General features: G+C 69.3%; 84 protein-coding genes (2 of these 84 cut by a window edge). 55 read left to right on the top strand and 29 right to left on the bottom strand.

What is annotated here, in order from left to right; all coding sequences use genetic code 11:
* Window positions 1-409 carry the 5' portion of a diacylglycerol/lipid kinase family protein gene (locus SYV04_RS27805; protein ID WP_321548952.1) on the bottom strand. It extends 596 nt beyond the left edge of the window, so the window shows 409 of its 1005 coding nt (coding positions 1-409); it begins with the start codon at window positions 407-409; the stop codon falls past the left edge of the window.
* Window positions 410-500: 91 nt separating this feature from the next.
* Window positions 501-1505, bottom strand: coding sequence for an SDR family oxidoreductase (locus SYV04_RS27810; RefSeq protein WP_321548953.1), 1005 nt, complete (start codon window positions 1503-1505; stop codon window positions 501-503).
* 351 nt (window positions 1506-1856) lie between these two features.
* On the opposite strand from SYV04_RS27810, the gene SYV04_RS27815 reads away from it, so the two are divergent.
* The 4 genes from SYV04_RS27815 to SYV04_RS27830 all read left to right on the top strand — a co-directional run bounded on the left by SYV04_RS27815 (window position 1857) and on the right by SYV04_RS27830 (window position 10071).
* The gene (locus SYV04_RS27815) at window positions 1857-3614 is read left to right on the top strand and encodes an Ig-like domain-containing protein (RefSeq protein ID WP_321548954.1); all 1758 of its coding nucleotides are present in this window, start codon (window positions 1857-1859) and stop codon (window positions 3612-3614) included.
* A 46-nt stretch (window positions 3615-3660) separates the two neighbouring features.
* Window positions 3661-5193: a PEGA domain-containing protein gene (locus tag SYV04_RS27820; RefSeq protein WP_321548955.1), complete on the top strand. Its 1533-nt coding sequence runs from the start codon at window positions 3661-3663 to the stop codon at window positions 5191-5193.
* Window positions 5194-5220: 27 nt separating this feature from the next.
* Window positions 5221-6639, top strand: a complete 1419-nt coding sequence (locus SYV04_RS27825) for an IgA Peptidase M64 (protein ID WP_321548956.1) — start codon at window positions 5221-5223, stop codon at window positions 6637-6639.
* 120 nt (window positions 6640-6759) lie between these two features.
* A complete protein-coding gene (locus tag SYV04_RS27830) occupies window positions 6760-10071 on the top strand; it encodes a lipoprotein TP_1001-related protein (RefSeq protein WP_321548957.1) in 3312 nt (1103 codons plus the stop codon).
* A gap of 77 nt (window positions 10072-10148) precedes the next feature.
* Here SYV04_RS27830 and SYV04_RS27835 read toward each other — a convergent pair whose 3' ends face one another.
* On the bottom strand, window positions 10149-10661 hold the full coding sequence (locus tag SYV04_RS27835) for a hypothetical protein (protein WP_321548958.1): 513 nt from the start codon (window positions 10659-10661) through the stop codon (window positions 10149-10151).
* Between the two features lie 339 nt (window positions 10662-11000).
* On the opposite strand from SYV04_RS27835, the gene SYV04_RS27840 reads away from it, so the two are divergent.
* From SYV04_RS27840 to SYV04_RS27870, 7 genes are all read left to right on the top strand, one after another.
* A complete protein-coding gene (locus tag SYV04_RS27840) occupies window positions 11001-12449 on the top strand; it encodes a methyl-accepting chemotaxis protein (protein WP_321548959.1) in 1449 nt (482 codons plus the stop codon).
* 119 nt (window positions 12450-12568) lie between these two features.
* Window positions 12569-13513, top strand: a complete 945-nt coding sequence (locus SYV04_RS27845; protein WP_321548960.1) for an ARPP-1 family domain-containing protein — start codon at window positions 12569-12571, stop codon at window positions 13511-13513.
* A 55-nt stretch (window positions 13514-13568) separates the two neighbouring features.
* Window positions 13569-15401, top strand: a complete 1833-nt coding sequence (locus SYV04_RS27850; protein ID WP_321548961.1) for a sigma 54-interacting transcriptional regulator — start codon at window positions 13569-13571, stop codon at window positions 15399-15401.
* Entirely contained in the window at window positions 15398-16618 is a 1221-nt protein-coding gene (locus SYV04_RS27855) for a serine/threonine-protein kinase (RefSeq protein WP_321548962.1), read from the top strand. The genes SYV04_RS27850 and SYV04_RS27855 overlap by 4 nt, the downstream gene beginning before the upstream one ends.
* A gap of 37 nt (window positions 16619-16655) precedes the next feature.
* Entirely contained in the window at window positions 16656-18251 is a 1596-nt protein-coding gene (locus tag SYV04_RS27860; RefSeq protein ID WP_321548963.1) for a DUF2079 domain-containing protein, read from the top strand.
* Window positions 18252-18280: 29 nt separating this feature from the next.
* Window positions 18281-18910: a hypothetical protein gene (locus tag SYV04_RS27865; RefSeq protein WP_321548964.1), complete on the top strand. Its 630-nt coding sequence runs from the start codon at window positions 18281-18283 to the stop codon at window positions 18908-18910.
* Window positions 18907-19524 (top strand): 2-hydroxychromene-2-carboxylate isomerase, encoded by a 618-nt coding sequence (locus tag SYV04_RS27870; RefSeq protein ID WP_321548965.1) that lies wholly within the window; start codon window positions 18907-18909, stop codon window positions 19522-19524. Before SYV04_RS27865 ends, SYV04_RS27870 begins: the two co-directional genes overlap by 4 nt.
* On the opposite strand, the gene SYV04_RS27875 is transcribed toward SYV04_RS27870, so the two are convergent.
* The 3 genes from SYV04_RS27875 to SYV04_RS27885 form a co-directional block, all read right to left on the bottom strand.
* The gene (locus SYV04_RS27875; RefSeq protein WP_321548966.1) at window positions 19511-20011 is read right to left on the bottom strand and encodes a response regulator; all 501 of its coding nucleotides are present in this window, start codon (window positions 20009-20011) and stop codon (window positions 19511-19513) included. The two genes, SYV04_RS27870 and SYV04_RS27875, sit on opposite strands and share 14 nt — an antisense overlap.
* A complete protein-coding gene (locus SYV04_RS27880; protein ID WP_321548967.1) occupies window positions 20008-23640 on the bottom strand; it encodes a two-component regulator propeller domain-containing protein in 3633 nt (1210 codons plus the stop codon). Before SYV04_RS27880 ends, SYV04_RS27875 begins: the two co-directional genes overlap by 4 nt.
* 407 nt (window positions 23641-24047) lie before the next feature.
* Window positions 24048-25613, bottom strand: a complete 1566-nt coding sequence (locus tag SYV04_RS27885; protein ID WP_321548968.1) for a hypothetical protein — start codon at window positions 25611-25613, stop codon at window positions 24048-24050.
* Window positions 25614-25803: 190 nt separating this feature from the next.
* On the opposite strand from SYV04_RS27885, the gene SYV04_RS27890 reads away from it, so the two are divergent.
* From SYV04_RS27890 to SYV04_RS27915, 6 genes are all read left to right on the top strand, one after another.
* The gene (locus SYV04_RS27890; protein ID WP_321548969.1) at window positions 25804-29214 is read left to right on the top strand and encodes an nSTAND1 domain-containing NTPase; all 3411 of its coding nucleotides are present in this window, start codon (window positions 25804-25806) and stop codon (window positions 29212-29214) included.
* Window positions 29215-29321: 107 nt separating this feature from the next.
* Window positions 29322-31127, top strand: coding sequence for an SAVED domain-containing protein (locus tag SYV04_RS27895; RefSeq protein WP_321548970.1), 1806 nt, complete (start codon window positions 29322-29324; stop codon window positions 31125-31127).
* Window positions 31128-31163: 36 nt separating this feature from the next.
* The gene (locus SYV04_RS27900; protein WP_321548971.1) at window positions 31164-32108 is read left to right on the top strand and encodes a nucleotidyltransferase; all 945 of its coding nucleotides are present in this window, start codon (window positions 31164-31166) and stop codon (window positions 32106-32108) included.
* Between the two features lie 73 nt (window positions 32109-32181).
* Complete coding sequence (locus SYV04_RS27905; RefSeq protein WP_321548972.1) at window positions 32182-32961, top strand: sigma-70 family RNA polymerase sigma factor; 780 nt, start codon at window positions 32182-32184, stop codon at window positions 32959-32961.
* A gap of 29 nt (window positions 32962-32990) precedes the next feature.
* Entirely contained in the window at window positions 32991-33857 is an 867-nt protein-coding gene (locus SYV04_RS27910) for a serine/threonine-protein kinase (RefSeq protein WP_321549048.1), read from the top strand.
* 27 nt (window positions 33858-33884) lie between these two features.
* Window positions 33885-34064 carry a hypothetical protein gene (locus SYV04_RS27915; protein WP_321548973.1) on the top strand — a complete coding sequence of 60 codons (180 nt, stop codon included), beginning with the start codon at window positions 33885-33887 and terminating at the stop codon, window positions 34062-34064.
* Window positions 34065-34235: 171 nt separating this feature from the next.
* Here SYV04_RS27915 and SYV04_RS27920 read toward each other — a convergent pair whose 3' ends face one another.
* On the bottom strand, window positions 34236-35714 hold the full coding sequence (locus tag SYV04_RS27920) for a serine/threonine protein kinase (protein WP_321548974.1): 1479 nt from the start codon (window positions 35712-35714) through the stop codon (window positions 34236-34238).
* 172 nt (window positions 35715-35886) lie between these two features.
* Between SYV04_RS27920 and SYV04_RS27925 the strand changes: the two genes are divergently transcribed.
* From SYV04_RS27925 to SYV04_RS27935, 3 genes are all read left to right on the top strand, one after another.
* Window positions 35887-36255, top strand: a complete 369-nt coding sequence (locus SYV04_RS27925; RefSeq protein ID WP_321548975.1) for a VOC family protein — start codon at window positions 35887-35889, stop codon at window positions 36253-36255.
* 36 nt (window positions 36256-36291) lie between these two features.
* Window positions 36292-37071: an SDR family NAD(P)-dependent oxidoreductase gene (locus tag SYV04_RS27930; RefSeq protein WP_321548976.1), complete on the top strand. Its 780-nt coding sequence runs from the start codon at window positions 36292-36294 to the stop codon at window positions 37069-37071.
* Window positions 37072-37188: 117 nt separating this feature from the next.
* On the top strand, window positions 37189-37869 hold the full coding sequence (locus SYV04_RS27935; RefSeq protein ID WP_321548977.1) for an RDD family protein: 681 nt from the start codon (window positions 37189-37191) through the stop codon (window positions 37867-37869).
* A gap of 9 nt (window positions 37870-37878) precedes the next feature.
* On the opposite strand, the gene SYV04_RS27940 is transcribed toward SYV04_RS27935, so the two are convergent.
* A complete protein-coding gene (locus SYV04_RS27940) occupies window positions 37879-40299 on the bottom strand; it encodes a serine/threonine protein kinase (protein ID WP_321548978.1) in 2421 nt (806 codons plus the stop codon).
* Window positions 40300-40665: 366 nt separating this feature from the next.
* Here SYV04_RS27940 and SYV04_RS27945 point away from each other — a divergent pair, with 366 nt between their 5' ends.
* The 4 genes from SYV04_RS27945 (at window position 40666) to SYV04_RS27960 (ending at window position 44563) form a co-directional block, all read left to right on the top strand.
* The gene (locus tag SYV04_RS27945; protein ID WP_321548979.1) at window positions 40666-42399 is read left to right on the top strand and encodes a S8 family serine peptidase; all 1734 of its coding nucleotides are present in this window, start codon (window positions 40666-40668) and stop codon (window positions 42397-42399) included.
* Window positions 42400-42419: 20 nt separating this feature from the next.
* Entirely contained in the window at window positions 42420-42842 is a 423-nt protein-coding gene (locus tag SYV04_RS27950) for a hypothetical protein (RefSeq protein ID WP_321548980.1), read from the top strand.
* Between the two features lie 129 nt (window positions 42843-42971).
* Window positions 42972-44141: a cytochrome-c peroxidase gene (locus SYV04_RS27955; RefSeq protein WP_321548981.1), complete on the top strand. Its 1170-nt coding sequence runs from the start codon at window positions 42972-42974 to the stop codon at window positions 44139-44141.
* An 11-nt stretch (window positions 44142-44152) separates the two neighbouring features.
* Window positions 44153-44563: a hypothetical protein gene (locus tag SYV04_RS27960; RefSeq protein WP_321548982.1), complete on the top strand. Its 411-nt coding sequence runs from the start codon at window positions 44153-44155 to the stop codon at window positions 44561-44563.
* On the opposite strand, the gene SYV04_RS27965 is transcribed toward SYV04_RS27960, so the two are convergent.
* From SYV04_RS27965 to SYV04_RS27975, 3 genes are all read right to left on the bottom strand, one after another.
* On the bottom strand, window positions 44542-45912 hold the full coding sequence (locus SYV04_RS27965) for a hypothetical protein (protein ID WP_321548983.1): 1371 nt from the start codon (window positions 45910-45912) through the stop codon (window positions 44542-44544). The genes SYV04_RS27960 and SYV04_RS27965 overlap by 22 nt on opposite strands.
* A gap of 110 nt (window positions 45913-46022) precedes the next feature.
* Window positions 46023-47411: a M24 family metallopeptidase gene (locus tag SYV04_RS27970; protein WP_321548984.1), complete on the bottom strand. Its 1389-nt coding sequence runs from the start codon at window positions 47409-47411 to the stop codon at window positions 46023-46025.
* A 121-nt stretch (window positions 47412-47532) separates the two neighbouring features.
* The gene (locus SYV04_RS27975; RefSeq protein WP_321548985.1) at window positions 47533-48786 is read right to left on the bottom strand and encodes a Kelch repeat-containing protein; all 1254 of its coding nucleotides are present in this window, start codon (window positions 48784-48786) and stop codon (window positions 47533-47535) included.
* 185 nt (window positions 48787-48971) lie between these two features.
* Here SYV04_RS27975 and SYV04_RS27980 point away from each other — a divergent pair, with 185 nt between their 5' ends.
* The 3 genes from SYV04_RS27980 to SYV04_RS27990 all read left to right on the top strand — a co-directional run bounded on the left by SYV04_RS27980 (window position 48972) and on the right by SYV04_RS27990 (window position 54003).
* Entirely contained in the window at window positions 48972-50612 is a 1641-nt protein-coding gene (locus SYV04_RS27980; RefSeq protein ID WP_321548986.1) for a DUF2339 domain-containing protein, read from the top strand.
* 15 nt (window positions 50613-50627) lie between these two features.
* A complete protein-coding gene (locus tag SYV04_RS27985) occupies window positions 50628-51326 on the top strand; it encodes a hypothetical protein (RefSeq protein ID WP_321548987.1) in 699 nt (232 codons plus the stop codon).
* Window positions 51327-51501: 175 nt separating this feature from the next.
* Window positions 51502-54003, top strand: coding sequence for a PAS domain-containing sensor histidine kinase (locus tag SYV04_RS27990; RefSeq protein WP_321548988.1), 2502 nt, complete (start codon window positions 51502-51504; stop codon window positions 54001-54003).
* Window positions 54004-54006: 3 nt separating this feature from the next.
* Here the strand turns inward: SYV04_RS27990 and SYV04_RS27995 are convergent, their stop codons facing one another.
* From SYV04_RS27995 to SYV04_RS28005, 3 genes are all read right to left on the bottom strand, one after another.
* Window positions 54007-54483, bottom strand: a complete 477-nt coding sequence (locus tag SYV04_RS27995; RefSeq protein WP_321548989.1) for a hypothetical protein — start codon at window positions 54481-54483, stop codon at window positions 54007-54009.
* A gap of 366 nt (window positions 54484-54849) precedes the next feature.
* Window positions 54850-56649 carry a serine/threonine protein kinase gene (locus SYV04_RS28000; RefSeq protein ID WP_321548990.1) on the bottom strand — a complete coding sequence of 600 codons (1800 nt, stop codon included), beginning with the start codon at window positions 56647-56649 and terminating at the stop codon, window positions 54850-54852.
* Between the two features lie 13 nt (window positions 56650-56662).
* Window positions 56663-57547: a DUF2381 family protein gene (locus SYV04_RS28005; protein ID WP_321548991.1), complete on the bottom strand. Its 885-nt coding sequence runs from the start codon at window positions 57545-57547 to the stop codon at window positions 56663-56665.
* Between the two features lie 257 nt (window positions 57548-57804).
* On the opposite strand from SYV04_RS28005, the gene SYV04_RS28010 reads away from it, so the two are divergent.
* Window positions 57805-60555, top strand: coding sequence for an AAA family ATPase (locus SYV04_RS28010; protein WP_321548992.1), 2751 nt, complete (start codon window positions 57805-57807; stop codon window positions 60553-60555).
* A complete protein-coding gene (locus tag SYV04_RS28015; protein WP_321548993.1) occupies window positions 60552-61769 on the top strand; it encodes an McrC family protein in 1218 nt (405 codons plus the stop codon). Before SYV04_RS28010 ends, SYV04_RS28015 begins: the two co-directional genes overlap by 4 nt.
* Here SYV04_RS28015 and SYV04_RS28020 read toward each other — a convergent pair.
* Entirely contained in the window at window positions 61759-62130 is a 372-nt protein-coding gene (locus SYV04_RS28020; protein WP_321548994.1) for a hypothetical protein, read from the bottom strand. The genes SYV04_RS28015 and SYV04_RS28020 overlap by 11 nt on opposite strands.
* A gap of 348 nt (window positions 62131-62478) precedes the next feature.
* On the opposite strand from SYV04_RS28020, the gene SYV04_RS28025 reads away from it, so the two are divergent.
* Complete coding sequence (locus tag SYV04_RS28025; protein ID WP_321548995.1) at window positions 62479-64302, top strand: DUF5011 domain-containing protein; 1824 nt, start codon at window positions 62479-62481, stop codon at window positions 64300-64302.
* 50 nt (window positions 64303-64352) lie between these two features.
* Here SYV04_RS28025 and SYV04_RS28030 read toward each other — a convergent pair whose 3' ends face one another.
* Window positions 64353-65774 (bottom strand): MEDS domain-containing protein, encoded by a 1422-nt coding sequence (locus SYV04_RS28030; RefSeq protein ID WP_422723979.1) that lies wholly within the window; start codon window positions 65772-65774, stop codon window positions 64353-64355.
* Window positions 65775-66028: 254 nt separating this feature from the next.
* Window positions 66029-67390, bottom strand: a complete 1362-nt coding sequence (locus tag SYV04_RS28035) for a hypothetical protein (RefSeq protein WP_321548997.1) — start codon at window positions 67388-67390, stop codon at window positions 66029-66031.
* A gap of 62 nt (window positions 67391-67452) precedes the next feature.
* Between SYV04_RS28035 and SYV04_RS28040 the strand changes: the two genes are divergently transcribed.
* The 11 genes from SYV04_RS28040 (at window position 67453) to SYV04_RS28090 (ending at window position 86954) form a co-directional block, all read left to right on the top strand.
* Window positions 67453-69288 (top strand): SIR2 family protein, encoded by a 1836-nt coding sequence (locus tag SYV04_RS28040; RefSeq protein ID WP_321548998.1) that lies wholly within the window; start codon window positions 67453-67455, stop codon window positions 69286-69288.
* Window positions 69285-73679 (top strand): WD40 domain-containing protein, encoded by a 4395-nt coding sequence (locus SYV04_RS28045; protein WP_321548999.1) that lies wholly within the window; start codon window positions 69285-69287, stop codon window positions 73677-73679. The genes SYV04_RS28040 and SYV04_RS28045 overlap by 4 nt, the downstream gene beginning before the upstream one ends.
* A 212-nt stretch (window positions 73680-73891) precedes the next feature.
* Window positions 73892-75523 carry a PAS domain S-box protein gene (locus tag SYV04_RS28050; RefSeq protein WP_321549000.1) on the top strand — a complete coding sequence of 544 codons (1632 nt, stop codon included), beginning with the start codon at window positions 73892-73894 and terminating at the stop codon, window positions 75521-75523.
* A complete protein-coding gene (locus SYV04_RS28055; protein ID WP_321549001.1) occupies window positions 75520-75984 on the top strand; it encodes a response regulator in 465 nt (154 codons plus the stop codon). Before SYV04_RS28050 ends, SYV04_RS28055 begins: the two co-directional genes overlap by 4 nt.
* On the top strand, window positions 75981-77489 hold the full coding sequence (locus SYV04_RS28060; RefSeq protein ID WP_321549002.1) for a response regulator: 1509 nt from the start codon (window positions 75981-75983) through the stop codon (window positions 77487-77489). Before SYV04_RS28055 ends, SYV04_RS28060 begins: the two co-directional genes overlap by 4 nt.
* 52 nt (window positions 77490-77541) lie before the next feature.
* On the top strand, window positions 77542-79170 hold the full coding sequence (locus SYV04_RS28065) for a hypothetical protein (protein ID WP_321549003.1): 1629 nt from the start codon (window positions 77542-77544) through the stop codon (window positions 79168-79170).
* A 97-nt stretch (window positions 79171-79267) separates the two neighbouring features.
* Entirely contained in the window at window positions 79268-79630 is a 363-nt protein-coding gene (locus SYV04_RS28070; RefSeq protein WP_321549004.1) for a nuclear transport factor 2 family protein, read from the top strand.
* A gap of 183 nt (window positions 79631-79813) precedes the next feature.
* Window positions 79814-81418, top strand: a complete 1605-nt coding sequence (locus SYV04_RS28075) for a golvesin C-terminal-like domain-containing protein (protein WP_321549005.1) — start codon at window positions 79814-79816, stop codon at window positions 81416-81418.
* A 149-nt stretch (window positions 81419-81567) separates the two neighbouring features.
* Window positions 81568-84678: an AAA family ATPase gene (locus tag SYV04_RS28080; RefSeq protein WP_321549006.1), complete on the top strand. Its 3111-nt coding sequence runs from the start codon at window positions 81568-81570 to the stop codon at window positions 84676-84678.
* Window positions 84679-84682: 4 nt separating this feature from the next.
* Complete coding sequence (locus SYV04_RS28085) at window positions 84683-84904, top strand: hypothetical protein (RefSeq protein WP_321549007.1); 222 nt, start codon at window positions 84683-84685, stop codon at window positions 84902-84904.
* A gap of 526 nt (window positions 84905-85430) precedes the next feature.
* Entirely contained in the window at window positions 85431-86954 is a 1524-nt protein-coding gene (locus SYV04_RS28090; RefSeq protein WP_321549008.1) for a serine/threonine protein kinase, read from the top strand.
* A 57-nt stretch (window positions 86955-87011) separates the two neighbouring features.
* Here SYV04_RS28090 and SYV04_RS28095 read toward each other — a convergent pair whose 3' ends face one another.
* Entirely contained in the window at window positions 87012-87818 is an 807-nt protein-coding gene (locus tag SYV04_RS28095) for an alpha/beta fold hydrolase (protein WP_321549009.1), read from the bottom strand.
* A gap of 118 nt (window positions 87819-87936) precedes the next feature.
* Here SYV04_RS28095 and SYV04_RS28100 point away from each other — a divergent pair, with 118 nt between their 5' ends.
* Together SYV04_RS28100 and SYV04_RS28105 are read left to right on the top strand one after the other, a co-directional pair.
* A complete protein-coding gene (locus SYV04_RS28100; RefSeq protein WP_321549010.1) occupies window positions 87937-89241 on the top strand; it encodes an AAA family ATPase in 1305 nt (434 codons plus the stop codon).
* Window positions 89238-89933: an HNH endonuclease gene (locus SYV04_RS28105; RefSeq protein WP_321549011.1), complete on the top strand. Its 696-nt coding sequence runs from the start codon at window positions 89238-89240 to the stop codon at window positions 89931-89933. The genes SYV04_RS28100 and SYV04_RS28105 overlap by 4 nt, the downstream gene beginning before the upstream one ends.
* An 18-nt stretch (window positions 89934-89951) precedes the next feature.
* Here the strand turns inward: SYV04_RS28105 and SYV04_RS28110 are convergent, their stop codons facing one another.
* Both SYV04_RS28110 and SYV04_RS28115 read right to left on the bottom strand, forming a co-directional pair.
* Window positions 89952-90842, bottom strand: a complete 891-nt coding sequence (locus SYV04_RS28110; protein WP_321549012.1) for a lipase family protein — start codon at window positions 90840-90842, stop codon at window positions 89952-89954.
* Between the two features lie 122 nt (window positions 90843-90964).
* Window positions 90965-91099 (bottom strand): hypothetical protein, encoded by a 135-nt coding sequence (locus SYV04_RS28115; RefSeq protein ID WP_321549013.1) that lies wholly within the window; start codon window positions 91097-91099, stop codon window positions 90965-90967.
* A 134-nt stretch (window positions 91100-91233) separates the two neighbouring features.
* On the opposite strand from SYV04_RS28115, the gene SYV04_RS28120 reads away from it, so the two are divergent.
* Complete coding sequence (locus SYV04_RS28120) at window positions 91234-95955, top strand: putative Ig domain-containing protein (protein ID WP_321549014.1); 4722 nt, start codon at window positions 91234-91236, stop codon at window positions 95953-95955.
* Between the two features lie 63 nt (window positions 95956-96018).
* Here SYV04_RS28120 and SYV04_RS28125 read toward each other — a convergent pair whose 3' ends face one another.
* Entirely contained in the window at window positions 96019-97005 is a 987-nt protein-coding gene (locus SYV04_RS28125; RefSeq protein WP_321549015.1) for a catalase family protein, read from the bottom strand.
* Window positions 97006-97115: 110 nt separating this feature from the next.
* On the opposite strand from SYV04_RS28125, the gene SYV04_RS28130 reads away from it, so the two are divergent.
* A complete protein-coding gene (locus SYV04_RS28130) occupies window positions 97116-97865 on the top strand; it encodes a hypothetical protein (protein WP_321549016.1) in 750 nt (249 codons plus the stop codon).
* A gap of 30 nt (window positions 97866-97895) precedes the next feature.
* Here SYV04_RS28130 and SYV04_RS28135 read toward each other — a convergent pair whose 3' ends face one another.
* Complete coding sequence (locus tag SYV04_RS28135; RefSeq protein ID WP_321549017.1) at window positions 97896-98204, bottom strand: DUF2171 domain-containing protein; 309 nt, start codon at window positions 98202-98204, stop codon at window positions 97896-97898.
* Between the two features lie 219 nt (window positions 98205-98423).
* Here SYV04_RS28135 and SYV04_RS28140 point away from each other — a divergent pair, with 219 nt between their 5' ends.
* The gene (locus tag SYV04_RS28140; RefSeq protein WP_321549018.1) at window positions 98424-98621 is read left to right on the top strand and encodes a hypothetical protein; all 198 of its coding nucleotides are present in this window, start codon (window positions 98424-98426) and stop codon (window positions 98619-98621) included.
* 14 nt (window positions 98622-98635) lie between these two features.
* Here the strand turns inward: SYV04_RS28140 and cheB are convergent, their stop codons facing one another.
* Both cheB and agmC read right to left on the bottom strand, forming a co-directional pair.
* Complete coding sequence (gene cheB, locus SYV04_RS28145) at window positions 98636-99676, bottom strand: chemotaxis-specific protein-glutamate methyltransferase CheB (protein ID WP_321549019.1); 1041 nt, start codon at window positions 99674-99676, stop codon at window positions 98636-98638.
* 3 nt (window positions 99677-99679) lie between these two features.
* Complete coding sequence (gene agmC, locus SYV04_RS28150) at window positions 99680-101641, bottom strand: adventurous gliding motility protein AgmC (RefSeq protein WP_321549020.1); 1962 nt, start codon at window positions 101639-101641, stop codon at window positions 99680-99682.
* A 110-nt stretch (window positions 101642-101751) separates the two neighbouring features.
* Here agmC and SYV04_RS28155 point away from each other — a divergent pair, with 110 nt between their 5' ends.
* The gene (locus SYV04_RS28155) at window positions 101752-102393 is read left to right on the top strand and encodes a hypothetical protein (RefSeq protein WP_321549021.1); all 642 of its coding nucleotides are present in this window, start codon (window positions 101752-101754) and stop codon (window positions 102391-102393) included.
* Between the two features lie 7 nt (window positions 102394-102400).
* Here the strand turns inward: SYV04_RS28155 and SYV04_RS28160 are convergent, their stop codons facing one another.
* The gene (locus SYV04_RS28160; protein ID WP_321549022.1) at window positions 102401-103405 is read right to left on the bottom strand and encodes an NADP-dependent oxidoreductase; all 1005 of its coding nucleotides are present in this window, start codon (window positions 103403-103405) and stop codon (window positions 102401-102403) included.
* Window positions 103406-103618: 213 nt separating this feature from the next.
* Here SYV04_RS28160 and SYV04_RS28165 point away from each other — a divergent pair, with 213 nt between their 5' ends.
* From SYV04_RS28165 to SYV04_RS28175, 3 genes are all read left to right on the top strand, one after another.
* Complete coding sequence (locus SYV04_RS28165; RefSeq protein ID WP_321549023.1) at window positions 103619-104233, top strand: PRC-barrel domain-containing protein; 615 nt, start codon at window positions 103619-103621, stop codon at window positions 104231-104233.
* Window positions 104234-104241: 8 nt separating this feature from the next.
* Entirely contained in the window at window positions 104242-104547 is a 306-nt protein-coding gene (locus tag SYV04_RS28170) for a hypothetical protein (protein WP_321549024.1), read from the top strand.
* A gap of 109 nt (window positions 104548-104656) precedes the next feature.
* The gene (locus SYV04_RS28175) at window positions 104657-105277 is read left to right on the top strand and encodes a CDP-alcohol phosphatidyltransferase family protein (RefSeq protein WP_321549025.1); all 621 of its coding nucleotides are present in this window, start codon (window positions 104657-104659) and stop codon (window positions 105275-105277) included.
* Window positions 105278-105380: 103 nt separating this feature from the next.
* Here the strand turns inward: SYV04_RS28175 and SYV04_RS28180 are convergent, their stop codons facing one another.
* The gene (locus SYV04_RS28180; protein ID WP_321549026.1) at window positions 105381-106079 is read right to left on the bottom strand and encodes a hypothetical protein; all 699 of its coding nucleotides are present in this window, start codon (window positions 106077-106079) and stop codon (window positions 105381-105383) included.
* 90 nt (window positions 106080-106169) lie between these two features.
* On the bottom strand, window positions 106170-106565 hold the full coding sequence (locus SYV04_RS28185) for a hypothetical protein (protein ID WP_321549027.1): 396 nt from the start codon (window positions 106563-106565) through the stop codon (window positions 106170-106172).
* A 197-nt stretch (window positions 106566-106762) separates the two neighbouring features.
* On the opposite strand from SYV04_RS28185, the gene SYV04_RS28190 reads away from it, so the two are divergent.
* Both SYV04_RS28190 and SYV04_RS28195 read left to right on the top strand, forming a co-directional pair.
* Window positions 106763-107398 carry an RNA polymerase sigma factor gene (locus SYV04_RS28190; protein ID WP_321549028.1) on the top strand — a complete coding sequence of 212 codons (636 nt, stop codon included), beginning with the start codon at window positions 106763-106765 and terminating at the stop codon, window positions 107396-107398.
* Entirely contained in the window at window positions 107395-107925 is a 531-nt protein-coding gene (locus SYV04_RS28195; RefSeq protein WP_321549029.1) for a zf-HC2 domain-containing protein, read from the top strand. The genes SYV04_RS28190 and SYV04_RS28195 overlap by 4 nt, the downstream gene beginning before the upstream one ends.
* Before the next feature lie 22 nt (window positions 107926-107947).
* On the opposite strand, the gene SYV04_RS28200 is transcribed toward SYV04_RS28195, so the two are convergent.
* Complete coding sequence (locus SYV04_RS28200) at window positions 107948-109720, bottom strand: S8 family serine peptidase (RefSeq protein ID WP_321549030.1); 1773 nt, start codon at window positions 109718-109720, stop codon at window positions 107948-107950.
* Window positions 109721-109928: 208 nt separating this feature from the next.
* Complete coding sequence (gene glpD, locus SYV04_RS28205; RefSeq protein WP_321549031.1) at window positions 109929-111629, bottom strand: glycerol-3-phosphate dehydrogenase; 1701 nt, start codon at window positions 111627-111629, stop codon at window positions 109929-109931.
* Between the two features lie 207 nt (window positions 111630-111836).
* Here glpD and SYV04_RS28210 point away from each other — a divergent pair, with 207 nt between their 5' ends.
* From SYV04_RS28210 to SYV04_RS28220, 3 genes are all read left to right on the top strand, one after another.
* Window positions 111837-112226: a hypothetical protein gene (locus SYV04_RS28210; protein WP_321549032.1), complete on the top strand. Its 390-nt coding sequence runs from the start codon at window positions 111837-111839 to the stop codon at window positions 112224-112226.
* Between the two features lie 155 nt (window positions 112227-112381).
* Entirely contained in the window at window positions 112382-114574 is a 2193-nt protein-coding gene (locus SYV04_RS28215; protein WP_321549033.1) for a TonB-dependent receptor, read from the top strand.
* Window positions 114571-115343, top strand: the 5' portion of a protein-coding gene (locus tag SYV04_RS28220; protein ID WP_321549034.1) for a hypothetical protein. Its footprint extends 7 nt past the window's final position; only the first 773 of its 780 coding nucleotides appear in the window; the start codon lies at window positions 114571-114573; the stop codon falls past the right edge of the window. The genes SYV04_RS28215 and SYV04_RS28220 overlap by 4 nt, the downstream gene beginning before the upstream one ends.

The raw sequence follows: 115343 nt of genomic DNA on the forward strand, positions 1-115343 counted from the left end.
TGCCGGCGAAGGGAGCCAGGCGGCCCTCCACGCGCACGAGGCCGAAGGGACGCAGGGGCGGCAGGCGCTCGCCATAGGCGGCCAGCTGCTTGAGGGCCACTGCGGGCCGGGGAGCGCCGGTGACATGGGCCCACGCGTTGCCGGTGCCGAGCGGGAGCACGCCGATGGCGGGGAGCGCCAGACCCTGGGCGCGCATCTCATTGAGGAGGCCGGTGATGGTGCCGTCGCCGCCGCCCGCGAGCAGGAGCGAGGGGGGGTTGGTCCGCAGTTGCTGGTCGATCCAGGTGCGGGCCTCGTCCATCGAGCGGGTCAGGGCCACGCGGGCACGGGGGAGGAATCGCTGCACGAGGCCTCCGACGACTTCGGAGCCACGGCGGGCACGCAGGTTGACGAGGACGGCGATGTTCATAGGCGGCAGGACTCTCCCCAAGCCATGTCATGGCCCTGTCACGACAGGCGGGGTGGTGGGTGTCATTCCTCCAGGTGTCCGAAGGTGGACGTCACGCTCCGAGCGCTTCCACGACTCGGAGCCCGAGGCGGCGCCCTGCCGCACTGCGTCGCAGGGAGGCGACAGAGGCCAGGAGGCCTCCGGCCAGCAGGAGGCGCTTGAACCACAGCCGAGCAGGGGAGCGGTAGCCGGCACTGCGGCCGGTCCCCTGGGCCATGGGCTGGAAGAGATTGCCCGAGGTGCGGGACTGGCGCCGATCCTCGAAGTGCTTGGACTCGGTCATGGAGCGCATGGCCTTCTCGGAGGCCCAGGGCAGCAGGGTGTGGAGCGCGGCGAAGACACGGCGGGAGGGCCCGATGAAGAGCTCGCGACGAGGGCGCTCGAGGACGCGGGCGATGGCGCGAGCGACGCGCTCGGGAGAGTAGATGGGCTCCACGGGGCGCAGGCGCCAACCGGTGTAGTTGGCGGAGTGCTGCCACAGAGGTGTGTCGACGGCGGCGGGGAGGACGGTGCAGACGTGAATGCCCGTGCCCTCGAACTCCTGGCGGATGGAGGAGGAGAAGCCGCGCACGGCGAACTTCGAGGCGGCATACGCGCTGACATAAGGCCCGGCGGTGGAGCCGAAGACGGAGGAGACATTGACGAGGGTGCCCCGGCCCTGGCGGCGGAACTGGGCGAGCGCGGCGCGAGCGCCGTACACGGTGCCGAAGAAGTTGGTCTCCATCACCTGGCGGAAGGCCTCGTCAGGGGTCTCCTCCAAGCGGCCGAGCAGGTAGACGCCCGCGTTGTTCACCCAGCCATCGATGCGGCCAAAGGCCTGTACAGCCTGGGCGGCGAGAGCACGGACGGCGTCGGCCTCGGAGACATCCGTGGGAATGGAGAGACAACGGATGCCGAGGGCCTCGCACTGCTGGGCGAGCTCATCGAGCGGCTCTTCGCGGCGCGCGGCGAGGACAAGGTGAGCACCCTTCTTGGCCAGCACGAGCGCCGTGGCACGGCCAATGCCGCTGGATGCACCGGTGATGACGATGACCTTGCCCTTCCAAGCGCGCTTCATGCGGCCCTCCCGGATGGTCCCTCCCCGCGCAAGATGGGGGAGGAAGTCCATTGGCGCACCTCGTCATGAACCGCCGCGCTGGGGAGCAAGCCAGGGAGCAGGCCTTCGCCGAGTCTCCGAATCGGGACTGGAGTCCAAAAACGAGACGGTCCGAGAGAGGTAACACGGGAGGTAGGAAAGCTTTGGGCGGAGGCTGACCTGGAGGGTCAGGAACTCGCGGCCAAGTTCCCGAAAGGCCAAGGCTTTCGAAGTTCCGGGGGGGGGCGGTTGTGGAGAAGCACGAGCGGCTGGTATCTCGGCTCCGCCTATCCGGTAGTGAACGGAACACTCCCTGCAATCCAGGGTCGCTCGATGATCCCAACCAAGCCCCTCTTCCTCTCCGCCGTCGTCCTTCTGACAGCCTGCATCAACCTTCCGGACATCGACGCTCCCCAAGCAGAGATACAGGTCGTTACCCCCAGCGAGACTGCGTACACGAACGGTACCCTCGAGTTGAAAATGGAGGTGACAGGCGCTCCCCCAGACAAGGTCGAGTTGCTGGCAGGTGACGAGGTTCTCGCGACACTCGACCCGCCATACTCCTTCCAGTGGGACACGACCTCCGTGCCCGAGGGGCGCTACCGCATCATGGGCCGCGTGCATATCGCGGGTCAGTCCTTCACCAGCGCCGCACGCGAGGTGGTCGTGGACCGGACAGCGCCCCAAGTGGTGTCACGCACGCCAACACCTGGAGCACAGAACGTCTCGATCCACGAACGGATTCAGGTGGTGTTTTCGGAGCCGATCCAGTTCAGCACCACGCCTCAAGAGTTGATGCACCTGACCCAGAACAGCCTTGATATTCCTTGTACTGCCTCATTGAGCGCGGACGGCAATTCCGTCACGGTGACTCCCTTGTCCGCGTTGAGTGCTCCCAGCACAGCAACCCTCACCTTGAACGGCAGCGTGACAGACTTGGCTGGCAATACCCTGCCGCATCCCTCTGACCCATGGGCGTGGCAGTTGCCTTCCTGGCTCATCTGGGGCCCCATCGACGGCGCCACAGCCCCTGCCACCAATGCCTCGCTTGCCAACTACGAACTCGACAACCTTGGCAACCCCGTGGTTGCTTGGGCTATCCCCTCCTCCCCTGCTGACGAGCTCCACTTGTACCGATGGGAGGGAGCTTGGACACATCTCGGTGGTGACCTGAGCGCCTATCCAGGCAACACCCCTGCATCCGAAGTCTCGATTTCCATCGATAACTCCGCCCAAACTTTTGTGATTTGGCGCGAGAACGATGGAACTTCCAACAAGATACTTGTCCGTCGCTGGAACAGTAGCTCATGGGCTCCTCTCAGTGGCGACGCAACGACTCCACTGGAAGGTTTCTGGCCCCAATTGAAATTCGACCCTTCCGGCAACCTTGTTCTCACAAGGGCTGAACTGAGGGGAACCTCCAACTGGTTTTGTACCCATCGCTGGACCGAGTCCCAGTGGGAAGCGATTGGGGACTGCATTAACTCAAGGACGGCAAGCGCGGATGCTTTTCCTGTTCTCACTTTTAGAAACACGGGTCACCCAGCCCTTGGATGGATCAGCCCCAAGGAAGCGTCCTCAAACATCCTGTACTACTATTGGAACGGCAGCACCTGGATAGACCTTGCGGATGACGCGGGAACTGAATTCGATCAATACGTCGCCTATGGAAGCTACCTCTCCTTGCAAACCACGACCTCAGGGCACCCACTGGTAGTATGGACTGAGAAGGAGAATGACCGCGACTATATCCAAACTCATCTTTGGTCTGCCACTCAGTGGCTCCCTCTGGGAAGCAGGATCGCTGTAAACTCTTCCAATCCACCAAATTACGCCGTCGTTATCGAAGAATCCGGCACGCCTCTCCTCGCTTGGTCTCGATATACTCTTAGCGGGCTAGACCATCAACTTCACGTCTGGCGGTGGGCAGACAATGAATGGCGCCCCATCAGCGAACCGCTCGTCTTTGAAAGCTTACGTGGCAACATCCGGATACATCCCAACAAACTGGGGCATATTCTGATCTCCTGGGTAGAGAGCCGCGGAGGCTCCACTGCCCCCAGAGTCCACTTTCGACGCTTTAATCGCTAGCCCTGGCCATTGCGCTTCTTTCCTTAACACTCCACAACCAGCTCCCATGAAAAAGCTATACGTCACACTCGCCACACTCCTTTCGCTGACCGCACACGCCGCCCCCAAGCGACTGGTGGTGGCCAGCGGGGAGTGCAAGGACGCGGAGCTCAGCAGCCATGCCAAGGCGTTCCATGACACGCTCCAGTCCCGACAGGCCGAGGAACTTCTCAGCCTCGCGGCCTTCAACGAGCGCCTCTTCCCTCCCGCCTCCAAGAGCTTCGAGGATATCCAGCGCCAGCTCGATGCCGCGCAGAACCAGTTCTACGAGGCGCGCTACGCCAAGGCCGAGCAGGCCATCGACGAGGCGCTCAAGGAGATCTCCCGCCTCCCCGTCGGCGATACCCGCTGGCAGCTCTACCTCAACGCCCAGCTCCTCCATGCTCTCAACTACCGCTCCATGGGCAAGGTGAAGGAGAGCGACACCGCCTTCCTCAACGTCCTGCGCCTCAAGCCCCAGCACAAGCTGGACCCCGCTCTCTACGCCCCCTCCATCCGCCAGGCGTTCGACAAGGCCCGGGGCGAGCTCGCCAAGGCCAAGAAGGTCAAGCTCGCCGTGAGGTCCACCGTCCCCGCCTCCGACGTCTACCTGGATGGCCTCAAGGTGGGTCAGACACCCTTGAATCTCGAGGTCCTCGCGGGCGCCTACGACATCACCCTCGTGAAGGGCTCCGCCGTCAGTTTTCCGCGTCAGATCCAGGCTCAAGGGTCAGACACTCCCATCCTGGTTGATCTCGCCTACGAGGGCTCCGTCACCGCCAGCCCCTATCCCTGCCTTGCCGCTACGGACAGGGCCGATGAGCGCACGCTCAGCCATGCCATCCGTCTCGGTGGCACTCTCGGCGTCGAGGAGGTCATCCTCGTCCGCCTGGAGCGCCCCAGCAGCGGGCCCAACTGGTTCGCCGCCATCGTGCTCAATGTCGAGGGTGGCCAGAAGGTTCGCGAGGGCGGATTCAAGACCCAGGGCTTCGATGCGCCCCTCGACTCCCTCTCAGCCCTCGTGGACTTCGTCACCACGGGCAAGGACCAGCCCCCCCTCGTCGTGTCCAATACCAATGGCAAGGCCCCCTGGGTTCAGTCCTCCGGCGCTCCGGTGTCCTCCGGTCCTGGGACTCCCTCCGACCCGGATATTTCGGCGCCGGATCGGCTCCTGGAGGGGGGGGAGGCTTCGTCTCGAACCGGCTCGGGCTCCACCTCGGCCCTGCGCGTGGCCTCTTATGTGACGCTGGGCGCCGGCGTCGCCGCCCTCGGTGGCGCCGGCGCCGTGCGGCTCATGGCCCAGAAGGATCTCGACGCACTCGAGCAGCGGCTCAACGCCAGCGGACGCATCAACGCCAACGACGCGGAGTCCCTCGAGCTTCGTGACTCGCTCGCTTCCAAGGGCAACATGATCACCGGGCTCCTCATCGGCTCGGGGGCCGCGATCACCACGGGGGCCGTGCTCTTCCTCGCGTCTCCCTCCCATGAGCCCCCGCCCGTCAGCGTGGGTGTCTCACCCAGCCCCGGAGGGGCTTCCGTTTCCCTCTCGGGCTCGTTCTGAGCACGCGTCTGGGTAGAGTGCGCCCCCATGCGCACTCTGCTTGCCCTGCTGCTGGCCACCAGCGCCGCCTCCGCCGCCCCGGTCCGGACCTTCCGCGTCGACTACTTCCACACCGGGAACGCTACCGAGGAGCGCTTCAGCCTCGACCGGCTCGTCCTCGAACCGCTCCCGTGGCCCGGTAACCCCTCGCGCCCCGTCGACGAGACCAACCTCGGCAAGTACCTCTTCGAGGTCCGCGACAGCGCCACCAACCGCCTCCTCTACTCGCGCGGCTTCGCCTCCATCTATGGCGAGTGGGAGACCACCTCGGAAGCCAAGGAGGTTCACCGCACCTTCCACGAGTCCTTGCGCTTCCCCGCTCCCGAGAAGCCCGTCCAGGTCCTCCTCAAGAAGCGCGATGCCCGAAACGCCTTCCGGGAGATCTGGTCCCTCGCCGTCGACCCGAAGGACATGTTCGTCGACCCGTCCGCTCCCGCCTCGCCCGGGCCCCTGTTGCCGCTGCTCCAGAGCGGGCCTCCCGCCGAGAAGGTCGACCTGCTCATCCTCGGCGACGGCTACACCGCCCAGGAGCGCCCCAAGTTCGAGAAGGACGCGCGCCGCCTCGTGGACATCCTCTTCACCTTCTCGCCCTTCAAGGAGCGCAAGGCCGACTTCAACGTCTGGGGCCTCGTCCCCGCCGCCGCCGAGTCCGGCATCTCGCGGCCGTCCACCGGCATCCACCGCCGCTCCCCCGTGGGCGCCACCTATGACGCCTTCGGCAGCGAGCGCTACGTGCTCACCTTCGATAACCGCGCCTTCCGCGACACCGCCGCCTTCGCGCCCTACGACTTCGTGGAGATCCTCGTCAACGGCAACACCTACGGAGGCGGCGGCATCTTCGGCCTCTATGGCACCGTGGCCTCCGACAGCCTCTGGTCCCCGTACATCTTCGTCCACGAGTTCGGCCACCACTTCGCCGGCCTCGCCGACGAGTACTACACCTCCGACTCCGCCTACCTGCCCGCCGAGGACCGCCCCGAGCCCTGGGAGAAGAACGTCACCGCGCTCAAGGACCCCGCGCAGCTCAAGTGGAAGGCGCTCCTCTCACCCGCCACGCCCCTGCCCACGCCCTGGAGCAAGGAGGCCTACGAGACGCACGCTCGCGACATCCAGCAGCGCCGCCGGCAGATTCGCGCCGAGCGCCGCCCCGAGTCCGAAATGGATGCCCTCTTCACCCGCCAGCGTGACTGGGAGGAGAAATTCCTCTCCTCCCAGAAACACTCCGGCAAGGTGGGCGCTTTCGAGGGCGCCATGTACGAGGCTCGCGGCTACTACCGCCCCCAGGTCGACTGCGTCATGTTCACCCGCGACCGCGTGCCCTTCTGCGGCGTGTGCCAGCACGCCCTCACCGAAGTCATCGAGCTGTACGCCGGAAAACCCGCCAAGTCGGGCGCGTCATCACCGTGAAAACAGACCTCGCGCGTTAATCCATGTGTGACATGCCGATGGCATGGAGCGGCAGCGTGGACGTGCCTTCCGGAGTGGGTGTAAGGGTATTCGCATCCAGACACCCCAGGGAGGTTGTTCATGTTGAAGCGCAGCTGGCTCCAGGCGCTCTGTGCCGTCGTGTGCGTACTGGCGCTCGCGGGATGTGGTGGCGATGAGTGTACGAGCCCTACGGACTGTCGTAACGAGAAGGGAGCTCCGCCCGCAGGCAAAACGTACGCCTGTGTAGAGAACAAGTGTGAGTTGAGGGATGCGCCGGACACCGAGGTGAAGTGCGAGCCCGAGTGCGCCAGTGGCCTGGTCTGCGACACCAGCTCCGGCACTGGCGTGTGCCGCACCTGCTCGGCGACCGCGGGCTGCACCGCGCCGCTCATCTGCGACGTGGCGGCCAACAACGGCCAGGGCGTGTGCAAGACCTGCACGGACTCGACGACCACCGGCACCGACCTGGGCTGCGCCTCCAACGCCCCGGTGTGTGACACCTCGGGCAGCAACGGCCAGGGCGTGTGCAAGACCTGCGCGGACTCGGCCTCGGGCACGGGCGCCGACCAGGGCTGCTCCACCAGCACCCCGATCTGCGACGCCACCGCCAACAGCGGCGCGGGCGTGTGCAAGGCGTGCTTCGACACGGCCTCGGGTACTGGCCAGGACCTGGGTTGCTCGGCGACCTCCCCTGTCTGCGACCCCACGTCCGCCAACGGCGTGGGCGCGTGCAAGACCTGCACGGACACCGCGCAGGGCACCGACACCGACCTGGGCTGCTCCGACACCGCCCCCATCTGCAACACCACCGCCAGCGGCGGCCGCGGCGCGTGCAGGGCGTGCGTGGACTCGCTCACGGGTACCGACCTGGGCTGCTCCGACACCGCCCCCATCTGCGACACCTCGGGCTCCAGCGGCGTGGGCGTGTGCAAGACCTGCACGGACTCGGCCACGGGCACCGGCACGGATCAGGGCTGCTCTGCCACCACTCCCATTTGTAACCCCGACGCCAACAGTGGCTCCGGCGTGTGCAAGGTGTGCGCGACCTCGGCCACCGGTGGTACGGACGTGGGATGCTCGGCGACCACGCCTGTGTGTGACCTGGACGCCAACAATGGCGCGGGCGCCTGCAGGTTGTGCGCGGACACAGCTACGGGCGCGGCGACCGACACGGGCTGCAGCGCGACCTCCCCCCTGTGCGCGCCCACGGCCAACAATGGCGCCGGCGCCTGCAGGGTCTGCATGAATACCGTGGGCCCTGACGAGAGCGGCACGGACGTGGGGTGCTTTGCTCCCACCTCCATCTGCGACACCGCGGCCGCCAACGGCGCTGGCGTGTGCAAGGTCTGCCTGGGCGCCGAGGGGTGCCCCGGCGCGCAGACGTGCAACGCAACGGGTACTGCCTGCGAGGGCTGCGAGGGCGATGCCTCGTGTACCAACCCGTCGACCCCGATCTGCAAACCGCCTCCTCCGGTCTCGACCTGCGTGGAGTGCGTCGAGAACGCGAACTGCACCACCGCGACCCGGCCCGCCTGCAACGCGACCAACTTCTGCGGATGCACGGACGACGATCAGTGCCTGGCTGCGGCCGGCAACACCGACTTCTGCGACCTGACGGCCAACAACAGCCGCGGCGAGTGCAAGGTCTGCCTCACGGACGCGAACTGCCACTCGGTGGACCAGAACAAGCCCTACTGCGACAGCCAGACAGCCTGCATCCAGTGCCGCACCACTGCTGACTGCGCCCTGACTCAGGTGTGCAACACCACCCTCAAGGCCTGTGAGGCCGCCCCAGGGGCGGACCCCGCTACCACCAGCGCGCAGATCGCCGCGTTCATCGCTGCTGACCCGATCGTCTACGATCCGGGGCTCCCCATCGAGAACGCCTTCGTCACCTACATCAAGCCGGCCGTGGGCGCGGACGCCGCAGGCTTCTTCCTCCAAGCGGAGGCCAATGGTCCGGCCATGTTCGTGGAGACGGATCCCTCAGCGCTGCAGGTGGGTGACCGGGTCACGATCTCCGTGACCCAGAAGTCGCTGAGGAGCGGCATCGATGCGGCCACCACCCTAGCCGCGGCTCCGACCATCGTGTCCCGGGGCCATCCGGTGCAGAACCTGAACACGGCCACCCCTGCGGGTCTCGCGGTCGACCACTCCGCGAAGGCCGACACCGAATTCACCGTCGAAGCCAACCTCAACCAGTATGAGAGTGAGCTCGTCAGCTTCACGGGGACCCTGGGAACGGGTCCCAGCTCGCTAGGCACGGGGCACGTCGGCTTCCAGTTCACGACGACGGGCATCACGACGGGCAACAACAACGTCCGGCTCCGCGTGGCGACCACCGTGTCTGATCAGTACGAGATGGTTTCCGGCTGCCAGTTCACGCTCAAGGCGGGTCCGATGTGGCGCTTCACGCCTTCCGCCACCAGCAACGCGGCTCAGCCGTCGGCTTACTACGCCTCGGACCTGAGCGTGAGCTGCCCTGGCCCCAAGCTGCTAAGCGCTCTGCCCAGCTCACTGACGCAGGTGGTGCTGACATTCGATCGTCGGATCGACCCCAACAGCATCACCGACGCCGCGACTCAGTTCATCTTCGAGACCGGGCTCACCACCACGGACGCGCAGGTCAATGAGCGGCAGGTCACCCTGACCACGAGCACGCAGACCCCGGGGACGACCTATAACCTGACGGTCGCGAACACCATCAAGGACACGGTCGGCACCCCTGTGCAGGCCGATGCGGACACGGCCACATTCAAGGGCTACCGGGTCCCTGCGGTGCTGCGCATCACCGAGGTCCAGCCGACCATGACCGGCAATGCCGACCTCGTGGAGCTTGTCGTCGTCACCGGGGGCAACGTGGAGAACTTCACGCTCAATCAGGACGTGAACGCGCCGACGCTCCTGGCCACCTTCCCCGATGCCACCGTGGCTGCGGGGGACATCATCGTCGTGCATATGAACACACCTTCGATGACCAGCGAGACGACTGGCAAGACTCAGTTCCCGTCCAGCGGCACGGCCACCAACTACGACACCGCGTGGGACTTCAAGGGAGGTACGAACCACATCACGTACTCCAGCCGCGTGCTGGTCATTCGGGATGCGGTCAGCAACATCCAGGACGCCACTCCCTTCATTCGGACGGAAGGAACGCCTCCCGCCGCCTTCGCCGGCAACCTGCAGGCCATCCAGGCCGCCGGTCACTGGAGCCCCGTGGACTGCGGTGGAGTGCCATGCACCCTCACCTCGACGCCCACGGCCCTCGAGGTCTCGGCCGACTGGACGGGCCTGCCTACTTCGAACTCCACCACCGCGACCAACAGTGTTCGGCGCGTCTCCGCCACCGACACCAACAGCAAGGCAGACTGGGCGACCGGTGCTCCGACGTGGGGCGTGATCAACCCGTAGGCCCATATTGAGCCTCAGGGCTCAGCGCTGAAAACCAGAGGGGCCGCGACTCCCAAGGGTCGCGGCCCTTCTCTTTTTCACGGGGGACGCGAGATGGAGTCCGCGGGGGGTGGGGGCCGCAACACGATCACCTCCCTGGCGATCCACTCTCCCTGATGCACCTCGTAGGAGACCTGGATCTCCGCGCCCGCCTCCACCGTCCTCCGGCTCACCTCCTGCCCCTTCCGCACGAAGCGCGTGTCCGGCTCGATGCGCACCTCTTGCTCCGCTCCCGCCTCGTCCCAGAAGAGCAGCTCGTCGTCTCCCACCCACTCCACCTTCCCCTGCGCCCGCGCCGTCGGTGCCTCCCGCCCCGAACCGCCCTGCCCCGGCGCCTCTCCTTCCCCCACCTCCGCCCGCAAGTCCCTGCCCTGCGCGTCCAGCTCCTCCGGCGTCGGCACCCGCTCTCGCGCCAGCAGCCCCCGCAGCACCTCGGAGCGCGCCTCGCGCTCGTAGCCGCTCGGCTCCTCGTCCCCGCTCTGGCACGCGTATCCCCAGCCGCAGAGCCCCACGGCCAACGCTATCGCTGTCCATTGACGCAGCCGGCCCATCGCGTCACTTCCCCCTTTCGCACTTCCCTCCGCTTCACTCCTGAAGATGGGGGCTTCACCCCATGAGGAGAATCCGGGGGTGGACGTCGCTTCGCCCCCTCCCGCCGACTCCCAAGGAACAGGCTCGCACCCCCTCGCTCCCTGGCTCGCTCCCCCTTCCCTTCCCTCACTCCAGGTAGGGGCCCTTCCAGAAACGACCCAACCTATTAGATACTGTCGGAATCGACGATGGGCTCCTCCCCTCCTTCATCCGTGGCGTGGGCCGCTTACGCCTCTTTCCTCTCGGAACGCTGGCCTCGGCGCACCCGGCAACTGTGTCAGACCGTCCTGGTAGGTAGTGTGCTTCTGCTCCTGGGCGACGTGCTCATGGTCCAGTTCGGCGCCTTGCCTTCCCCCCACTCCGTGCTCGCGGTCGCCGGGGTCCGCTTCGCGTGCCTGCTGCTCCCCCTAGGCGTGCTCGGCTTCATGGCCCGCATGGCCCGCTGGGAGGTCGGCCCCTGGCTCGGCCTGTTCTCCACCGCCGCCTGGCTCCTCGCCAGCCAGGCGGCCTTCTACTTCGCCGGCACCCAGCGCTCCCTGCTCCACGCCACCCTCCTCTTATGGAGCGTCTTCTTCATCCCCATGGTGCTGCCGCTCAACTCCCTGGCGCGCGGCCTCTTCTACGCCTTCATGGTGATGAGCTACGCCGTGCTGGACCTCTCCCTGGACCCCAGCCCCCAGCTCACCCCTCGCATGCTTGGCATTGGCGCCATGACCGTGGGCACCGTGTCCATGGCCTGGACCCTCGAGCGCGTCCTGCGCTCCCTGCGCCGCCAGTTCTTCCTCAAGCAGGAGATGGGCTCCACCCTGCGCACCCTGGAGGCCTCCCGCACCCAGGTGGGCGATGCCACCGACACGCTCGGACAGCTCGTCGAGACGCTGCGCGACTCCACCCTGGAGCTGTCCAGCGAGTCCTCTCGCGCCCACATGCAGACCGAGCGCATCGCCCTGGCCAGCGAGGCCGTGGCTCGCATGGCCCGGGCCTCCTCGGCGCGGGCCTCCGGCGCCAGCAGCATCGTCTCCCAGGCCACCGGCCACACCCAGCGCATCGATGACGAGATGGGCCTGGTCGAGAGCGGCATGCAGAGCATCGCCAAGGCCATCATCCACACCGAGGCCAGCCTCCGGGAGTTGGAGACCCACGCTCGTCAAATCGTCGCCTTCACCGAGACGCTCCAGGAGTTCGCCAACCAGACCGACGTGCTCGCCCTCAACGCCGCCATGGAGGCCGCGCGCGCCGGGGATGCCGGTCGCAGCTTCGCCGTGGTCGCCCGCGAGGTGCGCAAGCTCGCCGAGGCTTCCAAGCACAGCTCCGTGAAGATCAACGACGTGGTGCGCGGCATCCGCATCCAGCTCGACGAGACGCTGCTCGGCATGGGCACCATCCGCGAAACCACCCACCAGTTCGAGAGCAGCTTCACCGACGCGCGCAAGACGTTGGAGTCCATCCGCGGCATCGTCACGCAAATCGAAGGGCTGATGCGCTCCACCATGGAGGACGCCAGCGAGCAGGCCGGCGCCACCGAGGCCATCTCCTCGGGCGCCTCGCAGCTCCAGAGCCTCATCGAGTCGCATGCGCGGATGAGCGCCGATGTGGCCATCACCGCCGACCGACTGGGCCAGCTGGCCGATGAGCTGCGCGCGCTGCTGCCTCGCAAGGAGGCTCGCGCCGAGCCGCCAGCGACGCCCAACGCGGGGCCCTCGCTCGCCGACTCCCCGCTCGCCGGCCAGCACGTGGTGGTGGCCTAGGGCCGTGTCATAGGGCGTGACAGACCGTCACGCGGCGTTACACCCCTCGGGAAGCGCCCCGAGGGAGCGGCGCTGGCACGGCGTTTTGCATTGGGACTCCACGTACCCAGGAGAGTCCCATGAACCGCTTCCTTGCCGCCCTCACCGCCGCCCTGCTGCTCACCCCGTCCCTGGCTCCCGCGCAGGAGGCAGGCACGGAGTTCGACCTGCGCGACTTCGAGGCCGGCGAACCCGTGCTCGCCTACAACCTCGCCGTGGTGCCCCTGCACACCCGCAAGGGCCCTCCGTATGACGACTACACCGTGCTGGAGGAGGCCCAGAACGCACGCAAGGTGGACGTGCGCGAGGTGGGCGATGGCAACGTGCCCGAGCTGTCCGTGCGCAACCGCGACGAGCGCCCCATGTACCTGCTCGGCGGCGAGGTGCTGCTGGGCGGCAAGCAGGACCGCATGGTTCAGTCCGACGTGGTGCTGGATGCCGGCGAGCGCCGCCGCGTCCCCGTCGTCTGCGTCGAGCAGGGCCGCTGGGAGGGGCAGGACCTGAGCTTCCGCCCCGGCCTCGCCGTGGCCCACCCGGACCTGCGCCGCGCCGCCCTCTTCTCCGAGCAGGGCGCCGTGTGGAACGAGGTGGCCCGCAAGTCCCAGGTCTCCGGCGTCTCCAGCGAGACGGGCACCTACCGGCGCGTGCTCCAGGACGCGACGCTGCGGAAGCGCATCGGCCAGTACCTCGACGAAATCCAGGCCAAGCTGCCGCGCGACGAGCGCATGGCGGGCCTGGCCGTCGCCATCAACGGAGAGCTGGAGGTGGTGGACGTCTTCGACAGCCCCAAGCTGTACGGCAAGCTGGAGCGCAAGCTGCTGGCCTCCTACGTGCTGGCCGCCATCGAGAAGCAGCCGGGCCGCGCCGAGCAGGCCGAGCAGGGCCAGGCCAAGGCGCGCTCCCTCAAGAAGAAGGACATCGACGCCTTCGTGGGAACCCCCAAGGAGGGGCAGAAGAAGGTGTTCCGCACCAAGGGCAAGGCCATTCACGGCACCTTCTTCGGCTCCACCGAGGGGAAGAAGTAGACACAGCCCCCGTGTCCAACCCCCCACGTCCCCGGGCTATCGCTAGAATGGGGACGTGGCGAGACTGGTGGCGATGTTCGGCCCGTGCCGGGGCATAGCGCGAGAATTGGATGCACCCCTCATCGTCGGCCGGGCCGCCGAGGGCGGGCTCCAACTGCTGGACGACAAGGTCAGCCGCGAGCACTGCGCCATCGACCCCATCGGCCCCGCGGGCCACGTGCTGAGGGACCTGAGCTCGCGCAACGGCACCTGGCTCAATGGCCAGCTGCTCCAGGAGCCCACCCGCCTGCGCCCCGGAGACCACATCTCCGTGGGCGAGAGCGTGCTGGTGTACGAGCCCTCCTTCGATGCGCTGCGCGCCCGGGACGGGGAGTCCACCCTGGTGCTCACCCGCTCCCGGACGGAGGCGGCCCGGAGCGGCACCGCGCCCTCCCCCGAGGCGCTGGCCCGCGCCGGAGAGCTGGCCCTGCGCGCCGCCAACGCGCCCTCCCCCGAGGCCGGCGTGGGCCTCGTGCTCGAGGCGATCCGCGCCGCGCTCCATCCCACGGCCCTCACCGTGCTGCGCCTGGCCGCCAATGGCTCCATGCGTCCGCTGCTGGCCCGCCCCCTGGGCGCCCACCTCACCGTGAGCCGGGAGCTGGTGGACTCGGCGCTGCGGACCGGCCGCGCCCTGACGATGCCCGAGGCCCAGGCCTTCCCCGACACCGACAACCTGCGCACCCGCGTGCGCCGGGGCGAGGCGCATGTCCTCTGCGCGCCGCTGTACGTGGCGGGCCAGCCCGCGGGCGCGCTCTGCCTCATGCGCGAGACGGCCTTCAGCGACGAGGAGCTGGCGCTGGCCGGAGCGCTCGCCGGCGCCGCCGGGCCCTCGCTGTGCCCTCCCTCCGAGCCGCTGCGCGCGAGCGTCCCCAGCTACGTGCCTCCCGTGGCCGAGAGCGCTTCCATGCGCGAGGCCCTGCGCGTGGCCACCGCCGCCTCGCAGGTGCAGTCCACCGTCCTCATCACGGGCGAGAGCGGCACCGGCAAGGAGGAGGTGGCGCGCGCCATCCACTCCCTGGGCGCGCGTTCTCGCGGGCCCTTCATCGCCGTCAACTGTGGCGCCATCCCCGCCGAGCTGGCCGAGAGCGAGCTGTTCGGCCATGAGAAGGGCGCCTTCACCGGGGCGGTGAGCGCCCGCCCCGGCGTCTTCGAGCAGGCCGATGGCGGCACCCTCTTCCTGGACGAGGTGGGAGACCTGCCCGCGCCGCTCCAGGTGAAGCTGCTGCGCGTGCTGCAGGACCGGGTCGTGCAACGCGTGGGCGGGCGCGCGAGCCTGCCGGTGGACGTGCGTGTGGTGGCCGCCACCCACCGCAACCTCATCGAGGGAGTGCGCGCGGGCACCTTCCGCGAGGACTTGTACTGGCGCCTCAACGTGGTGCGCATCCACCTGGCGCCGCTGCGGGACAGGCCCGAGGACGTCCTGCCCCTGGCCGAGCGCTTCCTCACGCGCCTGTCGGCCCAGCTCGGCCGACGCGCCGTGTCCTTCACCGACGAGGCCCGGACCGCCCTGCGCGCCTGTACCTGGCCGGGCAACGCGCGCCAGCTCGCCAACGCCATCGAGCGGGCCCTGGTGCTCAAGGGGCCCGGGGCGCAGGTGGGGCTGATGGATCTGCCGCCCGAGGTGGTGGCGCCCGAGCCTCGCGCGGACGCGCCCGAGCGGGGTGGAACCGCGGCACCGGCCCACGGTGTCACACTCGCGGAGGTGGTGGGGAAGGTGGAGCGCGAGCACATCGTCCTGGCGCTCAAGCGGGCCAAGGGCGTGAAGTCCACCGCCGCCGAGGCACTGGGGATTTCACGCCCCACGCTGGACCGGAAGATCGACGAGTACGGCATCAACCTCTTTGAATGAACTTCCTCTGCCCCGCCTGCCGCACCCCGCTGTCCGGGCCCCGCACCGCGGTGGCCACATGCACGGGCTGCGGCGTGGAGGTGGACCTGGCGCGCGTGGAGACGGCGCCCGGCACCGCGCGCCTGTCTCCCGAGGTGGACCTGACGGGTGAGCAGCTCGGGGGCATGGCGCTGAAGCGGCGGCTGGGCGCGGGCGGCATGGGCACGGTGTACGAGGCCGAGGGGCCCCAGGGCCCGTGCGCGGTGAAGGTGCTGTCGGCCCTGGTGGCCGCCGAGCCGGCCGTGCGCGCCCGCTTCCGCCGCGAGGCCGAGGCGCTGCGGCAAATCGAGCACCCGGCGGTGGTGCGCGTGCTAGCCGAGGGCGAGGAGCGCGGCTTCTGCTGGTACGCCATGGAGCGCGTGGAGGGGCCGGACCTGCGCGCGAAGCTGGCGGAGGGGCCGCTGCCGGCCGCCGAGGTGGAGGGGCTGGCGCGGCGGGTGCTCTCGGCGCTGAGTGCGGCGCACGCGCGGGGCTTCATCCACCGGGACGTGAAGCCGAGCAACCTGCTGCTCTCCCGCGAGGGCGTGAAGCTGTGTGACTTCGGCATCGCCCGGCTGGAGGGGGCCACCACGCTCACGGCCTCCGCCGCGTTGATTGGCTCGCTGCGGTACATGGCCCCCGAGCAGCAGCGGATGGGCCGCGCGGATGCGCGCTCGGACCTGTATGCGCTGGGGTTGGTGCTCCACGAGGCGCTGGCCGGAGGCATTCCGGGAGAGCGGCCGCTGCCCTCGGGTGTGCCCGGGCGCCTGCGCACGCTGATCTCGAAGCTGTTGGCGGAGCGGCCCGAGGAGCGTCCACAGAGCGCCACGGCCGCGCTGAAGTTGCTGGAGCGCAGCGTACCCGTGGGCGTGCTGAGCGTGGGCGGTGCCGCGGCGCTGGCGCTGGTGGGGTTCCTGGTCGCGGTAGGCCCGTGGCGCGCGGAGCCTCCGGTGCCGAAGGCCCTTCGCAAAGATGATGTGCCGAAGGAGGCCGTGGCGAAGGAGCCGGAGCCGACCGAGCCCCAGAAGCTCCCCGAGCCCGTGCTCACCCAGAAGAACTCGCTGGAGGCGCCTTCACTCCTCCCCGAGACGAAAGCGCCTCCTGCCCAGCGAAAGACCCTCCCGGTCAAGTTGGACACGCGCACGCCCAGGAAGAAGCCGGCGAAGGCGGTAGAGCTCGCGCCCTCCAAGAAGCTCTGACCTTGGTGGATGGCGAAGGTGCTGGTGGAATGCGCCGGTGCTTCGCTCACCTCAGCGCCTCTACATCCTCTACACCCTCGCCCTGAGCGGCGTGCTGCTCCTCATGGCGCCGCTGTCCTGGCTCCACAAGGAGCTCGGCGCACCACGCAACTGGCAGACCCTGCTCAACGTGCTGCTGGTCCTCGCGCTGGCCTGGGCCGGCGGGCTGCGCGAGGGCACCTCCGAGGCGACGCTGCCCGCACGGGTGAAGCGCCTGTTCGTCATCGCCGTGGCCGTCTACTGCGTGTCCGTCCAGCTCGGGCGGTACTTCTCCTTCGCCATCAACGGGGTGGACTTCAGCATCTTCGATTGGATGCTCTACAACACCAACCACCGCGACTTCGGCTACTCGCCCATCTACGACGTCAACCACTTCGGGGTGCATGCCACGTATGTGCTCTTCCCCCTCGTGGTGCTCCACCGGCTCTTCGAGACACCCCTGCTGCTGTGCCTCACCACCGCCGCCCTCGTGGGCGGCGCCGCCTGGCCCCTGTGGCGGCTGGGCAAGCGCGTGCTCCCGCATGAGGGGCTGTGCGTGCTCCTCGTCCTCGCCTACCTCACCACGCCCTTCACCAGCGTGCTCCTCGACGGCGGCTTCCGCCCCGAGGTGTGCTACCCGCTCTTCGGCCTCACCTTCCTGCTCGGTTGGGTGGAGCGCCGGCCCGCCCTGTGGGGCGCCGCGCTCGTGGCCTTCCTCGGCATCAAGGAGGACGCCGCCTTCTATGTCATCGCCTTCGCCCTGGGCGTGTTCCTCTTCGAGCGTGCGCGGTGGCGGCCCGCCCTCGGCATGCTGGTGGCCGCCGCCGCCCTCTTCGTCTTCAACGTGCGCTTCTTCCAGCCGCTGATGCTCCAGGGCTCGAACTACGCGCAGCCCACCTACGTCACCTTCTGGGGCCAGTACGGCGCCACGCTCCCGGAGATCGTCCGCAACATGCTCACCTCGCCCCTGCGCCTGCTGGGCGATGTGCTCACCTCGGGCTGGTACCGCGTCTTCGCCCCCGCCCTGTTCCTGCCGCTGCTCTCCTCCCGCGCCCTGGTGCCGATGCTGGCCACCGTCTTCCTGCTCGGCTCCACCTCCTACGCGAAGATGCGCGGCTTCGGGACGTACTACCCGGTGACGCTGCTGCCCTTCTTCTTCTGGGGCTTCACCGAGGCCTACGCCGTGCTCGGCCGGCACCCCTGGCTGGCCCGCCTCCGCGAGGGCCTGCTGGTCGTGGCCCTGCTCCTCTTTCCCCTCGTGGGCGGTAACTACGCGAAGTTCTCCCGCCCGCCTTCCGAGGTCCGCCAGGCCCTGCCGAGCGTTCGTGAGCGGCTCGCGCGGGAGCCCGGCCCCATCTGCGCCCAGACGGTCTTCTTCCCCCACCTGCCCTATGAGCTGCCGCTGCGCCCCCTCTTCGAGGACTGCTGGGAGCACCCCGAGTGGTCCAAGCTGGCCCACCCCGAGCTGGAGCCCTACCCCTTCACCCGCGCCGCGTTTCAGCGCCACCTCGAAGAGGCCCGGCGGCAGGGGCGCACCGAGGAGCTCGGCGCGGGCTTCGTCCTGATCGATCCGGGGGCGCGAGGCCCATCCACCTCGGTGGACACTTCGCGCTAGGTTCTGCTCCTGAAACGGAGGTGGGTGCCATGCGATGGCTGCTCCTCATGATCGCGGTGGGTGCGGCGGGGACGGCCGGCTACTTCGGCCTGTTCGTGAAGAACTCCTTCTCCGGCTACTCCAACGCGCAGCTCGACGTGCTGGAGCGCGAGCTGACCGCGGGCGCGGCGCAGGAGCGCCCTCCGAGCAAGCGCAAGTCGAAGTCCACGAACACGGACGAGGAGCAACAGGTGTGGGCCGAGGTTCAACAACGCCTGCTGCTGGAGGAGCGCCAGCGGCGCTTGTTCCTGGTCCTCTCGCTGGGCGTGGCGGCACTCTCGGGCCTGGGCGCGGCCTTCGTCCGAGGCAAGGCCTCCACCTCCCCCGTCCTGACCGAGCGAGGCGAGGACGCCCGGCTGGTCGCGGCGGTGGGAGACCCGGCGGTCCTGCGCGAGGGTGCGCGCCAGAAGGCGGCGAGCCTGCTGGGTGTGTCCCCCGATGCGCCTCCCGCGGTCATCGAGGCGGCGCTCCAGGCCCAGCTCCAGCAGCGAGACCCGTCCCTGCTGGTGGGACTCGGGCCTGACTTGAAACAGCTCGTGCTCCAGCAACGTGAGGAGCTCACCCGCGCCCGGGACGTGTTGCTCGAGAAGTCCGGCGCGACGCGAGGGAAGGACACATGAGCAGCGGGGAGTTCGAGTTCTGGTTCGAGTTCGCGAGCACCTACTCCTACGTGGCGGCGATGCGCATCGAGGCCGCCGCGGCCCAGGCAGGCGCCCGCATCCTCTGGCGCCCCTTCCTGCTCGGGCCCCTCTTCACCGAACAGCAGGGCATCAAGGACTCTCCCTTCAACGTCCACCCGGTGCGCGGGCGCTACATGTGGCGGGACCTCGAGCGGCTGTGCGCCAAGTACGCGCTGCCCTGGCGCAAGCCCTCGGTGTTCCCGCGCAACAGCATCCTCCCGTCGCGCGTGGCCCTCCTCGGCGCCGAGCAGCCCTGGGGCCCGGACTTCGTGCGCGCCGTCTACCGCGCCAACTTCGCCGAGGACCGGGACATCTCCTCTCCGCCGCTCATCGAGGAGCTCCTCACGAAGGCCGGCGCCGACGCCCGCGCCGTGCTCGCCCAGGCCGAGTCACCCGACACCAAGCTGCGCCTGCGTGAGCAGACCGCGCTCGCCGGAAAGCTCGGCATCTTCGGCGCTCCCAACTTCCTGGTACGCGGCGAGCTGTTCTTCGGGCAGGACCGGATGGACGACGCCCTGGCACACCTGGGCGCCTCCGCCGCTACGGGGCGCTAGCGGCGCTCACCCCGGTGAGCTCCGCCGCCATCTCCCGCAGCTTCTGGCTGCTGAAGGGCTTGCGCATCTCCTGCAGCCGCCGCGCCTCTCCGAACTCACGCAGGATTTCCTCCCAGGAGTAGTCGGAGTAGGCCGAGCACAGCACCACCTGCAGCCCGGGCGCCACCTGCCGCAGGTGCCGCAGCGTCTCGACACCGTTCCAGCCCGGCGGCATGCGGTAGTCCAGGAAGACCAGCGCGTAGGGCTGGCCCGAGTCCTCCGCCTGCCGCACCTTGTCGAGGCCCTCCTCGCCCTGGAAGGCCGACTCCACCTCGAAGGCCTCCTCCTTCCCCCCCGCACTGCTCGCGGGCGCCGAGCCGAAGAGCGCCCCCTCCAGCTGGTCCAGCAGGTGGGTGTTCGCCTTCGGCTCCGGACAGAGGACCCGCCGGAAGTCGCGGTGGATCGCCTCGGAGTCGTCGATGATCAGGATCCGCTTGGTGCGCCTCATGCCGGCGAGCCTTCGGCCGCCGCGCGAACCCGAGCCACCCACTCGCGGACCCGCTCGCGCAGCTTCTCCGGCTCGAAGGGCTTGTCCAGCCGGGGGTTGGACACCTGCTCCAGGAACTCCTGGGCCGCTGGCGTGTAGGCCCCACCGGTGACGAACACCATGCGCTGGGCCCGCTCGGGCTCGGCCGCCTTGAGCTGGGCGTACAGCTCCATGCCCGTCATCTCCGGCATCATCAAGTCGCAGAGGATGACGTCATAGGTGCCCTGCGGCGAGCGCAACATCTCCAGCGCCTGCCGCGAGCTGACCACCACCTCCACCTCATGTTCGCGCGCCAGCGTCCGCCGCAGCGCGGAACTCACCAATGGATCATCATCCACCACCAGCACCCGACCTCGCATCGACACTCCCTCCTTGGATTCGACCTCACGCAGCGCGCGTACCGCCTCGCCCCGCGCCACTGGCAACGTCACCCGGAACACCGTCCCCCGCCCCACCTGACTCTCGACTTCTATGCGCCCGCCCATCGCCGTGATGAACGCATGACATAGTGCCAGCCCCAGGCCCGTGCCGACACCTACCGGTTTCGTGGTGAAGAAAGGATCGAAGATCCTCGCCATCACGTCCGGGGCGATGCCACTGCCCGTATCATGCACCTCGGCCACGACTTGTTCGTCCCCCAGCCGACGAGTCACCAGGCGCACCTCGTTCTGCTCGGGCTTTCCCTCGGGCAGCGCCTGGGCGGCGTTGATGATGAGGTTGAGGAACACCTGGGCCAGCCGGGGCTCGTTGCCCTCCACCCGGGGCACCTCGGAGAAGTTTCGCACCAGCTGGGCCCGGGGGCGAAGCTCCCCGGTGGCCAGCTTCGCCGCCGCGTCCATCACCGCCCGGAGGTCCACCGGCCCCGTCGAGTCCTCGTCCTGGCGGGAGAACGTCTTCAAGTCCTTGACGATACGACGCACCCGGTCAGCCCCCATGAGGGCCTCGCGCAGCACCTGCTCCATCTCCCGCAGCCGCTCGCGCACGTCCTCCGGCCCGCCCTCCAACCGCTGCATCAGCGTGCCTGCCTCTTCGCTGGCATGCTGCAGGTTGGAGACGATGTAGGACAGGGGGTTGTTGATTTCGTGGCCCACGCCGGCGGCCAGGGTGCCCACCGCCGCCATCTTCCCCGCCTGGACGAGCTGGGCCTGGGTGGCGCGCAGGGTGCGCAGGTGGGCGTCCAGCTCGTGGTTGGCGCGGGCCAGCTCCTTGGTGCGCTCCTCCACCCGGGCCTGGAGCCAGCGCTCGCGCGCCTTCAGCCGACCCACCCGCCAGCCGTAGCCTCCGGCCGCCACGCCGCCCACCCCCACCACGCACAGCAGGTAGAACCACACCGTCTGGTGGAACCACGGCCGCAGCGTCAGCTCCAACACCACCCCGGGCTCGCGCCACACGCCCTCCCGGTCCGCCACCATGACCCGGAAGCGGTAGGTGCCCGGCGGCAGGCGCGAGTACGTCGCCCAGCGCCGGCTCTCGGCGTCCACCCAGTCCCCGTCGTAGTTCTCCAGCCGGTAGCGGAAGGGCACCCGCACGGGGCCCTCGGGGGCGAAGGCGGTGAAGCGCACCTCCAGGTCATTGCGGCCTGGCTCCAGCTCCAGCTTCGGGCCCAGCGGCATCGGCTGGCCCTGCACCCGCACCTCCTGGATGTGGACCTCGGGCGGGCGTCGGTCCAGGTGCGGGTCCCTGCCGTCCACCGCCACCACGCCGCGCAGGGTGGCGATCCACACGCGCCCGTCCCGCGAGCGCCACGCGGAGGGCTGGGAGCTGCCGTTGGTCTCCGCGGCGCGCAGCCCGTCGCGCTCGTCATAGAGGTAGGCGCGCACCCGCTCGCGTCGGCCGTCGGCCACCTCCTCCAGCTCGCGCTGGCTCACCCGGGAGATGCCCTTGTTGCTGCCCATCCACACGTAGCCGTTGAGGTCGGGCACCACATTATAGACGGTGTCGTCGGCCAGCCCCTGCGCCACGCTCACGCGCGAGAGGAGCTCGCCCTTCAGGCGCAGCACGCCGGTATAGGTGCCCATCCACAGCGCGCCCTGCGGGTCGGCGTACAGCGAGAGGATGGTCTCGTTGGCCAGCCCCTCCACCGCCACGCGGCTGAAGGCCCCGTGGGCGTAGCGCACCAGGCCCCCGTGCGTGCCGAACCAGAGCGTGCCGGCGCCATCCTCCACGATGGAGATGACGGCCTCGGGAACCGGGCCCTGCTCGGGCGTATATAAGGTGAAGCGCCCCGCGTGCAGGCGCGCCAGCCCCGAGGAGGTGCCGAACCACACGTCCCCGTGCGAGTCCGGGAGGATGGCCCACACCACGTCATGCGGCAGCCCGTCCTCGCGCTGCACCTGGCTGAAGCGCTGCCCGTCGTAGCGGAAGGCGCCGTGGTGCGTGCCCACCCAGAGCGTGCCGTCAGGCCCCTCGGCCAGGGAGCGGATGTTGTCGTCGGTGAGCCCCTCCGCCGCGCTCATGCGGTGGATGTGCCCATCCTTCATCCGGTTGAGCCCGCCTCCCAGTGTGCCCACCCAGAGCGCCCCGTCCTTCGTCTCCATCACCACGCGGACGAAGTCATGGCTCAGGCCCTCCGGCACGCCGAAGGTGCGAAAAGGGCCCGCGCGCAGGCGGTTGAGGCCCCCGTCCGCCGTGCCCACCCAGAGGTTGCCGTCCCGGTCCTCGAAGAGCGAGTACACGCGGCTGCCGGACAGCCCCTCCCTGGGGCCGAAGTGGACGAAGCCCCCGTCCGTGCGCCGCGCCAGGCCCGTCTCATGGCCCACCCACAGCGTGCCGTCCCGGGCCTCGAGCAGCACGGCCACCTCGTGGTGCGGCAACCCCTGCTCCGGGCCATGAAAGGTGAAGCGCCCCTCGCTCAGGGACAGCAGCCCGCCATACGTGCCCACCCACAGCGTGCCGTTGCGGCCCACCCGCAGCGAGCGCACCCGCGCGTCCGCGCCCTCCGGCAGCGGCACCCGCTCCACCTTGCCGTCCCACAGCCGCGCCAGCCCCTCGCGCGTGCCCACCCACACCCCGCCGTGCTGGTCCACCGCGAGCGCCTCGATGCCGGTGCTCGGCAGCCCCTCCTTGGCCGTGTAGCGGCGCCGCGTGCCTCCCGGAGAGAGGGACACCTGCTCCAGCCCCAGCGAGGAGCCCACCCACAGCGTGGTGCCCTCCAGCGCGAGCGCCGGCACGTTCACCTGCCGCAGGTCTCCCTCGTCCCGCAGGCGTTGGAAGCGGCCGCCCTCGTAGTGGAGCACGCCCTTCTTCGTCCCCACCCACAGCCCGCCGGCGCCATCCTCCACGAGCGAGCGGATGCCGTGCTCGCTCAGCTCCGGCGTGTTGTGCCGGTTGTACACGGTGAACTGGGCGCCATCGAAGCGGGCCAGGCCCTCCCAGGTGGCCAGCCAGAGGTAGCCCTCTTCCGTCTGCTGAATGGCGAAGACGGTGTTCTGCGGCAGCCCGTCCTCATTGCGCCAGGCCTGGTGGTTGTACTGGGACAGGAGCCGGGGCGTGTCCAGGGCATGGCTCCGCGTGCTCGCGCCCAGGAAGGCGACGAACCACAGGCCGAGGAGGGCATGTCCCCCTGAACCGCGCTTGCCCCGTTTCAACATGGAGGCCGCAGTGTCCAGCAAATGACGCCGTGTCACCAGAGGGGCATTCTTTACCCGGCGGCAGCGACAGGAGCCCCCATTCACGCCCTTGCCCACCGCTCCCGCCGCTGCCGCCCGACCGCGGCACGGGGCGGCCCCAGCTCCGTCGCCCACGCCCTACCCACCCCTGGGGTTGCTTCCCGCGCATCACCGTGAAACGACCAGGAGGTGGCGACCTGACCCGCCCCACGCCTGCTCCCCTGGTCGCTCCTCCAGGCGCTCGCGATTCCGCCCCGCCCCGTGCCAAGGCAGAAGATGGGGTGTGGCTCCGAGTGTGACCACTGCGAGAAGTGGACAGCGAGGTGGATCCCCGGCCCGGGGCTGAGCGCATCGCGAGCGCCCCGCTGCCCGCGCCCTCTCGCGCGGTGCTAGCGCTCGGCCTCCCAGGGAGGTGTCCTCGGGGACAGGAGCACGTGGAAGCCCTTGGCCCGGGCCTTTCGCACCACGTGGGCCACGTCCTCCAGCGAGGCCTCCTCCTTCACGGTGAGGTAGAGCAGGGCGTTGTCCACGGAGTCGCCGGCGAGCGGGCCTGGGTCCTTCAGGTCCAGCACCCGGGGCTCCCCGGCCTCGCCGCTCGCTTCCACGAGGCGTACCTGACGCTCGGCGCCCAGCTCCGCCTGCCAGGGCTTGAAGGAGGAGAAGATGTCTGCCGCTTCCTGGGAGGGAAGGAAGACGTCGGCGACCCCGGGCCCGGAGCTCTCGGAGACGGCGAAGCGCACGAGGAGGGGATGGCCTCCCGACGCGGAGAGCTGACGCTCCACGGAGTCCTCGGAGGAGGCGCCCCGCAAGCCGATGAGGTAGAGCTTGCTCAGGCCCGCATGGCTGCTCGCCACGAGCAACCGGCGGAACTCGGCAACTGGCACCCGGGCATCCACGGCGAGGTGCAGGCCCTCGTCGAGCCGCCGCTCGTCGTTCTCCAGCACCTCCTCCCGGAGGAACCGAACGAGCTCCTCGTCTCCGGTGTTCCACGAGGCCGAGTAGCTGCCTGGCATGACCACGCCCCGCATGTTGGCGATGGCCTCCACCCGCTCGAAGCCCTGGTCCCGGCCGAAGGGGAGCAACTGCAGCTCCGCCAGCTCGGAGGGAGACGCGCGAGTGCGCTCCACCGCCTGGGACATGAGCGTGGGGAGCCGCCCATCGGCCCAGAGCACACCGGCGCCGAGGAGGACGAGCAGCGCCAGCAGCGCGAGCGCGGCGGGGCTCCTGGGCTGCTGGACGCCGCGCCATGCCATGAGCAGGACCGTGACGAGGACGAGCGCCCCCAGGGCTCCGGCGCGCAGCAGGAGGGTGCCTCGCAGCTCCTCGGCGCCAGTCATGAGGATGATCGCCCGGTCGGCCGGGTTGACGCCGCCGACGGCGATCAGGACTTCGGAGAGGGACGAGGCCTCGGTGGCGGACAGGATGCTCACCACCATCAACAGCAGCGCCGCGCCGGCCTCGAGGAGCCGGTAACGGGCCTTGGATTGGACAAGCCCGGCGATGAGGAGCCCGCCCGCGGCGGCCAGCAGCAACCCGGCGCTGGCCCACGCTCCGAACATCCGGGAGTAGAGGGCCTCTCCCGTGCCCACGGCGAGGATGGTGAGCTGGTCGTACGGGTTGACGAGCGCGATGGCCTCGAGCACCTGACGCCCGCCCGTCACGGCGCCAGCACTGCCCACGACCCAGGGCAGCAGCGCGATGCCGAGTGGCACGAGCGGAGGGATGTTTCTGCCCGAGGCCAGGAAGTAGAGCGCCGCGCAGAGGCCCAAGGTGCCCAGCATCGCGCACAGGAGGATGGCGTAGAAGGACCACCCCACCATCGTCACGGCCTGGGCGAGTTCGTCGAGACCTCCCAACAGGAGCAAGAGAAGCACGGCCAGGGTGGGCTGGATCACCAGCGGCAGCAGCGAGGCGATCAGCCCGGGGAGGAAGGACGGCTTCTGGGGCTCGGACATAGGCCACCGTATAGCCGCTCTCTTCGGTTCCTTCCTACTGGCGCCCCTTCCGTGCAACGGGAGCTACAGCGGAGCCGATACAGGATGGTCTCGTGGCTGGCAGAAGACTGGGGCACGAGTGTGAAGGATTGCGTCTCCTGAAACGAGGCCCTGCCATTCCGACGTGGCACTGGAGTAGACCGTAGCCCTCATGGAGCGTGTAGGAACTCTCATTGGCCCGTATCGGCTGCGGCATCGAGTGGGCAGTGGCGGCATGGGTGAAGTCTTCGCCGCCTTCCACGAGCGCATGGAACAGGAAGTAGCGCTCAAGCTGCTGTCGCCCGATGCAGCCAGGGATCAGCAGCTCGTCGCACGCTTCCTACAAGAGGGGCGCGCCCTGGCACGACTCCAGCACCCGGGAGTCGTCCAGGTCTTGAACTGCGATCAACTCGACGATGGAACGGTCTTCCTCGCGATGGAGTTGCTCCAGGGACTCTCCCTGCGAGAGTGGATGCGTCGCCAGCCTGGGCCTGTACCGCGTGAGGTGGCGCTGGCCCTAGGGAAACAAGTCGCTGAGGTGATGGCGGACATACACGCGAAGGAGGTCGTCCATCGAGATCTGAAGCCCGAGAACGTGTTCCTGTGCCCCAGTCCGAGTGTTGAGCCAGGCTATCGGATCAAGCTTCTGGACTTCGGCATCGCCAAGGTCCCGCCCGCCCTGAGTGGCAGCAATGTCGACACCCAGGTCCAGACCCAGGCACCGACTTTCTTGGGCACCGCGACATACATGGCCCCCGAACAGTTCCGGAACGCAGCCACGGTGGATGGGCGCGCGGACGTCTATTCGCTGGGGGTGATGCTCTTCGAGCTGCTGACGGGCAGGCCGCCCTTCGATTCGAGCGAGCAAGTCGAGGTGATCTCGATGCACATCCGGGCAGAGCCTCCGAGCCTGCAGGAAGCCCTGCCTGCCACGCCAGGAGTGTTCTCCGCCTTCGTTTCCTCCATGCTCTCCAAGAATCCGCAGGAGCGGCCCGGTATGCTCCGGTGCCTGGAGGTATTCAGCGGCCGCTGGGACGACCGTCAAGATGAGTGTCCCATCCCCGGGCTTTTGGCCTTCACGGAGAGCCAAGCCGAACTCTTCTTCGGTCGACAGACGGAGATCGGTGAGTTGCTGACCCTCCTCGAAGCGTCGCATGAGGGCCTCCATCGGTGGGTGCAACTCGAAGGCCCTAGCGGCGTCGGTAAGTCCTCGCTGGTCCAAGCCGGACTGCTTCCACGGTTGAAACAGGCACTGCCTCAGCAATCGCCGCGCTGGCGGATTGCCAGCCTACGCCCTTCGCATTCTCCGCTGCGAAGCTTGGCGGTGGCGCTTCTCGCCGCGTACAAGGACACGGGCCTCGACCGCTCGCCAGAGCAACTCGAGGAGGCTTTGCACGCGGGCCCAGATGCACTCCAGCGCTTGGTAAAAGCCTACACGCCTCCAGGCTCTTGCCTCCTTCTGGTCATCGAGCAAATGGAGGAACTGCTCACGCTAGGCGAGGCAGACAGGCTGCGCATGGAAGAGCTAGTGGCCTCCGCGCTCTCTGCCCCAGACAGTTCTCTGCGGCTGCTCACGACCCTGCGAAGTGACTTCATCTATCGTTTGGAGCAACTGCCACGCCTCTCACGGCAGCTCAACGAAGCCGTACGGTACTACCTGCGTCCCATGGAGGACGAGGCGCTGACCCAAGCCATTCACGGGATGGCCCAGCGCGCGGGGCTACGGCTCTCCGAGGGACTCCCGGAGCGCATGGTGCGCGATACGACGAGCGAAAGCAGTCGGCTTCCGCTGCTGAGCCATACACTCCGTGGGCTCTGGGCATTGCGCCACGGCACGTCCCTGACCCATGAGCGATATGAGCAACTGGGAGGCGTGGGAGGAGCGTTGGCGCGGCAGGCCGAAGAACTCCTCGACAGCCTAGGAGCCGAGGGCCGCGAGCGCGCAAAATGGCTCCTGCTCGACCTTGTGCATGTCAGCCACGGCGTCCACGGGGCCCCCGCCATCCGACGCTCACGCTTACGGCAGGAGGTACTTGCATCGGCGGGAGGCGATGCGCTGGCAGAGGAGGTGCTGCTGCGACTGTCCGGGATGCGCTCCGAGACCGCCGGCAAGGCGGAGCAGACCCTGCGACTCATCGACGTCTCGGGAGAGCCGGAGCCTACCCAGCAACGTGTCGATTTGATTCATGAGACGCTGCTTCAAAAGGTGCCATCCTTCGTGGGATGGCTCGAACATGAGCGCACGCTGCTCGAACGCAACATGGAACTGGAAGTCGCCGCGCATGCGTGGGAGCAGGCTGGCTGTCCGAGGGGTGACCTGCCCACGGGAACGCTCCTCCAGCACTACCGAGAGTCCGCTGGCGCTCGAACTGCCCAGGGCCATCAGGCGCGCAGGGCCAGTGAGCGGGCAACGCGATTCCTCGAATCGGCAATGCGATTTGACCTGCTGCGGGCGCGGGTCAAGCGAGCCCTGATCGTCGCTTGTCTCGCAGCTACTGTGGCCAGCATGGCCACGGCTATCCAAGCCTCAAGCGAGAGGCAGCGCGCCGAGACCACCCTCCAGCAAGCCATCGGCCTGACAAACGATTTCGTCTCCGATGTGGACTGGGTACTCGGGAGACGCGCTCACACCCTGGAGGCGCGCGATCAACTTCTTAAGCGCTTCGGAGAGCTCCTCGCCAAGCTCCCAGAGCAGGACCGCAAGAACCTCAAGGTGCTTCTGGTCAGCATCAAGACCTGGCAGCGCCACGGCGACCTTTTCTTCCACGATGGGACACTCTCCCAAGCTGATCACATCTTTGACTCCGCGAGACATGCGCTCCAGCAAGGCCTGATGAGCCATCCAGGGAACCCCGATTTGATGTTTCGGCTTGGGCTGGACGCATCCAAGCGAGGCAAGATCGCCCGGGCGCGTGAACACTGGGAGCAAGCGCGCGTTTACTTCCTCGAGGCAAACAGCCTCTTCGCACGCCCTCACCCAACACACAGACCCGAAGATCACCGTCGGACACAAGCGACGAGCTACTCTGAACTGGCCGATCTGGACCTTGCTTCCGGCCAGACCGCTGCCGCCAGAGCGCTGTATGACCGCGCCATCGCGCTCTTGGAGCAAAACTCGAGTTCTTACGATCAGTCACTCTTGGCCGAGACACTCGGGGCTCGTGCGAAGGCCGCCTGGGCCGCCAGAGACGCGAAGGCCGCCGAGCACGGCTTTACTGCAGCCCTGACCCTGGGGCGTGCCCTCAGCCAGTCCGACCCAGGAGATACGTACTATCGCTGGGTGCTGACCCAGATCTTGGTGGAGTTCGCACGATTCCGTTTCGACAGCAGAGCCTTCTCCGAAGCGGCCAGCCTCTATAAGGAGGCGCAAGACCACGGGCGTGTCCTCCACGAGGGAGAAAAGCCCAACAAGCGCTATGCGCTGGTCCTAGCCGAGAGCCTGCTCGGAGGCGAGCAGTTGGCGGAGTCTCTGGCAGACGCTGCCCGTACCGCTCAGCTGCGAGAGGAAAGATGTGCGCTAATAAGCGATTTTGTGCGCACGGACCCTGAAGACGCACGCTTCCAACGGTTGGCCTGTCCCTGAGCCTGGGCTCTCTAAAAAAAGAGCAGGCGCGCGAGTGATTCGCCAGCGGATGGCATCCATGGATATCGGGAAACGAATTTCGGGCATGCCGCCCTGTCCTGATCACCATGAACCAGAAGAACCTACAGCCTCCGAAGGGGCTCATCCTGCTCTCCCAGCCAGAGCAACTGCGCATTGAGCCCGCGCAGATGGTCGATGCGCTGCCAGAAACCTTTCGGACTCTCCACCACCCCGTAGTCGAGCTTGATCTCGCGGAATTCGCCCGGGAAGCCATCCAGACCCTGGACTGGAGCAAGGTACAACGCGCCCTAGAGGAGCAATTCCACCAGCACCTGGCTCCATTGCGGACCAAGCACCCCGATTATCCGATTGTCTACTTTGGTTCGGCGCCCATTCCGCTCGCCGTCCAGTTGGGGTTTCTCATCGAGACTTGGCAGCAGGTGATGATCATCCCTCATCACCATACCCGGCGGCTTTGGGCCTGGGTACCAGAGCCTGGCAGGCCGTCCACTCGCCTCCTACCTGTCTCCATGCCTTCCGAGCGAGACCGCTCACCAGGGGAGGCGGTCATCCGAGTCTCCACCTCCCATGTCGTCGATCCACAGGTGACACGTAGAGCCGTGCCGGATGCTCTGCTCGAGGTCGACATTACGCTGGAGCATCCCTCCGAGGATGCGTTCACCCGAGAGGAGGAGATGCTGGAGGTAGCAAAGGCGTTCCGCGAGACCTTGAACGACATCGGCGATCGCTTCCAGGGCATCCATCGGGTTCACTTGTTTGCCTCGGTCCAGCCAGGGATGGCGCTCTTGCTTGGCGCGCAGATCAGCAAGACGATGCACCCTCCCGTCCAGACCTACCAGTATGCGCGCCATGCGCAGACCGGGCCGTACCACGTGCCCGCCGTGGTGGTGAACAGGCAGCCTCAGCCGGAGCCAGCACCACTGACTTCCGAAGAGCAGACTCGAGCCAGCGCCGACCGCGAGTACTTGGCGCGGGATCTCGATCGGATGAATGGCTTGGCGGCACGATGGAAGTCTTCTTCGGCCAAGGGCTGGATCGAAGGGTTGCTGGCAGAGTTCGGAAAACAGCCGGACTTCAGCGGCCCCTGGAAGCACCTTCCAACCCTGATTGACACGCCCCTTCTCCGGACGAAGGTAGATGTGCCCACGGGAGTCGTCGAAGACAGCTTCCGCCTCGCTCCTCCCAACAACCACTGGCAAATCGATGACCGATGGCTGGCACGGCTCGCCCGCAGATTGCCGGATGCTTCGGATCGCCAGCGCGCTCTGCGCCTGCTGGTGCTGCATGAACTCGCCCACCGTGGGCCGCAGAGCCTTACGCGCACATCGAGCCGGGAGATTGGGCGCTTCCCGAAGGTTCTTGAGGAGATCGACTTCCAGGCCGACGTGTGGGCGATGCTCCACGAGTATGAGCTGACGCGCTTGCTCAATCCTAGCCAGGTCGAGGACGCGCCGAAGTTCTTCATGGGACTGGTACGTGTCGCCACCGAGGGAATGTGGGCCTTTGACGACAACGGCCCTGCGATGCGGGAAATCCAAATCCGACGCCTCAACCGCTACCTCATCTGGTACTGGGAGTACCTACACTTGGAGCGCCTAGACGCACGCAGCGCAGGAGGCTCGCTCAAGGCTGTCCTCTCCATACTCGCGCAACGCCCAACGATCGAGCTAGCGGGTCCCACCATCCTCACTCATGACGGGCGCGTCTTCTTCGCCCTCGAACCCGGACGTGTAAGGGCTCCTGAGCTCGCCATCTATCATGAAGGGCAGCTGCGCCGGCATGGACCGCGTCCAGACTTCCCCATCGACGCACTGCTCGAGGGAGTCCGCGAGCGCGACGGAGCGAAGATCCTCGATTCCTTGCGCGGAGCCTTCGAGCAGACGGTGCGCTGAATCCCCGGTGTATGCCTCTTACAGAAAGGAAGTCCTATGTCCTTGCAGCCCTTGTTCCGGCGGTTCCACGAAACCATTCAGCTCAAGCAGTACGAAGAGAACGCGGAGCTCCGCCAGAAGCGCGACATCATTCTCGAGCGGCTCCGCGACAAGCTCCGACCGAGGACTTTCGAGCCGTTCAATCAGGGCAGCTATGCCATGGGCACGGGCATCAAACCCATCGATCGTGACTACGACATCGACATCGGGATCGTCTTCGATCTGGACCACCTGAAGAACGATCCCGTCACCGTGAAGGGATGGGTATACGAAGCCGTGGTCGGCCACACCACGAGCGTGGAATGGCGGCGCCCGTGCATTACTGTGAACTACCAGCAGGGCCGCGAGCCCAAATACCACGTCGACTTGGCTGTCATGGCAAGAGACTCCCGGGGCACGCTGCGGCTGGCGCTGGGCAAGCAGCACTCCCAAGCGGATCAGCGCGAGTGGCAGGTTGATGATCGGCAGGGCTTCATTGAGGCGGTCAAGAACCGCTTCAACGGCGAAGACGGCTTCCAGTTCCGCCGCGTGATTCGTTACTTGAAGCGGTGGAAGGACGAGCATTTTTCCAACGAGGGGCGCGCCGCGCCCTCCGGGCTGAGCCTCACCGTCGCCGCCTATCGGTGGTTTGCCCCCAAGAAGAGCAGCACTTACCAGGGCGTTGAGTATGACGACCTGGCAGCGACGACAGCTCTGGTGGGTGCGATGCGCCAGAACTTCCAGACGACATGGGACCTTACGCTCGGCAGGTCTATCCACCGCCTCTCTCTGCAGTTCACCCATGCGCCTCACGATGACGTGCTGGCGCGCATGACCAACCAGCAGATGGAGGAGTTCTATGGGCGGATCGAGAAGCTGAGCGGGTGGCTTGAAGATGCCCGGAAGCGACAGAGCGCTGAGCCCCTCCAGCGCGCCTTCGGAAGTGATTTCCCCGTTTCATGACGCATGATGCCGCCACTGCTCGCTCCACTGTTGTCCGAGCAGCTCCAGCATGAAAGGAGCCGGGATTCCTGGCATGAGTCGCGAAGCGTTGTCGAAGATGTCTTTCGAGGAGTTGCTCCAGCGCGCGCGTGCCGGAGAGGCGAGTGCGTTCGACGAGCTCTTCCGCCGCAGTAAGCCAACGCTCGACAAGTGGGCTACCCGGCGCCGTGGTTGGCCGCCGCCGGGCGGCGCTCGTCCCTCGGACATCTCGCAGGATAGCTCCTTGCTCGTGCTTCGCGGGTTCTCCAGTTTCAGGGGAGGCACTGCAGGGGAGTGGTTTGGCTGGCTCAAGAAGATCTTTCGCAACCACCTGACACAGGCGAGCAGGGCCGCGCACAGTCAGAAACGCGAGGCTCCAGGCTTCGTGTCGATAGACAGCGCGGAGGCAGCCAAGACCGCCTCTCGCGATAGGACCCCAAGCCAGCTCACCGCGCGCCGGGAGGAGTGGCACAGGCTATTCGTGTGTATCCACGAACTCCCAAAGGATGAGCGCACGGCCATCAAGCTCCACCACCTGAAAGAACTCTCAGTTGCTGAGATCGCCCGCCACATGGAGAGGACAGAGTCGTCCGTGACTGGGCTCCTGTACCGAGGTTGGAAGCGGGTACAGACTCGAATGAACGAGGAACAGGATTCGGGCACAGGGGACCTGGGAGAGGCAGCAATGGCCTTCATGGCCTATCTCCGGCTGCGCGACTCTAGTGAGGAAGTGGACCTTGAGGCGTTCATTGCCAGGCATCCGACGTGTGCGGACGAACTGCGCGACATGATCCATTGGATCGAGAGACTGCAGACATATCGACCGTCGAAGTAGCTCCACCCTTTCAGGACTCCGAAATGCCAATGCTTTCGCCCGGTACGCTCATCGGTGATTACAAGCTGATTCGCCATGTGGCGACTGGAGCAATGAGCGAGGTATACGCGGGTCGACACGTAGCCAATGGGCCTCTCGTAGCAGTAAAGCTCTTGTCCCCTGAGCTGTGTGTCGATGCAGAGTTGGTCGCGCGGTTCCGGAACGAGGCGCACATGCTCGAGCGCCTGCGACATGCACGCATCATCACGGTTTTCGCGAGTGGAGTCCTGACGGAAGGGCCACCCTATATGGTCTTGGAGTGGCTCCCCATGGATCTCCACCAAGCCCTCTCCCGCGCGGCAGCTGCGCTACCTCCACAAAGGGCGCTCACTGTCGCCCGGCAACTGGCGGAGGCCCTGGGCGAGTTGCACAGACATGGCATTGTCCATCGCGACCTGAAGCCCTCGAACGTGCTGCTAGCTGAGGACGGTTCTTCTCTCTGGAATGTGAAGCTGGCTGATCTCGGACTCGCCAAGGAGCTGGCTGACGGCCCTCAGGCGGTAACAGCCCTCGCATCCTCGGCGCAGCACGTCTCGACGGGCCGAGGAGCACTCCTGGGAACATGGGATTACATGGCACCTGAGCAGTGGATTCAAACCAAGGGCGTCGACTCCAAAGTGGATGTCTACGCGCTAGGCGTCCTTCTGTTCCAGATGCTGACGGGCCAGCTCCCCTTCATCGCCGAGCAGCAGAAGGATCTGATGTACTTCCATTTGTTCGAGGATCCCCCTCTGGATCAGCTCAAGGGCCTCGTTCCTGCTGATACTCGTGCGCTCGTCGCGCGGATGCTCGACAAGAAGCCCTCCCAGCGCCCATCAATGCGAGAGTTCTTGGATTGCAGTACCCCCGCTCAATAACGAGTGGGCTTACCCGAGGAGTGCCCCATGGGAGAGAAGAGCAACGAGACCAAGTCCAACAACGATCGGTCTGACACCATCAATCCGAACAATCCCAAGCATCAGACTGCGCTCGATGAGCACTCACGACGCACCAACCCGAAAGATCCGAGCAACTCTCCGGGACCGACCCGACCGTCCAACCCGCCTGGCAAGGGCAAGCGCTAGCGGCACAGTGGAACACGTAGGCCTTGAGCCAGCGAGGAGCCGGGGACACAGCGGTTGGCCCAAGTGGCTGATTCAATGAGTCGAGTGCCCGCTTCTGACTCGGGGGGAGAGCGAAGCGACAAAACGCACGTTGCCCACACGTATCCACGGGTGCCCACCCTGAACTAGGGCTCATCGGGAGTCTGAGGGGCTCGACGTGGGCGGAGGTTTGCTGGGGGGAGCGATGGCAGGGGCATAGCACCTGCCTCGGTTGTAAACGTAACCGTTCTCCGCGCACTCATCGGCGTCCATCGGGAACAGATCCACCCAGCAACCTCCGTTCATGGCTACCTGCTTGCGACCTGGGCACCGGCCCTTTTCGTCAGGTCGGGACTGCCCGGGAAGAAGCTTGAAAGGCATGTCCCGAGCCATGGCTTTCGCCTCGGAGGGCTCCTGGACAGAGGCAAGTGACGCAGCGAGGGAGGAGTCACCCAACGCAGCGGTACCCGCATCTGGCACCTCGGAAGCAGAAGCCTCCTGCCCTCGCACGGACATCCCCTCGAGCCGTGTGTGCAAGGCCTGCGCGCCCCACACGAAGCCCCAGAGCAACCCCATGGCGGCTAGCGCAAGCCAGGGTCTCCATTTCAGGGCACGAGCAAGAAGGCCAGAACGTCTCGGAAAAGCCACCGCCCCAGAGGGCGTTCCATCCTCACGGGGCGTTAGCGAGGGCTGCGGTGCCTGTGCGAAACGAAGAGGAAGATCGGCCTCAGGGCCCGCGCGCTCCCCTGCAACCTCCAGCGCCTGGGCAAGTTCCGCCGCTGTGCCGCGAGCCTCGGGAGACTCCGAGAGCACGCGGAGAATCAGCTCCCGCAGCCGTGGATCCACTCGGGGGTTGAGCCGGAGCAAGGGCCGGGGATCAGGACACCCCAGGTGCCAGGACTCCACCTCATCCTGATAGAGCTTCATGGACGGAGGGTACTGCCCCGTGACGAGACGGTAGGCCGTCACGCCCAGCGCGAAGAGGTCATCGGCAGGCGCGGCCTGGTACCAGTCGGTGGCAGACCGAACGGAAGAGAGCAGGAACGAACACGCCTCGGGCGAGCGGTATTCGACCGTCCCTGGAGGCAAGGACTGCCACGTGAGGCGGGGAGCCCCCTGGAAGTAGCCCGAGCCGAAGTCGATGAGAACGGCGCGCCCGTCCGAGCGTCCCAGCAGGACATTGCCTCCCTTCACGTCTCGATGAACGGCGCTGTGGGCATGGGTGGCCTCGAGCGCACGCGCCAATTGAGCGAGCACTCGAAGCACCTGTCTGGAGGAGGGTGCGTGCTGCTCGGCCCAGGCGTACAGCGGCGTGCCTTCCACCCACTCCATCACGAAGTAGGGATGCTCTGCTCCGAACGCATGGCGCCAGAGTCCATGGCCCAGCAACGCAGGGACACTCGGATGCTGAATGCGAGAGAGCAGTCCCACCTCGCGCATGAACCGAAGGTCTCCTGGATACACCGCCAGCTTGAGCGCAACAGGGCCAGCGTCCTCCTGCCCTACTCTGACGGCGCGGTAGACGACCCCATAAGCGCCCGCTCCCTGCCGTTCCAGCACACGCCAGTCGCCTATCTGCGTTCCCGGCGGGAGCCGGGGAGAATGGTCCTCTGGTGCGTGTTCGAACGCCATGACGGGGCCTTCCGGTGGAAAGGGTGTACCTCCCTCCACTTATCGCGAGGCTACGTTGTACGTAGGCAACCGTCAGCAGACTTTGGCGGTCACGTTCTAAACAGAGCGGTCACGAGCGTCGCGTTCGTATCCGCGACTGGGTGCTAGGTTCACTCGGATGGGCGTCCGTCGCATGTTTCCGATGCTCTCCACGGAGAGCCTGGAGCGAGCAGTCGGCTTCTACAAAGAGCTGCTGGGCGGTGTTGAGACCTATCGCTTCCCAGACTCAGGGCCGCCCGCCTTCATCGCGCTGCGGCTGGGCGAGTCGGAGCTGGGAATCGGCGCTATCGGCTCAGCCGCTCCGCTGCACGGACAACCGCAGCGCCCAGCCCAAGGCCATCGCATCGAGTTGTGCGTCTACGTCGATGATGTGGACGCGACCATCGAGAGACTGCGGTCCGGTGGCGTCCCAGTGCTCCTCGAACCGATCGATCAGCCCTGGGGTGAACGCGTGGCCTATGTGGCCGACCCGGACGGGAACCTGGTGATGCTCACCCGCTGAGGCGCCGGTGATATAGGGCCTCCGGGGAGGGATTTCATGTCACGCAAAGTCGCGTTGATCACCGGTGCATCGGCGGGCCTCGGAGAGCAGTTCGCGCAGTGCTTCGCCCGGGATGGGCACGACGTCATCCTGGTGGCACGCACCGCCGCGCGCCTGGAGACGCTGGCCTCCAAGCTCGAGCAGGAACACAAAATAAAGGCCCACGTACTCGCAGCCGATCTCGCCCGCCCGGAGGAGCCTCAACGCATCTTCGAGGAGGTGCGCACCCGGAACCTGGAGGTGGAGTTCCTCGTCAACAACGCGGGCTTTGGCTCCTCGGGCCCCTTCCTGGAGCAGGAGCTGGCGCGAGAGGCGGAGATGGTGGAGGTGAACTGCACCGCGCTGCTGAAGCTGAGCCACCTCTTCGCGCGGCCGATGCGCGAGCGCGGCAGTGGGCGCATCCTCAACGTGGCGTCCACCGCGGGCTTCCAGCCCGGCCCGTACATGGCCACCTACTACGCGACGAAGGCGTTCGTGGTGTCCTTCTCGGAAGCCCTGGCGCACGAGCTCAAGGGCAGCGGCGTGACAGTCACCTGCCACTGCCCCGGGGCCACGCACACGGAGTTCGCCTCACGTGCCGGCAATGACAAGTCCCGCCTCTTCCAGCGTCCGGGTGTAGCCAAGGCCTCCGACGTGGCCGCCGACGCCTACGCGGCGATGATGAAGGGACGGGTGCTCGCGATTCACGGCCTGGTCAACTGGCTCGGCGCGGCATCGGTGCGCTTTGCCCCACGCGGAGTGGTGCGCTCCATCGCGGCCAACCTCAACCGGCAGTAGCGCGCGGCAACCCTCACGCCCGTGGGTCTGGTGTCACGGCTTCGCGCCGGCTCACAACTCCCACCCGGCACCCCCGGCGAGAACCGTCTATGCTGCCGGGCGAGGAGTGGCTGAGGGATGAGCGAAGGGGCGCTGTTCGGATCAGAGTTCTCACCGATGCACACCCGGTACCGCCTGCGGCTATGGGCGGCGGACCTGGTGGACCTGGGCACGGCCGGGCTGTTGGGCTGGGGCGCCGCGCGCGCCCTGAACGTGGAGCAGTCCCGCGTCAGCCTGATCGCCGTCCTCGTCGGCGCCTGGGTGGTGCTGTCGCTGGTGGGCGGGGTGCGCGGGTGGACGCTGGGGCGACGGCTATTCGACGTGCGCCTCGTGTCCCAGGAGGGGCACGCCCCCGGCCTGCCGCGCGCCCTGCTGCGTGCCTTCACCGCGCTGCCGGACGTGCTGATGGCGCCGCTGTTGCCCTCGCGTCCCCTGGATCGGCTGCTGCGAGTCCACGGAGAGCGGACGGGCGACACGATCCGAGCCCGGCTGCGAGGGCTGGCCGTGCAGCTGCCCTGGGTGGCCGCGCTCGCGCTCGCCGCGTGGTTCATCGCCACGCCCACCCGCTTCGAGGCCTTCCACTTCCTCGACACCAAGCTCACCGGCTGGAAGTGCTGCCACGGCTACCGCACGCACAAGGATACGTGGATGTGTCGCCGCTCGCTGTCCCTGCTGGAGAGCGAGGCCCGGGGAGAGGACCCCCAGGCCCAGGCGCTCGTCACCGAGTGCCCCGAGGTCAGCGCGCGGCTGGCACGCTGAGCAAACACCCTAGCGCGGGATGTCGAACAGGGCGGTGCCCTGCTCGCACTCGAGGAGGAGCTTGTCCTCGTCGAGCTCGGGCGCTCCCACGTGGTGCTTGAAGTCGCCCAAGCCGACCGTCACGCTCTTGCTCCTGCGCACGAGCTGGATCTCCAGCCGACGTTTGCCCGAGAGCGTGGCCTTGCAGTCCCGCCAGGCCTGGCCATCCGAGTTCTGGATGACGAGCCCCTTGTCGACGCCCAGTCGCATGAAGCTCGAGCGCTTGACGCCTCCCGTCAGGGTCCTGGGCGGTACGGGAGCGGCGGGCGGCTCCGGGGCCGCCGGCGCCTGGGGAGCCGCCACCGCCTCGGGAGGCGCCGCCGTGGGTGGCACCACGAAGCGCGCCCCGCTGGCGCCGCGAATGTTCGGATCGAGGATGACCACCGCCGCCGTGTGCTCGGCCCGCCGCACCGTCGCGAACCCGAGCAGCGGATGCCGGCCGGGCCTCCCCTCGCCCACCACGGGAACCCGCATGCCCTCTCGAAGCCCCGCGGCATAACCCCCCGGCACGCGGTACCGGAGCTTCTCCACATGGCGCAGGGGCAACGCGTGGCTCGTCACCTGAATCCACTGAGTCGAATCCTCTGGCGCCGCATGGGGCTGGGGACGCTCGGGGCGCGCCTTCGCGGGCGCCTGGGTCGCCACGGCCGGAGCGGCCACCGCCGAGCCCACTGCCGCGACGGCGGGGACCGTGGACGCGGAGCCCTCGGCGCCCGCGGCGGGAATCGTCTCCGACGACGGCTCGCCCCCGGGCTGCTTCTCTGAACCCATGGAAGGCGGAGGGTGTCCCTGCTGCTCCCACCGAGCCGCTCCTTCCGGAGGTTCCCCCTGTGGCGCCTCTCCGTGTGGAGGAGGCATCGGCTCCCCCAGATGCGGCGGCAGGGGTCGCCCGTCAGGCCCCAGATGCGGCGGCGGCAGAGGTCGCCCGTCCGGCCCCAGCCGCGGATGGTGGGGTCTTCCGTCAGGCCCCATGCGCGCAGGGGGTGGGCGCCCGCGCTCGGAAGATGGCAGCGGGTGCCCGGCTTCGTTGAGCACCACCACGGAAGGATGCGAAGCCTCCACGCCGCGCAGGAAGTACACGGTGCCGCCGACGGAGGCCCCCACCAACAGGAGCGCGCCCAGCCCGAGCGCCAGCAGCTTCCAGCGGCGCACATCGTTCGCGTTCGAGGCCGCGACGGCCACGGCGTCGGAGCCCGACGCGGGCACGGAGGGCACGGCGGCGGGCACCAGAGCCCCCGGCACCGGGGAGACCAGGGGCCGCGGCGTGGCGGACATGCCCTGCGCCTGCATCTCCTCCAGCGGGCGCACCGAGGTGGCCTCCAGCCCCGTCATCGCCGCCATGCCGGGCGGCAGCGGAGAGACGCCCGTCGCCATCACCCCCGTCCCCGGCGGCGTGGAAGGCGGACGGCGCACGCCGGAGATGCGGGAGATGAGCTGGCGCTGCGCGGAGAAGGCCTCGGGACACAGCGCCCTGACGTAGTTGCCCACCTCCTCGGCGCCCAGCGAGGCGCTGGCGCGCAAGAGCTGCTCATTGAGGGCGCGGGCGAACTCGTCGGCGCGGGCGTAGCGGTCCTGCGGGTGGGGCGCCAGCGCGCGGCGCACCACCGCGTCGAGCGCCGGGTCCACATCCGGCCGCAGCGCGGAGAGCGCGGGCACGGAGGGGTTGGCCATGGCGGCCATCATCTCCCCCACGGTGCCGTGGGGCACGAGCGGCTGGCCCGCGAGCAGCTCCCACACCACCACGCCACACGAATAGATGTCGCTGCGGTGGTCCAGCGGCTCGGCGCGGGCCTGCTCCGGCGACATGTAGCCCAGCTTGCCCATCACCGTGGCGGGCAGCGTGTACTTGCTGCGCGCGGCGGATTTGGCGAGGCCGAAGTCGATGACCTTCACCTCGCCCTCGTAGGACACCATGACGTTGTGCGGGGACACGTCTCGGTGGACGATGCCCAGCGGCGTGCCGTCGGAGCCCGCCTTGCGGTGGGCATAGCCCAGCCCCTCGGCGATGCGCTGGCCCAGGTAGAGCGCCACCGGCACGGGGATGGTCTGGCCCTGCTGGCGCGCCTGCTCCGCCAGGTACGCCACGTCCACGCCGGCCACGTACTCCAGCGCCATGAAGTAGGTGCCGTGGGCCTCGCCCATGTCGTACACCTGGGCGATCGACGAATGCACCAGATGCACCAGCACCTTGGCCTCGTGGTGGAAGCGATCGAGGAACTGCCGATCCTTCATGAGCGTCGGAAGAATCGTCTTCACGATGCACGGCTTCTCGAAGCCCGCCGCGCCCGAAATCTTGGCGAGATACACCTCGCCCATACCGCCCTGGCCCAGCAGGTGGACCAGCTCATAGCGCCCGAGGCTGCGCGGCGATTCTGGGGTTTCTGTCGTCATCGCTTTTCCACAGCGCACCACGGGGGCCAAGGTAGGAGCAAGCCACCCCGGAGTGTCCTCCGGATTGGACACCGAACCCGGGAAAAAAGAAAAAGTCTCGTGGGCTTGAAGTCAGCAGGCAGGCGACCTCCAGCGTGGCTGAGTGTGCGCCAGCGCCCCGCGCCCACACCGCTCGCGGGGTGCCTGTTCTTCACTTCCTCCGGCCAACATACTGGCTGTGAACAGGAGCACCTCCGGTTAAGCCTGAAGTCCGCACACCATTGTCAGAGCTGAATGCGATGCACTCTCTGTGGGCCATCCACCCTCGCGTCGGCAGCCCCCCTGTCCCTGCTCCCGGCCCGAGGCCCACCTCTGGAGAACATGCTTATGAAGCGCTGGGGATTCCTCGGACTTTTGGTCCTCGCGGCATGCGCTCCGGAAGAGGCGCCCGACACCAGCAGCCAGTACCAGGTGTGCCCCGGCGTCATCGCGGGAGTGGAGTCCATCTCGACTTCCACCCAGGCGCTGAACAGCTCCGAGCCCCGGCAGAGTGACGACGGGCGCCAGCGCTACCTGGTGCGCTACCGCGAGGCCGCGCAGTCCAACCCGCAGACCGTGACGAGCGTGGGAGGCCAGGTGCGCACGGTGCTGCGGCGCACGCCCGCGCTGTCGGCGCGCCTGAGCGCCGAGGAGCGCGCCCTGCTGGAGCAGCACCCCGAGGTGGTGGCCATCGAGCCGGACCTTCCGCTGCACGCGCTGAGCCTTCCCCGTCCGCCCACGCTGGCGCTGCTCCACGCGCCGGTGCAGAGCGGCAGCACGGGCGAGTACACCCCGGGCCTGCGCCTGGTGCAGGCGCCCCAGGTGTGGGACCGCGATCAGGACGGCACCCTGGATGTGGGCGCGCCCACCGGCGAGGGCGTCCGGGTGTGCGTCATCGACAGCGGGATTGATCCAGACCAGTCGGAGCTGAAGCAGGCCTACCTCGACGGCTGGGACTTCGTGGAGCAGGACGAGACGCCCTGGGACCAGTACGGGGACATGTGGGGCGAGGGCCACGGCACGCACGTGGCGGGCACCATCGCCGCGCAGCTCGCCTCGGGCGGGGCCAACGTCAGCCCGAACCATGATCGCAACGGCGTGGTGGGGGTGTCGCCCGGCGCCCAGCTGCTCATCGCCCGCGTGCTGGACACCGATGGCGTGGCGTGGATGAGCGATGTCATCGCCGCGCTCGAGTGGTGCTCGGGCCGGGGGGCGCACATCGCTTCGATGTCGCTGGGAGGCGCCTCGGACCACCCGCTGCAGCGCGAGGCCTTCGCGGCCGCCGCCGAGAGGATGCTCATCATCGCCGCGGCGGGAAACAGCGGCGAGCCCATGGCGTACCCGGCCGCCTACCCCGGAGTGCTGGCGGTGGGCGCGGTGAACATGGAGGCCCAGCGCGCCGCCTTCTCCTCTTATGGAGAGAACCTGGCGCTGATGGCGCCGGGGGTGGACGTGCTCTCCACCATCATCCACGGCCAGGGCACCATCTCCCAGGTGTCCCTGGGGGAGGAGCGCCACGAGTCACGCGCGGTGTACCTGGCGCCCGCGGGCACCCACTCCGGCAAGCTGGTGGACTGTGGGGAGGCCAGCACGCTGGGCTCCTGCCCGCAGGCCACCTGTGACGGCTTCGTCGCCTACGTGGAGCGCAGCGAGCGGGTGCCCCTGCAGGTGCAGATCGCCAATGCGATGAAGCAGGGCGCGCGCGCCGTCATCTTCGGCGACCTGCCCCGCCAGAGCGCGCTGGTGGAGCTGTCCATCGGCCGGCGGGGGCACTGGGTGCCCTCGGCGCTGGTGAGCCACAGCTCGGCCGTGGCGATGCGCAAGGTGCCGGGCACGCCCGTCGACGTGCAGCTCCATGCCTCGGACTACGCGGCGTTCTCGGGCACCTCCATGGCGACTCCGCACGTGACGGGCGTGGCGGCGCTGCTGTGGAGCGCCCGACCCTCGCTCACGCCGGCCCAGGTGCGCCAGCTGCTGGTGTCCACCGCGAGGGACTTGGGGCCCGAGGGGTGGGACCCGGAGCACGGCCATGGCCTGGTCCAGGCCACGGCGGCGCTGCAAGCCCTCGAAGCCATGCCGTAAGGCGGGTAAAGAGCCGGCGCATGCGCTTCTCTCGCCTCACCACCGCCGCGCTGCTCCTGGCCACCACCGGCTGTGCCTCGCTCCTGGGCGCCGCCCGGTTGGAGCGCGAGGGCAACGCCACCCTCACCGGGGTGGTGGTGCCCCCCGCGGGAGGCGAGGTGCGCAAGGAGGCCACCTCCTGCGCGGGTGTCACGGCGCGGGTGTCGCACGTCAGCGAGCCCGAGAACGCGCTGGGTAGCCTCATGGTGAAGCAGAGCCGAGGCAGGTGCCTGTACGTGGTGTCCAACCTGCCCAGTAACGCCGAGCTGCACCTCGAGGTGAGCCCGGGCACGACCTGGCGGTGCGGGGACGGAGAGGCACCCCAGCTCACCCCCGCGCCCCGCGCGGTGAAGCTGCGCGACTACGAGACGGCCACGCGCGACTTTCGCGCGGTGTGTGACTAGCGGCGCCTGCCTGCCTGCCTGCCGACTCGGGCTTCGGGTGGATTGATTCGGTACCCCGGAGCACGGCAAGGTGTCGCTACCGGGAAGGCGGCGCTGGAGCCCCCTTTGTCCCGCCAAGGAGCCTGTGCCGTGAAGAACTCGAGCCGGCGAAGTGCCCGACTGATCACCCTGGCCACGCTGGGACTGGCGCTCAGTGCGTGTGAGTCCGAAGAGCCCTTCCCCAACTTCGACGAGCTGACGCGGCTGAACGAGCTGCACACCATGACGCGCAAGCCGCCGGCGGATACGACGAACCGGCTGGCGGATGATGTGCGGGCCGCCTCGCTGGGACACCGGCTCTTCGACGACCCGGGCCTGTCGAGCTGCGGCACGGTGTCCTGCAAGAGCTGCCACGACGGCGAGGGCAAGACGGTGAAGGAGCCCACGGCGCTGGGGTGCAACGGCAACCGCACGGGCCGCAACCCGCCCACCACGCTGAACGCGGACTACAACCGCTGGTTCATGTGGGACGGGCGCGCCGACCGGCTGTGGAACCAGGCCATCCTGCCGCTGACGAGCCCCATCGAGATGGACTCCAACGCGACCGTCGTCCGGGCGCGGCTCAACGCGGTGGCGTCATACGCGGGCGAGTACCAGGAGCTGTTCAACAAGAGCCCGGACGCCACGGGGGATGACGAGCTGCTGGCCAACGTGGGCAAGCTCCTCCAGGCCTACGAGCGGACAACGAACCGCACGGCGGCGCCCTTCGACGAGGACGTGAAGCGCTTCATCGCCGCGGTGGATGCCGGCACCGAGAAGGATGATCCGGCGTACCTCGGATTGAAGACGTACTTCCGCAAGGGCCAGTGCATCGTCTGCCACAAGGGCGTGACGATGGCCGACAACCTCTTCCACAACATCGGCGTGAAGGACGCCAGCGCCGGGGCGCCCGGTCAGGTGGACGCGACGCAGAAGATGCTGGACTGGACGTTCAACGCGGCGGGCCCGTACAGCGACCGGCGGGACGGGGCGGACGCGCTGCGGCTGGAGGCGGTGCGCTCGGACCTGGTGAACAAGCGCTTCGAGTTCGAGGGCGCTTACAAGACGCCCACGCTGCGCAACATCGCGCTGACGGGGCCGTACATGCACACCGGCGAGCTGGCCACGCTGGCGGACGTCGTCGAGTTCTATGACAAGGGCGGCGACCCGGTGGGCACCTTCGTGGGCACGAAGACGGTGACCATCCAGGAGCTGGGCCTGACGGACGAGGAGAAGGCGTCGCTGGTCAAGCTGCTCGAGTCGATGACGGGCGCGCTGTAGCCGGAACGGGCATGGCGGAGCCACGGGAGTGGAGGTTCGGCCTCCAGTACCTCCGCCTCGAGCCCCCGAACGTGCTGTGGATGAAGTGCCACAGCACCACCACCCTGGAAGAGGCCCATCGCGTCCTGGAGGTCCTCCGGGAGCAGGGCTCCCAACGGCCGCTCATCGGCGTCGTCGACGTGCGCGGCGCGATGCTCGACTCCGAGGTGGGCAACCTGCTCGCCCGGGAGATGAAGCCTCAGTGGTTCCGGGCCATCATCTACGTGGGCGCGGGCTTCCTGCAGAAGGCCCTCATCAAGACGCTGGTGGTGGCGCTCTACTTCAACCACCGGTGGACGCGGGAGATCCGCTACGCGGACTCGGAGGAGGAGGCGCGAGCGCTGGTGGCCCAGCTGCGCGCTCACCCGCCGCGGAGTGACTGACGCACCTCCGAGGCGAGGGCCGGGTCATCCGCGAAGGAGAACTGCTCGGGTAGCTTCGCGAGCGCGCGCGTCACTCGGATGCGCCACAGGGCGTGGACGCGCTCGTTGAGCAGGCCGAGCTGGCGCAGGAAGTGCCCCCAGGGCAGCAGGGCCGCGGCGACGGCGGCCTCGGCATGGGGGTGGCGGTAGCGGCTGTCGGAGTTGGGGCGCGCCCACTCGTGCAGCACCCACTCCGGAGGCAGCAGCAGGGTGGAGGGCTCACGGGCCACCTTCTCCACCTCGCGGGCCTTGCGCGGCATGTCGGGCAGCAGCACCAGCATCCACGGGTGGAGCAGCTGGGTACGCCCCAGGGGCCAGCCGTGGTGGGCGCGCAGCTGGCGCTCGAAGGCCATCACCAGCGCCTGCTGCTCGAAGAGGAACTGCTCCGGGGTGAGCTGAGGCCAGAGTTCGAGGGTGCCCTGCCAGCTCCACTCGCCGGCGCGGTAGGCCAGGGCGCGGTCCAGCCACCCGGCCGCCAGCGGGCCGAAGGGCGCCAGCCGCTCCAGCAGCCCGGGCTCCCCGGGCGCGGGCTCGCGGGAGAGCACGGCATCCAGCGTGGTGAACACGGCGCGTTGGGCGAAGTCCTCCACGTCCCAGCCGAACAGCCGGGTGCTGTCGCGCACCCCGGGCCATGCGGCCGTGAGACCCGCGAGGGCCGCGTGGACATGGCCGCGGTAGAGGCACCACTCGGCGAGCTTCAGCAGGGGCACCAGGTGCCCCCTCCAAGCCGCGAGCCCCATCAACGCGCCGTGGACATCCGCGCCGGGGCGCTCCAGGGCGCACTCCACGCGCCAGCCGAGCAGCGCGGGCTCGGCGCGGTACACCTGGGGGACCCGGGCCTCCCAGGAGGCCAGCACCCCCTCGAACTCGGCGCCCCGGCCCGCGTCGCGCAGCACGCCTCGGAGGCCCCGGCCCAGCGCCAGCGCATCCTCCGCCTCGAAGCGGGGATCGGCGGCCACCTCTCGCGCCAGCGCCAGCCGCGTGTCGAGGGGCGCGAACATGAAGCACTCGTGGAAGGCGCGGGGCAGCCCGGTGGCGCCCACGCCCTCCCGGGGCCGGGTCGCCGTGAGCCGACGCCAGAGCTCGAGCACCGCCACGGGCAGGATGGCGGCGGAGAGGCCCGGCCCCTTCCAATCCCTCATCCAGGAGGCGGCGAGGGCCAGTGCCTCCGCGACACCCGCCGCTCTCGCGAGGCGCTCCTCGTCGAGGGTGACGCCATGGTGGCGCAGGGTGCCGAGGAGGACCTCGGTGGAGCAGGCCCCAAGGCCCTGCTCATTCCATGTCTCGTCGATTCGGTCTGCACCGCTCATGGACGTGGTGCGGGAGCATACCCGAAAGGTAGTGCTGGATCCACGTCACGTAAAGCGTCGTGTCGCCAGGCGGCCCGGCTGGACGGCTGCCCCCGGGGCTGCCGTGCGCCTTAGCGCACCAGGTGGAACGCGGTCTGCCGCTGGTAGGCCCAGCGCACCCGGCCGTCTACGCCGAGGATGACGTCCTCCTCCTGCGCCGAGCGCACCTTCTGCCCTCCCCACTCGGGAACCGGCGAGGTGGCCTGGAGTTCCACCGAGTACCACATGCTCGGAATCACGGTGTGGTCTCCGTTGCCGGGTACGCCCTCCTGCCGGTCCCAGAGCCCGACCATGGCGCCCGCGCCGTGGCCGTGCAGGCCCACCGGGTGCGAGTAGACGGTGCCGTCGATGCCCTCCTGCTTCATCCGCGAGAGCACCGTGCGCAGCACCTCGTTGCCGGTGCGACCGGGGCGCAGCTCCTCCAGCACCAGGTCCTGCAGCCGGTTGGAGCGCGCCAGCGCCTGCTTCAGCCCCTCGGGCGCATCGCTCTCGCCCTCGCGCAGCACGTAGCCCATGTGCTGGGTGTCCGTGTTGAGTCGCAGTGCGGTGACACCAAAGTCGCAGTGCAGCACGTCGCCGCGCTGGATGATGGGGTCCTCGCCGAGCTGCTCCTCCGTGGCGCCCTGCCGCTGCACGCTCACCGAGGGGTGGAACCATGTCGTCAGCCCCAGGTCGCTCAGCCGTTGGCGCATCCACCACTCCACGTCATTGACGCGCGTGGTGCCGGGGGTGATGACGGTGTTGGAGAACGCCGTCTGGATGATGTCCCAGGCGAGCTTGTTCTCCTCGGCGAAGAAGCGCCCCTCGTCCTCGCCGCGCCACGCCAGCAGGTCCACCGGCAACCCGCCCGAGGGCTTGAGGCGCGCGGTCCACTCCGGGCCCAGCGCTTCCGTCATGCCCTCGTACTCGCCGTGGCTCAGCCCGTCGGCGAAGGCGAAGGTGCGCGACACGTTGATGGCGATGGACCTGGGCTGACGCTCCTCCAGAAGCTGCTTGAGCATCTGCCACTGCTCCGGGCCCCAGGGCTCGCCCACCCGCTCCACGCCGCCCCCGTCCACCTTTCGCGGCGGGCGCCGCACCTCATAGAGGCCTCCCTGGGGACTGCCTCCCAGGGCGATGCGCACCACGCCCAGCTGGGGGCCGCGATCATGGAAGACATAGATGGTGCGCCGCCGCGCCGCGAAGGTGGTGGCGGAGACGAGCGCCTGGAAGACAGGGTCCTCGTTGTACTCGCGCATGGGCACCACCCACATCTCCACGCGGTGCTGGCGCATGAGCTGGGGCAGGGCCACGTCCAGCCGCTCGCGCAGCCACGCCTGCTGGCGCTCGGCCTGCGCGCGCAGCGTGCCGAAGGGGCGCTCGGGGACGACGCGCTCGGGCTCCGGTGGGCGCGTGCCCGTGGTGGCGCAGGCGGTGGACAACAGCAGCGAGGCGAGGAGGACATGCGAAGGCGTACGCATGGCCGCGCAGCATGGCACGGACTGAAGTGTTGGGCGTGGGCCGAAAAACACCAGGGGCGCTCGGAGGGCAGCGTGTCGCCACCTTCCGAGCGCCCCTCTCCACCTCGACGCAGTCAGCTGCTTACGGGCTCACGGGCGTGTGGAGGGAGACGGAGGCATCCATGTCTCCCCCGCCGTCCTTGCCGCACGGGCCACAGTCCAGCAACCCACCGCACCCGTCCGACACCACGCCGCACACCTCGCCCTTCCCCTGGCACGTCACCGGAACACAGCCGTGCTCCGGCAGGTACCGCTCGCTGCTGCCCAGCGTCCCCCCCGCGTCGTTGAACCCGCCGGCCACCAACACCTCGCCACCCGGCAGCCGCAGCACGCCCGCCCCACGGCGCGGAACCCGGAGCGACGTCACCAGGCTCCACGTCCCCGTGACGGGATCGAACCGCTCCGCCGAGGTGAGCGTCCCCGAGGCGAAGTGGTAGCCGCCCACCACCAGCACCGTCCCGTCCTCGATGAGGATGGCCCCGTGGCTCTCGCGCGGCGTGCTCGGTGCCGCCACGAGCGTCCAGCTGCCCGTGGCCGGCTCGAACACCTCCGCCGTCTCCGCCGCGCGCGTGGTGTTGCCCCCCACCACGAGCACCCGCCCATCCCCCAGCCGCGTCACCGTGTGGCTCGCGCGGTGCGTGCCCGCCGCGCCGCCCGCGGGCCCCGCCTTCGTCCAGTGGCCCGTCGCCGGATCGAACAGCTCCGACTGCATGCCGCTCACGAAGAGCACCCGCCCGTCCGCCAGCACCGCCGCCGCCTGCGCGCCGGTGTGGCCCCAGCCCGGAGCCTCCGCCGCGCTCCAACGGCCCGTGGCCGGGTCGAACAGCTCGGCCGAGCGGAGCGTGCGACGATCCACGTCCGAGCCGCCCACCACCAGCACCCGCCCGTCCGCCAACGCCACCGCTGTCGGATCGATGCGCGGCACCGCCATGGAGGCCGTCACCGTCCACTCGCCCGTGGAGGGCTCGAAGAGCTCCGCGCTCGCCAGCGTGCCGACGATCTGCTGAGGCGCACCGCCCACCACCAGCACCCGCCCGTCCGCCAACGCCACGGCGGCGTGGTTGCGCCGCGCCACCTTGAGCGCGCCCGTGGCGCTCCACTGACCCGTGGCCGGGTCGAACAGCTCACACGAAGAGAGCGTGCGCAGGCCGTCATGGCCTCCCGCCGCCAGCACCCGCCCATCCACCAACTGCACGAAAGGCAGCAACCGCCGAGGCGTGGACAGCGCCTGTCCCACCTGGCCCGGGACGGACTCGTCCGTCGCGGGGCCGGAGCTGCAAGAGAACACCGCCGTAACCAGAATCGCCGTGATGAAGGACTTCGAAAACCGATGCATAAACCCGCCTGAAAGCGCTCCGTCGAGGGGGGTTCGTGTAACCTGACGGTCTGACATGCTGATTCGTTGACTCTTCAGTGATTCCCGAGGGTTACGACGACATCGCACCACCTCGGAGCATCGCCGGAAGGTACGTTCAGAACGCGTCAGCCGAAGCCCCGGCGCGCGCGAGGACAGGGGTGCATGTGAGCGCCGAGGATGCGGATCAGGAACTGCGCGAACGGGTGCGCCAACTGGAGGCGCACGTCGCGTCGCTCGAGTCCCGGCTCCAGCGGCTGGAGACGCAGCCGCCCGTCGCGGCCCCCCCACCCGTGCCCTCGGAGCCGGTGGTACAGGCCCCGTCTCCGGCGCGCGCGGATCTGGAGTCACACCTCGGCACGTACTGGCTGAGCCGGGTGGGCATCGTCGCGCTGATCACCGGCATCGCGTACCTCATCACCTCGCGCTTCGGGCAACTGGGCGTGCTGGCGCGCGTGGGGCTGGGTTACCTGTTGAGCGCGGGCCTGGGCGCGTTCGGGCTGTGGCTGGCGCGGCGCCATCAGCTCTTCGGGCGCATCGTCTTCGGCGGTGGGCTGGCGCTGGCCTACTTCGTCACCTACGCGCTGCACTTCATCCCCTCGGTGCGCGTCATCGACAGCCAGGCGCTCGCGCTGGTGCTGCTGGCGGCGTTCGTCGTGGCCATCGTCGTCATCGCCCAGCGGATGCACTCGGAGACGGTGGCCGGCATCGCCCTGTTCCTCGGGCTGCACACGGGGATGCTCAGCGACATCACCGCCTTCACCCTGCTGTCCACGTCGATGCTGGCGGCCGGCGCGCTCTTCTTCCTGGTGAAGAACCGCTGGGTCATCGTCCCCCTGTCGAGCCTCGTCGCCGTCTACACCACGCACATCTTCTGGGCGATGCGCACCGGTGTGGCCCCCGAGGCCCCCGACCCGGACCGGCTCCTGCTCAGCCTGGGCTTCCTCACCCTCTACTTCCTGCTCTTCTCGGTGGCGCTGCTGGTCCATCCCCGCGAGCTGTCGGCCAAGGCCTGCCTGGCGTTCGCGCTCCTCAACTGGGTGGGGTGGATGTGGCTCGGGAGCAATGAACTCTCCCGCCACGCCGAACCCCGCCTCTTCACCTTCCTGGGATTGACGGCGCTGGCCCATGGCGCCGCGGCCGCGGTGGCCCGGTGGCGGCAGGCTCCCGCCCTCCTCGTCCACGCCTACCTCTGTCTGGGCGCGCTCTCACTCGCCCTGGCCCTGCCCACCCGCTACAGCGAAAGCGCGCTGGCCGTGGCCTGGCTGGTGACCGGCGCCCTCATGGGGCTGCTGGCCCGAGGCGCCTCCTCGCCCATGCTGCGCTGGGTGGGCGTGGGTACCCTCTTCGCGGGGCTGGCTCGGGCCGTGTTCCTCACGCCCGAGCACTCGCTGCTCTTCGCGCTCGGCTTCGCCTGCTTCCTGCTCGTCGAACGCTCGGGGGAAGTCCCTCTGCCCGGGATGCCCTCCCCCGAGGTGCTCCAGCGCCAGGGCCTGGTACGCCTGCTCTGCGCGGGCGGGGCAGGGCTCTCCCTGGTGTGGCTCGTGGCCGCGTGGATGCCGGCGGGGCTCGCCACACTCGGCTGGGTGGTGGCCGCCTTCGCCATGTTCGGCGTGGGCTTCGCCGTGCGAGAGCGCAGGTACCGGCACGTGGGCCTGTTGCTGCTGGCCCTGTCGCTCGGTCGGCTGCTCATCGTGGACATGGCGCGACTGCCCACGGATCAACGCGTCATCACCTTCATCCTCCTCGGCGTCATCCTGCTGATCATCTCGTACACGTACACCCGGCTGCGGGACCGCAAAGGATAAGGAGGCCCACCGGACATGCGTCGCTCCTTCCACGCTCTCGCCCTGCTGCCGCTGTGCCTGCTGCTCTCCGGCGTGGCCTGGGCCGAGGAGCCTCCCGAAGAGCCCGCCACCCCCAAGGTGGCCCTGGACTTCGGCGCCACCCTCTCGGGGCTGCGGCACCCCGCGGCGACGCTCCCCCCAAGTCCCGGAGGCTTCCCCCGGAGTGTCCCCGACCGCGACGCGGCCGCGCGCCTCACGTTCGGCGTCCAGCTCGCCTTGAGCCAGTTCTTCCCCAGCCTGGACGACCTCTGGCAGACCAACCTCCTGGACTGGTACCTCTCCGGAGGCCTTCAGATCTTCTCGCTCCGCATCGGAGGAGAGCAGCAGCTCGCCCTCTCCCGCTGGCTCGCGCTGGGGCTGGGTGTCCACGGCGCGGTGGCCGAGGTGTCGATCGGCACAGGGGAGTTCGCCGGCGGCGTGCCTCCCACCTCGGGAGACCCCACGGACATCGACGAACTGCGCGCCAGCCAGTGGCTCTTTGGCGCGGGCGGCACCGTCTCCCTGCTGCTGCTCACGCGCAACGTGTTCTTCGCCCGGCTCCAGGCGGGCTACACCGTCTACCTTCCCGTGAAGGCCCGCAACCTCGAGGCACCCTCGAAGGACTTCACGCCTCCGGGCTTCTCGGTGTCGCTTGGCGGGCCCTCCATCGGCGCCTTCGTGGGAATACGCCTGTGAGCGGGGTGCCTCGGAACACTCGCGGGCTCGGCGCCTGAGTTCCCCTTCACGCCGAGCAGCGGGCGCTTCCCAGCGGTCCTGCCCTACCCACCTCCAGCACCGGCGTTATCCATGCATCACGTTGCGGGTGGACACCACCTTGCTTCGACTGGACTAGAAAGCCTGCTGGCCACGCATGTCTCCCCGTCCGCCCGTTGCCCCGCTTCAGGAGTTCATCGAGAGACTGCTGCTCATCGACCGAGCGCTCCAGGTGCCTGTCGGTGATTCCAACAAGCATGAGTTCATCGAGCGGCTGCTGGTGACGGTGGACACCGCGCCCGTCCTGCTCTCCTATATTGACGCTTCCGAGCGCTACCGCTTCTGCAACCAGGCGTATGAGCGCTGGTTCGGAGGGTCCCGCGAGCGCACCCTCGGCCGTACCATGCGCGAGGTGCTCGGCGAGGCCGCGTATGAGCAGATACGCGCCGAGGTCCACTCGGCGCTCAGTGGCAAGCACGCCCAGTTCGAGCGCGTCGTTCCCTATGACTCCGGTGGCACCCGCACAGTGCTGGCGGACTACCTGCCGCACGTCCTGCCGGATGGGCGCGTCGCCGGGTTCGTGGCGATGGTGAGCGACGTCTCCGAGCAACGGCGCTGCGAGGCCACCGCGCGGATGGCGCAGGCGCTGCGCGAGAGCGAGGAGCGGCTGCGCCTGGCGCTCTGGGCCAGTGAGCTGGGCATCTGGGACTACGAGCCGATCAAGGACAACGCGCGGTGGGATGAGCGGTGCCGAGAGCTGCTCGGGGTGCTGCCCGAGGAGCCCCTCACGCGCGACACCTTCTTGCGGTACATCCACCCCGAGGACCAGGCCCGCGTGGAGGCGGCGATGCAGGCGGCGTTCGACCCGGACCAGGGCGGCTGCCTTCAGCTCGAGTACCGCGTGGCCCCTCGCCACTCCAAGGCGGAGCGGTGGCTCCAGGTACACGGCAAGATGGTCTTCGAGGCGCGGCGGCCCTCCCGCTTCACGGGCACGCTGCGCGACATCACCCAGTCCCGGCTCGCCCGCGTGCGCGTGGACCGGCTATACGCCGTGTCCTCCGCCCTGTCACAGGCGCTGCTGCCCGACGAGGTGGCGCGCGTGGTGGTGAGCCAGGGCGCCCTGGCGCTCGAGGCCGCCTCGGCCTCGCTGGTGCTGGTGAGCGAGGACGGCACCGCCTTCGAGCTGCGCGCCGCGCATGGCTTTCCAACGGACTCGCTGGAGTCCTTACAGCGCTTCCCCATCGACACGCCGGTCATGTACCGCGAGGCCTACCGGAGCGCCCGGCCCGTCTTCTACGAGTCCCTGGAGCACCTCCTGCGCGACTACCCGGTGCTGAGGGACTCGCCCGCCCTGGTGGGCCGCTCCTTCGCGGCGCTGCCGCTGCGCGTGGATGAGCGTGTCATCGGTGCCTTTGGCTTCACCTTCGCTTACGAGCGGGCCTTCACCCCCGAGGACATGCAGTTCATGGAGTCGCTGGGGCAGCAGTGCGCCATGGCGCTGGAGCGCTCGCGCCTGTACGCGGCCGAACGCAAGGCGCGCGCCGAGGCCGAGCAGCTCCGGGACCGGCTGGCCGCCGAGCGCAGCCTGCTCACGGCGGTGATGGATCAACTCCCCGTCGGCGTCGTCATCGCCGAGCCCGGGGGCCGGCTCCTCCGGGGCAACGCGGCGATGGAGAACGTCTGGGGCCACGCCTTCCGGCCCTCGGCGAGCATCCCTCAGTATTCCGAATACCAGGGCTACCACCCGGACGGGCGGCCCTATCTTCCCGAGGAGTGGCCCCTGTCGCGCTCCCTGCTCCATGGGGAGACGGTGCTGCGGGAGCCGGTCACCGCCGTTCATGAGAATGGAGAGCGCCGGCAGATCGATCTGAGCTCCACCCTGGTGCGAGATGCCGAGGGCCGCCCGGTGGCCGGCGTGGTGGTGTCCACCGACGTCACTCAGCATCAGCGGATGAAGGAGGCCCTGCAGCGCGAGGCGGAGGTGCGCGAGAAGCTGCTGGGCATCGTCAGCCACGACCTGCGCAACCCCCTGCAGGCCATCTTTGCCTCCAGCCAGCTGCTGCTGCGCGCGGAGGCGCTCACGCCCTCGCAACAGAAGAAGGCGGAGCGTATCCAGACGAGCGTGCGGCGGATGGACCGCCTCATCCGCGACCTGCTGGACTTCGCGCGGGCGCGCGGCGAAGGCAGTCTTCCCATCCAGCGTCGGCGCGCGAGCCTGGAGGACGCGTGCCGCCCCATCCTCGAGGAGCTACAGGCCGCGCACCCGGGGCGCTCGCTGCTCCTGGAGACACGGGGCGATATGGAGGGGGAATGGGACGTGGAGCGGCTGGCGCAGCTGGTGGGCAACCTGGTGACCAATGCCCTGAAGCACGGCGCCGCCGAGGCTCCCATTCAGCTCCGGGTGGATGGCGAGGGCCCTCAGGTCGTGCTCGAGGTGGCCAACCAGGGTCGCCCCATCCCCACCGAGCTGCTGCCGCGTGTCTTCGAGCCCTTCACGCGCGCCAGCACCGGGGGTGACGCGCTCAAGGGCGTGGGACTCGGCCTGTTCATCGTGCATGAGATTGTCGCCGCGCACGGGGGCAACATCTCGGTGAACTCCACGGCCGAGGCAGGCACGGTGTTCCGGGTGGTGCTGCCTCGGCGGCTCGCGGCGGCTTGACGCCTACTTCGCGTCCACCACGAGGACCATCCACCGGTCGGTGGTGTGGTCGATGCGCACGTTGGAGGCGCCGGCCTCCTGGAGCTGCTGGACGATGCGCTCCAGGAACACGAGCTGCTCCTTGGGCGCGTCCACGAAGAGGTTCTTCTGCTTGCCGCCCTTGGCCTTGGCCTTGGCCGGCTGGGCGGAGGCGCCGTTGGAGCCCTCGGGGGCGCTGGCCGAACGGGAGGCGGCGGAGTCCTCGCCGTTCATCGGCTCGGCCTCGGGCTCCTCGCGCGCGGGCTCCTCGGCGGGGGGGTTCATCCGCTCCTCCATCACCTGGTCACGCACCTGCTGGAAGGACTTGGGGTTGAGCGCGGCGCCGAACTTGTCCTCGAAGCGCTCCTGCGCCTCCTGGCGGGTGATGTCGGGCTGGTTGCGGATGAGCTCGAGCAGGAACGTGTTGCGCTCCTGAATCTGAGCCTGGGGGATCCTGGCCATGGTGGGTTCCTCGTGAAGGGGGACTGCGGAAAAGGCGGCGCAACCTAGTCGAGCACCGGCCCTCGGGAAAGGGCTCGTACTCCGTGTCGTCCCCTCTCGACCCGTGGCGACCAGGTGTGGGCCGGAGCGGTGCTGCTGTTGTTGCGTTGGTCTCCGAGGTTCGGTCCCCAGACGGCGTACTGCCCGAACCTTCCTCGAATTCATACGAACCACGAAAGCCCAGGCCCGCTTCACCCTTGGGACCCGGCGGGCCCTCGGCACCGTCCGAGCCAGAACCGCCGCTCTTGCATGCCACCCGCACAGCCAACACTGCTGTCATCACAACTCTGTAAGGAGAGGTCATCACGAACGCCCTGGAGGACACATTCACGGCCAGCGCCGGACGGCCCAAGCGCTCCACTCTCGCGGCAGGCGGGCCTCGCCGGGCTTCGAGCCGGGATTCTTGATCGTGAGTCCCGTCACATCGCCCAGGATGAAGCACACGGGAACACGGCGCCCATCCGGCAGGAGCGCCTCAGTGTAGCGGCCCAGCACAGCCTCCTGCCCCTCCTTCGTGAGGCCCTCCGTCCAGAGCTGCCCATACAGGAGGGTGCCCTCGGGAAGCGGGCCCGTCCATGAGTACTTCACCACCCTGCTGACGATGGACCCTGGGTGGTAGATGCCCTCCTGCTGCTGCTTGCCGGGTTGGTTGATGTCGAGAATGACGCTGTAGTTGTTCTTGAAGAGGCTCATCTCCTCCATGCGCTGGACGGCTTCCTGGGGGCAGTCCTCTGGCAGAGGCCGCACCTGGGCTGCGGTGCAACTGACGCTGAAGGTGGTGCATAGCCAAGCTGCAACGACCCTGACAGGCCGGGAGTTGCTGAGGGTGGACACGTGCGAGCTTCCTTTCTCGGATGCAGCGTGGGAAGTCGGGGCGGAAGTGAGCCACACCCACCCTGCGGCGAAGAGGCAAAGGCCAAGCAGAAGGAGGCCTGCCGCGAGGGCGATTCTCCGCCATCTCTTCTTGCGAAGGGCGGCTTTCTCCTCTGCTTCAAGCACCACCGCCTCTAGTTCCTGGAAGGCGGCGGAGTACCGCTCCAGGGCCTGCTCGCGGGAGAGCTCCTCCTGCTTTTGCTGCTTCACCTCCCGGGCCCTGCGCTCGAAGTGCTGCTGCTGGAGGCGGCGTTCCTCCAACTCGTCCTGGGTAGTGGGGGCAGGCCCGTCGGCAGACAGCCGCAATGGCGCCTTCCACTCCGGTCTGGAGCGCTCCTTGGCCGCATCCCACAGGGCTTGGAGCAGGGCCTCGGCGCTCGCGTAGCGATCCTCCGGCTGTTTCTCGAGCAGCTTCAGGGTAATGCGGCTCAGCGCCTCGGGGACCTTCGGGTTGAGGCGGTGGGGGGCACGGGGAATGGTGGTTTCGATGGTGGTCAGCAACTCCGCCGCTGGCATCCGCGGATCGAAGGGCCAGCACTCCGTCAGGGCCTCGTAGAGGAAGACACCCAACTGGTACAGGTCCCCCGCCTTGTTCGCAGCGAAACGCTCTCCCTGCTTCCAGGACTCCTCACGGATGAAGGCAATGCACTCGGGTGGCAGCGCGTGGGGCGTGCCCGGCGCCAGCCCCACAGTGAGGGTGGAGGCTCCCGGCAAATACGCACTGCCCATGTCCACCACCACCGGCTGCCTGTCTTCGGAGTCGACGATGACGTGCTCGCTCTTGAAGTCGCGAATGAGAACGCCATGGGCATGCAACCCGGCCACCACGCGCACCACGGCGATGACGACATCCACCAGCTGAGCAGCGGTAGGCCGGATGCGCTCGCGCCACTCCTGGAAGGACTCACCAAGCACGAAGTCGGTGACGATGTAGAGGTAGCCCTTGGTGAGGTGAGGCCACCTGTCCACGGAGCGCAAGTGAGGCAGGCCCGGCAGGCTGGCGTTGGCCATGAGGATGGCGCCCTCATGGCGCAGGCGCCCATCCACCTGCCGCTCCTCCAAGGTCTTTTCTGGAGTGTCCTGCGGCAGGTCGGGAGCCGGCCGCACCGCCATCTTCAGCGTGAAGAAGGCCCCATCGCGCTCGACCTTGAAGACGTGGCCGAAGCCGCCGCTGCCCAGCGACTCCACGACGCGCCAGGGGCCCACCATATCCCCCGGCTTGAGGTGATCAGGGTGAAACGCGTCCATCGTCATGGCTGGGGACCTCCTATTTGACCATCAACTTGAAGGAGAGGCGCCGCTGACCGTCGGCATCCACGAGTTCCACGCTGCATCCCTTGCCGGACCAGGGAGGAACCTTCGTCTCCAGCACCACGAGCCCCTCTTCGCCCAGAGCCAGGTGCTGCAGCTTCGTCTGCACGGAGAGCAGTCTCACAGGAGCCCCTGTCGCGCTGGTGATACGCGCGTGGCCCAAGGACCAAGGCTTCTGGCTCGAAAGGTTGCGCAGACGGACAGCGACCATGACTGAGAACTTGCCCTCGTAACCAACCCCCCGTTGCACCTCCAGCCCGCTGGCATCTGCCGTAGATGCCTCGACAACGAGCCCAATCGGGCGCGTTTCATCGGTGAGCCACTCGGAGAGGACGAGCCCCGCGGGGCCATGGCCCGCGTACCGGGCATTGAGTTCCTCTAACTCCGCTTCCTTCTGCGTGAGGGCCGCGAGCAGGGCCTCGGGGGTGTTCGCCCGCCGGTCCATCTCCACGTTCCCATCCACCACCGTGGAGTCGGTGACGACGGCAAGGACGGCCTGCGCCGGCAAAGCCCTGTCCTTGAAGCCGACCTTCACGATGAGGCGCTCGCCCGAGCCCAAGTCCGCGAAGGGCTGCAGGGCGAGGAGGCTGTCGCCGACGTCCACCCACTTGAAGCGGGTGCGGTCCACCACGAGGCTCTCCCTGTCCAGGGGCCCGTTGAAGGCCACCGTGGTGAGGTTGCCGGCGGCCACGTACAGCTCGGGGATGGGCTCGGCTGACGTGGCGGGCAGCGCGACACGCCGATCCTGGCGTTGCCGGGCTGGTGGCTGGGGCTGGGCGGCGGCCGTGCTCGCTACCAGCAGCGAGAGCGCGAGGAACGGCCACGTCGTGGGTAGTGCCAAGGAAGCAGAACCTCCTAGGTCACTAACCTAGCAGATGTACGGCATCGTGGCGCCTCTCATGCTCCGCTTAACTTTCCCTCGGAGGGCTCCTCGGCCACGCTCGGGCCTACGAAAAATGGGCTAGGTCGAAATCAGAGGGCTGGCGGGCAGGCGGGGGCGCGCGGCCGAAACAATCGTGGCTCCGAAGAGTCCTGGCGGGTAGTGTTGTTCTCTCCCTACCTAGTGGGTCTTGCCTGCCCAGCGGCCGAGCGGCCTCCGTGAATGTTCTTCCTCCTCTTCCCGAGCTGATTGCCCAGTTTCTCCAGCGCTTCATCCACCAGCCCGCCGGGCAGAGCCTGCTGTCGCGCTACGCCACGGATGCGGCCTTCGTGCGCGTCGCCTTCGAGGACCTCTGCCGCCGCGCGGACGCAGGCGAGGACGTCACCGAGCGGGTGCTGACGAAGCTGCTGCCCCACCGGGACACGCCCTTCAATCGCCAGCGCGGCGCGTGGACCGCGCCCTGGGCCGTCATCAACCGGGAGATAAAGCCCTGGTTCCAGAACGTGGGCTGGGTGCCGGACGAGGCCGCGTGGCGGGGCATCGCCGACAACCTCCTGCGCCTGCTGCGCGTGCTGGAGCGCGCCCCTCAGCAGGCCGCCCTGGAGGCCTTCGCCGCCTCGCCGCTCTCCAGGGGCTTCCGCTCGGGCTTCCTCAGCCCGGCGCTGCGCTGCCTGCGGCCGGACCTGTACCTCGTCGTCAACGCCAAGAGCCGCCGCGCCGGCCACTTCTGTCTCGCGCTGTGGGGCGAGCCCCGCGAGCTGAGCGTCGCCATCGAGCACTACCTGGAGACCAACGCCACCCTGCGCTCCGTGCTTGAGCGCCTCAAGCCCCTGGGCATCCAGGACAGCGACCACTTCGACGCGTTCTGCCACTGGCTCTGTGACCGGAAGCTGGGCGGTTACCTCGCCCGTAAGAAGGTGGAGGAGTTGGAGGACGGTCCCCCCGAGGATGATGCCGGAGGCGAGCCCGAGGAGGAGGTGGGCGCCTGGGTCGTTCGCAACATGCTCTCGCGGCGCAACCTTCGCTCGGAGGTGCGGCGCGGCCGGCGCAGCAGCTGGACGGCTACCCAGCGCAGCTCTCGCGAGTGGCTCCAGGACGCGGAGCCCGGTGACCTCATCTTTCTCTACCAGGCCAGTCCCGTGCGCGAGGTGCTGGGGCTCGGACGGCTCGTGGGCGAGCCCGCCTCGGTCGGCGAGGAGACGCGCTTCGAGATCGAGTTCCTCACCGATGTGCTCGCCCACCCGATTCCGCTCTCCGCCATCCAGGCACACTCCACGCTGTCGGGGATGATGATGGCCTCGCCGCGCAGCGGGATGGTGCTGCCCATCCGCGCGGATGAGCTGCCTCCTCTGGCCCGGCTCGTGTGCGACCGCAACCCCGAGGCCCGCGAGGTGCTCGCTCCGTACCTGCCTCCCGAGGCCACCTCGCCCGAGCCCTCTTCCAACAAGGCCCGAGGCCCGCGCGTTCTGGAGCTCGCCGCATGGGTAGATGCATGGCGGCGCGGCTCGGGCTACCCGGATGAGACGGACGCGCGCGAGGCGCGCCAGCGGGAGGCGTGGGCCCAGCTCCTCTCGAAGGAGGCGCTCGCCACGCTCACCCCGGAGGATTTCCGGCCCGTGTATCAGCTGGGCGTGCTCGGCTCGGCCGGCTCCCCGGCGGTGCTCAACCGCTTCTTCCTGGAGGCCGGCGAGGAGGACCTTGCCCGCTTCCGCGCCACACTGCGCGAGGTGCTGTACGGCGAGGGCCGCGTGGAGCAGCGGTTGGACCGTGCGCTGGACAAGGGCAGCGCTGGCTTCGTGAAGGGCCTGGGCGAGGGCGTCTTGATGAAGTGCCTCTCCCTGCTCCAGCCCGAGCGCTTCCTGGGCATCTGTCTGTATGAAGGAGACGCCGGCAAGGCCCGGATGATGGAGATGCTCGGGCTGCCGCCGCTGCCCGGCTCGCTCTCCGTGGGCACCCGGGCGGTGCGCTCCAACGATGCGCTGCGCGAGGCGCTCTCGCCCCACCTGCCCGCGGCGGAAGGGTTGCCCGCCACACACGCCATGCGGCGCTTCCTGTCCTGGCTCAAGGCTCGACTGGACCAACAGCCGCCGCTCCAGGAGTTGGCCCCCGCCGAGCGCTTCCTTCACGCCACCTCGCTGCGCCGCGAGCGGCTGGAGGAGCTGTGCGCCCTGCTGGAGCACCGCCGCCAGCTCATCCTCTATGGGCCTCCGGGCACGGGGAAGACGTTCATCGCCCGCGAGCTGGCGCGCTACCAAGCCGGCTCCGAGGAGCGCTGCGAGCGCGTGCAGTTCCACCCCGCCTACGCTTACGAGGACTTCATCGAGGGCCTGCGCCCTCAAGTGGACCCGCAGGCCCCGGGCGGGCTGCGCTACGAGTACCGCCCCGGCCTCCTCAAGGCGCTGGCGGAGCGCGCGAAGGCGTCGCCCACCGAGCGCTTCGTGCTGCTCATCGATGAGATCAACCGCGCCGCCCTGCCGCGCGTCTTCGGCGAGCTGCTCTACCTGCTGGAGTACCGCGAGGAGCACGTGCGGCTGGCCGGCTCGGGGGACTTCTTCGAGCTGCCGGCGAACCTCTACCTCATCGGCACCATGAACAGCGCGGACCGCTCCATCGCTCAAATCGATGTGGCGCTGCGCCGCCGCTTCCACTTCGTGCGCATGGACCCCGACGTCGAGGTGCTGCGGCGCAACCTGCTCAAGTGGGACGTAGCCCCCGATGTCTGCGACTGGGTCGTCCACGGACTGGAGACGGTGAACGCGCGCATCGATCGCTCGCCGGGCCGCGAGTTCCGCATCGGCCACTCTTTCTTCATGGACAAGGACCTGGACGCAGCCCGCGTCGAGCGCATCTGGCGCCACGACATCGCCCCCATGCTGGAGGACTGCTTCTACGACGCGCCACAAGTGGTGCAGGAGCTCCGGGCCCTGTTCGACGCAGCCCGGCCCGGCCCGGTGGACATGACGGAATGACGGTGTGGACCCTCACCGAGTGGGAGTGGGCCGAGCTGCCCCTCTCCCCCGCGGACGTGCTGGCCGCCCAGGGACACCTGGGCTCGGCGCTCGCCGTGGAGCCCTCCGCCCGAGGCGTCCGCCTGCGCGCGCTGGGCGTGGCCGGCATGGTCGCGCTGCCCGGAGGCGTGCTGCACGTCCGGCCCAAGGTGCCAGCGCTTCACCTGCTGGCGCTGCTCGACTACGCCGCGCGCGAGGTGCCTTGGACCGAGGAGGTGGTCGGCGCGGCCGAGGCGGACGAGCTGCTCCCCCTGCTCGGCGAGCTCTTCGTTCGCCGCGTGGAGCGCCTGGCCCGGGGCGGCTGGGTCCACGGCTATCGCGAGCAGGAGTCCCTGCGGCCAGCGCTGCGCGGACGGTGGCTCGTGGGGAGGGACCTCGCCCGGCCGCCCACGCACCGCCACCGGCTCTCCTGCCAGTTCGATGAGTTCACCCGCGACGTGGCCCCCAACCGCGTCCTCCTCGCGGCGCTGCGCGAGCTGGAGCGCTCCAGCGCCTTCGGTCCCCAGGTGACCGCGCGGGCGAGGATGCTGGCCTCTACATTAGAAGAGGTGGAGCCGGTGGCCGACACGCGCGCGGCCGTGCGGACGCTGGCCTCGGATCGACGCTTCGCTCCCTACGGCCCGGCCCTCGGGCTCGCCCGTCTCATCCTCGAAGGCCACGGCGCGCAGGCCACTCCCGGCCCGCATCCGCTCGCCTCCTTCATCCTCCGGCTGGCGCCCTTGTTCGAGGCCGCCGTCACCCGCGCGCTGGCGAAGGTGGCGCTCGCCCGGGGCCTGCCGTGCCATGCCCAGCGCCCGCTCTCGCTGGACACCCAGGGCCAGCTCACCGTCATCCCCGACGTCGTCCTCGAGCGGGGCGAGGCGCGCCTCGTCATCGACGCCAAGTACAAGCTCCCCGCCTCGGGGCTGCCACTCGCGGACGACTTCCAGCAGCTCGTCACCTATCTGGCGTGCGCGGATGCGTACCGGGGTGCCCTCGTGCTGCCGGCGCTCGGCGCCGTTCCCGAGGAGACCTCCTTGCGACTGAGCCCCTTCGGACGCCGCTGCGAGGTGCGGGTGGTGAAGGTCCCCCTCGGAGGCCGCGCCGCCACGGTGGGCCTGGCGCTGGAGTCCTGCGCCGAGCGGCTCATCTCCTGGCTGCCGGGCCTTGCCCCGGCCGCCCGGGTCACTGCTTGAACGTCAGCGTCTGCGAAGCCACCGAGGTGCCGAACGTGTACGAGGTGTTGTTCGTCCACGTCCACGTGCCCCGCTTGTAGGTCGCCGCCAGCCAGAACGTACACTTGTTCGTGAGCAGGCACGTCTTGCTCCCGTACGCCGACGTGGGGCCCACCACCGAGGCGTTGATGGTGATGGCGGCCACCGGCGCGTCGCACGTCGTCTCGAAGTGGAAGTACATGCGCCCACCGAACGAGTACGTGGGCCCGAGGACCGTGGCCGTACACGTCGTCCCGGGCAGCGTCGTCGGCTCTTCTTCCGGAATCTCCGTCGTGTTGACCCCAATCGAAGCCAGCCCGATGAGCAGAAACTGATTCAGCATGGTGAATCTCCCGGCAGAGCGCGCGCCAACCGAAGTCACGCTCATGCATGGATGAAGCCGTGCGCGTCAGCGGCGTGATTTGTCGCACGCCACTGCACTGCTACAGATGGCCTGTTCACACACGGCGCCCGAGGGACTTCACCCTGCCCACGAGCGTCAGCTGCTACGGGTCGCGCGCCACCCGGTCACGTTCAAATGACCCCACCTGGCGACGCCGCTACCCACCGCGAGCAAATACATGCATCAAAGAATTCTTTGATGACGGCCTAATCGCACAATGCGATGTAAGCCCGTATGACCAACAACCCACGAGCAGTTTCTCCCCAGGGTCTTCCAGGTGGTTCCCGTGTGGCCCTCCTGAGCGCAGCGCTCGCGGCGGTCCTCGCCGCCTGTGGTCCCACGCAGGAACCCGAGCCCGTCTCTCCGAGCGCCACCGAGGCGGTGGCCCTGGATGCCCAGGACGTGGTGCGGCGTGCCCAGGCCCAGCTTCCTTCGGCGCGGGCCTCCTCCGCCTCCACCGTCATCTCCTCCGAGCTCTCGGTTCGGAGCGGCTTCGTGCCGAACTCGGTATCGCAGATCATGCCGGTCGTCGCCGCGGGCAATGGCATCTACCTCGTCGTCTGGACGGAGACGTGGAGCCATACCAGCCCCAACGCGACGGACCTCTTCGCGGTGCGGGTGAATGCCTCGACGGGCGCCCTGCTGGACTCCACGCCCATCCTCGTCTCCAACACCTCGGACCCCGATGTGTTCCCCGCGGTCGGCTTCGACGGAACGAACTTCCTGGTCGCCTGGACCCGGCCTCCCCTCACCTACGCGGTGCGGGTGAGGGCGTCGGACGGCGCGGTGCTCGGCACGCCCCGCCTCATCACCACCCCGGCCCCCAGTCCCTACGAACCGCCGCTGCCCCACATGTACCCGGCCGTGGCCTTCGATGGGACGAACTACCTGGTGGTGTGGAATGGCACCTTCTACAAGGACGGCGTCCACCGCAACGGCATCCTCGGCACCTGGGTGCGGCCCTCGGATGGGCAGACGCTCGACACGTACGCCTTCATCGTCAGCTTGCGCCAGGACAGCACCCCCCAGGTGGCCTTTGGGAATGGGCGCTACCTGGTGACCTGGTCCGACTCGGTCAACAGCACGACGGCCAACGTCCATGGCGTGCGCATCGACGCCGCCTCCCGGCAGGTGCTCGACGCGACGCCGCTGTCCATCGCCACCTCTACGTCGGTGGCGGAGACCAACCCGTCCATTGCCTCCGACGGGAGCCACTTCCTGGTCGTCTGGCAGCGCGGCAACAGCACGCTCGAGGGCGTCCGGGTGCGCGGCTCGGATGGCGCCGTCCTCTCCCCCGCCGCCACCGTGGGCACGGGCAGCGTGAAGCAGGCCGCGGTCACCTACGACGGGCAGGACTACCGGGTGGGCTGGGTGGGCAATCACGGCGCGGGGCTGCAGGCGTTCAGCACGCGCGTGTCCACCAGCGGGGCGGTGGGCGAGGAGCTGGTGCTGTCCAGCATCGCCGCGACCACGCAGCAGGAGGCGCCGGCCATCGCCGCGAGCTCCGCGGGCCACTTCCTGGCGCTCTACGGCCAGTACGACTCGGCGAAGCGCATCCGCATGCGGCTGGTGCAGGACGTTCAGCCCCAGGACTGCACCACGCTCGAGCCGACGCTGGTGCTCAACGGCACGGCGGTGATGAACCTGGAGTGCAACCCGAACGGCACCTACTCCGACCCGGGCGCCCAGGCGTTCGACGGGTGCGGCAACCCCATCCCCGTGCATGCGTACAACTCGGGCAATGACTCCTCCGGCCCGGGCCCGAACGTGAAGCTCGAGGGCAACTACACCGTGTCCTACTCCGCGTGGGATGCGCAGGGGCGCACGGTGAGCGCCACCCGCACGGTGAACGTGGATGACACCACCGCGCCGACGCTGACGCTGCTCGGGGCCATGCGGATGACGCACACCTGCGGCAGCATGTGGAACGACCCCGGCTACGTGGGCTCGGACGTGTGCTACCCGAGCGCGGCGACCTCCGTGTGGCGCACCGGCGAGGTGAATGGCTGGGCCGAGGGCACCTACACGGTGACCTACACGCTGACCGACAGCGGCGGGAACAGCGCTCCGGCCCTCACGCGCACCGTGGAAGTGGTCGACTGCCCCTGGTAGCGGGGTAACGCCCGGGCGCCGCGCTCGTCACGCGGCGCCCTGGGGCGGCCTCAGTGCAGCTCCGGCTCGCAGGGCAAGAGCACCGTGAAGGTGGCCCCCTGCCCGACCTGGGAGTCCACTTCGATGGTGCCCCGCATGGCCTCCACCAGCGTGCGGCTGATGTAGAGCCCCAGGCCCAGGCCGCCGTAGTGCTGCGTGGGCACCGCGCGCTCGAACTTGCGGAACAGCCGGCGCTGCGCCTCCGGGGCGATGCCGATGCCCTGGTCCTTCACCCGCAGCCGCACCCACGCGTCCTGCTTCTGGACGTGGACGTGGACGGGCTTTCCCGCCCCGTACTTGAGGGCGTTGGACAGCAGGTTGACCACCACCTGATCCAGGCGCAGGGCATCCCACCACCCTTGCGTCTCTCCCTCTACCTCCAGGCGCACCTCGCAGCCGGCGCGCGCGAAGTCCGGCTCGAGCCGCTCCAGCGCCTCGCGCACCAGCACCGCCAGGTCCGTCTTCTGGAAGTCCAGGTGCAGCCGCCCGCTGTCCAGCGACGTCACATCCAACAGGCTGCTGTTGAGCACGTTGAGCCGCTGGAGCTGGCGCTCCATGGTCTGCAGCCGGCCTCCGAGCCGCTGCCCCAGCTCACCCTCGGTGCCCCCCACCGTCGACTTCACCAGCCCCAGCTGCAGCTTGAGCGAGGTGAGCGGCGTCTTGAGCTCATGCGAGGCCATGGAGAGGAACTCGTCCCGGGCGCGCACCGCGGCCAGCGCCTCCTGCTCGGCGCGCAGGCGCTCCTGGAGCGCCGCCTCGAGCGCGGCGGTGCGCTCGGCCACGCGCCGCTCGAGCTCCGCGTTGAGCTGGCGCAGCTCCGCCTTGGCCATCTTCAGCGAGGCGCTCTCCAGCACCTCCCACGCGCCCTCGCGCCGGGCCACCGCGAACTGGTGGTTGCGCACCACGTCCAGGATTCCCACCGGCTCGCAGCGGTGCAGGCAGTAGCTGCACAGGGCGACGATCTGATGCTGGTGGAACGTCTGGTTCACCCGCTCCTCGTAGTCGGCGAAGTCCTTCCAGTCCTTCGCTTCGATCCAGAAGGTGTTGCCGGTGAGCCGCAGCCCCGAGCGCCCACGCGCCAGCGCCTGGTCCTTGTGTTCCAGCCACGCCTGGAGAATCCCGTCGGCATCCGTCCTGCCCGTGCGCAGGTACCACTCGCGGTAGTCGAGGATGTCGATGCGCCCTTGCTCGAGGTACTTCGCCAGGTCCGGCACCGCGTTGCGCAGCGCCACCTTGGCGTCCTCGGCGCCGAAGGGCTCGGACGTCACCCACAGGCACTGCTCGTTGTTCTCGAGGCCCGCCTTGAAGAAGGGCACCAGCGAGTCCGCGAGGTCTTCCGGCGTCGCGTAGAAGTTGCAGAAGTGACTGCCCCACGGGATGTCACCAATCGCCGGAATTCCACTGGGTGTCATCGATAGCGTGTGCAAGACCACTCCTCTTGAAGGTTCAGGGCGAGCGCCAGGGATTCGGGGGCTCGCAGCCTAGAGGCCCCACGAGCAGCCGAACAGCGCCTCTCTGGCTGGCGGGTCGGCTACTCACCAGTCGTTCTGAGCGTTCCCCCTCCAATGGACCGGTGGGATGTACGCAGGCGGAAGTCTGCTGGCCTGGGCACGCACATCGGTCCCTGGTTCAACACCAGCAGGCAGCCTCCGCATTCATCTCCCGGGCGATCAGGGGTGCGCTTCCCTCAGAGCGCGGCCTCCAGCCCCAGCCGCCCCTGCACCGCCGAGCCCAGGTAGACATTGCCCGTCACCCAGCCAGCGCTCTTGGCGTCCAGCTCGGCGTACACCGCCAGTCGGGGCAGTACGTCCACGGCCAGTGCGAGGCTCCCGCCCCCGCCCAGCCGCGCACGGGTGTCCATGAAGCGACCGTCCGAGGGCTGGAGCCAGAGCCACCCTTCCGCTGACAGGTGGGCGGACACGGCCTGCGTCGGCACGGGCCAGCGCACGAGCCTCAGCTCCAGGCCGGGGAAGGCGCGCGTGCCGTTGAGGTAATGGTGGTAGGTGGCCCCCACATTCCATCCGGCGAGGCTGGCGAGCAGGTGTCCGTCCACCACCTGTCCAAAGGAGGTGAGCTGGTGCGAGAGCGCGAAGCTCCAGCGGTCCTCCGGGCGGCCGGGCACGGGCAGGTGTCCCACGCCGAAGAGCTGGGGCGAGGCGAAGTTCAGCAGCGACAGCCAGCTCGCCCGCTTCAGGTAGGACCGCCCCTCGGGGGAGAGCTGGTCCGCGTATCGGTAGCGGTCGACGCCGATGCCCGAGGGGTGGACGCCCCGCTCGGCGTAGGGCTGGCGATCATTCTCCAGGTCGTAGATCCACCCCGAGCAGTCGAGCCCGGTGAAGTCCCGCTCGGCGATGTCCACCTCCCGAACGTCGTCTCCCAGCGCATCCTCGGAGCGGGTGCCGACGCACAGGCGCAGGTACTGGAAGACACTGACCGCGTTGAGCCACAAGCGCGGCACGTCCCTGGCGGGGCTGCGCCGGTCATAGAAGATGTCCCGCTGCAGGCGCACGTTGCTGGCGACCTGGGCCTCCATGCCCGCGGCGGACAGGCGCACGAAGTCCTGGGGGTGCTGCTCCTTGATGAACGTCAGCCCCTCGTCGGAGACGTGCTTCACGTAGATGAACTCGCTGAAGAGGCGCAGCTCGTACACCCCGTTGAAGCTGGAGACGCCGTGGCGGGAGAGCACCGCGCGGTGCCACTCCTCATGGAACCAGGCATCCCCTCCGGGCAGGACGGTGGCGCCCAGGAGCGCCCAGGTGAGCAGCAGCGGCACCTCGACGACGGGGCGAACCCAGGACCGGCTGTTCTGGCCGATTCGCTCGCCCAGCAGATCGATGGCCCAGCTTCCACCTCCCATCACCAGCTCCTGCATGTCCGCGGCCTGTCGCATGGACGGCGCCCCGTGCCGGACATTGAAGGGCACATCCACCAGCGACAGCCGGGGACGGAAGCGGCCACTTCGGGCCAGCGGGGCCGAGGGCTCCTCGGCCCGAGCGGCGAACGCGCCCAGCAGCACGCACAGCGACACCAGGACGCACGGGACTCGCATTGGCCCTCCAGTCAGGCCCTTTCCGCTCCACTCCGGGTATCATCCTCCTTACGAGAGGCGCGATGAACTTCCCGAAGGAGCTGGTCGAAGCCGTCCGCAAGGGTCAGGTCGTTCCATTCGTGGGTGCCGGCATCAGCATGGGCGTGAAGCGAGGGCTGTTCCCCTCGTGGATCCAACTGCTGGAGGGGCTCGCCGAGCGGCTGCGCGACGAGTCCATCCCCGAGGCCACCATCGCCGAGATGCGGCAGCGCATCGCCCAGGGCGACTTCCTCACCGCCGCCGAAATGGCCTTCACGGAGCTGGGCGCCTACCGCTTCAACCGCTTCCTGCGCGAGCGCATCCGCCAGCGGCATCCGCCTGACGCGGACCTGTCCGTCATCCACGCCCTGTGGGAGCTGCGCCCGCCGGTGGTGATTACTCCCAACTATGACGACGTGCTCCTGTGGGCCCGCGCGGACGCCGAGGCCGTCTCCAACGACCAGGAGGACGAGCTGAACCTCATGGACGCCGAGGCCTCCCCGAACACGCCGCGCGTCTGGTACCTCCACGGCACCATCCACCGGCTGGCCACGCTGGTGCTGGCCGGCGCCGACTACAAGCGGCTCTACGGAGACACCGCGCAGCCAACCAGCTACTCGCAATACACCAACGCCCTGGTGCGCCTGCGCGCGTGGATCGGCTCCAAGCCCTTCCTTTATATGGGCTTCAGCTTCAGCGACCTGTACGTGCTCAAGCAGCTCGAGCACGTCATCGGCATCACCAAGGGCCGCCACGTGCCCAGCTTCGCGCTGATGAAGAAGGGGCAGATCGACCGGGGCGCGCTGTGGCCCCGCTACAACATCCAGCTCCTGGAATACGAGGACCACGGCCCGCCGCTGGCCGCCTTCCTGCGCGGACTGGCGCGCGCCGCCTTCGGTCCGACGCCCGAGGCCACAGGCGGCGACGCCGGCGCGGGCCGACGCGGAGACCCGGGGCCCGTGCCACGCCCCGCGCTGGAGCAGGAGTACACGCGCATCCTCCAGCGTCAGCACCGGCTGGTGCTGCTGGCCCCCGAGGACGGCGGAGCCCGCTCGCTGGCGCGCCGCGTGGCGGAGCAGTACGGCGAGCGCGTCACCTGGCTGGCGCCGCCGAACCTGCCCGACTGCACCGAGGCCGACTACTGCCGCGCCCTGGCCCAGGACGACTCCGTCACCAGCTTCGACGCGCTGGTGGCGCACCTTCGGGCGAAGGCCGCGCGCCTGGGCCGCGAGCACCTCGTCGTCCTGCGCTACGAGTGGGGCCCCATCGAGCACCTGAAGGCGCTGGGCAGCACCCTGCGGCGGATGATGGACGAGCCCTCGGGGGTGCAGTTCCACTTCCTCATCGCGGGCGGTGAGCGCTCGGCGTGGATGCTGCACAACGTGCGCAACTTCTCCGTCTTCTCGGGCGCGCCCCAGCGCGAGGTGCCAGACCTCACGGTGGACGAGGTGCGCCAGTTCCTCCAGGCCGAAGGGCTGGAGGGGGCGCGCTGGGCCTCCAGCGTCCAAGAGGCCACGGGAGGCAACCTGGGGCTGCTCAAGGAGGCGCTGAGCAGCGACGGGCCGCTGGATGCCGACTCGGTGACGGGGAGGCTGGCGCGCAGTCCGGCGCTGCGGGGTGGGGTGCAGGAGTGCCTGCGCCGGGACGAGCGCAACGGGTACGTGGGCGAGCGGAGCTGCCGCGCGGTGCTCGAGAAGCTCCTGTCCGGGCAGTCCGTGGAGCCGCTCGAGCCGCTGGACCACCAGGTGGAGTACCCGGAGGTGCGGCTGTACTTCGCGGGGCTGGTGCGCGCCGAGGCCTCGGGCAAGACGGTGCTCCGGTGCAAGGCGGTGGAGCTGGCCGCGCGCGAGGCGCTGGCGCGCAAGGACGTGCGTCCTTGAGCCGCTGGGCCCTTCTGCTCGGAGTCCTCGGGGTGCTGGCGGCCTCCGTTGGCCGCGCTCAGGAGGGCGCCGGGGCCGAGGTGCTCGTCCCCGGCGGAGAGCCCGAGTCCATCCTCCAGGGGACCGTGTGGGACCCGGTGAGCGGCGACCTCCATACGCTCTCCTTCAGCCCGGACGGACGCTGGCTGGCCACGGGCGGCGGGGACTGGACGGTGCGGCTGTGGGACGTGAGCACGGGCCGCGAGCGCTACCGCCTCGAGGGGCACAAGGGCCCCGTGCATGCCGTGCGCTTCAGCCCCGACAGCCACACCCTGGCCTCGGGAGACAGCACCGGCATGGTGCGGCTGTGGGCGGTGGACACGGGCCGCGCGCTGCCCCAGCCCGAGGCAGGACATACCGGGCTGGTGAAGTCCCTGACCTTCACTCCGGATGGGCAGGTCCTGGCCTCGGGCGGCGGCGACATGATGGTGCGGGTGTGGGACGTGAGCACCGGCCAACGTCGGGTGACGTGGAGGGCCAACGCGGAGCCGCTGCTGACCTTCTGCGACAACCGGCACCTGCTGGACTCGAGCGGAGGCGATGCGCGCCCACGGGTCTGGGACGTGAAGACCGGGCAGGAGCTCCTCTCGAAGGAAGACCTCTCGAAGGTGGTACAGGCCTGCGACACGCGGCTGGCCCCCGAGCCCGAGCGCCTGCCCCCCTCGCAGGCACAACAGAAGGTGGCGGCGAACGATGCCCAGGCGCTGAACCCGCTGGAGGGGCTCGTGGAGTCCCTGCGGGTCTACAGCCCGGGCCGGCAACTGCTGGCCACGGGTGGCAGCGACAACGCCGTGCGCCTGCGCGAGCCGGCCACGGGCCGCGAGCTGCGACGCATGCGCGGCCACACGACGCCCGTGCAGACCATGGCCTTCAGCCCAGACGGGCGCACCCTGGCCACGGGAGGCGGCGACAACACCGTGCGCCTGTGGGACGTGGCCACCGGGCTCGAGCGGCGGCGCCTGGAGGGCAACCAGCAGTCCGTCAACGCCCTGGCCTTCGAGCCACAAGGGGGCATACTCGTCTCGGGTGGCAGCGACGCGTTGCTCCACCGGTGGGACGTACGGGCGGGCCTCGAGCACGAGCGCCTGGATACGGCGGGAGGGCCCGTGCGCGCCATGGCCGTCAGCCCCCACGGGGACCTGGTGGCCTCGGGAGGAGAAGACGGAAGCGTCCTGGTGTGGAAGCCCGGCGCCGACCCTCAGCCGCGCCGCCTGGGAGTCCACGACGGCCCCGTGTTGAGCGTGGCCTTCAGCCCGGATGGACGGTTCCTGATCTCCGGCGGAGGCGACAAGACGCTCCGGCGGTGGGAACTCTCCTCGGACCCCTCGCCACCGCCCTGGACTCGGCCCAACGCCGTGCGGGCCGTGGCCTTCAGCCCGGATGGGCAACTGCTCGCGTGGGGCGAGGAGGACGGCAGCGTTCTCCTATGGGAGTTCGGCACCGGCTACGCCAAGCACCGCCGCCTGGGCAGCCACAGCCGGCCCGTGTCTTCCCTGGCCTTCAGCCGCGACGGACAACTGCTGGCCTCCGGAGGCGGAGACACCCTGCGGCTGTGGGATGTCTCCACGGGCCGCGCGCAAGCCGTTCCCAAGGACGTGTCGGGCGCCGTGTGGGCCGTGGCCTTCCACCCCAAGGAGAAACGGCTCCTGGCCTGGGGCGGAGGCGACAAGACAGTCCGCCTGTGGGACGTGGCGACGGGCCGCAAGCTGCCTCCTTTGAAGGGGCACACCCACGGGGTGACCTCCCTGGCCTTCAGCCCGGACGGCATCGGCCTTGCTTCGGGAGATGAGAGCGGCGTCATCCGCCTGTGGGCCCCGCAGGAGGACATGCCCGAGCGGGGCCTGCTGCGCGCCGCCCGGCAGGGATGGCTGAGCCACCTGCCCGGCCAGCAGGTCCTCCGCCGGGATGACGGGAGCTTCCTGTCCCGTGTCCACGAGGACGGAACGCTCGACTCCGTCGCGCCGCCGCGTCCCGACCTGCCGCCACGGCTCTCCGTCACCGAGCACTACCTGCGCACGCTCCCGGGCGACTTCGGTGAGCCGGGCGAGCTGGTCCTCGCCGTCTCCAATGCCCCGGACGCGGGCCGGGCCTCTTGGATTCGCGTGGAGCCCATCGAACCAGTGCCCGGGCTGCGCCTCCTGCCCTCCGCGCCCCTGATGCGGCTGGAGCCGGGCGGCGCCGCGGAGCTTCGCGTCGGGCTGTCCTATCTCCAGGCCGAGAACACGCCCCTGCCGAAGGAGGCCAGGCTTCAACTGAAGCTCGTCCATGCCTTCGAGCCGGAGGTCCCCCTGGAGGCCATCCCGCTCCAGATCCGAACCCCCGAGCTGCTGCTGGAGGGAGCGCCTCAATTCGAGGGAGAGATCCTCAAGTTCTCCCTGCGCAACGGCGGCACGCAGGCGACCGGCAGGTTCACCGTGAACGTGCAATTGCGGAAGGAGGGAGACAAGGAGAAGTCCTATCCGCTCCGCCCCGAGTCCTGCGAGAACCTGGAGCCGGGGCAGGAGGAGCCGTGCTCCATCTCCATCCGGCTGTCCGACAAGCAGTACGAGCTGAGCAAGGCCTCGCTCCAGCTCACCGCGAGCTACGAGCGGTGGCCGGGCACACGCCCCGGCCCCACCGCTCCCATCCAGGTGCCGCGCCACGCCACGTGGATGGCGGTGTTCGCGGTGGTGGCCATCGTCGGCCTGGGCGCGGTGGCCTTCGTGTACCACGATCGCGTCTACCGCAACCCGATGGTGGTCCAGGCGGCGAAGTCGCCCTCGGTGCTCAAGGTCTACCCCCTGGCGAACATGGTGGCGGCGGACCACGCGCTGCGGCGCGCCCGGAAGCGCGACTCCACCATCACCGCCGCGGGGATCCCCGTCACGCGCTGGGAGCGCATGCTGCGTGGCGCCCAGGCACCTCACGAGGCGGCGGCGGCCTTCGCGGAGGCCACCGGCGCGCGGCTCGGCACCAGCATGGCCGCTCAGTCCTGGGCGCTGACCCTGCCGCCGCTGCGGCTGCGCTTCGCCCGGGACACGGCCGTCGTCATCATCGACGGCACCCGCCTGGAGTCCGGCGAGGCCGAGCGCCTCATGGGCGACGTCTTCCAGGAGGGCCGGGGCCCACGGCAGGTGCTGGTGCTGGACCGCACGCAGACGCAGAACGCGCGCGAGGTGCTCCAGGGCGTGCCCCGCGTGAGCACGGTCGTCCTCTCCTCGGACCAACTGAGGGACCTGCTGCTGGCCGAGGAGCCCGTGCGACTCCTGGAGATCACCATCTCCGAGCAAGTGGCGGTCTCGGAGCTGTCGCCCTACCAGGTGGCGGGCGGGGTGAAGCTGGAGAACCTCTTCTTCGGCCGCGAGCGCGAGGTGCGCGCCATCGCGGACCGCTCGATGCGCAACTTCCTCGTGGTGGGCCAGCGGCAGATGGGCAAGAGCAGCCTGCTGCTGGCGGTGCTGCGGCGGCTCCAGGCGCGCGCGGACGTGGAGGCGCAGTACGTGGAGCTCGCCGACGCGGACCTGCACCGCCGGCTGGCCCGGGAGCGCGAGCTGGTGCCGGCGAGCGGTGCGCTGCCTCCCTTCGTGGAGGTGGCGGCGGGTGTCCCCTCGAAGCCTCGGGTGTGGCTGATCGACGAGGCGGACGACTTCATCGCCGCCGACGCGAAGGCGGGCTACCCGGTGCTGCAGGCGATGCGCGCGCTGGCGGAGGAGGGCCGGGCGTACTTCGTGCTGGCGGGCTTCTGGGAGCTGTACCGGGCGGTGGTGCTGGATGAGAAGCAGCCGCTGCGCAACTTCGGCGAGCACCTGCGGCTGGAGCCGCTGGACGCACGCGCGGCGCTGGCGCTCGTGACCGAGCCCATGGCGGCGCTGGGCCTGCAGTGGGACGCGCCCGCCACGCCCGAGTACCTGCTGGAGCAGGCGGGGCGGAGGGCCAACCTCCTGGTGCTGGCGTGCAAGGCGTTGGTGGAGTCGCTGCCACCCGACACGCACGAGCTGCGCCGCGAGCACCTGGAGCGCGTGCTGCGCGAGGACAAGGACCTGCGAGACCAGGGGCGCCGCTGGCGCGGAGACCACCCGCTGCACCGGGCGGTGGTGCGACAGACATTGCTGCTCGGCCGCCCGACGCGCGAGGAGGTACGACAGGCTTTGAAGGCGCGCACGGCGGACATCCGCGCCACGGATTTCGATGAGGCGATGGACCACCGCGAGCTGAGCTACGTGCTGGTGCCGGATGGAGAGGGGCGCCTGTACTGCCCCGTACCGCTCATGCAGCGCTACATCGAATCCGAGCGCGGGCTGGAGGGAGGTCTGGCGGAGGACCTCGAGGACCTGCGCCGCCGAGGCCTCTCCGGCGTGCCTCCGCCGGTATGAAGACAGCCGAGCAGGCAGTCGGCTGATCAATCCCTCTCAGCCATTGCCTTTTCCAAGGCTCCGACATTTCAGGACCACCCCTGTGCTCGCACAGGATTGTGAACCAACAGACAATCCTCTCCCCGTGTGGGTCATGGGGTGGGATTGACTCTCCTGGAGGATCAGGCGTAACGATTGGAAACACAACATGGCTGCGTACCCGGGGGGGGACGATGCCAAAAGCAGCACACGGCACACCGGACGAGGTGCGCGCCCGTCAGCATGGCGCGTTGGGCGAGGAGCTGTTCCAGGTCCGGAATCGGGGCCTCATCCGCGCCATCTTGAACAACATCTCCGAGGGCATCTCCATCTCCGATGCCCAGGGGACGTACATCTACTCCACCCCTTTCTGCGAGTGGCTCTTCGGCGTGCCCGAGTCGACCCCTCAAGAGGATTGGGACAAGCAAGGCTTCTTCTTTCCCGACGAGCAGACACCCTTTCCCGTCGCGCAGCTGCCCCTCTGGGGGGCCTTGAAGGGAGAGGAGGTCCGCGATGTGGACATGTTCGTCCGCAACGCCAACGTGCCTCAAGGCAGGCATGTCCGCATCAACTGCCTCCCCTTGCGCGACGAGAAGGAGCAGCTCATCGGCACCATGTCCCTGGTGAAGGACGTCACCAAGGCGCGCCAGACCGAGGAGGAGAAGCGTCGCACCGAGCAGCGCTTCCAGCTGTTGGTGGAGATTGCCCGAGAGGGCATCTGGACCATCGACGCCACCAACCGCACCAACTACGTCAACCGCTACATGGCCGACCTGCTCGGCTACAGCGTCGAGGAGATGCTGGGCAAGCCCCTCTTCTACTTCATGGACGAAGAGGGGCAGGCCATCGCCCACGAGAACCTGCGGCGGCGGCGCCAGGGCATCTCGGAGACCTTCGACTTCAAGCTGATCCGCAAGGATGGAACGGCCCTGTGGACGAGCATCTCCACCACGCCCATCAAGGACGAGCATGGCGACTACGTCGGCTCGATGGCCACCCTCACCGACATCACCGAGCGCCGCAGGGCCGAGGAGCAGGTGCGCAAGCTCAACGCGGAGCTGGAGCGCCGCATCGCCGAGCGCACCGCCGAGCTCGAGTTCTCCAACCGCGAGCTGGAGGCCTTCGCCTACTCGGTGGCCCATGACCTGCGCACCCCGCTGCGCAGCATCGCCAGCTTCAGCGACGCGCTGACCGAGGACTGTGCCTCCCGGCTGGACGACACGGGCCTGGACTACCTGCGGCGCATCCGGGGCGGTGCCCAGCGCATGGCCGAGCTCATCGATGGAATCCTCGCGCTCTCGCGCGTCAACCGCACCACGCTGGCCAGCAAGCCGTGTGACTTGTCGGCCATGGCGCGCTCCATCGCCGAGCAGCTCCAGGTCCTCCAGCCCGAGCGCAAGGCGCACTTCCTCATCCAGGAAGGGCTGGTGGACCGGGGTGACCCGCAGCTGCTGCGCTCCGTGCTGGAGAACCTGCTGAGCAACGCCTGGAAGTTCACGCGCGAGCGCCCGCTGGCCGAGATCGAGCTGGGCGTGAAGCAAGAGAGCAGCGGCGGGCGCACCTACTTCGTCAAGGACAACGGCGCCGGCTTCAACATGGAGTACCGGGACAAGCTGTTCGGCGTCTTCCAGCGACTGCACACGCAGTCGGAGTTCGAGGGCACCGGAGTGGGCCTGGCCACCGTGGAGCGCATCATCCGCCGCCATGGGGGCCGCATCTGGGGCGAGGGCCAGCCAGGCCGTGGCGCTTGCTTCTCCTTCACCCTCAACGAGCTGCCCCTGCCGCCGGGGACCGGGCTCACCACCCCCAGGAAGGCCAGCCCATGAACGAAATCAACCAGCGCGTCATCCTGCTCGTGGAGGACAACCCGGATGACGAGGTGTTGACCCTGCGGGCCTTGCGCAAGAGCAACATCCGCAACCCCATCACCGTCGTCCGGGACGGGGCCGAGGCGCTCGACTACATCTTCATCCGCGGCGCCCACGCCGGGCGGGATCCGAGCATCCAGCTCCAGGTCATCCTGCTCGACATCCACCTGCCCAAGGTGGACGGGCTGACGGTGCTGCGGCGCATCCGCGAGTCGGAGCACACGCGGCTGTTGCCGGTGGTGATGCTCACCTCCTCCAACGAGGAGCGGGACCTGGATGGCAGCTACGAGCTGGGCGTCAACAGCTACGTGCGCAAGCCCGTGGGCGTCACCGACTTCTTCGAGGCGGTGCGCCAGCTGGGCATGTACTGGCTCATCCTCAACGAGCCGTTACCTCGCAACACCCGAGGTGCGGGATGAGCTCCAGGCCCCTGCGACTGTTGCTCATCGAGGATTCGGAGGACGATGCCGAGCTGCTGCTGCGGGAGCTGCGGCGCTGCGGCTACGAGCTCTCTCACACCCGCGTCGAGACACCCGAAGAGCTCCGGCAGGCGCTGTGCTCGAACACCTGGGACGTCATCATCACCGACTATGCGCTGCCGGGCTTCGATGGCCTGGCGGCCTTCGCGCAGGTGAAGCAGCGCGGGCTGGACGTGCCCTTCCTCATCGTGTCGGGGAAGATCGGCGAGGACGTGGCGGTGGCCGCGATGAGGGCGGGTGTCCACGACTTCGTCCTCAAGGACAAGTTGGGGCGCCTGGGCCCGGCGGTGACTCGGGAGCTGCGCGAGGCCTCGCTGCGGGCCGAGCGCCGGAAGATGCAGGAGCAGCTCATGCTGTCGGACCGGCTGGCCTCGCTGGGGCTGCTCGCCGCCAGCGTGGCCCATGAAATCAACAACCCGCTCACCTCGCTGATGATGAACCTGGACTTCACCCAGCAGGCCCCGGCCCACCGCAAGCTGAACGAGGACGAGGGGCAGGCGCTGCGGGAGGCCTTCGAGTGCGCCGAGCGCATCCAGCAGATCATCCGCGACATCAAGATCTTCTCCAGCCCGGAGGAGCAGCAGTTCGGCCCGACGGACCTGCACCGGGTGTTGGACTCGGCGCTGCGCATGGCGCACAACCACGTCTTCCACCGGGCGCTGCTCCTCAAGGACTACGGAGAGGTGCCCCGCGTCCACGGCAGCGAGGCCCGGCTGGGGCAGGTCTTCCTCAACCTGGTCATCAACGCGGCCCAGGCCATTCCCGACGGGCACCGCGACGCGCACGAGATTCGGGTCGTCACGCGGATGGACGGTGGCGCCGTGCGCGTGGAGATCCACGACACGGGGGCGGGCATTCCTCCCGAGCTGCACGAGCGCATCTTCGAGCCCTTCTTCACCACGAAGCGGGCCGGAGAGGGCACGGGGCTGGGGCTGTCCATCTGCCGCCGGCTGGTGACGGAGATGAAGGGCAGCATCGGCGTGGAGAGCAAGCCCGGCCAGGGCAGCACCTTCTGGATCCGCCTGCGCGCCGCCCAGGAGGCGAAGGTCGTCGAAGCGGTGAAGGCGAAGGCCACTGGCCAGGGCCTGGGCGTGCTCGTGCTGGATGACGAGGTGTCGGTGGGCAAGGCGCTGAAGCGGCTGCTGCGCGCGCGGCACGAGGTCGTCACCTTCGACCGGGCCCAGGAGGCGCTGGCGTACATCACCTCCGGCCACCGCGTGGACGTCATCCTCTGTGACTTGATGATGCCGGAGATGAGCGGTCCCGAGTTCCATGGGGAGCTGGAGCGGCTGGCCCCGGAGCAGGCCCGACGCATCATCTTCATGACGGGTGGGGCCTTCACGGAGGAGTCCCGCGCTTTCCTGAGCGCGACCCACACCCCTTGCATGGACAAGCCCATCGACGTGCAGCGACTGTTCTCCATGCTGGAGGCGCTGCCGGCCTGAGCCGCCGCCGATTGCCCGCACGGTCGCTCACATGATTTGGTCCGTGGCCGTCATGAGCGATCCGACTGCCCCCATTGGCCGCAACGAGAGTGACTCGGACGATCGCGTGCGTCGCGCGCAGGAGGCCCAGGCGCAGATGGAGGCGGCCTGGGCCGCGGCGGCCCAGAGCCCTGCAGCGCCCACCGCGCCGGCCGAGACCGCCACCCGGGTGAGTGCTCCCCTGCAGGCGCGGGATGGCTTCGAGCGCGCCGCCGTGAGAGGCCCGGCGCTCTCTCCACCGTCGTCCAGCCCCGCGCCCGAGCGCGCCCCCGATGCCACGCCCGCGGGCCGCGTCGGGCCCGTGCCTCCTTCCGAGCGAAGAGCCGAGCTGAACGAGGTGCTCCGCGACGCGATCGGCTCCGCCACCGGCCCGCTCAATACCTTCACTCCTGACTCGGGAAGCGACACGGCGCGAGGCCCGAGAGCCGCCATCTCCCGTGGGCCCGCGGAGCTGCAAGGCGAGGCCCGCGAGCGCGGCACGCAGCGCATCACCCAGGATGGCGATGAGACGGTGCAACGCCAGACGTTGGAGTCGCGCGGCGTGGTGGGCGGAAAGGTCAGCGGTCGGATTGGCGTCAGCCAGGAGCGTGAGCGCACCCAGCAGGTCTCCGTCGAGCAGCGCACTCCGGGCACCACGGCTCCCGCGACGCCGCCGACCAACCATCTCGCGCTGAACTCTCCGGAGCACCTGCCCGAGGGCGGTGAGCTGCGCATTCGTGGCGAGCGGACGCAGAAGGGCCAGACCGGCGCCGAGGCCCCCGTGGGCCCGCTGGCTGTCGGTGCGGACACCGCTCGGGAGCAGGCCCTCGCCTCCGAGGTGCGCATCCGGCGCGAGGGCAATGTGGTGAGCGTGACGCGCATCGACGAGACGCGCACGACCGATACGGCGCGGCTGGGAGGAAGCCTGGGCGTGCCGATGGGTCGCCTGGCGGCCGTGCGCGCCGCTGAGGGCCGCGCGGGCATGGACCACGTGCGCACCGAGCGCGAGGAGCGCACCGCGCAGTTCGACATCTCCACGCCCGCGGGCCGCGAGGCCTACCAGCGCTTCACGCAGAGCCTCGAGGTGCCCGGCGCCGCGGGAGAGGGAGTGCTCTCGGCCAGCCGCCGTGACGTGAGCCGCTACGAGCGCGGGGTACTCGGCAGCGCCGAGGCCGTCACGGGAGTGACGAGCGACAAGGTCGAGGAGCGCTCCCCCACCTTCTTCCGCCAGGAGACGCGCGAGACGCTGCCCGACGGCACCGAGCAGCGCGAGCGCACTGTCGGCGCTCCGAATGGCCGCGTGCGGGTCGCGGAGACGACGCGAGCCGAAGACGGGCAGCCCCGATCCGACTACACGGTGCGCCTGGGCGCCGCGGATGCGACCACCCGCCAGTTGCTGCAGCGCGCCTTTGGCGGCGAGCTGGCCCGGGGCCAGTTCCGTGGGGCCGAGGGCGACGTCACCTTGAGCTTCACGCGTGAGCAGTTCGACCGGCTGCGCACGCGGCTCAACACGGACCATCTGGGACGGCCGCTCGACTCGCCTCCGGCGGGCGCGCAGCAGTTCCTCGAGGTGCTGGCCTCGCGCTCGCCCCTGGAGCTGGCGCAGGCGCTCGATCGCGCGGGAAGGACCGGCCGCATCGAGGGCACGCTCTCGCCGAGCTGAAGCGCACTTTGCAGTAGCACACGAAACGGGCCCTACCTGTCTTGACGGTTTGGGGCACGGGTCATCAGATGTGCCAGGTCACTCTCAAGGGGGCGACATGGCCGACCATGCCTGGGTTCACGAGCTGTTCGCGAAGTTCGACCGGGGCGACATCGAGGGTTGGGCTTCCTACCTCTCGGAGGATGCCGCCTTCCGCATGGGCAGCGGCGTCTCCGTCTCGGGGCCGCACGGTGCCAAGCAGGTCATCCACGCCATCCTCACCCTGGCCCGTGACGTCCGGCATGACCTGCTCGACGTCTGGCAGACCCCGCAGGGCGTCGTCGTCCGAGGCGAGCTGACCCTCAACCGCATCAAGGACGGCCGCCGCATCACCCTGCCCTTCTGCAACGTGTTCGACGTGAAGGAGCAGCGCATCCAGCGCTACCTCTCGCACCTGGACCCCTCGCCCATCTTCGGCTGAGGCCCGCACGAACACACTCCGTGAAATCGTCTTAAATCAGGACAATCAGGACAGGTAGGATGGAGCATGGATGCTCCACTTTGGGGATTCGCTGGCGGGAGGCTTCAGAGGGAGAGAGGAGCTGGCACGGGGCCTGCTTAGGCGGGAGGCCGCATTCCACATCTCCCTTCCCCCGGAGTCTTCATGTCCCTGTTTCGCAACACGCTGGCGACGGCCGCCGCGGCCCTCTCCCTGACCGCCTGTGGTCCCCAGCAGAGCCCCGAGTCCGAGCCGCCCGCCTCCGCCATCGCCGACGCGGCCAAGGACGCCGCTGGCCGTGGCTCCGAGGGCCAGTTGGATCCGCTGTTCGACGAGGCCGCGCGTGACTTCAACGTGCCGGCCGACCTGCTCAAGGCCATCTCCTTCACCGAGACGCGCTGGCAGATGGTGGAGGGCCACGAGGAGTTCGAGGGCCTGCCGGCCGCCTACGGCGTCATGGCGCTGCGCGGCGAGCGGCTGGAGCGCGGCGCGGCCCTCACGGGCGTGTCGGTGGAGCAGGCTCGGAGCGACGCGCGGGCCAACATCCGCGCCGGCGCCGCGCTGCTTTCGACGTACGCGGAGGAGCTGAAGGTAGAGCGCGCGGACGTGGGCGCCTGGGCTCCCGCGGTGGCCCGCCTCAGCGGCATCACCCACAGCGACGCGCAGGCCGATTACATCCACAAGGAAGTCTACGCCACGCTGCGCAACGGCGTGGTGGCCGAGGGCGCGGAGGGCCAGGTGGTGGCGTCCATCATGCCCACGCCGGTCGAGGCGAAGTTCGAGCTGCCCGCCGCGCGCGCCATGGCCGCGGGCCCCAACTACGGTTCGTCCATCTGGCGCCCCTCGCCCAACTACAACGCGCGCCCCTCGGGCACGAACGTCTCGATGATCGTCATCCACACCTGCGAGGGCGGCTACTCGGGGTGCTGGAGCTGGCTGACGAACTCGGCGGCGGGCGCCTCGGCGCACTACGTGGTGAACGAGAGCGGCAGCGAGATTTCGCAGCTGGTGAACGAGGCCAACCGCGCCTGGCACGTGGCGGCCAGCTACAGCTGCAGCCTCAACGGCAGCAAGGACTGCGGGCTCAACGGCGTGTCGGTGAACCACTTCTCGGTGGGTATCGAGCACGGCGGCTACGCCAGCCAGACCTCCTTCCCCACGGGGCAGATCGACGCCTCGGCGAAGCTCTCGTGCGACATCTCGCGCGACCAGGTGATTACGCGTGACAGCTACCACATCGTGGCGCACGGGCGGCTGCAGCCGTCGACCCGTACGGACCCGGGCCCGAACTGGCCGTGGTCGACGTACATCAGCAAGGTGAACTCCTACTGCGGCAGCACCGGTGGCGGTGCGACCATCATCGTGGACAGCAACAACGCCAACAACAACACGGCGTCGGCCAAGTACTCGGGCTCGGCGACGTGGGCGTCGGGCTCGTCCGCGGGCTATTACGGCAGCGGCTACGACTACGCCTCCACGGATGCCGTGTCGGATCCGGTGACGTTCTCCTTCTACCTGTCGGCGCCGGCCACGAAGACGATCGACGCGTGGTGGGTGTCGGGCACCAACCGCTCCACGGCGACGCCGTTCATCGTGTGGGACGCGAACGGCAACAAGCTGGGCACGGTGTACAAGAACCAGCAGACGGGCGGCGGGGCGTGGCAGGTGCTGGGCACCTACAGCTTCCCGGCCGGCTGGAACGAGGTTCAGGTCAGCCGCTGGGCCGCTGCGGGCTCGGTCGTCATCGCCGACGCCATCCGCGTCCGGTAGTTCGAACTCGAGGCTGTGAAGGAAGGAAGGCCCGGGGCCAGTGGGCTCCGGGCCTTTCGCTTTCGCAGAACCGGGGTCAAGGGGGGTGATCTCACCCATGTGCCTGTCGGTACAACGCGTTATGAGGGGCGGGTTAGAGGTCCACTCCCATGCGCCTGCCGAAGAAGAAGCCGACCCCTCTGAAGCCGATCAAGCTGCCCGGATGGGTGCTGCCGACGCTGCGGCCCCGGGTGCTTCTGGCGCAGCTGCGCACCCGGTATCGGACGGACGTGGCCCCCCTGCTGCAGCCCGAGCACGACGCGGAGTACGAGGCCAGGCTCTTCGCGACGCTCAAGACCTCCACCCTCCACAAGGCGCACATCACCGTCTTTCCTGAGTACGCCTGGCCGGCGAGCTCGGTCCCTCAGCTGCGAAAGTGGTTGGAGGTGTCTCTGGAAGAAGGCTGCGCGTGCGTGCTCCCGTTCGAGCACACGCTGCTGAGCAACCTGCCCGAGCTGCTGGACGGGATGGGCGTGGACGCGACTGAGGCAAAGACCTTCATCGAGGAGCTGGACGCCGCATGCGGTGGCATTGCCAGGGAGCAGGGCTACTGCAACTTCCTCCTCTTCGCGGTGCGGGCGAAAGGCAAGATCCACCTCGTGCCCCAGGCCAAGCTCGCTCCAGCTGCCTTCGAAGAGCTGGGCCCCAAGCGATTCATCCGGGGCAGCTACGTGCGCCGCATCCAGGGAAAGAACCTCTCGGTCGCAACAGCCATCTGCTTCGACTTCATCGCACGGGATGAGGCGACGGATGTACGCCCGCGCGAGGCACTTCTGGGAGAGGCAAGACCGGATCTGCTCATCGTCCCCGAGTGCAACCCTTCACCCCTGAATGCCGTGTATGCCCGTGGGCTGGTGGCCCTCTATGCCGACCCCGCCTGGGCACGCCAACCGCCCGTGGTGCTCTTCACCAACGTGGCCGCGGGCACATCTCTGCCAGGGCTCAAAAGTTCCTCATTCGGGTCGAGCCGAGCCTTCGGAATGCTTGGCAGGGTCAGCTCACGGGCGGACTCCTTCTTCCATGAGTTCGGTGGCGTGGTCGCACTCAGGCCCGCTCCCTCCAAGGGATTCGATGAGCTGCCGCATCCCACCCAGAAACTGCTGACCATCCGCCCGGAGGAGTCAGCGGTCTGCCTTACCCTGCCCACCCTGGGCTCGGGCCCCACCAAGGACCCGGAAGCAGGGCGCATCCATACCGATGTTGAGCCCCTGCGCTATGTCGCGAAGGAGCAGCGCTGGCAGCCGATCCACCACACAGCGCGCCCCCCGCTCGTGCAGGGCGTTCAGGGCATCCCTACCGGCTTGCTGGAACATGCGCGCCCCGGAGTTCACACCCAGGAGGAAGAGGACTTCGCTCGGTTGCTGCGTCAGGCCTCGGGCCCGCTCTGGGTTCATGGCCCGCCCGGCAGTGGCAAGTCCATGCTGACGGCCAGCCAGCTCCATTTGCTCGTCGTGAATCCTGGGTTGGCGCGGGTCGTATGGCTGGACCTGAGCCGCTCGGAGGGCGGCTCCGTGGACAAGCTGCGGGCGGGCCTGCTGCAGGCGCTGGGCAAGCCGCGCGCGATCGACCGCTCTTCAAAAGAGCAATGGGGCGTCATCCAGCAGGAGCTGTCGCGCCGCCCCACCGTGCTCGTCTTGGACAGTTTCGAGTGGTGGTCTGGCGAAGGCGAGGCTCCACTGCCGGCGGAGTTGCGGCAGATGGCTTCCTACTGGCCTGGCCGGCTGGTGCTCACCACCCGGGGCGCGGTTCCCGAGGGTGATGCCTTCATCAAGGTTGCTCGCCTGGATGCGAGCCAGGCCCATGCCTTCCTGAGCCAGGAGGTGAGCCGTCCCGTCGACCGGCTACTCTCGGACGCGGTCCACCGCACCCTTGGTGGCCTGCCGCTAGCGCTCAGCTGGGTGGCCGGAATGCTGCGCGCCGGGCGCCCTCCCGAAGAGATCTCCGCCGGACTGGAGGTCGCGGAGCAGCGGCGGGCCCAGAGTGTCGATGCCGATGGGCTGGAGGAACTGCTGAAGGAGAGCACTGCCCAGCTGCCGCCCCAGGCGACCGCCCTCCTGGGCGTGCTCGCGCTGCTGCCTGCGCCCGTGGAGCATGAGGATCTCGCGGACATCCTCGGTTTGTCTTCCCAGCAAGTCGACGAGGCACTGGGCGAGCTGGAGGCGCGAAACCTCGTCCTGCGGGAGTCGCGGAGCGAGGGCAAGGGGGGCAAGGTCTACGGACGTCATCCCGTCGTCCGCCAGTTCGGGCGGGAAGCCACGGCCCTGCGCGAGCATCACCAGAAGCTCCTCGAGGACTGGACGCTGAAGCTGTTGAGGTCGCATGGCGGCGACAGGCGCTGGAGAGAGTTTCCGCAGGTCTGGCGACGCTGGGAGCATCTACGCGCCGTGCTGTACTGGCTCTCCGACAGTCCGCTGCCCGCGCAGCAGCGGCGCTTCCTCCAAGGCTGGCGCAACGCGGACTACCCACTCTGGTCGGGAGGACGCTGGCGGGACCGAGCAGCTCTGGGCCGCAAGGCGCTCGCGGTGGCGAAGCTGCTCGGGGCGGAGGCAGCACATGACGAGGCGCATGCCGCCTATGACTCGGTGGCGGAGACGGAGTGGCATCTGGGCATCACGCCCCTCGAAGGTGTCTGGCCGCTCTTCGAGCACGCCGAAGCGCTCATGACAGCGAGCGGCGACCGCGCCGGGCTCGTGATGGTCGACTACTATCGAGGCCGGCTGCTTCGCCATGAGAAGCGGCTGGTCGAGGCGCGAGCGCGGGCGACAAAAGCCGAGACGGCGGCCCGGGCGCTCCAGGATGAACGCCTGCTTGGGCTCGTCCTCAACCTGATGGCGAAGGTGGAGATGAGCGAGGGAAACCTGCTCATTGCCCGCGAGCGGTTTGGCGAGGCCCGCGAGTGCTTCAAGCGGCAGAAGGATGACGAGATGGTGGCGATCGTCGACCGCAACGAGGGCCAGCTTGCCTTCAAGCAGGACCTGCTCGGCCAGGCGCTCGAGCTGCTCGAGCGCTCCATGAGTGGGTTCCAGGCGCTCCGGCTCGAAGTGGAGGAGGCAGAGGCCGCCAATCACCACGCTCAGGTGCTCGCGAAGCTCGGTGAGTTCGACGAAGCCGAGGCGGAGTTCCGCTGGGCTCGAGGCATCATCGAGGAGCTCGGTGCAGCGGTCCGCGAAGAAGAGTTCAAGCAGACCGAGAAGCTGATTGAGGCGAGCCGGAAGGGCTGAGGCGGTGAGTGTAGCCCGCCACCAGGCGGGAGAGGACCTGCTCCGCATACTTGGAGGCCGTCACCGCATCGATTCCCACGGACTGGAGGAACTGCTCCACCACGCGCTGGGCCTCCTCGGGACTTTCCAGCAGGAGCGCCTCATGCCGACCGCCACCTCCATCGTGGACGGATTGATTCAGGCGAGCACGAGAGGCCTGACGCTGCACGAGCAAGACGCCCTCTGAGAGCTGATGAACCTCGAAGGCCGAGAGCGGCAGTGGCATGTATGCTGCCGGACTCGTCTGGTCATACGGCTGCCGCTGTCTCCCGAGCAGAGGCTTACCGTAGAAGCCGAGCCACAGCACCGCGGCCTCCGAGGCATCGAGCCAGCGCGCAGCGCCATGGGGGCGCAGTTCCAGCCGAGAACCCAGAGCACACTGTCCAACGCCGCTAATGCCGGGAAGAGTCGTCGCCTCGAAGAACAGGTGGAGGCTTGGCTGCCATGGCACCTCGACGGACATGGACACCCCTGCGGCTCAGCCAGATGCGGCTGTTAGCCGTATAACCTGATTATTGCTTGGCTGCCTGCCAGCTTCAGCCTTCTTTTCACAAAGGTGCGCATCAAGCCGGTGAGGGGACAAGGTCGGTTCTTCGCCGCCAGGGGTGGGTGTCCGAAACTGGCTGCACGCTCCTACATGCGGCACATCGTACTGTCTGAGTACGCTGACGGCTGCCTACGTGTGACGTAGGCTATGACCCTCGAGCCATTTCATGGGCAGAGCACACGTACCCGCGCCGCACCCGGACTGTCTCCCCGAGGGGACGGTGGTGGGCAATTGGCGCGTGGTGCGGCGACAAGGCCAGGGCACCTATGGGGCCGTCTACCGCGTCGTTCCCGAGGGCCAGGAATCGGCGGCTCCCGTGGCGCTCAAGCTCGCCCTGTACCCGTGGGATCCGCGCTTCGTGCGCGAGGTCGTGCTGCTGTCTCGCATCCAGCACCCGAGCGTCCCGAGCCTTCGGGACCATGGCTTCTGGAGGCATCCTTCGGGCGCGGCCCATCCCTACTTCGCCATGGAGTGGGTGGAGGGCACGTCGCTGTATGCCTGGGCGCGGGAGTCCAACCCCACCTCTCGACAGGTGCTCCAGCTCCTTGCCCAGCTGGCCCGCGCGCTCCAGGCCACTCATGCGGCCGGTGCCGTGCATCGGGATGTCAAAGGCGACAATGTGTTGGTGCGGCGCGAGGACCGCCGCGCCTTTCTCACCGACTTCGGCGCGGGGAACTACCCGGGCGCGGTGCGCCTGACGTGGCAGTCGTTGCCTCCTGGGACACCGGCCTACCGTTCTCCCGAGGCGTGGCGGTTCCTGACCCGCTTCGGCTTCTCGGCGGATGCCCACTACGAAGCCGGGCCAGGCGATGACCTCTTCGCGTTGGGAGTGGCCGCTTACCGGCTCGTCACCGGCGAGTACCCGTCGGAGGAAGGGCACCTCTGGCTGCCGAACGGCGCCGGCGCGAGGCCTCCGCTGGAGCTCAATCCCCGGGTCGTGCCGCAGCTCAGTGAATTGATCCTTCGCATGCTCGCGGTACTCGCCGAGGCACGCGGCACGGCGGGAGCGCTGGCCGAGGACTTGGAACTCGCAGCGGAGCGCTCGGGCCTGGAGGCGGATCACCCCCTCTTCGTTCCTGAGTCGTCTCCTCCCGCGCCCCAGCTTCAGCAGGAGGCCCTCGACCCCTTCCAGCCTCCGTGGGATATGGAGGAGGTGCGCTCCTCCGAGCAGCCAGCACCCACCCCTCCTGTCGAGCCTGCGCCGATGGAAGCTCAGGTGCCCGTTCCTGGGCCAGCGCGTGCGCGGCGCCCCCGCCTGCCCTGGTTCGCGGTAGCGGCCGCTGGAGTGCTGCTGCTCCTATGGGCTGGGCACATCGTGCATGCGTGGGTCGAGAAGGTGTCTGCGCAGGCACAGGCGGCGCTGGAGACGGACGCCCCGGACGCCGGCACTTCGGCTGTCGGGGATACCTCGCTGACAGCGCCTCTTGCTTCCGCTCACGTCCCCGCCAGCCGCGAAGCGGTTGCCCTTGATGAGTCTCCAAAGTTGTTCCCGGGACAGCGCAAACCGGATGCGAAAGGCCAGTGCCCGGACCAAGAGCAGGTCGCTATCAACGGTGGCTGCTGGGTGAACGTCGCGATGGGTGCCGACGCCTGTGAGCGCAATGGCTACGTGTACCTCCAGGGCAAGTGCTACGCCCCCTCCTTTGCTCCGCCCCGTAAACCCACCTCGGAGCCTGGAGAGCCTCGCTAACCCCCTGAAGAAAGGGCTTCAGACAAACCTGTCTGACAACCAGACAGGTTTTGGGACTCAGGCGAACTTCCGCGCGAGGAAGTCGAGCAGGGCCCGGTTCACATCGCTCGGGTTCTCGATGGTGCTGGTGTGACCGGCACGGGGGATGCGCACCAACTCCGAGCCGGCGATGGCCTGGTGGATGCGCTCGGCCTTGGCGGGCACGGTGGCCACGTCTTCCTCTCCGACGAGGACCAGCGTCGGGCAGCGGATGTTCTTCAGCTCCTCATGGATGCTCGAACGGTCGATGACTCCCGTCACCGCGCGGTGGATGTTTCGCTCGAGCCCCGCGAGGCGACCTTCCCACTCTCGCCGCAGCTCGGCTCGGGCCGGGTCGGTCAGGAAGCTCTGGCCGAACATGATCCGCATCACCTTCGACACGACGAGCCTCGCGCCGAGCAGCCGCACGACCCACGAGAGCTGGCGGTACCTCGGCTTGTTCTCCGCCGGCTCCGGGTCGGCGCTGGTCTCCATCAGGATGCAGGACTTCAAGAGCTCCGGATGCCGTGCCGCCAGTCGCATGGCCACGAAGCCACCCATGGACAGGCCGACGAAATGCACCGGCTTGTCGGGGGAGCGCTGTCGGATCAGCTCCGCGGCGTCCTCGGCCAGTGAGTCCATGTCGAGCCGGTCAGCTGTCTTCTCGGACCGGCCCTGCCCGCGATGGTCGAAGGTGATGACGCGGTAGCGGTCCTTCAGGACGGCGACCTGCTCGCGGAACATCTCCCCGGACCACAACAGTCCATGGGAGAAGACGATCGTATCGGTACCGGCGCCGTGCTCCTCGTAATAGAGCTGCGCGCCATGGATCCGGATGTGCGGCATGCGAACTTTCAAGAGTGATGAGACGCCGCGCTCACTGTACAGGGCGCCGGGAATTCTCGTGCGCCCGTGGTGCCTGTGACGATACAACCCGCCAGAGAGTGTCCAGGTAGGGGAATGGATGAGGATCGAGCGCATCGAGCTCAAGAACTTTCGCGGCTTCGAGTCGCGCACCTTGGAGCTCGCTCCATCGTTCAACATCCTCATCGGCGACAACGGCACTGGAAAGACCGCCATCCTTGATGCGCTCTCCATTGGCGCGGGAGCCCTGTTCCTCGGGCTCGATGGGGCCTCCCCACCTGGTATCCACCGTCTCGATGTGCGCCGTGTCACTCACAAGCTGGGAGAGGTTCTCACCCTGGAGGCGGCCTACCCCGCGCAGATCACCTGCTCTGGCATCATCGGAGACAAGGCTCTCCAGTGGGCTCGAACCCTTGAAGGGCCGACCAAGCACACGACCCACGGGGGCGCGAGTGAGCTCGCTCGACTCGGTACCACCTGGAACAATCGGGTAAGGGCTGGGAAAGAGCTCACCCTTCCACTCATCTCGTACTACGGCACGGGCAGGCTGTGGCTCCAGCGGCGCGAGCGGCGCTCCACTTCCTCGGATGGTGCGCGCGTCCTGCGGCCTGGCTCCCGCTTCCGCGGCTATCGCGGCTGCCTCGACCCCAGCTCCGACCACAAGGGCTTTGTCTCCTGGTTCAAGACGATGGAGCTGATCCAGATCCAGAAAGGACAGGAGCTCGGAACGCTTGCCGCGGTGAAACAAGCGCTGAGCAAGTGTCTGCGCGGCTGGCGGGAGGTGCTCTACGACTTCCGGCTCGGAGCACTGATCGCGAGAAACGAGAACACGCAACTTCCCTTCGAGATGCTCAGCGACGGCGTGCGCAACATCCTCGCCATGGTGGGGGATATCGCTTACCGGGCGGCCACCCTCAACCCGCACCTGCGCGAGGAGGCATCCTCGAAAACCCCCGGCATCGTCCTCATCGACGAGATCGATCTACACCTTCATCCTCTCTGGCAACGTGAAGTCGTGGATGATCTGCGCGCTGTCTTCCCCGCCATCCAGTTCGTGGCGACAACGCACTCTCCCTTCATCATCCAGTCCCTTCGCAAGAACGAGCTCATCAACCTGGATGATGCCGCGAGGGAGACGCTCCCGAGCCGGAGTATCGAGGACATCGCCGAAGCGGTGATGGGGGTCGAGCTGCCCCAGCGCAGCCATCGACACCAGGAGATGATGGTGGCAGCGCGGGCCTATTATGAGGCGCTCGAGGAAGCCAAGAGCGCCAATGGCCGCAAGCTGGCGGCGCTCAAACGGAAGCTGGACGAGCTCTCCGCTCCGTTCAGCGATGATGTCGCGTACCACGCGTTCCTCGAGATGCAGCGGCGCGCCGCGAAGCTCCCAGGAGACAAGGGATGAGGCCCGTGGAGCGCGGGAGCTGGCCGCTGGATGCCCAGGGAACGCCCCGGGCCTTCGCGGAGTACGCCGAGGCACGAGGCGAGCTCATCGCCCGGCTCGGTGAGTACTGTTCGTTCTGCGAGAGCCAGCTCAACGCGAGCCTGGCTGTCGAGCATGTCCTGCCCAAGAAGCCCAACCCACGCCGAGCGTTGGACTGGGACAACTTCTTGCTGGCTTGCGTGAACTGCAACAGCACCAAGGGCACCAAGCCTGTTCGCCGAGGGAAGCACTACTGGCCCGACCGCGACAACACGGCGCGTGCGTTTACCTACAAGGCGGATGGAGTCGTGACACTGGCGCCGGGCCTGACGGGCCCCCAGCAAAAGGTCGCGAAACGCACGCTGGAGCTGACCGGGCTCCACAAGCTCCCGACGAAAGACCCCAAAGCCAGCGACCGGCGCTGGATGCATCGCCGCGATGCATGGGGACGCGCCGAACGCGCGCGAACCTGCCTGGCGGCCTGCGACACGCCAGACATGAGGCAATGCATCATCGAGCAGGCGACCGCGCTCGGCTACTGGTCGATCTGGATGACCGTCTTCTCCGCGGACTCGGACATGCGCCAGCGGCTCATCGCCGCATTCACGGGAACCAGCGCCGGCTGCTTCGATATGCAGACCCAACCCGTCGCGCGCCCCAGCGGCGCTCTTTGAGCTCGCAGGGACGAGGCTTCAGCGGACCTCGTGGTCGCGGATCATCGCCAACTGCGTCTCCGCCGTCAGGTTCTTCAGCCCCATGTGCCCGAACGGAAAGGTGCCGTACACCTTCTGCCCGTCCTGCCCCGGAATCGGCGAGGTGAACCCCGCCAGCCCCACCCCCACCACCTCGTCCGCGTTCGACCAGATGCTGTAGACGTGGTCGCCCTCGTCGTGCTCCACCGCGTTCAGGTCCTTGAGGATCTCCGAGCGCGGGTGCAGCCCGCTCGTCTTGTTCGTCGTCGGCACCAGGTCCCCCGTCATCATCGCCGCCGCCAGCCCGTGGTTCGCTCCCGCGATGCCCACGAACGTGTCCACGCTCCCCGTCAGCGCCTCGCCCAGGTCGTAGTTCTTGCGCGCGTATGGGTCGAACCCGTCTCCACCCTGGATCGCCTTGCGCGCCAGCGTCACCCCCATCGAGTGCCCCACCACGTCCACCTTCTCCGCGCCCGTGTACTCCTTCACCGCCTCGATGAACGCCCGCACCTCCGTCAGGTACTTCTCCGAGTGGTGCTGCTCCGAGGACTTCAACGGGTTCGCCGGCCCCCACGTCATCGCGTACATCTCCGACGACTTGTAGCCCTGCTTCGAGAAGTGCTCGATGGAGCCCTTCCATCCCGCCGCGCTGTCCGAGTTGCCGTGGATGAAGATGACCGGCTCCTTCGTCACCTTCTCTCCCGCGCTGCCCTTGCCCCCGAACGCCGGCACGTTCCCCTTGGCGAAGTCGTAGCCGCCGTAGCCGTTCTCGTGCAGCCACTTCTGGAAGTCGTTCGAGAAGCGCGACGCCTTCGACACGCTCACCTCATTCGACCGGCTCGTACGGGCGGTGGCGGAGGTGCTCGGCTGCTGGGTAACGCGCGTCGTCATGGCGGACTCCATAGGGGCTTAAGTCGGCTTACTGGTCACATTGTCTTACCTCCACCCCTGTGAGTTGCGTCGCCCCTGGCGTTTTCCTTTCTTGTCCTCCAAGGTATTGAAAAGACTGGGGCTCAGAGCGGCTGGACGCGCTCGGCCAGGCGCCCGGTGGACAGCAGCTCCCAGAATTCACCGGCTCGGCCTGCGCCCCGCTCGCGGATCCACCGCAGCGCATCCGGTCCGGCCAGCAAGGTGAGGCTCGAGCTCATTCGGGCGCGGGAGGTTATCAGCCTCCAACCGAGCAACTGGTGGGTTGGACGTCTCGCCGCTCCCTGGGTGGATTTGTGCGCTCTTGAACGCCTGAACTAGAAGGTCCCGCGTCGCCCCGTTGGAGGACCTCCCCTTGCCCCGTTGCCCCCGCCTCATCGCGGGCCTGCTGGCCACCGTCGTGGCCCTCAGCGCCTGCAAGAACGACCCGACGCCGCCTGGCCCCGGCGGCACTCCGCCCACCCTCTCCGAGGCTTCGCTGCCCGAGACCACCGTGGGCGTGAGCTACTCCGCCACCGTGGGCGCCAGCGGCGGCACCACGCCCTACAGCTTCTCCGCGCAAGGGCTGCCGCCGGGCCTCGCCCTCAGCGAGAGCGGCGCGCTGTCCGGCAGCGCCACCACCGCTGGCGACTTCCAGGTGCAGGTGACGGTCAAGGGCGCCGACGGCAAGGAGTCCTCCAAGGCCTTCCCGCTCAAGGTGTACTCGGGCATCTCCTTCCCGCAGAGCGCCCTGCCTGGCGCCATCGTCACGCAGCCCTACACCGCGACGGTGGAGCTCGCGGGCGGCAAGGCACCCATCACCCTGAAGCTCACCGCGAGCGATTTGCCCAGCACCGTGAGCCTCGACGCCAACAGCCATCAGCTCTCCGGCACCTTCCCCGCCCTGGGCGCCTTCGCGTTCACCCTCGAGGCAACGGACGCCCACGGCGCCAAGGCCACCCGGAGCTACGCCATCGACGTGACCGAAAGGCTGCACATCATCACCGTCGTCTACCCGGAGGGCTACACCGGCGAGGCGTACAGCCAGCCCTCCGCGGCCCTCGGCGGCAAGGCGCCGCTGACCTTCTTCCTGGCCTCGGGCGCGCTGCCTCCGGGCCTCGAACTCAGCGCTGCCACGGGGGAGATCTCCGGCACGCCCACCCAGGCGGGCACCTTCCCCTTCATCCTCGGCGTGCGCGATGCCCTGGGCCGTGAGTACACCACCGCGCTGTCCATCACCCTCTATGCGCCGCCCGCGCTGAGCGCCGCCCCCGTGCTCCCGAGCGCCTATATCGGTCAGCCGTACACCGCGTCGGTGAGTGCCACGGGTGGCAAGGGCACCCTCTCCATCGTCCTCACGTCCGACACGCTGCCGAGCGGCCTGCAGTTCTTCGACGACGGCAGCGTTCGCGGCACCGTGAACGCCGCCATCGCCCATGGCTCACGCAGCACCTTCACCGTCGAGGCCACCGACCAGAACCAGCGGTTTGTGTCCAAGGCCTTCGAGCTCAGCGTCTTCAAGCTGCCGGAGCTGCTCCCCACCACGCTCACCCCGGCCACCGAGGGCGTCTCGTACCGCCGCTCCGAGGAGGCCCCCGAGCGCCTCCTGGCCCAGTTCGGCCAGGGCACGCTCACGTTCGCGGCCACCGGCCTGCCCCCGGGCCTCGCGCTGGATGCGAGCACCGGCACGCTGAGCGGCACGCCCGCCCAGGGCTCCGCGGGCTCCTACTCCATCACCTTCAGCGTCACGGACGCGGGCAACCAGCGCGTCAGCCGCACCCTCACCCTCGAGGTGCTGAAACCGCGCCCCGTCAGCTTCGGCGGAGCGGTGGGCCTGGCCCCCGCGGGCAGCTCCATCACCACCACCCTCACCGTCTTCGTCACCAGCGGCTTCGCCCCGCTGCCCAACGTCGGCGTGCGCCTGCGCAAGAACGGCCAGGAGTACGACCCGCCCAAGGAGGCGCTCACGGACGCCGAGGGCAAGGTCGTCTTCGCCCGCCTGGACCTCAACGGCACCACGGACACCGTGGACATCACCGCCAACGGCCAGGACCTGGTGAACACCACCTTCACCCAGGTGAACTCCTCCCTCTTCACGCTGCGCATGTACTCCGCCCCCGTGCTCGGCTCGCGCGCGTCGAGCAGCGGCGCGTATGACCCCGCCTCCGGCCGCTTCCTCGTCTTCGGCGGCTACGACAGCGCCTCCACCGTCTCGCTCTTCTACAACACGTGCTTCAACGACCTGGTCGAGTCGGTGGACGTGGCTCAGAAGCGCTTCCGTTCCCTGGTGCCGGGCGGGCGCACCACCTCGCCCTCGCCGCGCTACGAGACCCCCATGGCCGTGGCCAACGGCACGGCGGTCCTGTTCGGCGGCCGCGAGTGCATCGGCACGGGCGACTCCCTGGGCGATACCTGGGAGTTCGACCTCACCTCCCAGGCCTGGACGCGGATCCAGCCCGCCTCCCAGCCCCGGCCCCGCCGGGGCGCGGCGATGGTGCGCGAGCCCTCGGGTGACTCCGTCCTCATGGTGGGAGGCTTCCGCAATCCCCTCTACACCAACGAGGTGTGGCGCTACACGCCGGCCACCGACACCTGGACCCCGCTGTCTCCCGCGCCCGTGAGCCGGGCCTGGATGGCCAGCGCCGTGAACACGGGCACCGGCGAGCTGTGGTTCTGCGGCGGCCGCGGGTCGGCCACCGTGAGCGAGTGCATGGCCTTCAACCCCTCCACGGGCGCCTGGTCGACGAAGCCTCCGCTGCCCAGCGCGCGCTCCGAGTTCGCCATGGCGTATGACGCCACCCGCGGCAACCTGTACGCCTTCGGCGGGCGGGCCGCGGACGTCAACACGCAGTTCGGGGACCTGCTGGTGCTGCGCCCCAACGCCACGGCCTGGGAGTCGGTGATTCCTCCGGGCGCCGTGCCGCAGGCCCGCTCCGGCCACGTCATGTACTTCGATACGGCGCGCGGCGAGCTGGTGCTCGGGCTGGGCATCTCCCGCCCCAACGGGCGCGTCATCCGCCTGGGGGACATGTGGACCTATGACGGGACGGCGTGGACCGAGCGCGGCACTCCCGCGCCCACGCCCGTGAGCTACACGGTGCGCGGGCAGCTCACCGGCGGGCCCGGCAACGGGACGGCGCAGGTGCGCCTGGTCACCACCAGCGGCGCCTCCTTCCTCGTCGCCGCGCCCCTGGACTCCCAGGGCCGGGGCACCTACGCCGTGCCGGGCGTGCCTCCTGGCGAGGCGGTTTTCATGACCGTCAGCGGCGAGGACCCCGCCCTGGCCTACCCCAACACCCTGTGGACGTACGCCGACCGGGAGCTGCCCGCGCTCACCGCGGACGCACTGGTGGACTTCTCCCTGCCGCCGGGCCCGGCCGTGCTGCTGCATGCCACGGGCGAGCTCGTCCTGCCGGCGAGCTGGCGGGGGCAGACGGCCTTCAACTCCTTCGATGCCGAGCTCGAGGCACCGGGTTTCCCCACCGTCCCCAACAGCCTGAGCAACACCGCGCAGAACTCCCGGTTCTTCGACGTGGTCTTCACCGCCTCGAGCGCGCCCCGCGCCCAGCGCATGCGGACCTACGCCTCCAGCGAGCTGGCCTGTGAGGACTACACCCTGTTCCCGCGCGTGGCCGACGGCTCGCAGACGTTCTCGCTGGGCAGCAGCGTCACGGGCATCTCCCTGGGCCAGCGCGAGTGCATTCCCCACGGGCCCGCGGGCGTGGGCCCGGCGCGCGTCCGCTTCAGCTCCTTCGGCAGCGTGCAGCAGCTCACCGTGGGAGACCTGGACGGGGACACCTTCCCGGACCTCGTCTTCCCCAACTCTGGCAGCTTCGATGTGGACGTGCTCTGGGGCACGCCCTCCCTCACCGCCGCCTTCCCCGATGGCATCTGCTGTGGCCTGAGCGGGCCCTACGCGGTGGCCCTGGGCGACTTCAACCGGGACGGTCGGATGGATCTGGCGGCCACCGAGCCAGGCTCGAACCAGGTGAAGGTCCAGCTGGCCCTGGCCATCGCGCCGCGCGCCTTCGCGGAGCCCACGGGCTACGCGGTGGGCACCACCCCCCAGGGCCTCGCCACCGCGGACGTGAATGGGGACGGCTTCCTGGATCTGCTCGTGGCCAACCAGGGCAGCAACACCGTCTCGATGCTGCTCGGCCAGAGCAACGGCACCTTCAGTCCGGCCCAGACGGTGGCGCTGGCGGGCACCGCGCCCAAGGCCGTGCGCGTCGCCCACCTGGATGGCGATAACAAGCCGGACCTCGTGGTGGTGGTGGCCGAGGGCCTCTCCGTCACCCTCGATGGCACCACCCAGGGGCCATTCGGCGCCTCGACGCTCGTGAGCGCCGGCGCCCAGCCGAGCGCGGTGGCGGTGGGCCTGCTCAACGGCGACACGCTGCCGGACCTGGCCGTGGCCAACGAGGGCGGCAACACCGTCTCCCTCCTCTTCGGCGCGGGCGGCGGCACGTTCGCCTCGCCGGTGAACCTCTCCGTGGGCACCGGGCCCACGGCCCTCGCCCTGGCCGAGCTCACTGGCGACGCCCACCTGGACCTCGCGGTGGTCAGCCCGAGCGACGCCGAGGTGACCCTGCTCCAGGGCGCCTCCAACGGCACCTTCACCGCGCACTCCAAGGTGTCCGTGGCGGGCGCGCCGCGCGACCTGGTGGCCGAGGACCTCAACGGCGATGGGCTCAATGACCTGGCCGTCGCCTCGCCCACGGCCAACTCGGTGTACCTGTTGCCGGGCCGCCGGCCGCTGCGGGGAACCCCGGGGCCGTCCTTCACCTTCACCGCGCCCGCGAACTCCGGCTTCGTGTGGGTGATGCACGGCACCCTCGGGGGCCGGCGCTACTGGGACTACCACGCGCCCATCCAGCCCGGCGGGGTGGCCTACACGCTGCCCAAGACGAGCACGCTGGCCCCCTCCTCCACGCCGGTGGAGCCCCCCAGCGGGCAGGTGACGCTGAGCTGGACGCCCTACGTGCGCCAGTGGGAGCCGGACTCGCCCCGCCGCTTCAACCCGCGCCAGTTCTCCCTGGCCAACCTGGGCCAGGACTCGGACACCCAGCCGGGCGCGCTGCTCCACCTGTGGCCGTAGCGCCCGCGCGCGGCGCAGGCGCCTGACGGGGTCCGGGACACGTGCCCGGGCCCCGGTGTCTTTTCACAGCGTGGGGATGCGATCGCTCGGGCGCTCGCGGCGGCGGCGCCACGCCACCAGCGCCTCGTCCACCACCTGCCGCGCCCGGCTGAGGCTGCCCACCGGCCGGTGCTCCACCAGCGCCTGCGCCAGCGACTCGCTCCAGCCCGTCGCCGCCGTCGGGCTCGACAGCATGAGCTCCTGCCCCGCCGGCAACTCCAGCCGCGCCACGTGGACCAGCGGAGAGAGTCGCTCCTCCCACCGCACCGTCGCCCGCTCCAGCGGCATGCGCGTTGGGTCCGTCTGGAACTGGAGGAAGAAGTCCAGCCGCGCCCCCTCCTCCTTGAGCCGCCAGCGCAGCTCCTTCCACGCCTCGTCCCCACTGCCTCGGTCGAACGGCAGCACCGACAGCCGCGTGCTGCCCCGGCTGGGCCGCACCGCGTACTTCACGAAGCGCGTGCCGAAGGCACACGGCACCACGCTCGAGTAGCGCGCCAGCAGCACGCTGTCCTCCGGCCGCCCCATCTCCCGGAGGATTCGCGCCGTCGTCGGGTGCCGCTCCAGGTACTCCTTCGCCCGGCCTCCCAGCGACGCCGCCGTGAACTCCGTGAGCGCGCGTGCATCATCCACGTAAAACACGTCGTGATTGAACAGCGTGAAATCGTGAGACAACCCCGGATCTCCGCTCCCACGCCCGGGGGGTCCGGGAACACCCGTCAGGCGAACATTGAACCCCCAACCGTCACCCTCCACCCCCCCCACCCGGGGCAGGCGCTCGGCCCAGAAGCGCACCCAGGCTGGAAAAGAGGCGTAGCGGAAGAGTCCCACGCGCAGCTCGGCGGGCAGATCCGGGCGGATCCGAAACACGCCCCGCGCGTAGCCGCTCACGTCCCCACCGGCCCCGCGAGCGGTGGGGCGCCCCTGCTCCAGGTAGCGCCGCGCCTCCATGCCGAGGACCATGTCTCGCAGCCGCTCGAGCGCGGCCTGCTCCTTTTCCGACAGTTGATCCACTCCCGTGCTCCCTTGGAGAGAGGTGACGCGCGGGAGGTGGGGTTAGCAAACACAGTGCCATGGAGAAGCTTCCGGGCGCTGCGCACCAATGCTGCTAACCTCGCGGCCCCATGAGCGAAGAATCCAAGCAGCCGCAGGAGGCCGCGTCGCAGCCGTCCGCCCCGCCCCCTCAAGCGGCCCCCGCCCAGGCGCCCTCCGAGGAAGAGGCCATCACCCCCGAGCAGGCCAAGGAGTTCTTCCTGTCCGTGCTCGACTACGGCCAGGAGGAAGCCGACGCCAAGGCCGGCATCCTCGAGGAGCTGATGGACCTCATCCTCCCCGAGGCGTCCGCCATCGCCCGGCCCATCCGCGCGCCCAGCCCCGAGGACGCCAAGGCGGTGGAGAAGCTCGAGAAGCAGTTCGGCGTGGCGGTGCGCGAGCAGGCCGCCGCGTGGCTCAACGAGCCGGCCATCCGCCTCGCGGGCGCTTCCCGCATGCTGGAGCCGCGCACGGGTGGTGCCACCGAGAGCGGAGGCGTGCTGCGCCGCGAGCTCTTCATGCTCGGCGACGGCCGCCTCGTCACCGTGGAGACGGTGAACACGTGGTTCATGGAGGGCGAGAAGCGAGTCAGCGGTGACACCCTGGTGGGCGCCCGCGAGGTGTCCGCCGCCGAGGTGCTCCGACTGTTCGACTTTGTCGCGGTGCTCAAGGCCTTGCTGGAAACCCTGTTCGATGGCGCCTCGGCGCTGAAGAACCGCAACGAGCAGGCGCTGGCCATCGTCGAGCGCAGCGGGCGCTTCTTCACCATCATCGCCCAGGTGGCGGTGGGCATGAAGGAGAACGCGGACCGGCTGCGCCGCGCGGGGGACACGCCCGCCTGAGGCAGCTGAGGCAGTGAAGTGGCAGCGCGCTCAGGGGCCCGGTGCGGGCTCCTCGAGGTTCACCGGCTCGCCGTCCATGCCCTCGTGCCGCCGCGGGGGCAGCGCGCCGCCGTCGTCGTCCTCCTCCAATTGCAGTTGGGCATCCGCCTCCAGCCACACGCTGTGCCCGCGCACGCTGGCCACGTCTCGGTACTCGACGAGGTAGTCGCGCCGGGGGACCGACACCAGGCCCTTCTCCAGCTCGAAGTGCGTCTCCCCCACGCCGGCCACCACGCCCAACCGGCGGCCGTCCGACGTGCGCACCGTCATGCCCTCGCGAACCTCTCCCTCGTTGATCATCCGCGGCCTCCTTGCGCGCGGGCCCGCGCTTCCCTGGGCCGGGCCCCATCCGTGGAACATGGAGACGCCGAGAGCCCCGTGGCCAGTGCGCCCGGCCTGTTGCCAACGGGGCAGGGACTCCTCCCGCCTGGGGCCCAGCCTGCCGACAGACGAGCCCCGCGCTCCCGCCCCACCCGGGTGAGCGGGGCGATGGCTACGTTGAAGCCAGGAGGGTCCACCATGCTGCTGGAACTGTCTGCCCCCGAGGCACGAGACCTCAAGCAGGCGCTGGAGAGCACCCTGCGCACCCTGCTGGAGGAGATTGCCCACGCGGACCAACGCGCCTACCGGGACATGCTGCGCGAGCGTTATTCCCGCCTGGAGCAGCTCAACCGACGCCTGGAAGGCTCGGTGGAAGAAGACTCGGTCTACGCCTGAGCCGCGGGCTCAGCTCAGGCGTGCCCCGTCTCGATGCGCTGGCGGGCGAAGCCGTCCAGCCACGCGGGGATGTCCTTGAGCGCCAGCACGTGACGCACGGCCCCCAGGCGGATGGCCTCGCGGGGCATGCCGAACACGACGGAGCTCGCCTCGTCCTGCGCCAGCGTCATCGCCCCGGCGCGCTGCATGGCGCCCAGCCCCTCGGCGCCGTCCTTCCCCATCCCCGTGAGCAGGCAGCCGATGGCCCGAGGGCCCAGCTCCTTGGCCACTGACTCGAAGAGCACGTCCACCGAGGGCCGGCTGGAGTGCCGCTCCGGTCCGTCCACCAGCCGCAGCCGCCCCTCGCGCAGCACGAGGTGCTTGTTGGCCCGAGCCATCAGCAGCACGGGGCGGCCCGAGGGGGGAATCGGCTCCCCGTCCACCGCGTGGCGCACGGGGATGGTGCTGCTCTTGCCCAGCCAGTCCACCATGGAGGCCTCGAACTTCTCGGACAGGTGCATCACCAGCAGCATGGGCAGGGGGAAGTCGGGCGGCAGGCGCTGGAGGATGTCCTTCACCGCGGCGGGGCCCCCGGTGGAGGCGCCGATGGCCACCATGCGCGCGGCCCGGGGGCGCATCGCCGCTTCGGTGATGGCCTTGGTGGGCGTGGGCGGCACCGTGGGCGGACGGGCCGCGAGCTTCACGCGCGTGAGCAGCTCTCCGGTCCACTCCTCGGTGGCGAAGCGGGTGGGCTTCTCCACCGCGTCCACCGCGCCGGCGCTCAGCGCGTCCAGCAGGTGCAGGCCCATGGTGCGGTTCTCCACCCCGGAGAAGATGACGATGGGGGTGGGGCAGTGGGCCATGATGCGCTTGGTGACCTCGACGCCGTTGATGCCCGGCAGCATGAGGTCCAGCGTCACCACATCCGGCCGCAGGCGCTGACACAGCTCGAAGCCCCGCTCGCCATCGCCCGCCTCACCGACCACGGTGAAGGAGGGGTCGTCGGCGAACACATCCGCCAGACGGCGCCGGACCATCACCGAGTCTTCGACGATGAGGATGCGCAGCCGGGCCACGCGTTACTCCCCCTGCTTTGCTGGAGCGCCCGAGGCCGTTCGGGAGTCCTCGAGGCCGCGAGATGGCCTGACATGGCAGGTGTACGACAGGTTGCCCTGCTCTGGCCAGCGCCGTGGGTTGCCCCGCATGAGGGGGGATGACACCACGGGGGCAGGAAGCGGGGCCAGGGAGGGGGGTCCCCGGCGTCCGCGAGTGAACGCCGTCCAGCCGGGGCAGCCGAGCGCCCGGCGAGCCCGGCCCCGCCGCGCCGAGGCCCACAGCAGGGCCCCCAGGGCCGCCAGCCACGGGCCTCCGGCGGAGGACGCCGCGCCGCAGCCACAGCCCACCTCCAGCGCCTGGGCCAGGGGCGCGCCCACGGTGAAGGCGCGCGGCTCGGAGAGCGCCCCGCGCACGCCCAGCCGGTCGGCCACCGCGCGCACCTCGTGGGGCCCCTCGGCCAGGTCCTGCGCGGGCAGGAAGGCGAAGGCGCCGGACTCAGAGGCCTGCACGCTGCCGAGCAGCGCACCCTCGAGGAAGAGGCTCACCGTGCTGCCCGCCCGCGCCGTGCCCTCGAGCCGCGGCCGAGGGGTTGTCCGCTCGCCCTGGGCGGGCAGGAGCCAGAGGGGCGCTTCCGGCGCTCCGAAGGCCTCGTTCAGCGTCGTCGTCGCGCCCTGGTTCTCGGGCTGCGTGGTGCTGGGAGGTGTGGCGCCATAGGTGCCTCCCGCCGCGCCCTCGGCCGTCCCCGCGCTGCCCGGGAGCGCCGTGGCGGTACACGCGAGCGTCTCCGCCTGCACGAGCACCACCCCGCCCCCACCGCCGCCGCCAGGCCCATGGGCTTGGGCGTCCTCGCTGTCGCCGCCGTTGCCGCCATGGGCCTGGAGGCTGGCGCAGTCCAGCCGCCCCTCCACGCGCAGGGTGATATGGCCTCCCGCTCCGCCGCCTCCCGCCCCGTCATTGCCGGCCGCCGTCGAGGACCGGCCGTTGGCGAGGACGCGGCCCTGGCTGCCCTGGAAGCTTCGTGCCCGCATATAAAGGATACCGCCGCCGGGCCCACCGGCCGTGCCTCCCGAGCCGGCCTGCCCACTGGCGTTGCCCGCGCCCGCGCCGCCCCCGCCGCCGAACATCATCCGAGACAGGGGCTCGTAGCGCAGCGCCTGGCCGCCCCGGCCTCCCACGTCGCGCGCCCCATCCGTGCTGTAGCCGCCCTGTCCCCCCGCGCCGCCGTGACCGCCGCCGCCGCCGCCGGCGTCCTGGCAGTTGCCGCCACCGCCGGCGTTCCCCAGGGCCGCGTAGCCATGGGTGAATGCGCCCGTGGCGATGCGGAAGATGCCTCCGCCCTTGTGGGCGCCTCCGGTTTCCTCGGACTGGTTGGGCTCCTCGCAGCCGGTGAACCGGGAGCTGACGGTGGCGAACGGTCCGCCCCGGAAGCCCGCGCCCTCGACGGTGATGTCGCCCTGGTTGAGCACGGAGCCGGTGGAGAGGAAGGCGAGCACTCCGCCCTGGATGCCATTCCACGAAGTCGCCATGAGCGAGGCGCCGGGCTGGACATGCACGCTGGAGTACTCGGGCACGCGCACCACCTGGGCGCCGGGGGTGTTGAAGGTACCGACGAGCGGCGCGGTGAGGCGCAGGCTGCCGGAGGCCACGGACTCCAGGCGCGCGAACTCCCAGCGTCCGGCGCCCGTGGTGCTCAGCGAGAGGGGCCCGGAGGGGACCTCCGTCGGCGCGGGGCCCTCGGCATAAACCTGGAGCACGAGGACGAGCTCTCCGGCGGCGAAGCCACTCTCGCTGGCCACGGTGAGCGCGGTGGCGCCCGCGCTGGCCTTGGCCGTGAGCGCGGTGGCCTCATTGATGATGGTGTCCATCCGTTGGACGCGCAGGGCTCCATGCTGTCCATTGCCGAGCCCGAAGACATCCACCTCCGCGCGCGAGGCGGTGGAGGCCAGGAGCAACCCGAGACCCAGGAGTGAGCGGAGATGCCGCATCGCTCCCATTCTGGCCGGAGCATGGAGGGAGCACACAACCCCCACCCCCCGCTTTTCCTGAGCGCCACGAGCCTCGCGCGGCGGCCCGCGGCCCCCTAGACTGGCCGCCCATGCCTTCCACCGCTCCGCTCTGGGCGCTGGTTCCTGGGGGTGCGGGGGTGCCGCTCGCGAAGGTGGGCGGCGAACCCGAGCCCGTAGGCACCTTGCGCTGGCCGGCGTGCGCCATGTGCGGCACGCCGATGCGCTTCCTCTTCCAGCTCCCGCACGTGCCGGGCAAGGTGGACCTGTCCCCTTCCGCGGCCGTGTACGTGTTCCAGTGCGAGAACCCGGACACCGTCTGCTACCGCTCCATGCCCGATGATGGCGCCAACGCGGCGGTGCCCGTGCGCGCCGGCCCTCCCCAGCTCGAAGGCGCGCGCTTCACGGGGCTGGCCTACCACCCCTGGAGCCTGGGCTTCGCGCCCGCCGAGGAGGACACGGCCACGCTCTCCCTCGACGTGAACGAGGCCACGCGCGAGCAGCTCAAGGCGCTCGACCGGGCACAGGAGGAGGCACCCGAGAGCAAGGTGGGCGGCGTGGCGGTGTGGCTCAACGGCGACGCGGTGCCCACCTGCTGCGGAGAGCCGGCCCGCTTCGTGGCGCAGCTCTCGGCCATGCCCTTCGGCCTGGAGTTCGGCGACAACGGCCGGGGCTACCTTTTCCGGTGCCAGCGCGAGCCCGAGCACTTCCGCTTCCTCTCGCAGGGGGCGTGAGCGCCGCTCACTCGGTGATGCGCAGGACGATCTTCCCGCGCGTGTGCTTGCTCTGGATGAGCTCCTGCGCGCGGCGGATGTCCCGCAGCGAGAGCACCTCGCTGACGACGGGGCGAAGCTGGCCCGCGTCGATGAGCCGGCCCAGCTCGGTGAGCTGCTCCGCGCTGGGCTCGGTGATGAACCACGCGCCCCGAACGCCATGGGCCTTGGCCCGCTCGACCACGGACGGGTTCAGCAGGGAGACGAGGATGCCGCCCTTCTTGAGCACCTGCCAGGAGCGCTCCTGCGTCTCTCCGGCGATGGGATCCAGCACGACATCCACATCCTTCACCACGTCCTCGAAGCGCGTGGCGCGATAGTCGATGACCTCATCGGCGCCCAGCGACTTCAGGTAGTCGAGGTTGTGCGCGGAGCCGGTGGCGATGACCTTCGCTCCCCGTGCCTTGGCGAGCTGGACGGCCATCGTCCCGACGCCTCCCGAGCCACCGTGGATGAGGACGGTCTGCCCGGCGGAGAGCTCCGCCCGCTGCACCAGGGCCTGCCATGACGTCAGCGCGGTGAGCGGCACCGCGGCCGCCTGCACGAAGTCGAGAGTCTGGGGCTTGAGGGCCACTACCCGCTCGGGCAGGGCGATGTACTCGGCGAACGCGCCATCGCGCCGCGGATCCGCGTAGGCGAACACGGCATCCCCCGGCTTGAAGCGGCCCACCTGGGAGCCGACCTGCTCGACGACGCCCGCCACATCCCAGCCGAGCGTGAGCGGCAGCGTGTTCCAGAGGACGCTGCGCATGTACCCCTGCCGCACGGCCACATCCACCGGGTTGACGCCGGCGGCATGCACACGGATGAGCACCTCGTCCGGGCGAGGGCTCGGGCGGGGAGCGTCCTCGTAGCGAAGGACGTCGAGGCCTCCGTACGCGTGGATGCGCACGGCCTTCATGCGCTCGGGAGCCGGAGGCGCGAGGCTCTCAGGCAGGGCGGCCGAGCAGCCAGCGAGCCAGAGGCCGAGCACGGAGGACAGGACCCTCCCGAGGAGGGTACGCGGTAACGGAGCGGACATGCGCGGGGCTTAGTCGAACGCCTGGTTGGCGACCATGGGAACGCGAGGTGTCGAGGGCTATTCCCGATGTCGCTGCCTGCCCTCGTCCCCATCTTTCGAGGTGGACGCGCCAGGGCCGCCGGTCCTCGCCCTGGCCATGGACCTGAGCGGGCGAAGGAGCGAGCGATGTATCAGCGCACGAACATTCGAAGAGGCATGGCCGTCACCAGCTACGACGGGGTGCAGGTGGGTCGCGTCATCGACGTGACGCCGGGCGCCATCGTCGTCGAGAAGGGCCAGTTCTTCCTTCGGGACTTCGAGGTCCCTCTGAGTGACATCTCCACGGTGCGAGGCGACGACATCGTGCTGATCCGGGACTACGACGCCCTGCGCCGCCTGGACACGCTGGACGCCGACGGCGGCGGGCAGGGGCTGGGGCTGGGCCCGACGGACCTCACCCAGGCGCGCATGGACAGCGCCAAGTTCCAGGACCATGGCCAGTACGACCTGCGCCCGGCGAGCGAGGGGGGCCACTCGCTCGCGCCGGACGCCTTCACCCAGGCGCGCATGGACAGCGCGCACTTCCAAGACGACGACGAGCTGTCCGACCTGAGGCCCACGACGCCGTCGCCGCCGCGCTCGGAGCGGCCCTTCATCCCTCCTCCGCCGCATGAGCCGGCGATGTCGGAGCGCCGCGCCGCGGGCCCAGGGTGGGATCCGCTGAGCGTGGACGAGGAGAACGAGGAGCGGAAGGCGCCGCGGACGGGAGGCCCCGACACCGAGCCGCCCACGCGCTACTGACGTCTGGCATGTACCTCATCCAGTTCCTGCTGCCGCTCCGGGACAACGAGGGACGGCCCTTTCTCCGCGCGGACTTCGAGCGGGTCCGCGCGGAGCTCATCGAGCGGTTTGGTGGCGTCACCGCCTTTCTCCAGTCCCCCGCCTCGGGGGCGTGGAAGGAGGAGGGCGAGACGACGCATGACGAGGTGGTGCTCTTCGAGGTGATGAGCGACGCCCTCGATCGGGCATGGTGGAAGGGCTACCGCGCGGAGCTCGAGCGGCGCTTCCGACAAGAGGCACTGCTGGTGCGAGCGCTCGGCGCCGAGACCTTGTAGGCGCAGCGAGCAGCGGGCTGCCACGACTCCGAGTGGCCGAGGCGGCGACCGTCCTCTGCCGGCAGGAATCGGCGCCTTATCTTCATGGGCAGAGCCTGGAAGCCACACCATGCGCCGAGAGCCCCTCCTCAGCCCTTCTGAGTTCGCCGCCCGGAGCATGGCCCCTCCTCCCGAGGCCCCTCAGCGCTCGCCCCTGCTCTCTCGAAAGGTGCGGCTGGCGCTCCTGCACACGCTGTCGCTGTCCCGACTGGTGCTCGCAGCCGTCTTCCTCATGACGTCCGACGCACTGTTGCGCGCGGGGCTCATCGTCCTGTCGGGCCTCACGGATGTGCTCGATGGGTGGATCGCCCGCCACGCCAGGCTCACCACGCGCCTCGGTGCGCTGCTCGACCCGGTGGGGGACCGTGGCTTCGCCGTCGCCGCCATCTTCGCCCTGCTGCTGGATGGACTGCTGACGCCCCTCCAGGTGTGCGTGCTGCTGCTGCGCGACGTGATGACCGCGATCGGCTACCTGGTCGCGAAGCTGATGCCCTCCTTCCGCCTGGTGGAGTTCAAGGCGCGGATGCTCGGCAAGGCCACCACCAGTCTGCAGACGGTGACATTGCTGGCGGCGCTGCTGCTGCCCGTAGCGGTCCCCGCGCTCGTGGCGGTCGTGGGCGTGCTCGCCGTCGCGGCCGTGGTGGACTACACCCGCGCCGTGTTTCGAGCCCGGGTCCAGCTCCGGGCCTGACAGCGGGGCCGTCCCGGCGGCGCTCCTGCCCAACTTGTCGGACATCAGACAGGTTCGCGCAGCCTCCCTCCGGAGCAGGCGCTCCGGCCCTGCGCGTCCGCCCTCAGCGTGGGGTCGGCAGGGCGATGATCTCCGTTGCCTGGTTATGGCCGGCGAGCAGATCCACCGTGGCGCGCACGCGCGTGCCGCGTGTGAGCTGCCGGGCCGTGATGCGCTGACCATCTCGATACACACGGGTGCCCTGGCCCATCTCCACCGTGAAGGCCTGGCCCTCTTCGTCCAGCAACTCGAGCCGCCCGTTGGACACCGAGCGCACCGTGCCGGTGTAGATCGCGTTCACGATGGCCTGGCCTGGATCCGTCGTGCCCGTGGACGCGCCGCCACGAGGTGCCGTGGCCGTGCTGCCACCCGTACCCGTGTCCTGACTGGCCCCCCCGGCCTGCCCGGAGCCCCCCACCCCCGTGGACGCCGTGGCGTTCGCCAGCTCCGCGCGAACCTGGGCCAGTTCCTGGCGGAGCCGCGCCACCTCCGACTGGAGCTCCAGCACGAGGCGCTGGCTCTCCACCGAGCCGGCGCCCGTCGCCCCGGCTGCCCCTCCGCCTCCCGTGCCCTCCGTCATCCCCACCGGTGGAGCGCTCTCCGGGACCCCCACGCGCGCATCTCCGGGCTGCGTTCCCTGCACCCGCGTGTCCGTCGCGTCCCGCTCCACCGTGTCCGAGGGACTCTGGGTCGTCTCCCCCTGCCCGCACAGGAGCAACGACAGCCCCACCACGCCCAGCGCTGTCCACGTGACCTTCTGCATGTGCCGCGCCTCCCTTGTCACTCAAGGTTGGCTGCTGGACGTTGCCGGGCAATGGCCGCCCGCGCGCCGGTGCTCCCCTGCTGTCCGAGCTCAGCGCTCGGGTGCCGACGGCGGCTGGAAGACCTCCAGGCTGCGCAGCCGGGGCTCATCCACGCCCTCCTCGGCCACGGCGCGCACCGCCGCTCCCTCTTCCAAGGCCCGCAGCGCCCCGGCCACTCCGCCCTGGCCGATGAGCTGCGTGCGCTGATCCACGCCGAACTCGAAGAGGCGACCCGACGGATCCACCATCAGCAGCCGGCCCTGCCCGAAGGACCGCACCGTGCCCAGAATGGCGTCCTCGCTCGCCGCCCCTCCAGCCCGCGGCGACCTGGAGGCCTCCTCGGGAACACGTGCCTGCTCGGCGGGCTGCTGCCGCGCCTCCTCCGCCCGGACGTCGGGCGCGGCCAACACCCCGAGCATGCCCGCCACCACGAACTCCTTCTTCATGACTCGCTCCTGGCTCTCCCTCAAAGGTGGGGGCAGGTCGGCGGAAGGAACCCGGGCATGACACCCACCCCTCCCTTCACCCCTGGCCCCACGGGGGTGGGAGCGAGTGGGTTCCCCTTCCTGCGCGATTGGGGCACGCTGTCAGCACCCGGCGGACCCGAAAAAAGGAAGGGAGCCCTGAAACCGCCGGCCGCCCCATGTCACTGAGGCTCGTGGCTCCTCTGCTCGCCTTGCGAATCCTGCCCGCCAGAGACGCTGTGCCCGCCGAGGCCGGGAACGGGGAGCGCATGCTGGTGCGCCGGGCGCGACTGGGAGACCCGGCCGCCTTCCGCACCCTCTTCGAGCGCCACAGCCCGGCGGTGTGGCGCTTCCTCCGGGACTCGTTCCGGGACGAGTCCGCCGCGGACGAGGCCACGCAGGAGACGTTCGTGCGCGCCCACGGGCGGCTCACGACGCTCAAGGACGAGGACCGACTGGCCTCGTGGCTGCTGGGCATCGCGCGCCTGGTGTTCCTGGAGGCGCGACGCTCGCGGGGCGTGCATGTGGATGTGGACGGGGAGGACGGCGAGGGGCTGGTGGAGGCGGTGCTGCCCACGCCCACGCCCGAGGACATGCTGCTGGACCGCGAGACGGAGGCGGTGCTGAACCAGGCCCTGGGCACGCTGCGCGAGGAGCGGCGCTCGGCGCTGCTGCTGCGCATCGACCACGGGCTGCCGTACGAGGAGATCGCACAGGTGATGGGCTGGTCGCTGCCCAAGGTGAAGAACGAGATCCACCGCGCGCGGCTGCAGCTGCGCGAACAGCTTTCCGGCTACGTCGGAGGTCGCTCATGAGCCTGGCGTGCCGAGAGCTGGAGTTGGATGCGCTGCTGTCCGAGGAGCTGTCCCCGGCGGAGGCCGAGCGGGTGCGCGCGCACGTGGATGGGTGTGCCGCGTGCCAGCACGCCCTGTCGTGGCTGAAGCTGGAGCGTGGGTGGATGACTCAGCGCGCGCGCCGCACGCCGGCCCGCCCCGCGCTGGACTTCTCCGCCCTGCAGGCCCGGCTGGCCGCACCGAGCCCCACCGTGCCCCCCGCTCCTATAAAGGAGAGCCGGGTCCGCCGCGCCCTCGCCCGTCGAGGCGAGTGGGCACACGGCGGAAAAATGGTGATGGGAGCCGCGGCGGCCGTGGCCTTCTTCGTCTTCGGCGTGACGCCGATGCGGCCGGTGCCCTCGGTGGACGAGGTGTGGTCCTCGCAAGAGGTGGTGCTCGCCTCGGGTCCGGTGCTGGCCTGCGTGGACCCGAGCGGCGAGGCGGTGGCGGCGCTCGAGGACCGCTTCGGCGCCTGCCTCATCGCCTCGCCCGCCCTGCCCACCTACTGAGCAGGGCTCCCGGCGCCGCGCCTCACGGCGTGGTCGGCAGCGAACCGAGCGCCTCCAGGGCATTCTTGGCCCGAACCAGGCCAAACCCATGGAGCTCGTCACGCCCCGGGGTGCCCAGGTCCTCGGCGGAGTCCTCGAGCAGCTTGCGCACCTGTGGCGGGGTGAGCGAGGGACGCGCGCTCCACACGAGCGCGGCCACGCCGGCCACGTGCGGGGTGGCCATGGAGGTGCCCGTCAGGCGCACGTAGTCCACACCGGACAGCTTCACCTCGGTGCTCTTGCCCGCCATCGCCTTGAGGGCCGAGCCATCGGCGAAGGAGACGGAGGCGGTGGGCACCCACTCCCCAGCGGTGCCGAGGGTGAAGCTGCCCACCCCATCATCCGGGTCATTGTTGCCGATGATGACGGCGCGGGCGCCGGCGCGGCGCATGAAGTCCACCTTCTTGGCGAAGGTGAGTCCATTGCCCTCGGCATCCACTCCGCCCCGGTCCACGTAGGCGACGAAGCCCTTGCAGGTGGCCTCCTGACCGCAGGCGCTGCGCGAGTCGCCGATGCCGCACGTCAGCAGCTTGCCTTTGTAGGAGCCCGCGGGCGCGAAGGCGAGCGAGTTCGACTCGAACTCACGGCCATCGGTCTCCACGAGGGAGTAGGCCTCGGCGCCGACGATCACCGCCGAGAGCACGTCCACGCCGGGGGCCACCAGGGACACCTCGGGCCCTCGCTGCGAGAAGCTGCCGTGCTTCTTCTGGACGTCCACCGCGCCCACGGCGACCACGCTGGGATAGCCGGCCGGGTAGGCCACGCCGGTGACGTTCGGATCTTCGCCGCTGTTGCCGGTGGCGGCGATGGCCAGCAGGCCATTGGCGAGCGCCTCCTCGAAGGCGGCCTCCTCGGTGGCGCTGGCGTCGGGAGCCCCCAGCGACAGCGAGGCAATCTTGGCGCCCTTCTCACGGCACCACTCGAGCGCGGAGATGATGTCCGCGGTGTTGCCGTTGCCGCGCACGTTGAGCACGCGGGCCACGAGCAGCTCCACGCCGGGGGCCACGCCCACCACGCCGTTGGAGTCCTCGTGCGGGTTCACCGTGCCCAGCGAGCCCAGCTGCGCGGCGATGGTGGCCGCGGTGTGGGTGCCATGGCCGCCGCCCCACTGCTGCGTCCCCGAGTCGTAGTCGAGCGGCTCGTCATCGTCCTCCACGAAGTCCCTGCCGCCACCGTAGGCGGCCTGCAGCTCCGGGTGACGGTTGTCCCAACCGCTGTCGATGACACACACCTTGATGTTGGTGCCGATGGGGGCGCTGGCGTCGAGATTGCCGTCACCATCGGCGTCCCACACGGCGGGGGCCTGCACCATCTTCAGCCCCTCGGTGTACTCGCTCGCGCTGCCGCTGAGGATGGGAGCGGCCTGGCGGGTGAAGGCGCGCACGGGGCGGTCCGGCTCGATGGAGAGCACGTTCGGGTCACGCGCCAGCTTGGCGCGCTCCTCGGGAGTCACTCGCGCGGCGACGGCGGACAGGCGATTCCAGCGCGTCGTCACCTTGCCGCCCGTGCGCTGGACCGCGTCGACCGCGGCCTGCGTGGCGGAGGCGGCCGACAAGGTGCGCCGGTAGCGGATGAGGACGGGCTGCCGGCCATCCAGGGACGCGGGCTCCTCGGCCTCCAGGCTGCTGGCGCGCGAGGAGAAGCCGACCTTGGGCAGAGCGCTGTCACTCACGCTCGTGTCCGTGCAGTCCTGCTGCTCGACTTCGTCGCAGGCCACCAATCCGACAACAAGCCCCAGCCAGACCCAACGCTTCATAGTCACTCTCTTTCGCACCGCTTGGGGGTGGACCTTCCCGGCCCCGTGCCAGCCGGAGTGAACGGGCGGACGTTCAACCGCGTTCCCCGCTGCCGATTCTAAGCACGTGCCCGGACGACCGCTTGCCTGGGGACCAAAGCGTACAGCCACGTACACGCAGGGTTCACAGGGCCCACGTGAGGCCGCGAACGGTTGGCGGGCGAGGCTGTCAGCTGTCGGCCGGGTCGACGCCGAACAGGCGCACGGCGTGGCGGGCGTAGGCCTCGAGCTGGCGGCGCGTCTCCTCGGCATCCCAGCCCAGCCGGGGGGCCATGACTTCGGCGGCGACACGAGCCGCGGCGAGGCCCAGGTCCCGGGTCTCGAAGGCCACCTTGAGGCGGCGGATGAGGAGATCCGCCAGGGTGTGGACGAGCTCGTGGGAGACGCCATACGCGGCCTCGGCGCGCAGGTAGGGCAGCCCTTCGGCGAGAGGCTGAGCGAGGGCGGCGTCCTCGGCGGCGAGGCGCCACACCTGGGGCCAGCGGCTGCCATAGGCACGCACGAGGTGGTGAGCCACATCCGCATTGCCGGTGATGGCCCTGGCGGACTCCATCTCGGCCGCCAGGGAGCGCATGTCGCCACCGGGCAGGGGCAGCGTGTCGGTGGGCGCCTTGCGACGGGCGAGGCCGAGCTGGCGCTCCACGGCGTTGACGACGTCGCGGGCCATGACGCGGTAGGTGGTGAGCTTGCCGCCGCTGATGGCGATGACGCCGGAGGGGCTCACGTCGATGGCGTGCTCGCGGCTGGCGCTGCCGGCATCTCCGGCGCCGCCGTAGCCCTTGGCCACGAGGGGGCGGATGCCGGCCCAGGCGCTGACGACATCGGCGCGGGTGAGGTGGGCCTGGGGGAAGAAGGCGTTGGCGGAGGCGAGCAGGTACTCCACATCCGTCTCGCTGGCGCGCACCTCGGCGGGGTGGGCGCGGGTGGCGCTCTCGGTGGTGCCGATGATGGCGTGGGTGCCGGCGGGGAGCACGAACATGACACGCCCGTCCTTGGGGGACAGGAGCGTGAGGGCCTCGTTGTTGCCGATGCGCTCGCGGGGCACGGAGATGTGGACGCCCTTGCTGCCGCGCACGGCGGGGGCCTCGCGGTTGGAGTGGGAGTCCAGCTTGCGAATCTCGTCACTCCACGGCCCGGTGGCGTTGACGAGGGCGCGGGCACGCACGGCCACCTCCTGACCGGAGAGGTGGTCCACGACGAGGGCGCCCACGGCCTTGCCCTCCTCGAGGAGGAGCTGGCGCACGGAGGCGTGGTTGAGGACGACGGCGCCGGCCTCGGAGGCGCCCAGGGCGTTGGCGAAGGTGAGGCGCGCGTCGTCGGTGGCCGCGTCGTAGTAGCGGGCGCCGCCGGTGAGGCCCTCGGAGAGCACGAGGGGCTCCGCCGCGAGCACCTGGCGGATGCTGAGGCTCTGGTGGCTCTTCACGTTCCGGAAGAGGGCCAGGGCGTCATAGAGCATGAGGCCGGCGTTGAGCTTCCAGCGGGGGATTCGGGCGCCCTTGTAGACGGGCCAGGTGAAGGCCAGGGGCCGCACGAGGTGGGGCGCGAGCCGCAGCAGGCGCATGCGCTCGATGCTGGACTCGAAGACGAGGCCCAGGTGGCCATGCTCCAGGTAGCGCACACCACCGTGGATGAGGCGGGAGGAGCGGCTGGAAGTACCGCTGGCGAAGTCCTCGCGCTCCACGAGGGCCACGCGCAGGCCGCGCAGGGCGGCGTCACGGGCGGCACCGGCGCCGGCGACACCGCCGCCGATGATCAACAGATCGAACGGCTCGGCGGCCAGGGCGCGCAGCCGCTCGGCGCGGGGCGCGGGCGGAGGCGGAGGCTGCTGCTCGGAAGGAGTGCGTATGAGAGCCACGGATTCGTTGCGCACGGCCGGAGTGTAACGGCGGGGCCACGGGGCGGGCAGAGAATGCGCACGCAGCGCGTCAAACGGGGGACAGGAGAGGGCCTTGGAGGTGGGGAGGGCGTCCATCCGCGGGCAGCCCGAGGGGGGAAGGGAGGGAACGAGCGCCTTGCATGTCCCTGGGGAGGCGGCTAGGGAGGTGCCGCTGACCCCTTTTCCGTGGAACGTGCCTCCTTGAGGGACCCCCGAGATCGCCAAGACCTGGCATGCCTGGGCCTGATGGTCCTGGTGTACGGGCTCGTGGTGGGGCCGGTGGTCCACGCGGTGGTGGAGCACGGGGGGCACGCGCATGGCACGTCGGAGCAACCGCACGGGCACGCGCACCCGCACGGCGAGGACCCACCGGGCCATGAGCACGGTCCCGCGAAGGACTCGCGGGAGCAGGGCGCAGGGCACCACCACCCCCTGGGCTCGGTGGAGCACCTGCAAGCAGTGGCGGTGTGGAGCGCGGCGGTGCTGGCGCCGGTGGTGCGGTGGGTGCGGCTGCCCGCGAAAGTGTTCCACGGGCCCTTGAGAAGGCCGGGCGCGCCGGCGCGGCTGACGGCGATGCCGCAAGGCCCCTAGGGCGAGCACATCCTAGACCTGCAAGTGCGTGCCCGCGAGCAGCGGGAGCGCGAGGCGTTTCCCGAGATGCCAGGGCAGCGGCCGTGGGTGACGTGCGCCGGGAGGAACCGGGCGCATGAGCCACGAAGTCGTGCCCTGGAGTGACGGCTGCATTCATGTCCGCGATGTACGGGTTGTTCTGCGCCGTCCTCTCCCTCGCCGTCGTGGAGGGGGAAGAGGTGCGGCAAGACGTTCCTTCTCTGAGCACCGAGGCCCCACCGGCGGCCGAAGCCCCCACCCTTGTCCCGGAGGAGGCAGGTTCATCCCCCACGCCCGAGGAGGCGCCAGCGTCACCCGCGCCAGCCCCTGAGTCGCGGGAGCCACCGGAATCGCCAGTGCCTCCCGCGGCGAGCACCACGGTGCGAGCCTCGCGCCCGGCCCAGAGCGCGGCGGAAGTCACCTTGGACCGAGAGCTGCTCGAGCTGGCGCCGCGCACGGGGGCGGTGGACCTGCTGCGCCTGGTACCGGGGCTGGTGGCCTCGCAGCACGGCGGGGAGGGCAAGGCGCACCAGCTCTTCCTGAGGGGCTTCGACGCGCTGCACGGGCAGGACGTGGAGCTGAACGTGGGCGGGCTGCCGGTGAACGAGGTGAGCCACATCCACGCGCTGGGGTACGCGGACTTGAACTTCATCATCCCCGAGGTGGTGCGGGAGCTGCGGGTGACGGAGGGCTCCTACCGCGCCTTCCAGGGAGACTTCGCGGTAGCGGGGACGGTGCGGCTGGAGCTGGGGCTGGAGGAGCCGGGGGTACACCTCGCGGGCACGCTGGGGCAGTACGGGCAGCGGCGGGTGGTGGTGGCGGTGCGCCCGGGCGAGGACGCGGAGACGTTCGCGGCGGTGGAACTGGGCGAGAGCCGAGGCTTCGGACCGAGGCGGAGCGCCGGGCGGGCCTCGCTGCTGGCCCAAGCGACGGCGGAGGCGGACACGGTGGCGGGCCGGGTGCGCGTGCGAGCGCTGGCAGGCAGCTACACGACGCGCTTCGACACGCCGGGAGTGGTGCGCGAGGACGACTGGCTGGCGGGCCGGCAGGACTTCTACGCGGCGCCGCTGGCGCGGCAGGGAGGCTCGGCGGCGCGGCACCAGCTGCTACTGGGGGTGGAGCTGCCGAGGAGCGGAACGAGCCGCACGACGCTCGAGGTCTTCGGCCTGGTGACGGACCTCCGGCTGCGAAACAACTTCACGGGGTTCCGGACGGACGCACGGGGAGACGGGCTGGAGCAGACGCACGACACGCTGACGTTGGGAGCGCGAGCGGAGCACCGACGCCGCCTCCAGATCTTCAGCAGAGAGCTTCCACTGGAACTCGGGCTGGGAGCGAAGCGGGACGGGGCGAACCAGACACAGCGGCGCTACCGGGAGACGGACGGCACCTTCTACGCGGACGAGGTGGACGCGCGCTTCGTGCAAACAGACATATGGGGATACGCGGAGGCGCAGCTACCGCTCGGAGCCTGGAAGCTTCTGCTGGGCGGGAGAGCGGACGCGCTGGGGGTGGAGATCTTCGACGCGTTGGCGTTCCGAGATCCGCGCTACTACGACGGGCAGGGCTACTCACGCAGCGCGTTCGGGGTCCACCTGGGCGCGAAGGCGGGGCTGGAACTCACGCTGACGGAGCGCTGGCGCCTGTTCGCGAGCTACGGGGACGGCTTCCGCTCGCCGCAAGCGCGCAGCCTGGCGGAGGGCGAACGGGCCCCCTTCGTGTCGGTGCGAGGCGCGGAGCTGGGCGCGAGGCGAGACGGGGAGCAACTGGCGCTGCAAGCGAGCCTCTTCGGCTCGGCGGTGGATGACGACTTCTTCTTCGACCACGCGGCGGGAACCACGGTGTTCACGGGACGGACGGTGCGCGCGGGCCTCTCGGCGGCGCTGCAAGCGCGCCCGTGGAGGGAAGTCACGGCGGCGCTGAGCGCGACGGTGGCGCACGCGCGGGTGCGGGAGACGAACACGCTCTTGCCCTACTTCGCGCCGCTGGTGGCGCGAGCCGACGTGGGCTGGGAGCGAACGCTGCGGCTGTGGGGAAGCGAAACGGAGCTGTCGGCGGGCACGGGGCTGACGCTGATCGGCCCGCGCCCACTGCCCTTCGATGAATACGGGAGCACGGTGTTCCTCGCCGACGCTCAAGCGGGAGCACGGTGGGGAGCACTGGGGCTGCGGCTGGAAGTGAAGAACCTCCTGAACACGCGCTGGCGCGACGGGGAGTTCGTCTACGGCTCGCGCTTCGACCCGGAGGCGCCGGCGAGCCTGCTGCCCGCGAGACATTTCACCGCGGGGCCACCGAGAACGGCCTCGCTCACCCTGGAGGTCCACCTATGAAACCCATCCTCTCTTCGAGCACGCGGAGGCAATGCGTGCTGGCGCTGTCCCTGGCGCTGCTCTGCGCCTGTGGCACGGGACAGCAGCGGCGAACGTTCCCGGTGGAGGTCGCGGCGCAGCCGATGACTGGAGCGAACGAGTGGGGCTGGACGGTGACGCCGGAGTCCCTGCACGTCTCGGTGGGGCCGGTGCGCTTCTTCGAGGGGAGGGTGCTGCTCTCGGAGCGGCGGCCGCGCTTCGACTGGTACGCCTTGATCGGCGGCACGGCCTGGGCGCACCCCGGGCACTACGTGGCGGGAGACGCGCTGGGAGAGCTGCTGACCCCGAAGACGGTGGACCTGCTGGCGACGGAGCCCACGGTGCTGGGCGAAGCAAGCGCGGTAACGGGCTCCTACGGCTCGATGGAGCTGACGCTGTCGCGAGCGACGAGCGCGAGCGACGCGGAAGGCAAGCTCCAGGGACACGCGGTGCGGCTGCGCGGGAGCGCCACGCACACGGACGGCCGCCAGGTGCGCTTCGAGGCGACGGTGGACCTGAGCAAGCCCATCGAAGGGATTCGCTTCGAGCGAGAGCTGGAGCTGGAGCCGGGGCGCGTGCGCATCACGGTGGACCTGGCGAAGTGGCTGGGCCGCATCGACTTCGGGACGGTGGGTGCGCCGAACGCGGAGGAGGTTCGGCCGTTCCCGGCCGACAGCCAGGCACAGAACGCCTGGGAGCGCGGCGTGGAGGACACGAGCGCATACACGGTGACGTGGAAGGAAGGAGCAAC

Source organism: Hyalangium ruber (genome assembly GCF_034259325.1).
Classification (GTDB): domain Bacteria; phylum Myxococcota; class Myxococcia; order Myxococcales; family Myxococcaceae; genus Hyalangium_A; species Hyalangium_A rubrum.

Coding starts and splice junctions, on each gene's coding strand:
- SYV04_RS27810 (WP_321548953.1), bottom strand. CDS start 1,505: ATGAAGCGCGCTTGGAAGGGCAAGGTCATCGTCATCACCGGTGCATCC.
- SYV04_RS27815 (WP_321548954.1), top strand. CDS start 1,857: ATGATCCCAACCAAGCCCCTCTTCCTCTCCGCCGTCGTCCTTCTGACA.
- SYV04_RS27820 (WP_321548955.1), top strand. CDS start 3,661: ATGAAAAAGCTATACGTCACACTCGCCACACTCCTTTCGCTGACCGCA.
- SYV04_RS27825 (WP_321548956.1), top strand. CDS start 5,221: ATGCGCACTCTGCTTGCCCTGCTGCTGGCCACCAGCGCCGCCTCCGCC.
- SYV04_RS27830 (WP_321548957.1), top strand. CDS start 6,760: ATGTTGAAGCGCAGCTGGCTCCAGGCGCTCTGTGCCGTCGTGTGCGTA.
- SYV04_RS27835 (WP_321548958.1), bottom strand. CDS start 10,661: ATGGGCCGGCTGCGTCAATGGACAGCGATAGCGTTGGCCGTGGGGCTC.
- SYV04_RS27845 (WP_321548960.1), top strand. CDS start 12,569: ATGAACCGCTTCCTTGCCGCCCTCACCGCCGCCCTGCTGCTCACCCCG.
- SYV04_RS27855 (WP_321548962.1), top strand. CDS start 15,398: ATGAACTTCCTCTGCCCCGCCTGCCGCACCCCGCTGTCCGGGCCCCGC.
- SYV04_RS27865 (WP_321548964.1), top strand. CDS start 18,281: ATGCGATGGCTGCTCCTCATGATCGCGGTGGGTGCGGCGGGGACGGCC.
- SYV04_RS27870 (WP_321548965.1), top strand. CDS start 18,907: ATGAGCAGCGGGGAGTTCGAGTTCTGGTTCGAGTTCGCGAGCACCTAC.
- SYV04_RS27875 (WP_321548966.1), bottom strand. CDS start 20,011: ATGAGGCGCACCAAGCGGATCCTGATCATCGACGACTCCGAGGCGATC.
- SYV04_RS27880 (WP_321548967.1), bottom strand. CDS start 23,640: ATGTTGAAACGGGGCAAGCGCGGTTCAGGGGGACATGCCCTCCTCGGC.
- SYV04_RS27885 (WP_321548968.1), bottom strand. CDS start 25,613: ATGTCCGAGCCCCAGAAGCCGTCCTTCCTCCCCGGGCTGATCGCCTCG.
- SYV04_RS27890 (WP_321548969.1), top strand. CDS start 25,804: ATGGAGCGTGTAGGAACTCTCATTGGCCCGTATCGGCTGCGGCATCGA.
- SYV04_RS27895 (WP_321548970.1), top strand. CDS start 29,322: ATGAACCAGAAGAACCTACAGCCTCCGAAGGGGCTCATCCTGCTCTCC.
- SYV04_RS27900 (WP_321548971.1), top strand. CDS start 31,164: ATGTCCTTGCAGCCCTTGTTCCGGCGGTTCCACGAAACCATTCAGCTC.
- SYV04_RS27905 (WP_321548972.1), top strand. CDS start 32,182: ATGAGTCGCGAAGCGTTGTCGAAGATGTCTTTCGAGGAGTTGCTCCAG.
- SYV04_RS27910 (WP_321549048.1), top strand. CDS start 32,991: ATGCTTTCGCCCGGTACGCTCATCGGTGATTACAAGCTGATTCGCCAT.
- SYV04_RS27915 (WP_321548973.1), top strand. CDS start 33,885: ATGGGAGAGAAGAGCAACGAGACCAAGTCCAACAACGATCGGTCTGAC.
- SYV04_RS27920 (WP_321548974.1), bottom strand. CDS start 35,714: ATGGCGTTCGAACACGCACCAGAGGACCATTCTCCCCGGCTCCCGCCG.
- SYV04_RS27925 (WP_321548975.1), top strand. CDS start 35,887: ATGTTTCCGATGCTCTCCACGGAGAGCCTGGAGCGAGCAGTCGGCTTC.
- SYV04_RS27930 (WP_321548976.1), top strand. CDS start 36,292: ATGTCACGCAAAGTCGCGTTGATCACCGGTGCATCGGCGGGCCTCGGA.
- SYV04_RS27935 (WP_321548977.1), top strand. CDS start 37,189: ATGAGCGAAGGGGCGCTGTTCGGATCAGAGTTCTCACCGATGCACACC.
- SYV04_RS27940 (WP_321548978.1), bottom strand. CDS start 40,299: ATGACGACAGAAACCCCAGAATCGCCGCGCAGCCTCGGGCGCTATGAG.
- SYV04_RS27945 (WP_321548979.1), top strand. CDS start 40,666: ATGAAGCGCTGGGGATTCCTCGGACTTTTGGTCCTCGCGGCATGCGCT.
- SYV04_RS27950 (WP_321548980.1), top strand. CDS start 42,420: ATGCGCTTCTCTCGCCTCACCACCGCCGCGCTGCTCCTGGCCACCACC.
- SYV04_RS27960 (WP_321548982.1), top strand. CDS start 44,153: ATGGCGGAGCCACGGGAGTGGAGGTTCGGCCTCCAGTACCTCCGCCTC.
- SYV04_RS27965 (WP_321548983.1), bottom strand. CDS start 45,912: ATGAGCGGTGCAGACCGAATCGACGAGACATGGAATGAGCAGGGCCTT.
- SYV04_RS27970 (WP_321548984.1), bottom strand. CDS start 47,411: ATGCGTACGCCTTCGCATGTCCTCCTCGCCTCGCTGCTGTTGTCCACC.
- SYV04_RS27975 (WP_321548985.1), bottom strand. CDS start 48,786: ATGCATCGGTTTTCGAAGTCCTTCATCACGGCGATTCTGGTTACGGCG.
- SYV04_RS27985 (WP_321548987.1), top strand. CDS start 50,628: ATGCGTCGCTCCTTCCACGCTCTCGCCCTGCTGCCGCTGTGCCTGCTG.
- SYV04_RS27990 (WP_321548988.1), top strand. CDS start 51,502: ATGTCTCCCCGTCCGCCCGTTGCCCCGCTTCAGGAGTTCATCGAGAGA.
- SYV04_RS27995 (WP_321548989.1), bottom strand. CDS start 54,483: ATGGCCAGGATCCCCCAGGCTCAGATTCAGGAGCGCAACACGTTCCTG.
- SYV04_RS28000 (WP_321548990.1), bottom strand. CDS start 56,649: ATGACGATGGACGCGTTTCACCCTGATCACCTCAAGCCGGGGGATATG.
- SYV04_RS28015 (WP_321548993.1), top strand. CDS start 60,552: ATGACGGTGTGGACCCTCACCGAGTGGGAGTGGGCCGAGCTGCCCCTC.
- SYV04_RS28020 (WP_321548994.1), bottom strand. CDS start 62,130: ATGCTGAATCAGTTTCTGCTCATCGGGCTGGCTTCGATTGGGGTCAAC.
- SYV04_RS28035 (WP_321548997.1), bottom strand. CDS start 67,390: ATGCGAGTCCCGTGCGTCCTGGTGTCGCTGTGCGTGCTGCTGGGCGCG.
- SYV04_RS28040 (WP_321548998.1), top strand. CDS start 67,453: ATGAACTTCCCGAAGGAGCTGGTCGAAGCCGTCCGCAAGGGTCAGGTC.
- SYV04_RS28050 (WP_321549000.1), top strand. CDS start 73,892: ATGCCAAAAGCAGCACACGGCACACCGGACGAGGTGCGCGCCCGTCAG.
- SYV04_RS28055 (WP_321549001.1), top strand. CDS start 75,520: ATGAACGAAATCAACCAGCGCGTCATCCTGCTCGTGGAGGACAACCCG.
- SYV04_RS28060 (WP_321549002.1), top strand. CDS start 75,981: ATGAGCTCCAGGCCCCTGCGACTGTTGCTCATCGAGGATTCGGAGGAC.
- SYV04_RS28065 (WP_321549003.1), top strand. CDS start 77,542: ATGAGCGATCCGACTGCCCCCATTGGCCGCAACGAGAGTGACTCGGAC.
- SYV04_RS28070 (WP_321549004.1), top strand. CDS start 79,268: ATGGCCGACCATGCCTGGGTTCACGAGCTGTTCGCGAAGTTCGACCGG.
- SYV04_RS28075 (WP_321549005.1), top strand. CDS start 79,814: ATGTCCCTGTTTCGCAACACGCTGGCGACGGCCGCCGCGGCCCTCTCC.
- SYV04_RS28080 (WP_321549006.1), top strand. CDS start 81,568: ATGCGCCTGCCGAAGAAGAAGCCGACCCCTCTGAAGCCGATCAAGCTG.
- SYV04_RS28090 (WP_321549008.1), top strand. CDS start 85,431: ATGGGCAGAGCACACGTACCCGCGCCGCACCCGGACTGTCTCCCCGAG.
- SYV04_RS28095 (WP_321549009.1), bottom strand. CDS start 87,818: ATGCCGCACATCCGGATCCATGGCGCGCAGCTCTATTACGAGGAGCAC.
- SYV04_RS28100 (WP_321549010.1), top strand. CDS start 87,937: ATGAGGATCGAGCGCATCGAGCTCAAGAACTTTCGCGGCTTCGAGTCG.
- SYV04_RS28105 (WP_321549011.1), top strand. CDS start 89,238: ATGAGGCCCGTGGAGCGCGGGAGCTGGCCGCTGGATGCCCAGGGAACG.
- SYV04_RS28110 (WP_321549012.1), bottom strand. CDS start 90,842: ATGACGACGCGCGTTACCCAGCAGCCGAGCACCTCCGCCACCGCCCGT.
- SYV04_RS28115 (WP_321549013.1), bottom strand. CDS start 91,099: ATGAGCTCGAGCCTCACCTTGCTGGCCGGACCGGATGCGCTGCGGTGG.
- SYV04_RS28130 (WP_321549016.1), top strand. CDS start 97,116: ATGAGCGAAGAATCCAAGCAGCCGCAGGAGGCCGCGTCGCAGCCGTCC.
- SYV04_RS28135 (WP_321549017.1), bottom strand. CDS start 98,204: ATGATCAACGAGGGAGAGGTTCGCGAGGGCATGACGGTGCGCACGTCG.
- SYV04_RS28140 (WP_321549018.1), top strand. CDS start 98,424: ATGCTGCTGGAACTGTCTGCCCCCGAGGCACGAGACCTCAAGCAGGCG.
- agmC (WP_321549020.1), bottom strand. CDS start 101,641: ATGCGGCATCTCCGCTCACTCCTGGGTCTCGGGTTGCTCCTGGCCTCC.
- SYV04_RS28155 (WP_321549021.1), top strand. CDS start 101,752: ATGCCTTCCACCGCTCCGCTCTGGGCGCTGGTTCCTGGGGGTGCGGGG.
- SYV04_RS28165 (WP_321549023.1), top strand. CDS start 103,619: ATGTATCAGCGCACGAACATTCGAAGAGGCATGGCCGTCACCAGCTAC.
- SYV04_RS28170 (WP_321549024.1), top strand. CDS start 104,242: ATGTACCTCATCCAGTTCCTGCTGCCGCTCCGGGACAACGAGGGACGG.
- SYV04_RS28175 (WP_321549025.1), top strand. CDS start 104,657: ATGCGCCGAGAGCCCCTCCTCAGCCCTTCTGAGTTCGCCGCCCGGAGC.
- SYV04_RS28180 (WP_321549026.1), bottom strand. CDS start 106,079: ATGCAGAAGGTCACGTGGACAGCGCTGGGCGTGGTGGGGCTGTCGTTG.
- SYV04_RS28185 (WP_321549027.1), bottom strand. CDS start 106,565: ATGAAGAAGGAGTTCGTGGTGGCGGGCATGCTCGGGGTGTTGGCCGCG.
- SYV04_RS28190 (WP_321549028.1), top strand. CDS start 106,763: ATGTCACTGAGGCTCGTGGCTCCTCTGCTCGCCTTGCGAATCCTGCCC.
- SYV04_RS28195 (WP_321549029.1), top strand. CDS start 107,395: ATGAGCCTGGCGTGCCGAGAGCTGGAGTTGGATGCGCTGCTGTCCGAG.
- SYV04_RS28200 (WP_321549030.1), bottom strand. CDS start 109,720: ATGAAGCGTTGGGTCTGGCTGGGGCTTGTTGTCGGATTGGTGGCCTGC.
- SYV04_RS28215 (WP_321549033.1), top strand. CDS start 112,382: ATGTCCGCGATGTACGGGTTGTTCTGCGCCGTCCTCTCCCTCGCCGTC.